The organism is Peribacillus sp. S4 (assembly GCF_046715815.1).
GTDB classification, from domain to species: domain Bacteria; phylum Bacillota; class Bacilli; order Bacillales; family DSM-1321; genus Peribacillus; species Peribacillus frigoritolerans.
Genome location: NZ_CP175708.1, coordinates 5,296,540 through 5,411,882 on the forward strand (window position 1 = coordinate 5,296,540; position 115,343 = coordinate 5,411,882).

Genomic DNA, 115,343 nt, shown 5'->3' on the forward strand with positions numbered 1-115,343 from the left:
TTCGCTTCACCCGTTTTATCTTGAACCTTTTTAATGACTTCATTGTATTTATTCACAAACTGAGTGATCGTGTCCAGGATGGCATCGACATCAGCCGTTGATGAGAATGTGACTGTATCCGCCGTTTTTTGCTTTACCGTTATTTCCGCTCCATTAATCTGAAACGTATTCGAAGGCCGGGAAATGTCCAGGCCATTATAAGTAATCGATGCATTTTCTCCTATTGTGCCGCCAGCCCCTTCATTGTCACTGCTCATTTTTAGCACATTGAAGAATTCTCCAGTACCCCCTAACTCAATTTCAGGCCGATTTTTTGCATCACCGGTATTTTTAGCAGTGATGGAAAATTTCTGGGACGTCCCATCGAAAAATAGAGTCACTCCCGAGTTAGCATTAATTTTATTTATGACACTCTCTAACGTATCGTCCGCATTAAGGGTAAGTGTATACGGTTTTTCCACTGTTGCTCCATCTTTTACTTCCGTATCAAAACCGCCATCCTTATTGATGGCCAGTATCGTAATATCTTGAGGGGTCGTGATACCCAATTCCGATAATTTCTTTTTGGGTTCGGTAACAGCAGATTTTTCCGTACTTGTCATGGTTGCTGCCTTGGCAAGCCCATTCACTTTTATATTCCCGGAAAAATCACTGGTTGAATTCACATTTTTCACTGATACAGCATCTGGATTCGATACCATTACCTTCTTTTTAATGAAGGAAGACTGCTTCCCAATTCCATCACGAATGAGCGTATCCAATTCTGATAAAGCTGTATTCATCGAACGGTAATCATCCCGCTGCCACTCGGAATACTGCTTTTTCTGTGTCAGTTTATCCAATGGCACCCGTTCTGCCTGCATCATGCTCTTAACTAATTCATCAATGTCCATCCCGCTTGCTAAACCACTGATTCGTACCATAATTGATCACCCGCTTATATTTTTTCATCCACCATTATGCCGACAAACTCCGTCATTGCCGCATAGAAATCCAATAACTTCTTCGGGGGAATTTCCCTGATCGTCTCATCCGTCACATCATCCACTACCTTGACATAATACTCATTCAGCTTCTCATGATATTCAAAACGAACGGCCGTATGTGTCGGATTCAGGAAGGTGTTCAAACTATCCACCATTTCCCGCACCTTTTCTTGTGAAGGCTCAACAGTAGATTCCACTCTTTGTTCCGAATAGGCAAGTGTATTCATTTCACGCTGATAATAAGAACTGATTCCTTCCGAGATTGCTGTTCTAAGTTGTGAGGAAAGAATATTCGTGGATAAACTCTCCAGCATCTAAATAGCCCCCAATAGGATATCTTTACTTCTTATATCGGTTCTTACAGTTTTATATTTAGTGCGAAGGTTTGACTTTGGTTTCAACTTCAGACTAGAGAGTCTATAAAAAAAACTCCAGAAAAATATCTGGAGTCAACCATTAAAATTTGACCGATGATTTCCTCTCCAGGCACTCGCTTTCCGCGGGCGGTCCGGTGAGCCTCCTCGGCGCTTTGCGCCTGCGGGGTCTCCCTTGGACGCGTATTCCCGCAGGAGTCTCGTACCTTCCGTTCCAATCAGATCTCCATGAAATCTAAGATGGAAACCCAATTGCCCACACGTTTTGAGGATTTTATACTGTGACCGTTGATTTCCTCTCCAGGCACTCGCTTTCCGCGGGCGGTCCGGGAGCCGCCTCGGCGCTTTGCGCCTGCGGGGTCTCCCTTGGACGCGCATTCCCGCAGGAGTCTCGTACCTTCCGTTCCAATCAACTTTGTTTTAATATGTAGATAGAAAGCCCTTTACCTACAATCTTGTTTAGGACTTCCCTTTCTATTCAAATAATCAGCGAACATACTAAAAATTGATATATCCCATCCAGCTTGGGATTGATAGCTGTGTTCACCAGTCATTTGTACCATACACATTACATCAGCTATGTATTTTGCAGTACCATCATACTCTATTAGGATTGTAGCCATAAGGTTCCTTGGTGACATGACGAATGATCCCTTCCTTTTTAAGGGGCAGTAATCTCTTTTTTTTCTACATCGCAGTGTTCCTTGCACCCTTCAATCAGTACAAAAAAAAAGAGCCTGACACAAGTGTCAGACCCTTCTTGTTAGGCTAACTATTCAATTAACGAAGTAACTGAAGAACGCCCTGCGGTTGCTGGTTGGCTTGAGCTAGCATTGCTTGAGATGCTTGCGCCAAGATAGAGTTTTTGGTTTGCTCCATCATTGTCTTAGCCATATCTGTATCACGAACACGTGATTCAGCCGCTGTCAGGTTTTCAGAAGAAGTACCTAAGTTGTTGATCGTATGCTCTAAACGGTTTTGGTTAGCACCTAGTTTAGAACGTTCAGCTGATACTGTATCGATTGCTCCTTGGATTGCTGTAATTGCAGCTGAAGCATTAGCAGCAGTAGAAACATCTAGTCCAGCTTCACCAGGGGTAGAGTTAGTACCGTCACTCACCCCATTAGCAGCCGTGAATCCTGTATCACCAGCAGTACCGGTTAATCCAAGAGCAGCAGCACGCATATCACCAATTTCAAGTGTCAGGCTTTGGTTCTCGTTAGCTCCGATTTGGAATTGAAGGCCGGTTCCAGCGGTAGCTGTATCCTTAGAACCGTTCAATAGTTTCTGAGTATTGAATTCAGTAGTATTACCGATACGGTTAATTTCAGATGTTAATGAATCCATTTCCTTTTGGATTTCTCCACGGTCGTTTGTTGTATTAGTGTCCGTTGCTGCTTGTGTAGCAAGTTCACGCATACGTTGAAGGATGTCAGTCGTTTCGTTTAATGCACCTTCAGCAGTTTGGATTAAAGAGATGGCATCTTGTGAGTTACGGGAATCTTGGTCCAATCCGCGGATTTGTCCACGCATTTTTTCAGAGATTGCTAGACCGGCTGCGTCATCTCCTGCACGGTTGATGCGCATGCCTGAAGCTAGTTTCTCCATTGATTTTGATTGTGCATTCGTTGCACTTGATAATTGACGGTGCGTGTTTAGAGCTGAGATATTGTGATTGATGATCATTTTTGTTTCCTCCTTGAGTCTTAAGTCCCCACGTCCATGTGGTTGTTTACGATGGGCAGTGAATAAGTCGGCCGCCTATTTCACTGCCCATCGTTGTATACTTAATATCGACCTGCTTGGAAACATATTTAGCGGATTTTACGATTTTTTCTTGAAATACTCATTTATGCCTTCCAGAAAATTGGTTTCTGTTTTGGAGGCTTTTCTATTTTCCTGCTGAATGGACAGGTAGATTTCCTTCCTATGGATATCGACGTTTTTCGGGGCATCGATCCCGAGTTTGATCTGATCCCCTTCAATGGACAGGATCGTAATTTCGATATCATCGCCAATCATGATCGCTTCATTCGGTTTTCTGGTCAATACGAGCATCATTTCCCCTCCTGTTCGGCTGGAGGATCAAAAAGTTTGTGCTTTGTACGGTATTCACTAGCATTCATGATGAATTGCTTTCCGACTTTTTTGGGGCCGTTTATGATGATTGGGGCCTGGAGATTCGCAGTCGTTTCATTGAAAGGGTCCTGAATCGTCAAGATGACGAAAGTAATGACTTCCAGTTCCGTTTCTATTTGTAAAGAAGATAACACCTCATCCGTAAGCTTCACTTCATAATCAGGAAACACTTCAAAAGGATCTGTCACAATGAAGGCAAGCTCTTTTGTTTCTATCGATTGCAGGACGAAAAAGGGCGTGTCATCCAAAGCTAGCAAGCAAAACTCTTTTTCTTCTAAAAATCCTGGTATCCCGCTTTCAAATACATAAATCTCTTTCTCTGCCAATTCGAGTTCGCCATGAAATTTTGTTTGTAGGATCATCTATGTTTTCACTACCTTATCTCATCCGGGTATAAATTGATGAAATCTATATCCAACGCATTTTTTTGTAGAATTTCGACATTCACACTGCCTTGTGTGTATGTATGGTTCACCCTATTGACTTGAGCATCAATGATCGGTTTTTGGGCGGTTGCTTCAATCTTCACTTCCGCTGGCTGGTAGTCGAGCTTCACGCTGAAATGCGAGGGAATCCAGCCGAGATTGAACTTCTTCTCCGGTCCCTTGCTGTTTTGCCTGGCCTGTTCAGCGAGTGCATTACCGCCTTTTTCAATATGCATCAGCTCCGTCCCCTGCTGGGCACGTCTTGCCATACCCGCCAGCCAATCCTGATATCCCTGCTGCGCAAATTCATCAACTCTTCTTGAGAGGCTTTTCAAATCCATGTCTTCCCTTGCTTGTGACTGATCGATCGTCAGCTTGCCTTGGGTCGTTTGAATCTCCATGATCGCTTGCGGCTGTTGAATGGATTGGACAGCCGCCTTCTGTTCGATTTGCTGCACAGGCTGATCTATATTCAATCCAATCTTCATTGGGTTGGATTGCAATCTAATTTGCGGAATCTGCATCATCAATTCTCCTTATAGAAAAAAGCTATCCATTTAAGAATAGCTTAGCGAAGAAAATCCAATAAACTCGGCTGCATGATTTTTGCGCCGATACTTAATGCCGCACTATGGACACTTTCCTGGGTCGTCAAATCCATGATCGCCTTTTCGATATCGACATCCTCATTTTTTGAAAGGATTTCAGTGGCAAATACCTCCTGCTGCTTGAGACGGTCCGTCATCAGCTCAATCCGATTTTGCCTTGCGCCAACCTGTGCCTGCATGCCTAAAAACGTATTTATCGTTGCGTCAAGTCCTTCCAGCGTGCCAGTCACGTCGCCGCCGTTTTCCAGTGCCTCGATTGTCTGGTCGATGCTTCCGCCGGCCGCTAGTGCATCACCAAAAATCTTGGAACCGTCCGTATTGATTTTAAGGGAAATCCCGGAAAACACTTCAAGGTTTATGTCCCCTGTGCCATACACGGTATTTCCATTAGCATCTTTAACAGACGATGGTCTTACATTCGTATCCTGGCCGTTGAAAATGTACTTTCCGCCAATCTGTGTGTCGCCAAGAGTTATGAGATGTTCTTTTAATTGTTTAATTTCTTCAGTAATGGTTTTCAGTTGTTCCCCTTCATACGTGCCATTGCTGCCTTGAACGGTTAATTCACGAATCCGCTGCATGGCGGAGACACTTTCAGTAATGGCATCATCCGTGCTGTCGATCCAATTGGTCGCTTCGGCAATGTTACTTTGATACTGCCCTATTTGATTGAGGCTTGTCCTGTACCCCATTCCCATCATGGCCGCAACAGGGTTATCGGATGGCTTGGAGAACTTCTTTTGAGATGAAACCTGTTCTTGCAGCTTGGACATCTTTTCGTAACTGCTGCTTAAATTGCTCAGCATATTATTGGTTAGCATCGATTGTGTTACCCGCATATTCGTCCCCTCCTATCATCGGCCTGCTATACCCATTCCGTTTATGATTTTGTCTAGCATTTCATCCATCATCGTCATCATCCTTGCAGATGCGTTGTAGGCCTGCTGGAATTTGATCATGTCCGTCATTTCTTCATCAAGGGATACGGAACTGACGGAATCCCTATTTTGGTTAACCGAAGCAGCAAGCACGACAGAGTTGGAAAGGTTCTTTTGGGCGCTTTGGGAATCCACACCAAGCTTTCCGATGATACCGGAATAATAGGTGTCGAAGCTTCCCGTCAATTCGTCAGAGTTTTGGTCTTTGGTCGAGTACTCACTGAACGCCTTCTTTTTCAGGTCAGCCAGGAGTTTGGCATTTTCATTATCCCCGGATGCCCCTCCGCTTTTTCCGCCTGCGGCAATTTTTGTGGGATCCTTCACGATTTCACCATTCACCTTGATGCTTTGGGCGGCACTCTTACCAGGTTCAAGTTCAAAGAAGTTCAAAGTTGAAGTGTTGCCATCACCTAAGGCATACCCTTGTTTATGGATGGCATTGAACTCATTCACGAAAGCCGCCGTCATATTATCGAGCTTTTTCAGCATATCAGGATAAGCGCCGCCGGTCGTGCCATCAGCCTTCTTATAGCCGAAGCTTTTGATCAAACCGGACAGTTCCCCCGAGAAATTGTAATCGGTCAATGTTTTCGAACCAAACTTCAATCCGTCCACCATGCCTGTCGTTTTATCATGGCTAACTTCAACTTTCGAAGTTCCCACCATCCCGGTTTGGTTAACACTGACCAGATTGATGGGCGGCACAAAAGACGAACCGTCTTCTTGCATCAATTCGATGTTGTATAGCCCTGTGGCCACATCGCTGGCTCTGCCGTAATTCGTCGGAATGACGTTATTCACTTTAATGCTGACAAGCTGTGAGAGATTGTCCACGAGCACATCACGTTTATCATAAAGGTCATTGGGGATATAACCATGCGGCTCCACTTTGCTGATCTGTTGGTTAAGCTGATCAATACTGCTGATGAGCGTATTGATTTCGTTCGCTTTGACGTTTATCTGATTGCCGATATCCGTTTGAACGTTCGTTAGCGAGTTATAGTAGTAGTTTAGGGTATCCGCGACCATGACGCCCGTCGAGGCAACGACTTCACGCGCCCCTGAGTTTTCCGTATTCGCCGTCAGCCCCTGCAGCGAATTCCAGAACTTCTCCATCGTGGCGGCCAATCCACTGTCGGTCGGTTCGTTCATGATGCCTTCCATTTTCGTCAGGGATTCGCTCATGGCCCCGTAATAACCGATTTTATTACTTTGTGTCCTGTATTGTGCGTCCAGGAAACTGTCGCGGATCCGCTGAACCGTTTCAGCTGCCACCCCTGTCCCGATTTGACCGGCAACGCGCGGGCTGTTCAAACCGACAGTAGGAAAGCCCGACGTCTGGACCAAGTTGACCCGCTGCCTTGAATATCCTAATGTATTGGCATTGGCCACGTTATTTCCTGTTGTATACAAGGCCCCTTGAGAGGTGGATAATCCGCGTTTGGCGGTCTCAAGACCCATAAAGGTTGAAATCATTTGCTCGCACCTCCATCTTTTTTTCTGCTTCTTATGCTTTGGAATCAAACATTCCCATGCCTATTTTCGCCGTTTTCCCAACCGAACCCCCATAATTCAGGTTCTGGTGCTGAGGTCTCAGCATATCCAAAGAGACATTGATGAATTGAAGGGACTGATAGATCAATTGCTGATTTAAACCGTTCCGCTCCTTCAGCTTTGCCACTTCATCGATCAATGCCGCTTTTAGCATTTTAAGGACTTCCGTTTCTTCTGGTCCTGTCAGTCCCGTCACGGTATGGATGGAGGCAGGCTGTCCCGCCGTTCCATTGGCTGCAAGAAATTCCTCGACTGCCCTTTCTCTTTCCTTATCCGTTTGGCTGATCGCTTTAATATGCTTTTGTTCCGAAATCAGCAGGGCAGTAATCGCCTCGGTATCATTCGCTTTCAAAATGGCCGTTTTTCTTATCGCCAATTGATTCAAGCTTTTATGAAGCTTGATCAATTTTTCAAGCGATCCGATGATGTTCCGTGCAGTCATTTCGCTGCCTCCTCCGCTCATAAATGAAGGACGGAAACTAGCTCCGTCCACTTCATTCAAGCTTCTTTTTCATGGAAAATTCATTTTCGGTAAAAATCGATGAGACCCTTAGCCGTGGCTTGTGCATTCAATTTATAATTTCCTTTTTCAATCTGGATTTTCAGTTCATCCACTTTTGCTTGTCTTGCAGCAATCATCTTCGATTCTTGCTGCATTTCTTTTGCCGCTGAAGAAATTTCAACTTTATCCGAGGATTTGACCTTGGATTCCTTGATATTCCCCGTTTTATTGGCTTGAAGATTATAAGGGTTAACACCTGTCATACCGACGTTATTGATTTTCATATTCCAGATCCTCTCCTTCGGTCGATTTTATAAATCCCATTATGTTTCGATTCCTTAACACATGAAAATGGCTCTGGACTGTGTTATTCTCCCTATCTTTTTTATCGACAAGGAACCGATTTCTTTAATTGTTTGCTGTAATCTTTCCTTCGACACCCATTGTCGAATATTGTTCTCAATATCGAATATTCTAACAAAAACGGCATTATGTTTCCATGAATGAATTACCCTTTTTGCTCATCCTTCATATAGTACGTATTTTTTTTATCATTTCCTTGAATTTCAGTCAGGCGCTTTTCTTCATTTTCAAATGCCTGCAAATCCGTAACGAGCGAATTGGTGCATTTGCCGCATAACTTTCCGCTCTTGATGTTGGCGCCGCACTTTTCACAAGGAATTCCGAGATTGGGAAACTGTGAAATTCTCAGCTTTCCGGTTCTCACAAATTTAATAATTAACCTTTCTTCAACGCCGGTTTCCATAACCACCTGCATCATGGATGCCGTTCTATTTGTTTTCTTGCGAATATATGCATACACTTTATCATATTGGGCTCCTTCTTCTTCTTTATAACAGGCATCGCACACATCACTGAATTTCGTCATAACGAATAACGAATTACAGTTTGGACAGTTGAACAGTTGAATACATCCATCGAGGCCCCTCCTTCACCATCACGGCGATTATTCTTCAGTACTGTATATATCGAATAATCCCGGCGATACTTTAGGAAGTTTTATTAAAATAAGCTTTTTCACCTAGCCAGTGTGATCGATGATACTTCTTTGGCCCCAGCCGTTATCAATGCCTTTGCTGCATGCCTGAGAGTTGTGCCAGTTGTGTAAATGTCATCGATGATCAAAATGGATTTATGCTCCAGCATATCAGATTGCATGACCTGAAAAACCTGCGGTAATGACATTCTCTCTTTACGAGATTTTTTTGATTGTTTTTCGGTATGGATTCTTGTCAAGGTCTCAACCGTATGAAGTCCAACTAGATCTGCCAAAGCCTTTCCCTGGTTGAACCCCCGCTCCTTAAGCCGTTCATCGCTAAGCGGGATGGCGGTTACCAGGTCAAACTCCACCTCCTTTAACCTTTCTTTCAAAAAAGGGACGAAAATCTCAGCCAACGCATAATCACCCCGGTACTTATATTTAGCAATCAGATCTTTTAAGTATTCATTATAATGAAATAGCGCTATGTTCTTCGACAAATAGCCTTCCCATTCCCTATTCCTTTCCCATCTTGAACAATCGGGACAGAGGTCACCGGTCATATTGTCCCCTCCCAGCTCCCTTGAGCACATTGTACATGTATCTCCGGTTATCCTATTAAGTTTCCCCTCACATCCTTCACAGATTGCCCTTGCCTCGGCCTGCTTAAGCAGGCTCCCCCATGTCAAAGCTTGCTGCATTCCTTCATCACAAACTAGACATCTATTCATCCAGCAGCCCCCTTTTCATGGCATTTTTATTCATCATCTGTATATGGCGGACCGCCTCGGCCATCGCTTCACTTTTACCGTAATGAAAAAAGGTGACCGTCCCGGAAGGATTCGCAAAGCTTCTCCCTACCCTGCCGGCAATCTGAACGAGAGCACTTTCAGAAAACACTTCATGTTCAGCACCGATCACGGCTACTTCCAACCGCTCGATTGTCACGCCCCGTTCCAGGATGGTCGTGGTCAGTAATCCCGGAACGAGTCCATTCCTTAAGGCCATTACTTTTTCCTTTCGATCAGGGTGCCGGGAGTGGACAATCGATAATTCAGGGGACAGCCTTTGAAACAGCGGAAGAACTTGCTCCATCACTCTGATGCTTGGAAAAAACAATAGGAAGGGGATATTCTGGTTAAGGCGCTCACTTACCCATGCGTTGATTTTCGATGGAATCTTTTGTTGAAGGAATAGTTTTTGCCAATTGCCGCTCCACTTCATTTCAGGAACGGGGATTGGCTGGCGATGATAACGGGCCGGGATTATGAAGGCTTTCAATTTGCCGCTTCGGTATAGCCGCCGCATGCTCTTCGAAGGTGTGGCGGTCAAGTAGATGGTTGCCGCGGATACCTTTTTCGACTTATTAACCGCATAATGCAGCGAATCATCCATTGAGTAGGGAAACGCATCGACTTCATCAACGATGATGACATCGAAAGCTTCAATAAAACGGAAAAGCTGATGGGTCGTGGAAACGGTCAGTGGCGAAAAACCATGTCGATCTTCACTGCCGGCATGAAGGGTAGTGACTTCAATGGCAGGAAAAGCTTTTTTTAACCTTGGGGAGAGTTCGAGAACGACATCGGTACGCGGTGTTGCCAAACAAATCCGTTTCCCGGCAAGCAAGGCTGCCTCAATCGCTGGAAATAACACCTCCGTCTTCCCTGCCCCGCATACAGCCCATACTAGGAATTCATCTTTTCCGTTTACGGCTTCAACGACACAGTCGGACGCATTCTGTTGACCTGCCGATAAAGTGCCCATCCACCTCATCACATTGTCAGGAATCGTATATTGAATGCCGGGACCGGTCCACCTATAAAGCTTTGCACATTCACTGACCCGTCCCATCATGATGCACGAGCGGCAGTAAGTGCAATCTTGATTGCAAATCTTGCAAGGGAAAGTATAAAACAAGGTTTGATCTTTGTTACCGCAGCGTACACAGTGATAACTGCCGTTCCCGGATTGCACGCCGCAAGTTTCCGAGACATACCCATTCTTGAGGTGCTCTGTGAGGATTTCTTGGGAGAAGGGGATTTCGAAGGCCAAAAGATGTTTTCCGGTGAGATGGTTCTGAAGTTCAGGGGAATAAGGCGGGGAAATGCTCGTTTTTTTCAAACTGCAACCTCCATTTCTTGATAAATTACACTCCCCCTTATCATTCGCTTTTAACTCCCGGATTCCTTTTTGTTCATAAAAAAACGCCTTTCACTTAGTAAAGGCGTCAAAGCTTAAATTTTATACCAGCCCATCCCCATCGAGCCTTCGCCCAGATGCGTTCCGATTACTGGGCCGAAGTAGCTGATGTCGAATTCGACATTCGGGAACCGTGCTTCAAGTTCCGCTTTCCAGTCTTTGGCTTCACTTTCCCGTTTTGCATGAATGATGACGGCCTTATATTTCTCGCCGCTCGCCGCCTCTTCTCCAAGTAAATCGGCAATCCGTTTCATCGCTTTTTTCCTTGTACGGATTTTTTCGAATGGGACGATGACTTTATCAACAAAATGGAGCACCGGCTTCACTTGAAGCAGACTGCCGATCAAAGCTTGGGCACTGCTTAAGCGGCCCCCGCGCTGGAGATGGGATAGGTCATCTGCCATGAAGTATGCCTTGACCGATGGTTTCATTTCTTCAAGCCTGGCCATGATTTCTTCTGCACCTTTGCCATCAAGTGCCATCTTTGCCGCCTCGATCACGTAAAACCCCTGTACCATGCAGCTGATTTCCGAATCAAACGCATGAACCCTGATTCCCTCGACCATTTCACCTGCAGATGCCGCTCCTTGATACGTGCCGCTGATGCCGCTCGATAAATGAATGGAAATAACATCATCATATTCTTTTTGCAGTTCCTCGAACTTCTCGACAAACTTCCCGATTGGAGGCTGTGAAGTGGTCGGCAATTTCTCCTGCCTCTTTACTTCCTCATAAAACTCATCCGCAGTAATATCAATTTCCTCCCGGTAAGCTTCATTGGAAAAAATGACATTAAGCGGCATCATATGTATATGTAAACGATCACGCATTTCCTTTGGTATATATGCAGTGCTATCTGTTACGACTGCGGTTTTCATATCAGTACCATCCTTATAAAAATTTACTTCGTATCATATTCAACATTCTATCTGAAAATGCCTTTATTTGCATTAAATAGCTTTTTAAATTACCAAAAATTTGAATATGATCACATCCAACAAAAAAATCCAGCCCTTCAGCACGCATTGCGGAATCTGAAGGGCCGGACTTATCGAACGCTTTGATTACTTCACTTCTACCCAGCCGTTTTTAATAGCTAGGACAACCGCTTGTGTACGGTCATTCACATTCATCTTCTGAAGAATGTTACTCACATGGTTCTTGACTGTTTTTTCACTGATATATAGAGTTTCGCCGATGGCCCGGTTGCTTTTCCCGTCAGCTAAAAGCTGAAGCACTTCACATTCACGTCGAGTCAATAAGTGAAGCGGCCTCCTGATTTCTATCGTATGTACGGAATCACGATCAGCACCCTCTTCAGCTGCTAAACGGCGATATTCTTTAACTAAGTTATGGGTGACCTTCGGATGAAGGTATGAGCCGCCTTCAGCGACTACACGCACAGCATCGATCAACGCGTCTGCGTCCATCTCTTTCAACAGATAACCTTGTGCTCCTGTTTTCAATGCGTGCTGCACGTAGTTTTCATCATCATGAATGGAAAGGATGATGACTTTTGTTTCAGGGTAACGGCTCACGAGCATTTTTGTAGCTTCGACCCCATTCATGTTCGGCATGTTGATATCCATGATAACAACATCAGGTTTATGTGTTTCAACAAGATCCATAGCTTCGCTTCCGTCATCACCCTCGGCAACAACATCAAAGGATGATTCAAAATCTAATATGCGCTTTACGCCTTCACGGAAAAGCTGATGGTCATCGATTATGACGATACTAGTCTTCAACGGCTTCTTCCTCCTAGTTTCTATTTAATATGTCTATTCTCTATTATTTAAATGGTAGGGAATTTGGATAAATACCAAAGTGCCTGCTCCCGGTTGTGAATCGATCGTCATTTCACCTTCCAGCAGCTCGACTCTTTCTCTCATTCCAACCAAGCCAAATGAGCCTTCTTTTTGAATCGAAGAGTCAAACCCCTTTCCATCATCTTTGACGACGACGGTCACCATCTCCTTGGAAATGGACAGTTTAACTTGAATCTGTTTTGGGTCCGCGTGCTTCAATGAATTTTGTACAGCCTCTTGAACCAGCCTGAATAATGCGACCTCCATATCGGAAGGGAGCCTTTTGACCTGCCCAAGGTTGACGAAATTCAGATTCACGCCATTATTATAGTCTTCGGTCGTTTGCAGGTACTTTCTGAGGGTAGGAACAAGTCCTAAATCATCAAGCGCCATAGGCCGAAGGTCATAGATGATTCTTCGCACTTCATATAAAGCATTCCTTACCATGACCTTTAAACTGCGGATTTCCACTAACGCTTCATCAGGACCTCTCTCCCGCTGCACTCGTTCTATCAGGTCTGAGCGCATCATGACGTTTGCCAGCATTTGCGCCGGACCGTCATGGATTTCACGTGAGAGCTTTTTACGTTCCTGCTCCTGGGCTTCGATTATTTTCAGTCCGAAGTCCTGCTTGCGTTTCGCTTCTTGAAGGGCTTCCCCCACAAATTTAAGATCTTGTGTCAAATAATTCTGCACCACCGATATTTGCGAGACGAGATGCACCGCTTTATCGATCGTCTGCTGCAAACCCCTTAACCTTAACTCAAGTTCATCCCGGCGATTACGGAGCTCTTTCTCCAATTGCCGGTTAATTTGTAAATCGACTTGCAGCTTATGTGCCCTTTCATAAGCATCGCGCACTTGTTCTTCAGAAAAATGGTTGAAGTGCATACTGACTTCTGAAAGCCTTTTTCGAGCAAACCTGGCTTTTGAATCCAGTGCATCGCTGTCGGTTATCACAATGGCAACCCTGATTTTCACATCATCAAGCTCTTTTGATAATGTCTCGAAGTCCTTTCGGCATTGTTCGCCGATATCAAAGACTTCATCCTTACTTTCACTAACAGTGCTCACCATTGTTTCTAAGATCTTGTCCAATGCTTTAGCATCAACCTTTTTTATGGACATTAAGATCCCTCCACTTAAATCAAAAGACTTAAACAATTTATTGTCTTAAAGACTATGTATATGGAAAAAAGTTCTTTCCCTTTTTCATGAATGGTTAAATTTCAGGAAACATTTGTATGAAGTAACCTTCATGAACATATTGTACCAAAAAAAGTTTAAAAATACGTTAATTCCCTTTTTGATTTCCATAAAATGTACTTACTATACATCTCATAATCCGGCCATTAAGTCTGCCTATTAAAGGCAGAAAGCCATATCAATTATCCTAATACAAAATATCCTTTTCAATCAAATGGGATATTCCGCTCCATTGATTATCATATGAAACAGATGCATTTATTAAATGGCAAAATCCTTGAAATGAGAGGACACGTTAAGGTAAAGCCAGGATAATGGCACAGAACTCATGTTTTTCCTATAATGTTATTCTTTTAAGCATATATGACCAGCTAATAACAATAACAGGCAATGAAATTAATTATAACACGTACAGCTTTATCTTATATTAAAGTTTCTTTACACATGCAGTATGTAAATGAATCGTGATTGCCACTTTTTCCGCAAAGCCTTATAATAAATCAACTAATAGGAAGCACGAAGGTGGAATAATATGCTCACTCAATATTTAACGGTGGCTGGTCGCGGCGAACATGAAATCGTCATTGAAAAATCCCGTTTCATTTCCCACATCGCCCGGGTCGAAACCGAAGATGCCGCACAGGCTTTTATCCAGGAAATCAAGAAAAAGCACAAAGATGCTACACATAATTGTTCAGCTTATATGATCGGGGAACAAAATCAAATCCAAAAAGCCCTCGACGATGGGGAACCTAGCGGAACGGCAGGCGTCCCTATCCTAGAAGTGCTTAAGAAGAAAGAACTGAAAGACACAGCTGTTGTGGTCACTCGGTATTTTGGCGGCATCAAACTTGGTGCTGGCGGTCTCATTCGCGCATACAGCAAAGCGACTTCAGAAGGGATAAATGCCACTGGTGTCGTCATTAGGAAACTGATGCGGGTCATTTCGACAACCGTCGACTATACCTGGCTTGGAAAATTGGAAAACGAATTGCGCTCTTCCATTTATCAAATAAAGGAAATTCAATACCTTGATCAGGTCAATATCCTTGTATATGTTGAGGAAACACAAAAAGAGACATATATCGCTTGGATTACAGAGCTGACAAATGGTCAGAGCCATATTACCGAGGAAGAAATGCTTTATTTGGAAGAGGAATTCTCCTGATATACTCCTGCATATTTTCCCTTTTTTTTGCTGTAATATAATTGAAAAGAAATATTTATTTTACGAAATTATTAAATCATTGTAAAATTGAGTGTAATATATGACGAAATATAAACTGCAGGATTCGAAAAATAGCGATATATGTCTGATGTTCGTTATTTAAAAGGAGAAGAAAAAGATGTCTACTACTAGGCGTGTTTATAAAATTAAAAAAACAAAGAAAAAAAGGCGAAAGAGGCTTTGGTTATTGCTTGTTCCCCTTCTGGTACTTGGTCTGGGGGCTTCTACGTATGCTGCAACCCTGTATATGAAAGCCCAGAATGTATTCAATGATTCCTATGACCCTGTGGAAGCTTCAGCAAAGCGGGATGCAGCGATCGACCCGCTCGAAGATAATTTCTCGATCCTTTTCATAGGAATCGATGATAGCAAGGACCGTGACTTAAAAGGAAACTCCCGGTCGGATGCTTTAATGCTGGCCACATTCAATAAAGATCAAAAATCTATAAAGCTATTAAGCATTCCGCGTGATTCATATGTTTACGTGCCAGCTAAAGGCGTAACCACGAAAATCAACGCGGCCCATGCAGCCGGCGGTCCGAAAGCGACCATGGACACCGTAGAGGAGTTACTCGATGTCCCTGTCGATTATTATGTTCGCATGAACTTCAATGCTTTCATCGATGTCGTAGATTCATTGGATGGCATCGAAGTCGACGTCCCTTATGAAATAAATGAAATCGATTCACATGACAAAAAGAATGCCATCCACCTCGAAGAAGGATTACAGACCGTTGATGGTGAAGAAGCATTAGCATTTGCACGGACACGTAAAAAAGACAGTGATATCCAACGCGGCGAGCGTCAGCAGGAAGTCCTGAAAGCCATCATTGCCAAAGCAACCTCTGCTGGATCACTAACGAAATATACAGACGTAATGGAAGCTGTCGGTGACAATATGACAACGAACCTTAAATTCTCGCAAATGAGAGGTTTCATAAATTATGTGACTACCGATAAAGGCATCAATCTTGAAACCATCAAACTTGAAGGTCAGGATTCTACCATTAACGGAACCTATTATTATCAGCTGAACGATACATCATTAGCGAACACTAAGCTGTTGCTTCAATCCCACTTGAACCTGGGACCAGCTGAAGGCAATCAAACTGAAGCAGTTCAATCACAAATACAAGAATAAAGCGACCCCCCCACTCGTCATGAGTGGGGGGTTTTTAATGCATTCCATTTGAAACCACATACTGCCGCAAGAATGGCCATAATAAGATCAAGCACGTATTACAAAAAAAGCCACCAACCGTTACTTTCAAACGATTGGTGGCTTTCCAATAAAACTAGCGAATCTAGTAATCTATTCCTAAATGATCATGGCTTGTTTTTAAAGTTGAGCATCTTGAGCAACGGCTGGTAGTTTGAATTGACCAAGCCAATTTTCTCCACGAAAATCTCTATGATCAGCAGAAGTCCCGTTACAAGGATCAAAGCCCCCCACATCGTGGCAAATGAAAAGATTATGGCCGCTAAACCAAAGCAAGCAGCTAAAGCATAAATGAGCAAGACAGTTTGCTTATGGGTGAATCCCAAGTTTATCAAACAGTGATGTAAATGTGATTTATCAGCAGCCGAGATCGGCTGTTTATTGACGACCCTGCGGATAATCGCGAAAAATGTATCCGAAATGGGAACACCCAAAATGATGATCGGTACGATCAAGGAAATCATCGTTACGTTTTTAAACCCTAGCAGGGACAGAACGGCAATGATGTAACCTAAGAATAAGGCACCTGTATCCCCCATGAAAATCTTTGCCGGATGGAAGTTATATTTCAAGAAGCCAAGAGTGCTTCCAATCACGATCAATGCGACCATGGCAACAAATAGGTCCCCTTTAATAAGGGCCATAGTTGCAATTGTCACTAATGCGATCGTTGAGACACCGCCTGCAAGACCATCCAGTCCATCTATTAGGTTGATTGCATTAATGATGCTGACGATCCACAAAATGGTGATCGGTATACTGAAAACACCAAACTCAAGTGTATCGGTAAAGAACGGCAAGTTGATGAACTCCACTTCAAGACCGCCCCATAATACGATAATCAGGGCAGCCAAAACCTGGCCCAGGAATTTGGGTGCAGCTCTTAATTCAAAAATATCATCAGCCATCCCGATCAATATGATGACAAGGGCTCCCACCAGAAGGGGCAGCTGCTGCCCAAAATCATCCATGAAAAGCAAGAAGGTAATGAAAAAACTCAAAAATATAGCTAAACCGCCCATGCGCGGCATAACTTTACTATGCACTTTTCGCTCATTCGGTTTATCGGTAGCTCCTAATTTAAAGGCCAGCTTTCCGACAAAAGGAGTCAAAAAAATGGATAATAAAAAGGATACCAACAAGGCCCCTATTAACATCAGGAACGACATCAAAAACCACCTCAATTCAACTAAAAATCTAATACCCGTAACGATCTATAAGAAAACCTATATATAAATGCTTATTTTAATTTTTCATCCTCAAATAAACATTATATACGTTTTTGGCTAAAATCTCTATAGAAAAGTTGTTTTTTGCAAATTTTTGTAAATCCAGCCCTATCTTTGTCAAGTCCCCGGATTTTTTTAATTCCAAAGCATTGCAAATGGCCAGTTTCAGCTGTTCGACATTGCCGATATCCGTTATCCAGCCCTTGCTCCGATCGGGAATCAATTCCTGTACACCGCCGACATCACTAGTGATTGCCGGAAGACCGGATCTTGCTCCTTCAAGTAAAACGAGTGGAAAACTTTCGCTTAAGGAAGTCAATAATGTGATGTCCCCCAACGGGTAGATTCGATCTAAATCTTCACGATACCCTAAAAAGTACACATGATCGGATAACCCCTTTTCCGAGACCATCTCTTCCAGAGCGGATCTCCTGCTTCCGTCCCCTGCAAGTATCAGCTTCACATGGGGGAATTCCGATACCACTTCACTTAATGCCGCTAAAGCAAATTCATGACCTTTCACCGGTTCAAGCCTTGCAGGCATGATGATGATGAAGTCATCTTTCCCGAACCCGAAATCTTCTCTTTGAAACGGGAAAGGCAGTTCCTTTTCAAAGTCAATTCCGTTCAGGATCTTTGTTATTTTGGTCGAATGGATTCCTTGGTCAATCAAGTCCTGCTTAAAGCGGTCGGAAACCGCCAGTATATGATCAGCATATTGAAATGACCTTACATGAAGGCCCGTAAACAATTTCCCTTTTACACCCTGCCCTAAAAAATCATGATGAGGCGAACTGTGAACAGTAAGGAGCCATGGGCATTTAATGAGGCGCTTTATAAAAGCACCATATATATTGGCCCGCGGACCATGTGTATGGATGATGTCTATATTATTTAGACGGATAAAGTCCCTTAAAGGTTTCAAAATTGAAAGGTCATATTTGGAATGTTGCTTGAAAAGTTCAGTTTGTATCCCAGAGGACATGGCCCGCCGGTATAGTTCACCCTTTTCAAATACACCAAGCAAACACTCCTCTTTATTCAATTGGTTCAGTAAGGACATAATATGAAACATACCGCCGCCGGTTTCATTCCCAGCGTTTAAGTGCAAGATTCTCATCTAGTCCACTCCTTATGTTCAGGAACGCTGCACCGTTTTCCTTAACCGCCTAACCTTTAATACGAATCTTGGCAGCGCAAGCATCCGTTTCCACCGTGAAGGTTGCTGGATCAGTCGGTACAACCATTCAAGACGCATTTTTTGCCAGAAAACCGGGGCGCGGTTCACCTTTCCCGCAAGTACATCAAAGCTTCCCCCTACTCCCATGAATAACCCTTTATTGAATAACGCATAGTGTCTGGATACCCATTTCTCCTGCCTAGGGAACCCTAATGCAGTCAAGATGATGTCAGGTTCAAGTTCCGCTATCGACTTCGGCAGGGCATCATCCTTGATATCAATGTAACCATGGTTGTATCCCACCAACTCGAGACCCGGGTATAATTCTTTTACTTTCAGGGCCGCTGCTTCAATCACGTTTTCCTCCGCTCCAAGCAGATATACCTTCAACGCTTTTTCATCAGCGACCCGAAATAATTCATTCATCAAGTCGAATCCTGTAATCCGCTCTTGTAAAGGTTGATTTAGCCATTTAGAGGCCATAATAATACCAACGCCATCCGGAGTGATGTAATCAGCCGATATAATGATGTCTTTATAGTCCTTATGTTCATTTGCATACTCGACTATTTCGGGATTTGCCGTAACGACAAACGTTTTTTCCTGATTCATCAATCTCGGATAAATCATTCTATTCATGAACTCATCCATATTGCTATCAATGAATGGTATGGTTAGTATCTCAACAAACTTCTCTGTCATTTCACTTCAGCCTTTCATATGTACTATACATCTAAAGGGTGGGGTATTATTCAAGAAATTTTTTCATACACATCATAGAACATGATTTTTGATTCAAAGGTGGTTAATCAATTGAAGTTTATAGAAAAACAATCGTTACCCATTCTATTTCTGTGCCTGCTCATCCCATCGGCAGTGCCTCACCCTATCGCCGGTTACATGGCAACGGCGTTGATGCTCGTTTTTATCGGTATAAATAAAAAAAACCTGTTATTAATTCTATTCATTTATTTCCCTGCCCGTCCCCTATTGATGGAACTGAATAGCGGCTTAACTTATACAGGTGACCTGATCATCCTCACCTTATTCATTTCTTTGCTTATTGAAAAATTCAAAAAGAACGAATGGCCATTTTCGAAATATCATTTCACTGCGCCATTTTGGTTGTTTTGTTTAATTGGTGCCGGTGCTGCACTCATAAACGGGGTGGGAATCCTCCCCATCTTGTTTGAACTCCGTGCATTGCTTATTACATTCTTGCTTCTTTACATTATCGGTGAATTAAATCTAGAAAGAAAGGATATCTTTCGCTTTTTGAAGGTAATCCTAATATTTACTATCTTACTTTGCCTGCATGGCATAGTGGAGAAAATCTTTTCACGTACCATCCTGCTTCCCCGCGCATGGGAATTATGGAATCTTTCCCCAGAAAACCGGATGAGGATTTATGGAGCACTAGCCAATCCTAATGTATTTGCCTTATTCTTAAGCATCCAGTTATTCCTTGGTTTCTTTCTATTTCAATCGCTGAAAAAATATAAATGGATCGTCTTCCTGGCTGCCATCCTGATTTCCGGAACGTTACTGCTTACCTATTCGCGGGGCACGATGATTGCATTCGGGTTCGCTGCGCTTGTCTTTATAATTTGGACTAGAAATAAACCATTTCTCAAATATGCTGTAGGAGCATTTTGTCTCGGCCTGCTTCTTATTTATTACCCAGTTTTATTTGCATCAAGCAAAGTGGAGGTATCCGCATCTATTCCCATGGAAAACGTGGTGATCGGCAGCACCCCCTCTTCCGAACACGAACATGCCCTCTCCAATCGCTTTTCAGAAATGTTCTCTGATAAGACCCTGCACCAAAGTACGGAATGGGGCCGGTTATATGTCCTAATCAAGGGAATTGAAATTTTCAAAGATCACCCGATAATCGGCACCGGGCTAGCAACCTTCGGGGATTCTGCCACACTTTCCTTCTCCTCACCAATCTATCAGGAGTACCAAATTGGTGAAAGGATGTATACCGATAATCAATATATCCAGATTCTGGTCCAAACTGGTGTGCTGGGCTTCCTTGCAGTTCTAGCATTCATCTTTTTCACCTGCCGGAAAATCCTGAAATCGGGAAAAGGCACATTCGCGGCGTTTAACATCTGCCTGATGTTGGCCGCATTACTAGCAGGACTTTTCTACAATATTCTCGAAGATAAAACGTTTACGCTGATATTTTATAGTTGTTTGGGATTCTGTTTACAGAAGGACATCATTTTAAAGGATTGAAAATATGCCTACTCTTTCAAATGTCATTAAATCGGTCGGGCTCGTCACCATTATTGCAGCCATTGGAAAAGTCCTCGGATTCGGGCGGGAATCGATCATAGCCGCCTATTTCGGGGCATCATCCATGGCGGATGTTTTTTTCGTGGCAAGCCTCATACCAACCATTCTTTTTACGGCTCTCGGCAGCGGTCTTCAGGCCGGCGTTATTCCTATTTACTTGGAAAAGAAAGCGGATAACCCAAAAAAGGCGGACGAATTCATCAGTGTTTTAGGATCTTTCTTCATGCTGGTTGCCGGAGTCCTGACCATTGCCTGCATGATTTTCATAAAGCCGCTCGTCATGATGACAGCCCCGGGTTTCTCCGATTCAGAGCTTGCCCTGACGGAATCACTGACCCGGATCATGCTGCCAAGTTTACTTTTTTTCACGCTTTCATACATGGCGACGGGGGTCCTAAATGCGAATAAGCGCTTTATTCTGCCGGCACTCACTTCAACTGCACAAAACACGGTCATTATAGCAGCCACCGTATTGTTCGCTGCTCCCTTTGGGATTGAAGGACTGGCTTGGGGGTTTGTGTTCGGTGCAGCAAGCCAGTTCCTTATTCAATACCCATCATTGAAGAAATACGGAATCCGGCCCATCGTCTCTTTCCTGCCTCATAAAAGGCAGATCGCACAAACATTGTTCACCTTTTACCCAATCATTATCGCCGCCTTGGCGATCCAGTTGAATAGTGTCGTCGATCGGATCATTGCGACTTCGCTCGAAACTGGGAGCGTATCGGCCCTTAATTATGCGAATCGCCTGCTGTGGCTGCCATTGAGCATTGTCCTTACGCCGCTGATTACCGTATTGTACCCTTCAATCGTCGAGCGCGCGCTTATAAGCTATCAATCTTTCCTTAATTTGACCTTAAAAGGGTTGAAATCGCTGTTATTTCTAGCGATTCCGTTCATGGTCGTCATGTTAATCAGCGGAAACAGCCTAATCACTTTGGCTTTCCAACGCGGGGCTTTCGATGCTTCAGCAACTGATATGACTTATAGGGCATTCCTCTTTTATTCAGCTTGCCTCCCATTCTTTGCACTGAGGGATTATTTGATGAACGCTTTCTACGCCTTGAAGAAAACGAAAGTGGCCATGTATTCCTGCCTGATTGCCGTTTTGCTTAATGTGCTGCTCAGCTGGGTTCTATCACGTTACCTCGGCGTTGGTGGCATTGCTTTAGCATCGGGGATTTCCATGCTCCTGCAATCTCTCTACCTTTTCGGCTACCTGTGGCTGAAGACAGGGAGAACGGACAAGGCCGCTTTCAGGGATGTTTTTCAGGAAATCGGCAAGCTTACCATCATCGGAGCCATCCTTTACGGAATCGCTCTCTGGATCCATCCGCTTACCCTATCGTTGCCCATCATCATGGAATTGGTGATCATCACGCTGCTGGTATTCGGATTATATCTCGCACTATCCATGCTTTTTAAAGTAGGCAGCCTGCAAGGGCTGAAAAGGATCAGATCATCAAAGTAATACACTAGAAGAAGGAGTGCCAATATGAACATTTTAATCACAACGATTTTTAACTACCCTCATGAAGGGGGGCTATCGAGCCATATCACTACGTTAAAAAAGGGGTTAATGTCACGGGGCCATAATGTGGACATATTATCTTTCTCTCAATTACCAGCTTTCAAGAGGAAGATGCTCGCCCAGGCTCCAGGATTTTTATTAAATAAAGTAAAACAGGGGAGCGGCCAGCTTTTCAATGATCGGCAACGCCAAAAATTATTGGCTTCATCTATTAACGCCTTGAAAAAGGACTATGATGTCATTAATGCCCAAGACATTTTCGCAACGCTTGCCTCCATCGAATCCGGGATACCAACGGTGCAAACCGTGCATGGGTATTATTCATTCGAGGCCGTCAGCAGGGGCGCCCTTCTTCCGGACAGTGAAGAAGATTTGATCATTCGCGAGCTAGAAAGAAAAGCTTATCAGTCCGCTGCAAAAGTTGTGACGGTCGATCAAAGGATCAAAGACTATATAAATCATTTGGCACATATAGAGGCGGATACGATTAAGAACTTCATTGACGTGACTGCTTTTAAACCGGAGATGGCAAAGCGGGAGCAAACTCGCCGGGACTTTCAAATACCGCTACATAAAAAGATGCTTTTCGTTCCGAGAAGAATGACGGAAAAGAACGGTGTCATCTACCCGCTCCTTGCTCTGCCGGAGGTGCTGGAAAACCATCCTGAAACGGTTTTGGTCTATGCAGGTACAGGGGAACAGCGGAGCAGGCTAGAGGAAACCGCAGCCAGTCTCAATATATCCGCTTCCATACTTTTCCTGGGTTCTGTGCCGTTCGAGAAAATGCATAACCTCTATGAAGCATCGGACATCGTACTCATCCCTAGCGTTCATTCCCATGGGGTGGAAGAAGCGACTTCCATTTCCGCTTTAGAAGCGATGAGTTGCCGCTCACCCGTCATTGCAAGCGCAATCGGGGGTTTAAAGGAGATTCTCATTGATGGCGAAGATGGCCTTTTAGTAGAGGAAAAAAATAAAGAAGCACTTGCACAAGCCATCTCCCTTCTGCTTAAAGACCCTGAATATGCAGCAAAGTTAGCTTCGAAAGCAAGGTATAAAACGGAAAGCGAATACTCCCACCTTTCAGCAGCTGAGCGGTTTGAGAAAGCTTATGTTGAAGTGCTTAACTAAAAAAAAGCAGACCCGAAGCCCGGGTCTGCTTTTCACGTTCATACCAGTGCGGAACTACGCCTTTTCATTTGCTCTTCACGGTATTTTTTCTGTTCTTGTTTAGACATGGCGTTATATTCTTTTAAGAATGCCTCATATTGCGGCATTACTTCCTTCATGTCACCGTATGCCTTTAACTCTCCATATTCAAGCCATAATGCCTTCTGGCAAAATTTCTTCATCTGACCGATTGAATGGCTGACAAAGAACATCGTTTTGCCCTTTGCCTTAAATTCGTTCATTTTCTCTAAACACTTTTCAGCAAAGTTTTTATCCCCGACAGATAAGGCCTCATCAATAATCAGGATATCTGGATCGATATGCACGGAAATGGAAAAACCAAGCCTGGACTTCATGCCGCTTGAGTAGGATTTCACCGGTTGGTCAATGAACTTACCAAGCTCCGAAAACTCAATGATTTCAGGCTCAAGTTCTTTGATGCGATTTTTATCGAATCCGAGCATCAGCATTTTCAGTTCGATGTTTTCCCTGCCCGTCAACTGATTATTCAGGCCCGATGAAACGGCAATCAAGGCCGTTTTCCCATTAGTTTGGACATTTCCGTCCGTAGGCGGGACAATGCCTGCAATAATATTGGACAATGTGGATTTACCTGATCCGTTGACCCCGACAAATCCTATTACATCGCCCTTTTCTGCTTCAAAACTAACATTCCTCAGAGCGAAGTACTCTTCCCCATAGCTTTTAGGCAAAAGGAGATCCAATAATTTTTCCGAGTTTTTATTATATAATTTATACTTTTTCGTTATATCTTTGACTACCACCGATTTTTCCAAATTTTCTCACTTCCAGTTTACTTAAAGTCAACAAAGCGATCTCTGAACCTGACATGCAGCGAGGAACCTATCATAAACAAGATGATAACGACTGCCCAGAAATAAAGCGTATACTCCCAATGCGCTATCAGATACCATGATTCCCCCAACAACGAAGCTCGATACCCTTCCACAATATAATATAGTGGATTCAGCTTCATGATGTTGACTATGGTAGGATGTTCCTTAGCATCCATTACCCAAAGGATTGGTGTTAAATAAAACATGACTTTCATTAAGGACACGATGATATTATGAACGTCACGAATGATGGTTGATAATGTTGAAGTGATTAAACCCAATGAAAATAACAGCAAGACCGTCGCTGCAACATAATACGGCAGTTGCAAGATGTAGAGTGTAGGGAGGTAACCTGTAAACCCTAATAGGATGATGATGACTCCCAGCAGCATGAGATGCTGATACAACTTAGCAAAGATGACATACGATGGAATTACACTCATCGGAAAGCTCATCTTGGATACCATATTCATTCGGGAATAGACGGATTTGGACGTTTGGGTTATGGCCGGGTTCACAAAGAACCAGACAACGATCCCTGCCATCAGCCATGGAAGGAAATCATCCCCGCGATTTAAGATGATAAATCCAAATACAAACCAATAAATCGCAATCTGTATCATCGGATTGATGATTTCCCATAGGACTCCCAGGTAGTTACTGCTGTTGGCACTTTTCACCTCATAAACAGATAAACGCCTTACCAAATAAAAATGTTTGATTTGTTCTTTTAAAACGGTCAAAGCTGAACTCATAAATTACACAGACCTTCCTAAAAACACTTTTTCTACGACACGGCGTGAAGCCTGGCCATCCTCGAGTGCACAAAACCGCTCGTGAAAATGATTGATATCATTGGTATTTTCATATTTCATCGTCTTGATACTATCAATGACCGCATCAGATGTTTTGACTAACAAACCTGGTGCATTCTTTTCGAAATCAAAGTAAAATCCGCGAAGCTTATCCCTGTAATTTTCAATATCATATACATAGAAAAGCATCGGACGCTGTAAATTTGCGTAATCAAAGAATACGGATGAATAATCGGTTATTAATAAATCCGAAATAAGATACAAATGACTAATATCTTCGTAACTGGATAAATCATAGGCGAATCCTTCATACGCCGATAAATCCAAGTTCTCAGAAACCAAATAATGAAGACGGAGCAAAATGACATACTCCTCCCCCAATTCCCGTTTCATTCGATCCAGATCCAGTTTTATTTCGAACTTATATTTTCCCTTGCTATAAAACTCATCATCCCTCCAAGTCGGGGCATATAAAACGATCTTTTTCTCTATTGGTATACCCAACTTCTGTTTCAATGAGTCGATTGTATCACGATTATTCCCGTTGTAAAGGATATCATTACGTGGATAACCGGTTTCCAGAATTTTAGAGGCATCGACATTGAAGGCCCGGGCAAAGATTTCACTTGAATAAGCATTCGGTGAGATTAAATAATCCCATTTACTTGATTCGGCATGGAAATTTTCTTTATATTTATCCGTCGTCGTTCCAGGCATATGAACTTCATTCATATCAGCCGCAAGCTTCTTTAGTGGAGTACCATGCCACGTTTGCAAATAGATCGTGTGCTTCGGCTTCGGAATCCAAAGCGGAAGCCTGCTGTTCGTCACCCAATAACGGGCCCTTGTCATTTTGAGCAGCCAACTGAATGAAAAACGATCGAGATATGGAATGCCTGCCTCTTCGAAAAGAGCTGCATATCTTTTATCCACGCTCCAATACATTTTATATTCAGGATGGTTACTCTGCAAGTATTCATAAATCGCCCGGGGATTACAGCTATACTGCTTGCCCAAAAAGCTCTCAAAAATGACAAGCTTCTGGTCCACTGGCAACACTGTGCCCGCCAATGCAAAAGCCATTTTATATCCTCTTAAAATAATTGCTTTAGCCTTATTTTTAACTAACGATAGAAAGGAAGGTCTCTTTGAGGTTTGTACATTTTCATTTGACATATCCGATCTCCCTTTTTATTGATTAATGATCATTTCAAACCAAAAATAAGCTCACCCAATAAAAGGGAGAGCTTATTTTTGGCGTACTTCTAACAGCTACTCCAAAGACTTAATTGCCAGTCCCAAATTATTTGCCACTGTTGTATAAAACTCAACATTTTTCTTATTATACGTCATCTTATTTTTCAAGATCCTTTTAATATTCACCAATTGATAATCATTGTAGCGAATGAACACTGTAAATAATGACATTTCCATTTTATCAATTTCTTCTAAAGAAACAGTAAACTGACCTCTATTACCTTCTATTTGAACTCTGCAATTGATTTCATTGTCCATTCTTTTTCGATCACGTATCAATACTGAATCTATGTTGTCTATATCATCACCATAAATCTCAAAACTTTGGTGGTAGACATTATCCATGATAAAGGAATCCATTGCACGGGCAAGCATCGGTATCCTGACAAAGCGATATTCGTCCTCCAGAAATGGCAGTTCATAATATGGTAAACCGTCTTTAATGTGATACTTTTTATTGGAATCTCGCTTTAACCATTCAAATAACTTTACGAAATCCTCAATGCGATCCCCCATGAATAATTCAAGAGCCAATTTATAAATAGGCACCTTAAATTCATTCTTAAAATCATATGACAAGTTTTTCGCAGTTTCGACAGCTTCCCTTAATATTTCTATAAAATCTTCTTTATTCTTGGATTTTACAAAAGTTTGGCTGTCGAACGTTTTTACAATATCGTACTCATAAATCCGGTTAAGGGCCACCTTTTTCAATTCAATGGCAATGTCTTTGGATTGAATATACTTTATTATGTCGATATCCGCTTTTCTTTTTTCCAGCACATTCGTAACACGTGTTAAAGAAGAGGGATTTTCTGAAGTCCTATTGACATAATAAATAGGTTTTTTAGTAGTTGATACTGCTCTGACTTTAAAGAAAACATCATTAAAAAACCATTTATCTTCACCGAATTTCATATTCGGAAAACCAATTTCATGTTCTTTAACCATAGGCAGATTCATCATCCTGGCCGTTGGACCCATATGATAAAAAAAGTGCGGAACATCCATTGGGGTGATGCTTCTTCTTTCTTTAATGGAAGCAAACTCACCGATGACACTCTCTGCCTCAGATTCGACTTTTACCGTTTTGCCCACTACATAATCATCACCGGTTTCCTCCAGGATATTATAGAGGCTTTCCAGTCCATCATGGGCAAGCCAGTCATCCGCATCTAAAAAAGTTATATATTTGGATGTTCCCAATTCAATTCCAATGTTTCTAGGGGTCCCAGGTGAACCATTATTTTCTTGAAGAGTAACTGAACAGATATTTTTATATTTAGCTGTATACTCCTGAATGATTTTATTGGTGGCATCCGTCGAACAATCATCAATAATGATATATTCAATCTGATCTATACCCATTGTCTGATTTATTACTGATTCAATCGTTTTTCTGATGAATTTTTCAGCATTATAAGCAGCCGTGACTACAGTGACCTTTTTTTCTTTTCCTAAAAATTTATTCCTTAAGCCTACAGGGTTATTTTTTATTGAAATTTTACCGCTCTTTAAAAGTTCCCTCGCCTTTTGACGTACCAAGAAATTCATACGATTCCCTCCTTTTATGTAGAGGTAACATAGATGTTTCTATCAGGCAGCCAGTTACCAGTTACTTAAAAGCAACAATACCCTTTATTTCAGGAATCAATCATTAAAAAATTTATCCACGATTCTCTGTGTAGCTTTACCATCCTCTATTCCACAATACTTCTCTCTAAATAAACCATATCTCTCTTTGTATTGCATGTTTATTTCATCAATATTGGTAATAGTATCGATAATCTCCTCAGTCGTTTTTAAAAATGGACCTGGTGCTTCCTTTTCAAAGTCCATATAGAATCCGCGGATGTTATCTCTGTAATCTTCCAAGTCATACGTGTAGTACAAAATCGGCCGGGCAGTATTAGCAAAATCGAACATTACGGAAGAATAATCCGTAATCAATATATCAGAAATCAGGTAAAGTTCCTGGATATCTGAATAATTGGATACATTTATCACGAAATCCTCGAATTCGCTCGGAATGCTGAGATTATTACTTATAACAACATGCATCCTTAACAACAGGATATATTCATCCCCTAGTTCTTCCTTCATTCTTTCCAAATCAAATTTCAGCTCGAAAATGAATTTATTGTTCTTCGAAGTTTGATTATCCCGGAATGTAGGAGCATATAAGATGACTTTTTTTCCTTTTGGTATCTTCAGTTTTTCCATCACTGAGTCGGCAACCAGTGAAGCATCTTCCTTATAAAACAAATCATTTCTCGGATATCCCGTTTCCAATATTTCCCCCTCATATTTGAAAGCACTTCTGAAGGCTTTGGATGCGTATGGACTTGGTGATATTAAATAATCCCACGTTCTCGTTGCACTATGCACCCGATTCAAGTACCCCTCGTCTCTTCCTTGAATATTATCGATATCAAACAGCATTTTTTTCAAAGGGGTTCCATGCCAAGTCTGAATATATGTCGTTTCCTTCCTTTTGCTTAAATAAGTAGGGAAGTTTTGATTATTTATCCAATAACCTGCTTTGGCCAAATAATAATAATATTCCGGGCTTAGGCGTTTGATCAGCTTCGTGTTCTTTCCTTTTATCGGTAAATTACCATTATACACCCAAACTTTTTTATATTTATTATCCCTTTTGACCAGTTCTTCATAAATATATTTGGGGCTATCGGAGAATTGCTTCCCTATCCCACTTTCAAAAAGAATAAGGCTCCGGTCAACCGGTATGATCCTGGACATGATTTTATAAACTTTTTTCATGACAGGGAAATACTGTTCACTTTTCCTAAATCGATTCATAATGAGTTTTGATATCGGGTGGTTATATAATTTAATAAGTGAATTCTGATCTTTTTCTGCATGTTTAATCACTTCGAATATCCTTGAATTAGAATGGACATCGCGATATTTAATAAAACGGTTGGCCTTATCGATATACTTTTTCTTCATGACAAAATCAGTGTTGGCGTATTCGGCTAATACACCCAACAATCCATCCAATTCATCAACGATTTCACCCGGAAGATCGTTATCCAAATCCAAATGTGACGGTCTTTTCCCTATGAAACGATCTCTATCAAATTGATAGTAAATAACCGGTTTATGCAGGAAACTAAAGTCGAAAGCAACACTTGAATAGTCCGTGATCATAATCGCGCTTTCCTTAATTAACCTTTGGACATCCACTTCACCCTGACTAATCACCCGAACAGGGGCATCTTTAAAATAAGACGTGAATTTCTGCATATTAGGGTGAAGGCAAAATATGATTTCAAACCCATTATTTTTAGATAACTCATGTAAAACCGGGTGATTCACCAAGTTCTGATACCTTTCGAAATACTCGCTTTCCAAAAATATTTCATCGGATGTAATCCAATCTCGCCATGTCGGAATGATGAGTAATTGCCGCTTTGTTAAAACATCATCCTTAAACAGTGAGTCGAACCTAGAAAGTCCGGTCGTGAATACTTCCTTTTCGTTGTACCCAAAATCCGTTACGATCATATCCTTTTCGAAGTCTGAACTAACTAGAAAAACATCCGTACTAAAACCGGAGGATGCATTTTTCCCGTAGTTTGCAACCATGTTCTTAGTGCCCATAACACCATGTTGAAGAAATACCTTAACTCCCTTAACACGATTTTTAAATTCAGATGTTCTTAAGGGATATAAATAATCCGGATGATGTGATGAAATGATACGTGTCGATTCCATTGTCTTTTTAATATGATCCTTTGACTTGAAATAAAGGATATTCCCAAAGGGCTCGACGTTCTTGGCTTCCACGGAATTTTCTTCTATTACATAATAGACTTCTTTTTCAGGGTGGTTTTCCCTCATATATTTAAAAAAGTGATATCCGGTATCTTGGGCTTTATAAGTTCTTTCGCCAATTAGCCAAACATCCTTTTTCTTTTTAAATAGGGCCAAAAAACGCCTCCATCCCATCATCTTTTTTAAATATCGATAACTTTCCGTAGAGAAGTTAAACACTTCCAAAGATAAATTGGATGCTTTAAAGGTATAATATGGATTGATGATGGCCACTCCATTATTCGAGCTCACATCGGTCTTTTTTGTAAATAATTTAGTTCTCGTGGTCGGTCTTCCAACGCGTACCATTTTCGGCTCTTCCTGATCATGTAAATGTAATTTCATGTAAATATCATAGACATCATCTTCCAAATCCACACTGACTAATTGTTCTAAATCCAATTTCAAATCATATATATATCGATTCAGTCCAAATTTCTTAATATTCATTTCCTTATTATGAATAAAAGATAGATTGGCCTGATATTCTTTGCCACTTTGTCTTCCTCTAACTAGGCCCTCACCTTTTATGATCGCGGAATGCTTGGTGAAGATTTGACCATTAACATACATGGTCTTCGAATTGTTTTTCATTTTTTCAATTTGAGACTTAATCTGTATTTTAGGGGTTTTATTGATGTAAAGAGATATATTTCCTTTATTCGTTATCGAGAATATACTTTGTTTATCTTCATAGGTGTAAATACTCAAATTGTTCGTGTACGTCTCCTGAAAACGCCCTAGACGAATTGGAAATTCAATATGAACCTGTTCGTTCTCTTCTACATATTCAGCTTTATGTTCGATATTAAGTATTGTTTTCTTGCTCAGCTTTTCAATCGGGACGGCTACCTTTATATAACAGTCATAAACAGTCGGTTCATCATCTGCTAATTTCCGCATTAAATCTTTCATATCTACTTTAAAATCAAATTTAGACGAGCTCACCGATTCAGCTATTTTTATTTTCTGATCTTCGTTTTCCCTAGAATATAGCCATAGTTCTTTTGCGCAATAATGTTCTATTGAAAATTCTCCTTTAATCAATAGCATATTTTCCTCTTGCGCAATGGTCAGAACTTGTTTTAGCTTAATTTTAGGCGCTTTTTTTGCTTTCCCTTTTCCAAGAAGCTTTTTAATCATTTTAGACCACCTATAACAAATTATTTATTTAAATAAAAATGAATCATTCATTGTACTTTAAAATCATAAACTTTTTTTGGTTTTTCCTCAATATCATTAAACAGACAGGTGAATTTCCCTTAATTCCCCTTCAATTCCACCTATGAACAAAAAAGAAAATATCCAGGTGATTCATTGTCGTACCAAAACAAAAAACCGCAAAAATCAAATGCATGTCCTTCCATGTTGCCAGAATGGAAAGGGAATAGCAAAATATGTCTTTCAATTACAAAGAAGTCTTCTTACTATCAAAGTGAACGCTTTCAAAACAGGTCAACCGTTTATATTTTCCCCTCATTAAATGGTTCCATAAAAGTTAAGCGATAGATTTATGGCCGATAGATACCCATCCTCTGTCTTTCACCTTCCACTTTTAGAAAACAGGATTTATGAAGCTCCTCTAGTTGTTCTCTCCTAAACGTGGTAAAATTGTGAGTGGCTTTTCTGATTGCAGCAAGAATGATGAAATCTTTTTTCATTCATTAATGTGAGGGGAATTATTTTTAAATACCATTAAGTATAAATCCTTACATTAATTATGGACACTTTATTATGCCCTTCAGAGTCATACAAATTAGTCAACATTTAATTTTAACTTAAAAAATAATATTTACAAGAATCATCAATGTAAAAAATTGTGGTTTATTTGTAAAAAAATTGTGGTTTATTTGTAAAGCTATTAAGTTATAATTAGTTAGAGAATGTCATTGCCTAAAAAATATAGGAAAACAACAAGCAGAATTAAAGAGCTGGTTGCCTGTTTTATTGTTCCATTTCATATTCTAATAGACCAAATATATATTAATTTGATTGAATAACAGTTCAAGAGTCTTAAAGGAGGAATAAAAATGAAAAAAGTAATCACTTACGGAACCTTTGATTTGCTTCATTGGGGTCATATCAATCTATTAAAACGTGCTAAAGATTTAGGGGATTATCTGATCGTTGCCATTTCTACGGATGAATTCAATGCTTTAAAAGATAAAAAAGCTTATCACAGCTTTGAAAACAGAAAAATGATCCTAGAATCAATTCGTTATGTGGATGAAGTCATACCTGAAGACAATTGGGAACAAAAGAAGGAAGACATCGTTCGCGAAGGTGTGGATATCTTTGTAATGGGTGATGACTGGAAAGGCCAATTCGATGAATTATCCGAAGTTTGTGAAGTGGTCTACCTTCCAAGGACAATCGGCATTTCGACTTCCCAAATTAAAGATGACCTTCTACAAGTTACTAATGGCTAAAGAATTCGCGATAGGGATTTATCTTTTTTGTTTCAAAGTTTTATTCTCTATCTTTAAACTTTTCCCTTTATATGACAAAACGACCTTTGTCACATCATTCGGGGACAACTGCCAATATATCGCAGATGAAATGGACAAGCAGGACATTTCCGTTCAAAAGGTATTTTTAATGAAATCAAGCAGTTCTATACAAGTTAAGGACGATGGGGAAACCATCGTCCTTCCGTTTGAATCAAAAAATATCAGTGCCATGATCCGATCGATTTATCATCTGGCTACATCAAAATGGATTATCATCGATAATTATTTTGGCTTTCTTTCAGCCATTTCATTCAAAAAGCAAGTGACATGCGTGCAAGTGTGGCATGCGGCCGGTGCCGTAAAGCAATTCGGAGCAAAAGATCCTTCCATTAAAAACCGTTCAGCCGGTGCAAGGAAAAGATTTTTTGAGGTATATGATAAATTCGATTATGTTACGGCAGGTTCAGAGAGAATGGCCGAGATTTATCAAGAAAGTTTCCAACTGCCGGCATCCCATATCCTAAGGACCGGGATCCCTCGGACCGATTTCTTTTTTAATGATGAATCAAAAAGGACTGCCCGTAATGCTTTGCTGGCCAAGTATCCAGAACTTGAGCATAAGAAAATCATGTTATATGCCCCTACATTTCGTAATGACGGCTTGAACAACGGAGAGATTGCTCTTGATTTGGAATTGCTCTACAAGGAACTTAAGGGCGAAAATTATGCGTTATTGCTAAAGCTGCATCCAGCAGTAAAAGCAGAGCATGATTTACAAGATAAATTCCCGGGATTCATTTACCCTGTCAATAGTGACTTTCACGTTAATCAACTGCTGATCAGTACGGATCTTTTAATAACCGATTACTCATCGATTCCATTTGAATTCTCTTTTTTGGGAAGACCCATGATATTCTTTGCATATGACTTAGAAAAGTATGTGCAGGAACGGGGATTCTGGGAGGATTACTCTTCTTCCATGCCCGGACCCGTGGTATCCACCACGGAAGAGCTCTTGAGGAAAATCCGTACCGCCGATCATTCATCAATGAAGATCGCTTCCTTTAACCAAAAATGGAATGAATACTCCACGGGAAATTCAAGCAGGAACTTAGTTGATTTCCTTTATAAATAAAACCACCCACTTCGTAAAACGAAGTGGGTTTTCTATTTTTCCATAACCACTGAGCGGAATGCACGCCCTACAAAAAGGTACATTTTTTTCATAAATTGACAAAGGGAAACACCACGCTCCGAAATATGAAAAAAGACTCACAATATAGAAAATATTGTAGATTACAATACTCAAACGCCACCAATATAAACCAGTAAAATACTACTATTTTCCCCTTGTAACAAAAATGTAATATGTTTAAACCCATTTATTTTGTTAGAATAGGGAAAAAGACATATTCGAGGTGGAAAATCGTGAAAAAAAGTGTTGTCGCATTTTCGACATTAGCCATTTTATCTTCGACTTTTGTTTCTCCTGCCCTTGCCGGTACATATACAGTCAAAAGCGGTGATAACCTAAGTAAAATCGCCCAAAATCATAATACGACGGTAAAAGACTTAAAACAGCTTAATAACTTAAAATCAGACTTTTTGAGAATCAATCAAAAATTAATTACACCCAACTCCAAAACAACATCAAATGCTCCTTCAGTTTCCGTGAAAACAACAAAGAAAACCACATATACCATTGTTTCTGGTGATACCTTAACCAGGATAGCAAACAAGCATAACCTCACACTTGCTGAATTGATGAAACTGAATAACTTAAAATCCGATAGAATTTATGCAGGCGCCAAACTAATCGTATCCAAATCAACCACCACCACTACCATTGATTTACCCGGCAGCTCCAAACCATCCAGTGGTACACAGACCCCAGCCAATTCGTCTACATACATTGTGGTAAAAGGTGATACTCTTTCCAAGATTTCCAGAAAAACAAACTTGACTGTAGCCCAGCTTAAATCAATCAACTCGCTAAAGTCCGATTTAATCAGAGTAGGACAAAAACTGAAATTAAGTACCTCGGCAAGCACTGCCCCTGCAGATAAAAACGATGGTGGAAAAGTGGAAGCCCCAAGTTCAGGAAACAAAGTGGCCAAGCTCGTTTCCGAAGCAAAGAAATTGATTGGCACACCTTATTCGTGGGCGGGTTCCTCCCCATCAGGATTCGATTGCAGCGGATTCATCTACTATACGTTCAAGAAGGCTGGGTATGATGTTCCAAGGCTTTCATCATCCACCTATTATGATATGGGCAAAAAAGTTACTTCACCGAAAAGCGGCGATCTTATCTTCTTTGCAACGGGTTCCAATAAATCAGTCATAAGCCATATGGGAATTTACTTGGGCGGCGGGGAATTCATTCATGCCTCATCAAGTAAGGGAGTAACGATCAGTACTACTTCAAACTCTTATTTCAAAAGTAAAATCATCGGTTATAGAAGTTTATAAGATTTACTTGCCAGACTTTCTCTTAAAGTCTGGCAAATTTATGAAAAGATTCATAACTTGTATAACTTTTGGAAAAAATGAACGCTGTGTAAACGAAGGAATTCAGAATCCTTCGTTTTTTTGAATGAAAAAAGGTAAATATGCACTCTAACTACAAAAAGAAACTATTCTATTTTTGACAAAAAAAAGGTATAGTTAGAAATACCGACTAGGTACTTTTTCACACCTTCCATTTTGTGGGATGGTTAAGGGAGGAATATTAAATGAGATCCGAACATAAAAAAAAGAAAAAGAAACGTAAAACGTTTAAAATAATCGGCTTCACCCTTCTTATCCTTATCATTGGCGCAGGTGTTTATGGCGCTTCAGTATATCAATCATTAGCCGGTGCGATCAGCACTATGCAGGGCACAGCCCATAAAACGGATAAACGTGTAGAGGACATCAAGTTCAAAAGCCAAGATCCATTTTCATTACTAATTCTTGGTGTTGATGAAAGAAAAAATGACTCAGGTCGATCAGATACGATGATTGTCATGACCGTTAATCCTAAAAAAGAATCGATTGAGTTATTGAGTTTACCGAGAGATACGCGTACAGAAATCGTCGGTAAAGGTATAAATGATAAAATGAACCATGCCTATGCATATGGCGGAGTCGCCATGTCGATAAATACAGTGGAATCCTATTTGGATATTCCGATTGACTATTACGTCAAAATGAATATGGAAGGCTTTCAGGATATCGTGAATGCCGTTGGCGGTGTCACGGTCGATAATGATATGGACCTTGCCTATAAAGGATATACCTTCAACAAAGGTACAATCGACTTAAATGGTAAAGAGGCCTTGATTTATTCCCGAATCCGTAAAGAAGATCCCCGCGGGGATTATGGACGGCAAATGCGGCAACGCCAAGTTATCCAAGCTGTCATGAAAAAAGGGGCAAGCCTATCAACACTTACCAATTATGACGATATATTCGAAGCTTTAGGTAAAAACGTGGAAACCAATTTAAGTTTCAATGAAATGCTGAGCATTCAAAATAACTACAAATCATCCCTCAAAAATATTGAACAATATACACTTGAAGGTGACAATCAACGGGTAAATGGCGTTTGGTACAACATCGTTCCAGAAGATACAAAGCTTGAAGCCCAAAATCGCGTTAAAACACATTTGGGATTATAATGTAAGGAGGATGACTTTTATCAGTCATCCTCTTTTTTTACCTCTTTCTCAATTTTTTTAAAGTAATCGGAGCGTATCACCTGATCACTCAGATCAATCTCCTTTTGATCTTCTGGTGAAAATCCTTCGACCTTGCCTTCCCCATTTATTTTCATTTGAGAACCATAATCCCCTTTTAATATCAAGGCATCACCCTCTTCGCCATCCAGCATGCTCTCTCCAAAGTATGAAGAACTCTTTATATTGAACAAATCATATAAAGTGGGCAGAATATCAATTTGGCCCGCCACCTTATCAATCGCTCTCCCTTCCATTTCCTCCTGATAAATGATCACGGGAATGGGCATATATTTTTCAATCCACTCTTCATTGCTAATTTTACTACCATAATACGCTTCAACCTCGTGTTTATCTTTTAAGAATAGCCCATCATGATCTCCGTAAATGACAATTACGCTGTCTTTCAACTTCCCGTCATCCTTCAACTTCTTCACGAAATCCCCGATTGCTGAATCTGTATAATGAATGGCTTCGAAATATTTAGTCAGGTAACTATTTTCTTTTCCAACTTCATGCTTCATTGTTATCTGTTCCTTCGGCAGTGAAAAAGGTACATGGCTGGTCAAAGTAACGAAAAAAGCGTAATAGGGGTTTTGTTTATCTTTTAAGAAATCATAGCTTTGATTAAAGAAACTGCGGTCTCCCAAGCCCATCGAAATCATCTCGTCCTGCTTCATATCCTCTATGGAAAGATAGTCATCAAAACCTAGCGAGGGATATGCATGCTGCCTATTCCAAAAGTCTTCTTCATCTCCGTGGAAAGCAAAACTTTGATAATCCGACTTCTTTAATTCCTTGGCAAGACCAGGAAAATCATTATAAGGGAACCGAAAAAAGGTCGCACCTTGCTTTAAAGGAAATAGTCCGGTATTCACGATAAGCTCTCCATCAGATGAATTTCCAAATACCGTCTGCGGATATACATGCGGGAAATACAATCCCCCTTTCGCCAGTCCATTCATGAATGGCGTGACCTCCTGCCCAGCACTGGTTTGAAAGAGCGGAAACGACTGTAAAGATTCCACCTGGATGATAATGAGATTCTTCCCTTCCAAGGATCCTGAATGGGCATTTTCCTTTCTTTTCTTTTTATTGAAGTAATCAGAAACGGCCTTCTTTTCTTCCGAAGACATTTCATCCCTTCCCGAGTCAGTAAAATAGGCATACGCATCCAATGCGTGATGACCGATAGGACCCCAGTTTCGCAAGAAGGTATTTGCCTCATAACGCCGGGTTATATCGACTTTGTCGATAAAGATATTCTTGACCGGTTTTAATCCTGCTATCATCAGGAATATTACGGCCGGCACAAGTGCCATATGCTTGAGGGGGTATTTTTTCTTCACAAAAGATTCAGCAATTGGAATGCCTGCCAGAAGAAAGATTGCATCCTTGATTTCCATCATACTGATTATACTTTCACCTAGCCCATTCAGATTGCTTTTTTGCATCCACATATAGGACGTTATAGGTGTCGAATAATAACGATAAAACCAGATGTCCCCAAGGAAAAAGACCATGATCGAAAGAAGGAAAACTGAAAAAATGATGCCCTTTACGATTCCATTTGATATCCATTCCTTCAGGTAAACAACAAAACCGGCAGCACCGATGATTATCGTAATTATTCCAATAGAAAGATCGTTACCCATCCTATCATTCGTATAAATGAAAAGTATGGCCACGATTGAGAATGACAATAACTCAAATAGCCTCTCCTTCAAGCGTTGATTACGGTTATTCTTCATGCTCCTGCCACTTTCCTCTTCATTATTTCCAAGCCTTGGTTAGGCTAGATTGCGGAAGATTACTTATAAATATTACTTAGCGTTACCATTTATGAGAAATTGCACACAGAAAATGGCATAAATATTTGGTGCTACTTACCTCCCTAATAAACAAAAAACCTTCATCACTAAAAGGATGAGGGCTTTGCTTTGGCGCTCCGGCAAAAAAGTGCCGATTGCCGCTAGACTCATGCAGTTGTTTTTCTACTTTCTCTTCCATTCAAAAGCAATCTTCCAACCTTCATCAGGAATCGATTCCGCCAACATATCCCCTTCCTCGAACAAGAAACGCCATGGCATGCATGAAAGTGCTGGAAGCTCACCAAGCTCTGTGAGATCGAATGTCTTTTTCGCGAGGAATTTTCCATCTCCATCAACTAACAGTAAATCCACGATATCAAAACTGACAGCTTTCTCTATTGAACTTCGCAGAAAAGCCTCTATGATGACATCATCTTCCACCCTAGTCAGCTTGATGCCGGATATAGAAATTTGGTTCGGTTTTAATGCAGGCAGCCTTTGATGGTGGAATTTATATACATATTCCTCTTGCTTGGAAATATCCCACCCCTTGTGAAACATCAGGACAGTATGAAGGGTGTCATCATGATTTGCTAAATTAGGTACATCTGAAGCTGCATTATCCCTTTTTCCAAATAAACTCATCGTTCCTCCCCCTCGAAAGAAGCTGCATCTTGCTGATTGCTTTTCATATATTCCATAAAACGGATGCTTATCTCCGCCTCAATTTTACTTAATAGAAGGTTGAATTGACTGAGAGCTGCTTTTTCAAACAACGCATATGGGTCCTGCTGACCATATTCGCTTAAACCAATGCCTTCCTTCAAACTGTTCATTTCATCTAAATGGTTCATCCAATTTGTATCGATGTGCTGCAGCATGAAAGCGCGCAACTGGTTTCCCCATTCTGCATCGTCTTGAAAGATCACCAGTCTCGATTCCCATTTACCTAAAGCCTCCAATACCCTTCCTTCAATTTGGCCTTCTATATCCTTCAAATCACTTTCCTGCCAACCTAACGACAGCAAAACAAAGGTTAGCTCTTCAATTAAGGCAGAGGAGTCAGGCTCCGCTATATGTTCACGGTCATATTTCACTGTGAGCCGAGTAATGTATTTTACGATGTAGTCAAGTAAAATGGCCGACATCCGTTCAGGCTCCATATCAAGAATCCGATCTCTCATTGCATAGATGATTTTACTCTGCTCATTTAATGCATGTTCCAACTTCAATATGTGATATCGGCTTGATTGATGCATCTGCTCTACCGAATCCTGAACCATTTTAACGAATTTATCGGGTGCAGGGCCCAGCACCAACCCATTTTCATCCGTTTTGATTTTCTTGATATAACGTCCCAATTCTTCTTCATCATAGTAATGAAACAAATCATCTTCCAAAGAAATGATGAATTGTGTTGAACCAGGATCACCCTGCCGCCCGGAACGTCCTCTTAACTGCATATCGATCCGACGGCTTTCGTGACGCTCCGTCCCGATAATATGAAGGCCGCCCAATTCCTTGACATCATTCCCAAGTAATATATCCGTTCCTCTCCCAGCCATGTTCGTAGCCAGCATCACTTGTTTTTTTTGCCCGGCATTCGCAATGATCTCCGCTTCATCCTCTTCCGTCTTCGCATTAAGGATTTGATGTTTAATTTTCCGATTATCCAGTTGAACCGAAATTTTTTCAGATTGCTCAATGGAGGTCGTCCCGATCAGGATAGGTCTGCCTTCATCATGGATCCGTTTTACTTCCGTGATGATTTTGTTGATTTTGCATGTTTCATCTTTATAAAGCAAATCAACCTCATCCACTCGAATAATAGGCTCATTAGTTGGAATTTCAATGACGGGGAGCTGATATATTTCCTGGAATTCAGACTTTGATGGTATGGCACTCCCTGTCATCCCAGACATTGAATGATATAATCGAAAATAATTTTGGACGGAAATCATAGCCTGTGTTTCATTCTCTTCGGAAATCTCCAATCCCTCTTTTGCTTCAATGGCTTGATGCAGCCCGTCACTGAAGGTTCGCCCCTCCATTACCCTGCCTGTGAATTTATCGATGATTGCAATCTTTCCATCGATGACAATGTAGTCCACATCCAACTTCATGATTGCCCGCGCTTTCAGCGCCTGTGTAACATTATGTAATAACTCTTGATGCTCCATTCCATACAGATTGTCGATGCCAAAGGCCTCTTCAATCTTGGAAGCACCTTGATCCGTGAAGAAGGCGGACCTTGACTCGACGGAAATCTCGTAATCATCCTTTTCTATAAATGTCTTCATGATTTGCGCCGTGATCTGGTGAAGCTCGGTTCCGTCGTTTGCCCTGCCCGCAATGATTAATGGTGTCCTCGCTTCATCAATCAAGATGCTGTCAACCTCATCGACAATGGCAAATCGGTGTCCTCTTTGAACCTTGTCTTCCCTTCGATAAACCAGATTATCACGCAAATAATCAAAACCGAACTCTGTTGCCGTCCCATACGTGATATCTGCCGCATATGCTTCACGTTTCGCGGAAGGTCCCATTTGGGAAATGTTCAAACCGATCGTCAATCCTAGGAATTCATGAATTTGTCCCATTAACTCTTTATCACGTTTGGCCAAATATTCATTGGCCGTTATTATATGGACACCATTACCGAACAGTGCATGTAAATAGCTAGGCAATGTAGAGACAAGCGTCTTCCCCTCGCCCGTATTCATTTGGGCAATGCCCCCTTCACTCAGGACAAAACCGCCTGCAAGCTGAACATCATGGTGCCTAAGATTCAATACTCGCTTGGAAGCCTCCCTCACGACCGCAAAAGCTTCGGCTTGTATATCCAAAACATTATCACCAGCATCCAAAATGATTTTAAATCTATCCTTCATTCCGCTTAATTCCAGATCTGAATATTTTTCATATTTACCCTCTAGCCGATTCACTTCTTCTACCAACTTATAAATTCTCTTCAAGTCTTTAGAACCTTCTTTGAAGAACTTTTTCATACTGGATAGCATAGGGTTTTCTCTCCTATTAATTCAATTGACCTTTAGTGAAATTATATCAGTTATGTATTTACTGTTTATAAACTTTATTGTAATTATATAGAAATTCTTTATTTTTTTGAAAGACAAATTATACAAAAACCGACTTGATGCCGCTAACCATGCTAAAAAGATTAGCTCCATACTGAATATCAGGGAGGGGTTTTTTTATTGATTTAAACAAATAATAGGAAGACTTTCACCCAATGGAGGATTTCAGATGAATAAGACATCCAGATATAAACTCGTACAGCCGCATCGCTTTGGATTATTCGTTCTTATAATTTTCATTATTAGCCTGAGCTCCCCTATTCAAGCAGAAACAAGAAACACCCCCAAGAATGTCATATTGCTGATTGGCGACGGCATGGGGCTAGGGGCAATAGAAATTGCCCGGCAATTGGAATATGGAAAGACAGGTGTACTACATTTGGAAAAACTGGAGCATGTCGCCCTGATGCGCACCTATTCCGCCAATAATTACGTCACTGACTCGGCAGCAGGAGGGTCGGCGATTGCCACTGGTATAAAAACCAACAATGAATCAATCGGTGTCGATGCCAATGGTTCCGAGGTGGATAGTGTATTGGATGCCTTTCAGAACAATGGCAAAAAAGTCGGGATCATCTCAACCAATATGGTAGTCGATGCCACACCCGCTGCCTTTGGTGCAAGTGTGCCTAACCGCTGGACAGGTGGCGCAAATATCGCGAGGCAGCTCTTTAATAACCGGATCGATGTCATTCTTGGCGGTGGTGCCAGCTATTTCAATGCGGATAAGCAGAATGGCGAGGATTTAATCGCCAAATTTAAACAAGCTGGCTATGGGATTACGACGACTAAAGAAGAACTTAGTTCCATTAATACTCCGGCAAAACTTTTAGGATTATTTCACCCTACCTATATGAATTTCAAACTGGATAAAGAAGTATTACATTCCCAAGAGCCATCCCTCCCCGAAATGACATCCAAAGCGTTGAATATTTTATCCCAGGGTGATAAGGGATTCTTCTTGATGGCCGAGGGTGCGCGTATTGACCATATGGAGCATGCAGCCGACATCACTGGAATATGGAAAGAAACCATCGAATTTGACCAAACCGTGAAAGAGGTTGTAGATTGGGCAAAAAATCGAAATGATACATTGATCGTTGTACTTGCAGACCACGAAACAATGGGGACCTCCGCTTCTGAAACAATGGATATCAAGGCATTGAAAAAAATCAGGGTTTCATCCGAATATATGTCCAAACAGCTTACATTCGATAAAAATAATGAAATCAATCCAGAAAGTGTCGTTTCCACATTCAAGAAGTATGCACATATATCTCTTACGGATCAGGAAGTCGATCAATTCATTGATAACGTGAGAAAGAATAAAACGCTTGTCTATCCAAAGCATCAAATCGATTGGGAAATCGGTAGCACCATCGCCAGGCACCATAAGGCGGGCGTAGCTGATCGAAGCATACGAGCAGCCAGTTCCACAGGAGGACACACAGCCAATATGATTCCCGTTTTCGCCTCGGGTCCAGGCAGTGAAGCCTTTGATGGAGTCATTGAAAATACCGATATTTCAAAAATCATCACAAAAGCCGCTGGCGTTCCGTTCACACCCGGTCAGCATAAAACAAAAGAGGAATGAATGCATTCATTCCTCTTTTAAGATTCTCTCATTTTCATTTTGATTAACGTCCGTTAACTCAAGTTAAGGCGAAGTTTGCGGGCATTACTCACGAGTTTAATGCATTTACTCGTGAGTTTCCGCCTTTTACTCGTGAATTTGGTGCATTTACTCGTGAATCCGTGCTTTACTCGTGATTTTGCAGCATTTACTCGTGAGTTCACGCCTTTTACTCGTGAGTTTGGGGCATTTACTCGTGAGTTTCCGCCTTTTACTCGTGATTTTGCAGCATTTACTCGTGAGTTTCTGCCTTTTACTCGTGAATTTGGTGCATTTACTCGTGAATCCGTGCTTTACTCGTGATTTTGCAGCATTTACTCGTGAGTTTCCGCCTTTTACTCGTGAATTTGGTGCGTATACTCGTGAATCTGTGCTTTACTCGTGAGTTTGCAGCATTTACTCGTGAGTTTCCGCCTTTTACTCGTGAGTTTGCAGCATTTACTCGTGAGTTTCCGCCTTTTACTCGTGAATTTGGTGCGTATACTCGTGAGTTTGATGAAGAGTCATGATGCCATAATAAAATAGAGCAAAAAAGACGCCATGATTGGCGTCCTGCTCATTCATTTTTTTATATGTTTTTTTAATACATACCCAATTTGGCTTCCCTTTTTCACTTTGTACCACTCATCTTGTTGAGCCAAGATCGTTACAGATTGGTCCCTGTATAGATTCCCAACCGTTTCAGAAGATGCATTTCTATTTTCTTTAATATATAATTCGCTTGCTGTCACTATTCCCGTCGTCTTCCTGATCGAGATTTTCGTTGAAATGGTTTTCTGATTGTCACTCTTATCCTTAGCTGAGATTGTCACCGTAAATATGCCGCTGGACATATTTTTGAAATCCCATGTTGCGGATTGCCTGCCTTTACTGAACGGCCTTTCAGAAAGGATACCGACAACCTTACCTTTACTGTTCTTGATTTCCACTGTTACATTAGCGTTTTCATTAATTATATATGTTATGTTCGCTTGCTCGGTACTATAGTCACCCGATGTTTTGACTTCGGTGATTTTCGGTGCCGACGTATCTTTACTGATCTTAATCGGCATTGTTGCCAAACCTTCATTCCCGTTGCGGTCCATTGCTGATATTTCTGCTTTATATGTACCGTTACTCACCGCTTTTGTGTTCCAGATTGCTGAATGGGTACCCTTTTTCATTGTTTGGTCACGAACTGGGGTAGCTATAGATTTCCCTTTACCATCTTTAATCGTAAGTGTAACCACAGTATTTTCTTTTAGGGAGTATGTGATTCCAACCTCATCATTGACATGATCCGTTTGCGCTTTCATGCTTACTGAATTCGGTTCTGCCTTGGCGACAAGATCCGTTTTAAATCCAGCGCCTGGTCCATATTCCCTTTCTATAGTTGTGTCAGGATAATAAAATCCCAAAATATCTAGATAGGATTGTCCTGCTTCCGCTCTGTTTTTCGCCCCAAACTGACTTAGCCCGACACCATGCCCATATCCTGATCCTTTAATAGAAATTTTGGAGTGATCGGAGGATGAATGGTCAACCAGATAGCTTTTCATCACCTCTTGCCCCACCATGCCCCTGATTTTGGAAGCTGATACATTAGTAAGCCTAACCGTTTGCGGCAGAAGCTTTCCCCGGTCATCAACGAGGTCCCTTACATAGAAATTCAATTGGATGGAGCCTTTCGTTACACGGCCTCCCGTTTTCTCATCTGAAAATGTTAACAAGGGAATCTCCGTTATTTTAATATCTTTCTGCGCATATCCATTATTCTTCAGCCAAGCCTTAAGCTTCGGCACAACCGTTTTATCTTTTTCCTCTACACTTGTCCACCATTCTTCCGGTTTAGCTAAGTCCATTTTTGAAAGGTCGATTTGCTGCTTGTCCAGCGTTATCTCCCAACTGGTTTTCGGATCATAGAAATCTTCTTTTATAGATAAATATGCAAGGGGGTTGCCACTTGACCAAACATTTGAATTCGATTCGGTCATTCCTCCATTGCTTGAGGAAAAGAACGCTTCGATTATTTCGCCATCATGCTTGATTATCATGCCCTTCGTCTGCTCAATGGCTGAATTAGTTCGATAGTGACCGGCAGCCCCGCCATATACTTGGTAAGAAACCGTATCATCAATTATTGTGGATTGATGGCGAAGTGCATAGGTCCGGGCGGCAATCGCCTGTGCTTTTAAGGCTTCGGAGTGCCATAGTGCAGGCATCTCCAGCGGGACGACGCCCTTTAGGTAATCTTCCATATAAACAGTATTGATCGGCCGGATGTAACCGTCCTCCGCTGTAAATGAAAATGAGCCTTGGTACGGACGGCCGTTTATGGATAATGAAGAATCAGGTTTAACTGGTATTACCTTAAAAGAAGCATAAGATCCCTTTTTCTTAGATCCTTTGTATACGGCAAGTTTAGCCGACTCTACTTTCAAAGTCAGATTTTCCCCCGCCTTTATGAATATCTCTCCCCTTGATGTTCGGTAGTCCCCGGTTGCCGTTATTTCGGCACTGTTTCTATTGCCCAAATAATTCTTCAGTTTCACTTCCATCGTTGAATTTTCTTCTGCTGCCGTCGCTTCATGAGAAGGAAATGCAAAAAAAGTGATAAAGAAAGCGATAAACAAATACTTTAATCTTTTCATTCCTTTTCATCCTCATTCCCATTCTATTCATCTTTCAAGGATTTTTGAATTAATCCCATTCAATCCATCGGCATGTGGTAACATAACGGCCTGGATGATGTCACTCTGTAAACATCATGGTTTCAGGACGTCCCTAGTATACTAGCAAGTTATTGAACTCCTTTTTTACATTCTGTATGCACGACCCATTCTCCTTCAAATCCAGCTTCATTGCCGCCACAAATTAGAATCCACAACCAAAATAAAGCAGGACATGGAAGAAGCCAATGTCCTGCTTTTTAATGTTAAATGCTTGCCCAGTTCTGATGGGTGACTTTTTTCTTTACTTTAAATACTTCTTCAACACCGGTTTCATTTGGTCGACAACGACATGGCTGCCGCCTCGTCCTTTTACATCTTCCATCATCCATGCCATGAGAAGTTCCGGGTCTTCTGTGTCCATGGCAACAAACCAGCCGTTTTCTGTTCCGTCTGCGTTTTTGGATGCCTTGATTTCAGCAGTTCCCGTTTTGGCAGCGATTTTGATGCCTAGATCAGCTATTCCATGTCCGCTTCCCTTAGGATGCTCCACTACTTGTGTCAACATCTTGGTGACCTGATTTGCTTGGTCTGCTGATATCGCATTTTCTTTCCATATTTTCTTTTCTATTTTATCTCCAGTTATTAAGAAAGGTGCAGGAATGTTTCCTTCATTCAAGAATGCTGAATAGGTCATGGCGAGGTGGAGCGTGCTCATTTGAACTTGCGCTTGACCATATCCGGCATCTGCCAATCTTCCCTCACTGTCGATCTTGCCAATGCTCGATGCTTTGATCGGATAATCATAATTCAAAGACTCATCAAATCCGAAAGCCTTGAGTCCATTCGTGAATTTTTCCTTTCCAAGCCCGAGAGCTTTTTGGGCAAAGTAAATGTTGTCTGAATAAATTAATGCCTTTTCCATATCGATTGGAACTCCAGGGTCCGAAACCCTTGTAATGGAATGATCTTTCCATGTCGATTTGGCCCACGTTTTCCCTTGGATATTGATCGACTCTTTCGGATCCACACCATTTTTCAAGGCGATCGCCGCAGTGAGGGCCTTAATGGTTGAACCAGGTGCAAACGTCGAACTGAAGCGGTTCAGAAGTGGTTTTTTCGGGTCTTCTTCAAGCGCTTTTTGTTCTGCTTTCGTTATTCCGAAAATATATTTATTAGGATCGAATGACGGACTTGAAACAAGTGCAAGCGTTTCGCCTGTCTTCGGATCAATTGCCGATGCCGATCCAGTTTCGTTCTTATATTGCTTGAAGATATCCTTTTGAAGCTCGGCGTCGATGGTCAATGTAATTGTTTCTCCCTCTTCAGCAGGCTTTTCAGCAATCACCTTTTCTTCGCCATCTTCGGTTTTAATGAAGATTTTACCGCCAGGTTTGCCTTTAAGCCTCGCCTCCAACACTTCCTCAAGACCTCGCTTGCCAATAACATCACTTGCGGTATATCCTTTTCCTTTCAATTTCTCCAGGTCCTCGGCCGATGCCTCACCGACATATCCGATTAGATGGGCAGTGGCCTCTTTATACGGATATATGCGCTCTTCCGTATTATTGACAGATACCCCGGCAATGCTCAATAGCTTTTCCAAAGTTGCGCTATTATCATTTGACATTTTCTTGATGGGTACGAAATAGCTTGGCTTTACCCATGTTTGTTTTAATTTCTGATTCAATTCGTCAGTGGACATGTTGAGGATCCCAGCGACCTTTTTAACTGTTTCGGATTCGTTGGCCATTTTCTCTGGCACGATTCCCACTTCTGCCACCGTTCCATTCATGGCGAGGCCGCGTTCATTTCGATCGACAATTTCCCCGCGAATGGCTGGATACGATTCAACCGATACCTTCTCACCAGCTTCCAATTGAGGGAATATGTAGCTCTCATCCCACTCGATGTACCAATTTTCTTCCTCGCCTTCCCCTTCCTTGACAAGTGTCGCTTTATGGTCAGAGCTGACTGCGCCCGCCATAGTGGACATATCAACGGTATATGCAAGGCTTACCTTTTCTCCATCTTTATGATTTTTTTCTTCTTTTGGCTGTTTATAGTCCACCTTTAAATGGTCGGCTTCAATGCCCGTATAGATTTTTTCATAACGCTTCTCAAATTCATCCGCACTGATTTCTTTCCTTGTCTCAGGTGACAGATACTCGTACATCTTCGTAAAATCTTGTTTATTCCAAAGCTTCGTGTATGCCGCAAAGCGCTCTTCCGGACTTGGCTCGTCCGAGCAACCGGCCAGGAACAATACGCTCATCAACAATAAGCTGGAAACTAAAGCTAGTTTCTTCATGATTTCCTCCTAATGAATAGTTAGAGTGATATACCTATAGTTTAGCAAAATATTAGGGGAATGGGGGATTTTACATGCTTAATTTCTTCATTTTTCTAATTAACCATGATTTTTCTAAAACAAAAGTCCCGTACATCGCGTACAGGACTTTACTTTAAAGCATTCTTTTTTTTCGGCTTTTTTTCTCTTGCAGCCATTTTTTCAGGAAGAAAAAGCCCAGGATGGCTGAAATGATGAGTCCGCTTGTCGTTACAATGACAGCTACCCATTCGTATAAGGTGTAATCCATATACGCTTTCCATGGTAATTTCCCTTTCCAATCTTCAATGTATAGATTCATTCCGAATATACCGGAGACCACCGTATAAATCGTTAGTATTTGCAAAAGATAATTACTGCTTTTCCCAGACAGTTTATCCTGATTTTGATAAAGGTAGGAAAGTGTTTCCTTCACTTCTCTGTAGAGAGGGGCAATCCTGAAGGTTTCATCCGTTTTTTTGAAAAGCTCTTTACCGATTGCCGTACTATTCACTTCAGTGAATAAGTACTTTGCAGAAAACTGAGTGATCATGAAAATCAGCTGTTCTGTATCCGATTGATCTTTTTCGACATCAATCTGGGAATGTTCATGAGCCAATTTAAGCAGTACGATCTTATAATAGAAGAAAAGCAACAATGTATAAAAATGCTGGCCGTACATTTCGCTTGCCAGTTCTTGTTCCAGTTTACCTGTCGCTTTCGTGACACACGCGAAATGATACATGCTAGTTACATAATAGGTTTCCTCGCCCCACCTGTCATATACCCTTTCTTGATAATACTTTTCTATATAATCAGGGTTTAATGCGCCTATATATGGCTCACCATCATTGTCATACCCGTTCAGCTCACTGATCCGGAATAAATCATTTTTAGAAATATCACGATTCTCAGGGAATGCCGTATAACTGATCACATACATTCTTTCATCGATGAAAAAGGGCAAACTCCCAAAATAGGTCGGATCCGCTTGTTCTTCATCTATATATTCCTCAATAGGCGGCAACAGTTCATTGAAGATGAAATCCTTCACTTGTTCATACTGATTTTCCCGGCAACCAACTTTCGTTTTTTCTTCATCATCAGCAATCGGTTCGAGGATTCTAAATGTATCGCCAAAATAGAGCACATCATTATGTGAAAGCCCTTCAGGTAAAGTAACACGAAGATTCATCATGCCAATATGAAATGGGCATATGAAGATATCTATAGAGTTAATAATAAATGGGGTATTTAGATAGGGTGATTCGAAGGTACAATCAATATCCAGTTTTTTCGTGAAACGCCGCAAGCCTTCCTTCTGTTTTGCATGACCCGGAAATAAAATCGGCTCGATGTATGGCATGAAATACTTTTCCAATTTACGGTGTGAAACTTTATGGCCGCCGTAAAATTGATTTTGTTGTTCCATATCTTTCAAGTTCAAAAAAACGAAATTGTCCTCAAGCAATTTTCCCACAAACTTTTCAATCATTTTTCCTTCAAGCGTAAATGGAAAAATGAACTGCTGGAAAGTTCGCTTCGTGGGATCATTCTTCACTTTCACATCCATAAAATATATTCCTCCGATTAAACTGCTATAACACAGGTTTAATTCATCTTGATTCTTATATATTTACCCATGTATATACAAACAAAACGAAACATAATATAGAAATAAAGTGGACAAATTATCCAAAAAACAAAAAGATCCCCCAAGCAAGTGCTCGGGGGCCATCGAAAAGAGTTCTTCAACCCTCTTCACTTTAGGGTACTAGAAACTGATGTTTCTAATGAAAAATCCGATATTCGGACCATTTTAGCATTTTTTTAAAGTATGATAAAACTCGAAATTCTTCCATATTTAGGCTTTACCACTTATTATCATCTAATTAATCCTTATATGCAGGGATTGACAGATGAAAATATAACTCTAGGAATAATTTGTGATCTATTGGCTCATTATTCTTATCCCTTTATGAGGAAATCACGTTTTATTTTAAAAAAAATGGGTAAATAAAAAATACAAAGGAGAGACATCATGAAATCCAATAGAAATAATCAACACTTTAAATTTTTTGAAAGAACAAATAACGCTAAACCAAGTGAAAGGAAACAATTGAGCGATTTCATCAAAAAGAAAATGAATGCTCAAAACTCTCATTTAAATGGTAAAAACTCATGACAGATGGGATGTCATGAGTTTTTATCGTTTAAAATGCGATTTCATTTCCCTGAAGGTTGTGATTCACACATTTTTTGATACCGATTACATTCAAAAAATGTTTAATCTTCTTCATTGAGGTTGCCTGATATTCATCCGCAATGGAAAACTCTTTAATATAGGCGATTTTTTCTTGTACATCTGTATCTATATGATCTTGGCTGTATTCTTTTTCATCTGATTTTTGGCATGTGTACACCACAGCTTCACCAATATTCCTTGTTGCCTTATCAAAATAAAAAGAAAACACAATGGCACATTCATCATCGTAAAAAGAGGGTTGAACTTTCATATTAATATCAATCATTAACCTTACACCTCTCTCCGTTTTGTTATTTACACTATAACAAAATCATTAAAAGGAAATAGGCGTTACAAACTACCCTCACGTTTCTTCCACGCCTACCAAATGGACCTTACTCTCCCCATTCATAGATAATTATAACTACAGGAATATGCGCAAAAGAATAATCATTCAAAAATGATAATAAAAAAACATCTTCAATTGAAGATGCTTGAATCAGTTATAGTAAGCTTCATTTACTTATTTATATAAACCTGGAAGTTCTGCGTAAAGGCCTGGTAATTCGCTTGGGACAATAACAAAAGCAGCGATGATAAGAAAAGATACGACTAATGCTTTAGTACTTTTTTTCATAGGTCATTCCTCCTTTTCTTTTAAAAAAATATTGGTTAAAATAGAAATAAATTCTATAGTTATATTTAACCACACTTCTTAAAACCATATATTTCGACTAAAGAATCTATTTAAACCGTTCAGGACCTGTACATACCGCTTTTACCGATTTTTCATAACAAAATATAACTCTAGGCATATTTTAAGGAGAATCAAAATGGATTTTTTTGCAGTTGGACAAAAGATCAAAGAACTACGTAAACAAATCGGGCTTTCCCAGGAAGAGTTGGCAACCGGTATTTGTACACAAGCACAGATCAGTAAGATTGAAAAGGGCGATGTCTATCCATATGCATCCACTCTCTATTTAATTTCCCAACGTTTAGGCGTTGATGTAAACTATTTTTTCGATATTGGAATGACCCCTAGGCTGGATTACGTGGAAGAAGTGATTTATCAACTAAAAATAGCCAGAAGAACCCGAAATTATGAGGAAATGCAGCAAATTGTAAAGGCTGAGGAAAACAGTCCCCTCTTTCTTCAGAATAAAAAGAATCATCAATTGATTCTTTGGCACAAGGGAATATACGAATATGAAAAAAATAAAGATTTAGATAAAGCCATCGATTTCATTAATCAGGCCATAGCCATTACTCATACGACAGACAAAATTTATTCGGAACGGGAGCTTGAAATCTTAAGCAGCCTTGGTGTAATGTATGTTGCCGAAGAACAGTACGAAAATGCATTCGCCTTGTTACGGAAAGCTTTAGATCACTTGAAAGCCCTGCCCTTTTTGACGGATAAAACGCTTAAGACACGTCTATCCTATAATTTCGGCAGAGTGTTAACACGCCTGGTCCGATACGAAGAGTCCATTGCCTGCTGCCAAGATGCCATAAAGTGGTGCCTCGAACATGACCAATTATATGCTTTAGCGGATTTACATTACCATTTAGGGTATAATTTTGAACTCGTAGGTAACTTTGAAGAGGCAAAAGAGTACTTGGAAAAGTCAGCTTTTCTATTCAATTTACAAAAAAATCATACCTTTGTTACATTCATCAACAAAAAGTTGGACAGTTGGAAGAATGAAATGAAAGTTAACTAATTTTTTTATTTTAGAGCCATTCCCGCTGGAATGGCTCTTCCCATTAACCAAGAATATACATAATCTTACACTCATCATTTTCAAAACCTCTATTCTACATTTTAAATTCCAAGCCAAAATGAAGTATAATAAAGAGATGCTTCAAAAAAAGCACATTAAAAAAGGGTTCCGGCCCCTCATCACTTAGTTTTGTGAAGCTAATGAGGATGAAGGATTCCAGGCATGTTCATCGTGAATGCCGGTTATTCCTGTTTATATCCGAACTGCTTATATTCAAGCGGATTTTTGACGATATTGACTTTTACAGGGTATTTATGAATATAACGGCAAGAAGCAGTGATTAAATTGAATAGAACGTAAAGAACGGTTCCGGCATTCGATCATATATACACAAAGCCGGGATGGGAATTACGAAAAGTTAAGAACTGATGGTTCATGATCATACAAAAATATATAACTAGGGCTGGTCCCTGAAGGAGGAGAGTATGGAGCGGGAGTTGTTGTTAGTTGGGGAGCGGCTGGCGGAATTTTTGGAGGCCGGGGATCCGGAAGATTCGGATGTGGTGAATCAAGGGCTCCAGTTATACCGTCAGGGGCTCGTTGATATTAAAGAAGAAGCGGTAGATACGATTGCGGCTGAGGTACAGGAAGAGACACGATTTAAGGCTAGGCTGAATCTGCTCTCCCCACAGGATGGAAGCTGTACATGTGATTCAAGGTTCATTTGCCGGCATCAAATGGCCGTTTTCTTTTCTGCATATTCCGAACACGCTAGTGTTTCCGAATGGCTGGGAGATTGGAAAGCACCTAAAAACGCCTCAGCCGCCCAAGCACTGCAGCAGGTGAAACCGGCAAGTGAATTACTTAAACAGGCGGCGGGGAGATCCATCACCTTAGATAAAAGCTATCCATCATGGAAGCAATTCGTGAATGATGCCTTTGCGGAACATGTCGAGCCCCATATAGGCGAGGCTACTTACATGATTGAAAATCATATACAAACTTACTTTAAACGCCTTAGCTCAAAAGCTCCAATGGAAAGGGAATGGAAGTTGCTTTATCATTTCGTTACGCAATTTTGCACAATGCAGCAGACACTGAGAATGATTCAGCTGCATAAAAGTGAGACCCAAACGATCAGGGTCTTTTATGCACTTGCCGTCGACTTGGCAGAAGAGCTACATGAAACGGTACAGCCGCTAAGCAGGCAAGCGCGGCCCTTCGCCTTTGACCCCTTCGTTTTCAGCATCAAGGAAGATGTAGCTAAACTGCTGGATGGAGGGGAAGGCCTCGAATATGAAAAGATCGACCTCTACCGGGAGATATGGAGCTACTTATTCTCCAACTCCTCATGGCGTAAAGAGGAACTTGAACGAATCAATAAAGAACTTCCCGAGAAGTATATGGGCACCACTGAGAGGACGTCCTATACCCTCGCAGCCATTCACCTATCCCTTTTGGAAAACCATGATAAACAAGCGATTGAGCTTCTACTTGAATTGAAGAAGGATGCCTGTCCATACATTTTTTATTGGCTGAATCTCCTGGCTGAATCTGAAAACCGGGCACGGGCCATTCCTTTCATTGAATTCATCAATAATAATGTTCAGGAATTCCTTGCCGGTCTATCCGATTATTATAAACGGGTAGATTTCGTCCGGACCTTTACGACTTTAATTAACAGTTGCTGTTATAAATTAAAACGAACTGATTTGCTTGAGAAATTTTACAGGGCCACCCTTCCGCACAGCTATTGGAACTATGCAAATTTCCTTTTTGAACAAGGACAATACAAAAAATGGGTGGAGATGCATATTTACTCGGAAATCAGCATTGACTTAATCAGCAGTGAATCCATCAAAGAAGTGGTATCAAAAGAACCGGAACTAATCCTTCCCCTTTATTATCATGCGGTCCAGGAAAAAGTTTCTTTGAAAAACAGGCCTGCTTATAAGCAAGCTGTCCGTTATTTGAAAAGGATGCGCACCATCTATAAAAAGAGCAAAAAGGAAGACGTATTCGAACGGTATATACTTTATGTAGCAGATTCGACCAAACGGCTTCGCGCTTTCCAAGAAGAATTAAAAAGGGGTAAGCTTATCGATGTTTAATCCAGGGAAATTAAAAATCAAAATAGCCGCTCTCGAAAACGGAACTTACGCCCTTGGTGTCGTCAATGAAGAGAATACCTTCCTCACCACGAATCATATACGCAGGCTGTTATTCAACTGGGATGACGCAAGCTTTTATGGAACTAAAATGACTACGGATATAGTGGATGGAAATCAAGTATTCATTCTTGACGCTTGGGGACTTCTCAACTTTTTTGCGAGGGAAAGCTTTAACTCCTTCATAGAATGGGAATGGTCCGAAATATCCTCCCTTTGCCTGTCAGCAGCGCCCGTTCTTCATGAATCCATAGAAGCTGGAATCCCCGTACCGGATTTCACTAATCTTCAATTGGACTCCATCGGCTGGAAACTGCCGGAAGAAGTGGAAGAGGAATTCGTCCCGTCCTTTTGGGAAGAAGAAATATCTTTGGATCTTCCTTCACCTGAACCGGAAACCAACCGTACTTTTATCGAAAAGTGGTATAACGGTGCCGCTAACATGTATTTAAAAAACTATTCACCCATGCAGCATAAATGGAGTGAAGCCGTCGGGGCGTTAAAGGATACACGACTTTCCCCCGAAGAATTACAGGCCTTTTTTGACAAAGACAGCTGGCAGGAATGGCTCGGTACCCTGCCCGACCCAAAACCATTCACCATAGGTCTCCGTTTAACTGAGCCTCCTGAGGGTAATGGGCCTTGGATACTCGATGTTACCCTTCGTTCCAAAAGGGATGAGACTATCATTGAAACATATACAGGAAAAAAACTGCCGCGGGGCTGGAACAAGTATGCAAGTGATGTGGTTCGTGCCACGAAACGCTGGCAACTCGTCGTGCCATGGCTTGGGGAGAATGGCCGTCTGAAAAGGGAGATTTCGGAAACGGACGCATGGGAGTTCTTGACCGATGCAAGCGAAAAGCTCCTGTTTCTTGGCGTCGAAATTCTCCTTCCATCGTGGTGGCTTGCCTTGAAGGAATCCTCATTGAAGGTCAAGGCGAAAGTGAAGAGCCAATCGAATCGCGGCCCGTCTTATGTAGGGTTAAAAGCTTTGATGGACTTTGATTGGCGATTCTCATTAAATGGCAAAGAGCTCACTGAGGCGGAGTTCGAGGAGCTCGTCAATGAAAAAAGGCGACTTGTCTTCATCCGCGGCCAATGGGTCAAGCTTGACCCAGCTTTCATTAAACAAATTCAGGAGCTTATGGAAACAGCCAATGAAAAAGGCATCCAACTGACTGACTTGCTGCAGCAGGAACTGTTGAATGGCGTAAATGAAGATGGCGATGATGATTCTGAAAACGATGAAATGCTTCGGATTCAATTTGAATTGAACCAGGAGCTCCGTAAAATGGTGGGAAGGCTCAGGGAAACCAAGAACATATCCGTCCTGCCCGTCCCTAATGCACTTCAAGGAGATTTACGCCCCTATCAAAAACTGGGCATGAGCTGGCTCCTTTTTTTAAGGGAGCATGGTTTTGGTGCTTGTCTAGCCGACGATATGGGACTTGGAAAAACAGTCCAGATGATTGCCTACCTGCTTCATGTGAAAGGCAAAGAAGGAGCTGGTGAAGAGCTGCCCGCTGCGCACAGGGACGAACAAAAGAGTGAACCGATCATCGTCGAAGAGGATCGCGGCACAGAGAGCAGTGATGAGGCTGAGGTCATTGCCACTGCCCCTGAATCCGTCTCTGTTCAATCGGCGCTCATCGTCTGCCCGACATCGGTCCTTGGCAACTGGCAAAAGGAATTGGAAAAATTCGCACCTTCACTTAAAGTTCACCTTCACTATGGATCGAATCGTGCTAAAGGTGAAGCATTTACTAAACTGGCAGCCGAACATGATATTGTCTTAACATCATATGGACTGACCCACCAAGATGTGGCTGAATTGACCTCGATCCACTGGAGCAGCGTTATCCTTGATGAAGCACAAAACATCAAGAATGCCCAAACGAAGCAATCCAAGGCGGTCCGAAAGCTAAATGGCAGACATCATATCGCCTTATCGGGTACGCCGATGGAAAACCGTTTAAGTGAGCTATGGGCGATTTTCGACTTCATCAACAAAGGTTATCTCGGAACGCTAGGTCAGTTTCAGGAAAAATATGTGGCGACCATTGAGCGTGATGAACAAAAGGATAAAATCAAGGAATTGCAGCGTTTGATACAGCCATTTTTGCTTCGCCGTACAAAACGCGATAAGGAAGTCGCTCTTAATCTTCCGGATAAGCAAGAACAAAAGGAATTCGTACCGCTTACCACCGAGCAAGCATCGTTGTATGAACAACTGATTAAAGATACATTCACTGATATCGAACAACTGTCTGCCTTTGAGAGAAAAGGCATCATCCTCCAGATGCTGAATAAGCTAAAGCAACTATGCAACCATCCAGCTCTTTACTTAAAAGAGACGGAAAAGGAAAACATCATGAAGGCACCTAACCGATCAGGCAAACTCGAGAAGCTGACCGAGCTTATCGATGCGGTCCGCGAACAGGATGAAAGCTGTCTCATTTTCACACAATATATCGGGATGGGCAATATGATTAAAGAATTGCTGGAAAAACGATATGGCTTTGAAGTGCCATTCCTGAACGGGAGTGCGAACAAGAAGCAGCGTGATGAAATGATCACCCGATTCCAAGATGGGGAATTCCCTATTTTCATACTCTCATTGAAAGCAGGCGGCACGGGTCTTAATCTTACAGAAGCAAACCACGTGATTCACTATGATCGCTGGTGGAACCCAGCTGTTGAAAATCAAGCCACCGACCGTGCTTACCGAATTGGTCAACGGCGTTTCGTTCACGTTCATAAGCTAATCTGCACAGGGACCCTGGAAGAAAAAATCGACCAGATGCTTGATAAAAAGCAAGCCTTGAACGACGAAATCATCAGCAGTGACAACTGGATCACTGAACTTTCCACAGAGGAAATCAAGGACTTGGTCGCTCTTCAATAACCAGATTTCACGATTATGAGATGATTGAGGGCAAAAAAAGGGAGAATGCATATATGATATGCATTCCCCTTTTTTTATACATAGACGTCCTGTTATACATGGCATCGTTTGGTTCGAAAACGTTTATCTGATTCAAAAAAGCGACTTCACCATATAGAGGGCTGTGATCCAAATGATAATTGCAGAAATTTTATTTAATATTCCAAGGAATTTTCCAGATGTATCAACCTTTTTCAGCAATCTTCCCGCAAGACATAATCCGTGGAACCAGCACCATGACACAAAGATGCACGTCATGGTGAAAATCATTTTATCATTTCCTGAATAAACAAGTGAGCTCGAACCGATTACACCTATCGTATCCAGGATTGCATGCGGATTCAGTAATGATACGGACAGAGCAAATACAATTTGTTTTTTTGTCGACATCTGCATGGATTGGACACCTGACTGTGAGTTTGATTTGGCAACCCAAATCTGAAAGCCCATATACAATAAAAATATAACGCCGATTATGATTAATGTAAGGCGCAACCAATCGTATTGCATGACAATCAACGATACACCTAAAATAGCTAACAGAATGAGCACCGTATCACAAATTGCAGCCGTGATCGTTGCTGGCAATGCTTTTTTTATTGTAGGTTGGATTGCTCCTTGATTAAAAATGAAAACATTTTGCACTCCCAATGGAAGTATCAGCCCTAATGCCAATAATAATCCATGAAAAAATGGACCCATATGAATACCCCCTTCCTTTTATTCAGTATAATGAATTAAACAAAGGAATTGACCATCCAATTGGTTGGTCTTCAAACCAACCAATTTATAATGAATATAGAACATGAAAGGAGTGGTTTTCGTATGTTTATCGAATGGGGACCAAACCGGTCTTCCGCGCAATCACTTCACCAACAAATAGTAGATTGGATCAAACAACAAATTACACGGGGGGAATGGCCAGTTGGCACTAAGCTTCCATCACAACGCTCATTGGCCGACTCATTTGGCGTAAACCGAAGTACCATCATCACAGCCATAGATGAATTGATTGCAGACGGATTATTGGAAACTAAGCTTGGTTCTGGCACATTCGTTTCCAATAATACATGGAATGTGCTCGTCTCCAGCAAACAGCCCGACTGGAAAAACTATGTCCGGAATGGCCTTCATGAACCTAATTTAAAAACGATTCAGGATATTAATCAGTATGAAACGGACACTGCCATCATCAGACTAGGCACTGGGGAATTATCTCCAGCTCTATTGCCTACAAAGCAAATCGAAAAGACGTTGCGCTCCACTACCTTTGATGCGCACTCATTAGGATATTCCGAACCCAAGGGTGACAAGAGACTTCGCCAATGTATAAGTGTTTATTTAGAAACAAAAGGGATTAACGCAAGTCCCAGCTCCCTCATGGTCGTTTCAGGCGGGCTTCAGGCACTCCAGTTGATTTCAGTTGGTTTACTTCAAAAGGGATCGATGATTTTACATGAGTCCCCTTCCTATTTAAATTCCGTCCACCCTTTTCAATCTGCGGGCATGCATTTAGTAGGTTTATCAAAACAAGGACGTGAAAGTATCCCGACACAAATGAAGCGCATCAATGGACGGAAGAAAGCGTCACTGTTTTATACTGTCCCAACGTTTAACAATCCAACGAATACTACATGGTCAAAAGAAGAAAGACTTAACCTCCTATCACTATGCAAAAAAGAACAGATCCCGATTATTGAAGATGACGTATATAGTGATTTGTGGTTTGGTGAGGAACCGCCGCCGCCATTAAAATCCCTTGATGCAGATGGCCTTGTATTGCACATTGGCAGCATGTCCAAAACTTTAAGCCCAGGATTGCGCATCGGCTGGATTGCTGGCCCCATAACTGTGATTGAACGTTTAGCGGACATCAAAATGCAAATGGATTACGGTTCCAGTGCACTTTCCCAACACCTTGTGGCAGAATGGTTAGCAAATGGTCAATATTCAAAACATATAGAGTGGCTAAGGCAAGAGTTGAAGGAACGCAGGGATTTTACATTAACTCTTCTCAATCAATATTTTAAAGGGCTGGCCGAATGGCAAATACCTCAAGGCGGATTTTATATATGGCTTAAATTATGTAAACCCATCGTGAATCCAAACCTTTTCAAGCAAGCGATAAAGGAAAACATACTTCTTAATCCGGGATACATATACGAACCAAATAACCATACACATATACGGCTTTCATATTCATACGCCTCGGAGGAACAATTAGCTTATGGCATCCAAACCCTTTCAAAGATCATTCGGCGGTTGGTTTGACATCTCCAAGGATAGGAACGCTCATCATGGCGAAACATTAATGGAGCTGCCTTGGCAGCTCCATCCATATCACTTATTGGCAGCTTTCATTTTTACGTTCCGCTCTTTTTGCTGGATGATGAAAAAAGAATGGTGATAGCCATGATTGATCATGATATGATCGAGGATTGCAGTAAGCGCCTCCCCCTTATTCAGCTGATAAGTCTCTGAACTTTCCTCAATGATGATTTTTCCTTGGTGGGGGTCATAATTAATAGATGTTTTAGCACCACTTTCAAAAAAAGAAAGGGTTACCTCCTGACATAGAGGAAAATCCTGATAGGGTGAATCTGAGCGGGGATCCTTTTCAAAGGGAGAATGGACGTGCTGAAGTGCATCAAAGAAACTCGTTTTTGTAAGATATGACCTGTCGCTTCCTCTCCTTTCGAATTTCACTGTAATTGCAATACTAGTTACTTTATTGCTAGATTTCTTCTTATAATTCATAGATACCCTCCTTTTAATAAACCCTTTATACCTAATTCTTTTATCCTATTCGATATACCTGCCGGATAATGAAAAAACTTCCTAACCAAGAGATTTCCATATTAACACGGTGAAATTACAGTAAACTACTCCATCTTCACGAAATATTCAAAATCCGGAAATCTTATTACGCAAAAACGGCCCTCTTGGGTAAGAGGGCTTAGACTATAGAACAACTCGATAATAATTGATTTTGCCTACAGTTTTTTTGAGGGTTAGTACAATTGAAACGTTGATTTCCACTCCAGGCACTCGCTTTCCGCGGGCGGTCGGGGAGCCTCCTCGGCTTGCGCCTGCGGGGTCTCCCTTGGACACGCTTTTCCCGCAGGAGTCCCGTACCTTTCGTTTCAATCAACTGGTATGTTTTTTTAAAGCATACTGTAGGCTTCGTACAAAAGGAGCTTCGGAATGGATTAACCCGAACCATGAAGAAAGGAAGAATTGTTTTTCCTCCATTAATTTTTACCTTTTCATATGAAATGAAATCCTATTAGATTTCAGAAATCAACTGGAACTTATTAAGAAAAAACTGTAGGCAAACTCGCTTTCTTCGTATTTGTCCACAAAAAACAGCCCTCTTGAATAAGAGGGCTGCGTTTCGTTTATTTTTTTGCTTTATTGATGTTAAAGGATTTTTTCGATTCATTTCCTGCAAGATCGGTCACCTTAAATTCAATCTTGTTGTTGCCAGTCTTAAGCGGCAGTTCCAAATCCTCTATCTTTTTCTTATAGGAACGCATTTTGTATGGTTCCTTGAATTCATGATAGAATATTTCACTTCCGTTCAGGTAAAGGCGGATTTCATCGAAATTATCTTCTACCGTCACGTCCACTTTTGGATTTTTGCCTTTGAATCCCACAGTTTCCGGTACGCCTTTAACTTTTAAACCCGGCTTTGTTGCATCGACCATTATCGTCCTTTTAAAGGAAACCGTGTTATCCCATTTATCGGTTGCTTTAACGGTGAAGCTTTGGACACCATCTTCGAATTTCTTTTCATATGAGAATTCATATTTTTTATTCGTTTTGTTATACGTTGCAGGTACCGTTTTATTGTCGATTTTAAATTCCTTTATTTCCGACGCTTCTTCAATTTCTCCTGTTATTTTGATTTTATTTTTATTGTTCACGCTCAAGGCTTCAGGACTCTTGATCTTTACAGCTGGTGCATGATTATCGATTGGAGCCGAATCACCGGCCAATTCGGTTTCAGCCGTTTTCTCATTACCTGCATAGTCGATTGCCACAACCTGAACCTTTTCCCCTTTTACATCAGGTAGGGTGAATTGTTTAGCATTCGCCGGGAGCGGCTCTTCCATGATGGATGCTTCATCGACTTGTACATCGTAATAAGCAAGCCCTGAACCATTCAAATTATCCTTACCTTGGATGGTTAAAACATTGCCCTTTTTCGAAATCTTGACCGTCGGCTTTACCGTATCGATTTTGATTGGCATTTTAACCGTCTGCCATTTTGCACCCTCGTAATCTATCATCGCTTTGATTTCAAAATAATAGACCCCATCCTTAGCGAGTGCATTATTGATTTTACCGTCCCATTTACGGGCTGGATCCAGCGTGTATGCGGTCCCTAGTCCGCCATCATAATAGTCCTTGCGTACATTATTCTCTGTGCGAAGTTTCCGGACTGATTTGTTTTCACCATTCAATATATAGTATTCTACCTTTTTCGCATTCCTTAAGAATGATAGGACAGGCACGAAGTCATCCTGTGCACCATCGCCATTTGGGGAAATCGCGATATTTTTGCCATTGAATGTTTTCCCCGCGGGGTCATAGCCAAGATACGTGAAATCTTCACCTGCTGTTGATACTCCCCCTGCCATGCCATAGAAAGATTCTTTGTCATATTTGGTGCCATCCAGGATTGGGGCTTTGTCCCATTCCCCTTTAAATCCTACATACGGTACATTCAGTTCCGGATTCGAATCGGCTGGATCCTTCAATGAGATGAACCCTTCAACAAAATAGCCGTTTGGAAACACCTTGTCAATATCTACAAGAGTTTGAAGGTCATCACCAAGTACCTTTGCGTCGGATATGTCCACTTTCACTTCGAATGTAATCGATTTTTTTGCAGGAACGGTAATCTTATTTGTATTTTTATTATTGATTTTAATCGTAGCGTTCTTAATTTCCTGTGCTTCCAGCACGTTAGCGGAATAGCCCAGTTGTCCCTGGATTGCATAGTCTGTTTGGATATTTCCTTTTACATCATACTTGACTGCTTTGTTGCTGAAGTTTTCAACCTTTAAAGTAAAGGCGAACTTATTGCCGACCTCCTTCATGGCAACCTTCGCTTCTTTCGTGAATGCCTCGGTCACGACAGCAGGTGTTGACAATGCGGATTGCAGCTGCATGACCCCGGCTCCCTGCCTGCGAGGCGAGTAAGGATTTTTCCAGTCAAGTGCCTTATTGACGACCCCCTGATCCGTTAATGGTTTTGATGTATTCATCATCAGGTTCTTCGCTAAATTAGCCCGGGCTGAGCCTTCTAATTTAAAGTCTTTATCCACTCTTTCCAGAACCAGTGCCGAGCCGCCGGAAACATGCGGCGCCGCCATCGAAGTACCACTCATCATTCCATATTCATCATTGTTCAGCGTTGAATAAATTTGTCCGCCCGGAGCGGTGATTTCCGGTTTGAAATCCAAGTTCGGTGCGACTCCCCATGAACTGAATGAGCTCATTTTCCCTGCTTCTGGATTTACAGCTTTTGTTTTATCACCATTAAAGGTAATCATCACCTTTTCGCCATCCGCTAAGGCCGCTTTCAGCTTTGCACCATCCGATTTCAACATGAACAGCTGGGGAATGGTGATGCTTGGATCTGTAGCCATGGAAATATATCCGTCAGCATTATTGTAAATTATGACTCCTGTCGCTCCTGCTGCCTGGGCATTTTGCGCCTTTTCTATAAAAGAAAGCGTGCCTCGCTCGATGAGGGCGAACTTGCCTTTAACATCCACTTTGGAAATCTCCTCTGGCGTCCCAAGACCAGCAGCCACCAATTCATGTGATTTATCCTTCAAGGCATTGGGATGCACGCTTGAAGCCGACATGAATGGAGCTTTTCCTGCTTGACCGTTTATTTCATAAGTCGCTGCATCCAAATCCATATAATTATTCTCTACCGATGCCACTTGTACAGAATCGTAAGCAAGTCCAGGTGAACCTGAAACGCCAATGTCCGGGTTCGAGGCTGATGGGTTGGCAAATCCATTTCCAAAGTGTGCCGAGTTTCCTGCTGAAATCGACATGAGGATCCCATTATCAACAGCTCTGGATACCGCCTGCTGCTCCGGATCGTCTGCCGATACAAAGCCTGCAGTGGAGCCAAGGCTCATATTCAGCACATCCGCCCCAAGAATGATGGCATCGTCAATCGCCTTAATATATATATCGCCCCATGTTGTCTGCATGTCGGGATCATTTCCGAAGACCTTTAATGCAAGCAGCTGGGCTTCAGGAGCAACCCCTTTAATGCCGCCATTCTCTTCATCTCCATTGGCTCCGGCCGTACCTGCCACATGCATCCCATGCATGGAAGCCTCTTCACCAAGGTCAAGGATTTCTTCATTTTCATCCATGTAATTGTATCCATAAGGAACCTTGGCCGTATAGTAATTGCCTAATAGATGGCTGGATTCCTTCATCGCGCTGATTTCACTTTCAGTCAGTTCAGCCTTATTCTCGTCGTTCAGGACCATATCACGGTGAGATGGGTCGATTCCAGTATCAATAATCCCGACGACCATCCCTTCCCCTTTATATCCATATTCCCGCCATGCTTCCTGGGCTTGGACAAGCTCTTTGCTATATAGCATTTCAGGTTTCTCTGCAGGACGTTCATATTCATTCGCTATATGTACTTCAGCAACTTCAGGCATGGCTTCCACCTTTTTGATCTCACCATACTGAAGTTCACCGCTGAATCCATTGACGACTGTCGTAAAACTCTCAAGTTCCTTGAAAGCTATTTTTTTCTCTTTCACCTTTTTTTTCAATTTCTTCTGAGTAGCTAGCTTTTCAGACTTTAATTGTTGTTTCTTATTTTTTGATAATTGTTTAAAAAGCTTTCCTTCTTTCGAAGCGGTTTCTATTGCCGGGGCTTCCTTCATCTCTACGATGACCCTGACCTTCTCATTGCTTTTGTATTTCTTCCCCATGTCATTTTTCTTCAGCTTTATAATGCTTTCCTGATTCTTCTTACCTGCACCGCCCGAGCCTGTCGGGGGATCTGGGAGCTTGGCTGCGGAAACGCTTGCAGTAAATACTAATAGAAAGATTGCTAGAATGGACAAGCTACGTTTGATCAATGAACTTTCCTCCTCTAAAATAAACAATTTTTGGAATATTCTTACTGAGTATAAAAGTATCACAACTTTTGGGGTGATTTTAAGGGGTAATAGTCACTATTTTCCTATTTAGAACTAGGATTTTTTTATTATTTTTCATATTTTGTTAGATTTACAAGATAAACGGCAAAAAGATGGTGATGTTAAACTAACATCACCCTTTTACTTCTAGTTTTTCATTCTTGGATCCAAGGCATCACGCAGCCCATCCCCCATTAGGTTAAAGCCGAGTACCGTAAGCATGATCGCAAGTCCAGGGAAGAGAACCGTCCATGGCGCTTGAATGATGAACGCCCTGGAATCGGCGAGCATTTTCCCCCACTCTGGTGCTGGCGGCTGTGCACCGAGACCGAGAAAGCCGAGTGCTGCGCACTCAATGATGGCTGTTGCAATCGCCAAGGTACCTTGAACAATAATCGGTGCAAGGCTATTCGGAAGGACATGGTGAAGGAGAATGCGGCCATCCCCCATTCCAATTGCCTTTGCAGCCGTTACATATTCCTCTTCTTTCACCGTTAAGACCCGTGATCGTAAAAGCCGGCCGAATATCGGGACATTGACGATGGCGATGGCAATAAGTGCGTTGCGAAGGGAGGGCCCCAAAACGGCAACGACAGCAATGGCAAGCAAGATACTAGGAAAGGCCAGAATAATATCAAAGATCCTCGATATGATCGTATCTATCCACCTGCCGTAATAACCGGCAATGATCCCCAAAAAAGACCCAACCACAACAGATCCGGCAACAGATAAGAAGCCGACCCCTATTGAAATGCGCGAGCCATAAATGACCCTGCTCAAAATATCCCGGCCAAATTCATCCGTTCCGAACCAATGCTCCGCAGACGGGGCCAAATGTTTATCACTTAGCTTTTGCCCATCAAATGAATAAGGTGCTATAACGGGCGCGAAGATGGCGATTAAGATGAAAAATGAAACAATCCCCAGACCCACGATGGCTACCTTGTTTTTCCTAAAGCTTTTCCAGCCTTCCTTCCAGGGAGAGATGACTTTTTCCTCTGCCTCTTTTGGAGGAAGGATTGGCGGAGTATTCGTTGCTATTTCAGGCATGAGTTTCCCTCCCTATTTATACTTAATCCTAGGATCGATCACTGCGTACAACAAGTCCACAACTAGATTAATCATGACAAACAAAAAGGCGATGACGAGAATTCCGGACTGTATCACCGGATAATCCCGAGATAGGATTGCATCATAAATATATGTACCGATACCTGGCCATCCAAAAATGTTTTCCGTTAAAATGGCGCCGCCTAAAAGTAATCCTGTCTGCAGACCGATAACCGTCACCACTGGAATCAAGGCATTCTTAAAGGAATGCTTGTAAACAACCCAAAACATTTTCATTCCTTTAGCACGAGCCGTACGAATGAAATCCGATCTCATGACTTCCAACATGGACGAACGTGTCATCCTTGCAATAATCGCCATCGGAATGGTAGCAAGCGCTATCCCCGGCAAAATGAGATGCTTGATCACCTCGAAAAACTGATCAACCCTGCCAGCCATGAGTGTATCTATCAAATACAGTCCGGTTATGGCCTCAACAGGATCCCTGATATTGTCCCGCCCTGTCGTCGGAAGTAAATCCCATTGAATTGAAATGATGTATTGCTCCATTAATCCCAGCCAGAAAATAGGCATGGACAAACCAATCAACGCAATCACCATGGCGACATAATCAAACCATGAGTTTTGAAACCAAGCTGATACTATCCCTGCATTCACGCCTATGACCACGGCGATGATCATTGCGATCAAGGCCAGTTCTATCGTGGCCATCAAGTATGGTCCAATTTCTTCCGAAACCGGACTATTCGTTTTTAACGAAACACCCAGGTCCCCCTTTAACAGGCCTGATAAGTAATCCCAAAATTGAATGAACCAAGGTTTATCCAGGCCAAGTTCCTTTGTCATCGCAGCGACTGCCTCTTCCGTTGCTTGCTGCCCTAAAATCACCTGTGCTGGATTTCCAGGAATTGCCCGTATCATCATGAACACAATAAACGCCATTCCGAGTAATACCGGAATGAGAGATCCTAAACGTCGTACGGTATAGGAAAACAAAACAATCACCCGCCTTTTAAATTAGGGTCCTTCGAAGCGCCCTGGATCATTTTGAAATGCATTCCATAACAAAACCGGGAAGCATGCAAGACTCCATACTACCCGGTTCGTACGGTTAATTTTCTAGAGAAACATTAACAAGGGATTGTGAACCAGTTGGATGTGGAACAAACCCTTTGACCGTCTTAGATCCGGCTAACTGAGGTAAAGAGTGTACAAGCGGAACCCATGGAGCTTCATCATGGATGATTTCCTGGGCTTTTCCATACAACTCATTACGCTTGGCTTCATCTGCCGTGGACTGGGCTTCGATCAGCAGTTCATGGACTTCATCGTTTGCGTAACGGGCATAGTTGTTGGAGCCGATATTATCTTTATCCAATAATGTATAAAGGAAGTTATCCGCATCTCCATTATCGCCTGTCCAGCCCATCATGAAGGATTGGGCTTCACCAGCCTGCACTTTCTCTAAATATGCAGCCCATTCGTACGAAACGATATTCGCTTCGATGCCGACTTGTTTTAGGCTTGCTTGAATGGCTTCAGCCACTTTTTGACCATCCGGCATATATGGGCGCGGTACCGGCATTGCCCATAGATCCATTTTAAATCCGTCTTCAAGTCCAGCCTTTTTCAGCAGTTCTTTCGCTTTTTCTACATCGTAATCATAGTCTTCGATTTTGTCATTGTAGCCAGAAACCGATGGAGGCATAGGATTCTTGGCAGGCTCTGCTGTGCCTTCATAAAAATTATCAATGATTTCCTTTTTGTTGATCAAATGCGAGATGGCTTGACGCACTTCTTTCTTGTCGAATGGCGCTTTCTCAACATTGAAAGCAAAGTACCCGACGTTCATGGATGCTCGTTCGAATATTTGCAGTTTTTCATCTCCTGTAACCTTACTGATATCACTTGGGTTCAACCCGTCCATCAGGTCTATTTCACCCTTGATTGCAGCATTTAAACGTGCAGAGTTATCTTTAATGACCTTAAACGTGACTCCATCAAGTTTAGGCAGTCCATCTTGCCAATAGTCATCGTTTTTCACCACTTCAATCGTATCGCCAGGTTTCCATGATTTGAACTTGAAAGGACCTGTACCAGATGGATTTTTAGTGAAGTCGTCACCCTCTTTTTCAATTCCATCAGGACTGGCTATAGCGAATGTAGGCATGGCAAGGTTTTTCAGGAACGGCGCCTGCGGACGGTTCAAAGTGAATTCCACCGTGCTCGCATCGATCGCTTTTACTTCTTTGATAACATGACCTTCATCGCCTTCAAATCCTCCGAACATGGAGGCATAGTACGCAAATTTCCCTTCATCCTTACTTTTTGCCCATCGTTGAAAGTTTTTTACGACCGCATCTGCATTGAAATCCGTACCATCATGGAACTTGATTCCGGTTTCCAATTTGAATGTGTATGTTTTCGCGTCATCGGACACTTCCCATGACTTTGCAAGACCCGGTTTGATTTCCGTATCATCTTCCCCATATTTCACAAGCGTTTCAAAAATCTGCTGAGTGACGATGAATGATTCCCCATCGGTTACGATAGCTGGGTCAAGACCGACAGCATCTCCGCCTTTACCGTATATCAATACGCCGCCCTTCGCTTCACTCGATCCCCCTTTACCATCATCTTTCTCTTTTGATGTAGACGAGGAGCATCCCGCAAGCGCCAGCGAAAGAGCCAGGATACCAGTCAGCAACAATGCCAATGTTTTCTTCATATTCTTCCCCCTTATTATTTGCGAATTTATGTATACGTCGTGTCAATTGTATAGATGACAAGCAACGTAGTGACCAGGTTTATGTTCAGTCAGGATTGGCTTGTCCGTATTGCATTCTGCCATCGCCTTCGGACATCTCGTATGGAATGGACAGCCGCTGGGCGGGTTTGATGGGCTTGGAACATCTCCCTGCAGGATTACCCTATCCCCCTTATATTCCACATCCGGAATGGGCACGGCCGATAATAAAGCCTGTGTATATGGGTGAAGCGGATTTTCATAAAGCCCTTCACTTTCCGTCAATTCAACAATATGTCCAAGATACATGACACCGACACGGTCGGAGATATGCCTTACCACTCCAAGATCATGAGCAATGAACAAGTAGGTCAAATCAAAATCTTCCTGCAAATCCTGCAACAGATTCAAGACCTGGGCCTGAATCGACACATCCAGTGCAGATACCGGCTCATCTGCAATGATCAGTTTGGGATTGACTGCAAGTGCCCTCGCGATGCCAATACGCTGCCTCTGGCCCCCACTGAATTGATGCGGATACCTTTTAGCGTGGTAACTGCTTAGGCCAACGACCTTAAGAAGTTCCTGTACACGGGCCTTTCGCGCCTTTTTATCTTTAACCCCGTGGACGATGAGCGGTTCTTCCAAAATTTTTTCAATAGTATGCCTGGGATTGAGGGAGGCGAATGGGTCCTGGAAAACCATCTGCATCTCACGGCGCATCTTTCTCATTTCACTGGAAGATAAAGCTGTCAGGTCCTTTCCTTCGAAATAAACATTGCCCTCGCTCGGCTCAAGCAATCGAAGCAATAATCTTCCCGTCGTGGATTTTCCGCAACCGCTTTCACCGACAAGCCCCAAGGTTTCCCCTTTATAAATGGAAAAAGACAAACCATCAACTGCCTTGACCTCTCCAATGGTCTTTCCCAGAACCCCTCCTTTTATCGGAAAATGCTTCTTTAGGTTTTCTACCTTAACCAATGTTTGATTCATGCAAGGAAGCTCCTTTCCCATCTTCATAAAGCCAGCAGCGAACATGCTGGCCCTCATCGAATTCCAGTAGAGACGGGGTCTCATTTATACATTGCTCCATGGCATGGGAGCAACGGGGGGCAAACTGGCACCCGAGGTTGCTTGTCCCAGGTTTTGGCACATTACCCGGTATCGAGTAAAGGCGCTCTTTCTTTATTCGCATATCGGGAATCGACTGAAGTAAACCGACCGTGTAAGGATGCTTAGGGTTTTGGAAAATCGTTTGCACATTTCCTTCCTCTATCACCTTGCCGGCATACATGACAATGACACGTTCACACATTTGCGCCACTACCCCAAGATCATGGGTAATCATCATGATTGCCGTGTCTGTTTCTTTATTTAAATTCTTCATTAATTCCAGGATTTGTGCCTGGATCGTCACATCCAAAGCCGTTGTCGGTTCATCGGCTATAAGGAGTTTAGGCTCACAAATCATGGCCATTGCTATCATGACCCTTTGTCTCATTCCGCCAGAAAGCTGATGCGGATACTCTTTGAGCAATTCCTCGGCACGGCCAAGCCCAACCAACTTCAACATTTCCACCGCTCTATTTCGTGCCTGCTTTTTATTCCATTTTTTATGTATCCGAAGCGTCTCGACCAACTGCTCGCCAATAGTGAACACGGGATTCAAGCTTGTCATCGGTTCCTGAAATATCATCGCAATATCATTTCCGCGAATTTTTCTCATTTTCGCTTCAGAGGCATTTGCGATGTTTTCTCCTTTAAAAAGGATTTCCCCCTCCACCTTACCAGCCGGTGAAGAAACAAGACCCATGATGGACAAAGAAGTTACGCTTTTTCCGCATCCCGATTCTCCTACAATCCCTAAAACCTCACCAGGATTGACATGAAAATCGATTGAATTCACGACAGGGATCACCCCATCGTCCGTACGAAAACTGGTTCGAAGCCCATTAACCTTAATAATTGGTTCGTCCATCAAATCACTTCCTATATATAACTTATTTTCCATTATATTATTGGGTTTATTATTGCATCAAAATTAAAATATTACAATATATTTTCTAAAAATTCTAATTTAACAGAATTATTTTTTTATTTTTTCTATTTACACACATTTTGGCACAAAAAAAAGACTGCTTATTTGCAGTCATTACAAGAGGGAAATCATATAACTCAATTTTTTTGAGGGTAAATCGGGGTTTACTGCGGAGAAAAAGCTATATTAGCTTTGGGGAATGAATGGATGAAAAAAAATTCTATATGCTACTGCCTAGTTCATAAAAAATCCCTGTAATTCTATGCATTGGTTATTCATTATGGTCATATAAATACTTTTTTGTGTATCGAATTTAGATCTTACATTTTCTTAAAAACACAATTCTTTGTTAAGCAAGCTAGCATGCCCAACCTTCACGTAACACTATAAACCAATATGTTCAAAATCCTTGGGCTTTCCATCATTTTGTTTAGTTCCGATGAATTGAACCCTCTCGGAGACCACTTCAGTTACATATACATATTTACCCTCCTGATTTTCGTATCTCCTTGTTTGTATTCTGCCAGTTATGCCGATTATGGCTCCTTTTTTACAATATTGAGCAGTATTTTCAGCCGACTTTTTCCATATGATACACTGTACAAAGTCTGCCTCATAGTTACCGACAGTATTACGGAAGTTCCGGTTGACTGCTAATGTGATATTGGAAACAGCCTTGCCATCAGGTGTGTATCTTAATTCTGGATCCTTCGTAAGCCTGCCGACGAGGGTAACTTGGTTAATCATTGTTTCACTCCTTCCTCTTTAATTATTTTAATCATACGCTTTCTTCCATCGATTAAAAAATGGAGGAAATGATTTTATTACACCGTTTTTCTTCATAAAAAGTCGTTTGGATTGGTGCAAAAACATTTTTTAGTGATTAAAATCAGGTAAAAAACGAATAGTTAACAAAATTAAATATTTTGCAAATTTTTATTCCATCCTTCATAATTTAGACAAATGTTGGGTTTTCATTTCATTAAGAGACTTTTTTTTAGTATGATATAATTACCTTTAAAAGGATTAATCGATATGTACCCTTTAAAATTTACGTTTAAGAGAGGTAATCGCCGCTCTTTCTTGCAAGAAACGGAGGAATTAGATGAAATCATTCAAATTGATCTCGTTGCAAATTGTTACTGAAAATTTAAACTTGATTGATATTGCATTAACAGATGGATTGATCATAAATAAAGAAAACGATGCTAGATCATGGTTACTGGAAGCCTTTGTAGAAGAAAAACATTTCAAAGAGCTTGAACCCTCACTTCCCGATATAGACGGAGAGGTGTATATCCAGGCAGTCATTACCAAAAAGGACAATGAACCGGCCTTGTTTCAAACTGTTTTACGTACAATAAGAAAAGTGGGCAATCATTATAGCCTTTTATTTGTTGGTCACATCCAAAAAACACGGAGCAAATATGCAGAACTCCTTCTTGAAGATTTGGTCCAAAAAGGTCTCGTCGGCGATGAACTTATAAAAGAGTTCAAGCAAAAAATCCGCTCAAAGCCTAAATTAGCAACTAATAAATAAAACCCTTCCCTTAATTTCCATCCCCAAATCGAATGCACATAAAAAAGACTGACTTAGACGGATAAGGATATTAATCCTTTTTTGCCTAAGCAGTCTTTCTCATTCTGTGCTAATTACTTATTTTTGTCGTCATTTTTATCATCGTCTTTAATCAAGTCATCTGCATCATCATCGACGTTATTATCGTCGTTATCAAGGACGTCATCATCGTTGTCGTTGTCGTTGTCGTTATCAAGCACGCCATCATCGTTATCGTTGTTATCATCTGTACCGTTGTTATCATTTACACCATTGTCATTGTTATCATCTTCTATGATGTTGTTATCATCTTCTGGTGCGGGATTTTTATCATTATCATCATTATTTCCACATCCAGCAAGGAACATAATAGATAATAAAGATCCCCCAAGTAGTGCAAAAATTTTCTTCATCATTTTTGGCAACCTCCCTTCTTTCTTTATCATTAGGTATTTTGCCCGAATATGAAAATAACTTGCGTCCTATTTTAAATTTAAAAAGAAAATCTGCTATTTGGAATTAAACATTAAAAAATGCCGGACATAAAAATGTCCGGCATTCAAAGGGAGAATAGAAAGATCTAAAAACCGCTCTTGCTTTAAAAAAGCAATGCAGTGCTTTTTATATACACCGCTTCACGATTCCTTAAACCTCTTTTTGAAATATATAGTTAAGGAAAAAGAATCTTATTTGTCACCAAAAGCAAACATGATATCGGCTTCACATGCTGTTTCCCCATCAACCGTTGCAACTGCTTTCCCTTTGCCCATTGAACCTCTCATACGCACTATTTCCACTTCCAGACGCAGCTGATCACCTGGTTTAACTTGCTTTTTAAAGCGGCAATTATCAATCCCAGCGAAAAATGCAAGCCGGCCTTTATATTCTTCTTGTTTCAAGACGGCTACAGCGCCAACCTGCGCTAAGGCCTCTACAATTAAAACTCCAGGCATAACTGGATAATCGGGGAAATGGCCATTAAAGAATTCTTCATTTGCCGAGACATTCTTCAATCCAACCGCTCTTTTCCCTTCATCAATTTCTATGATCCGGTCGACTAATAAGAATGGGTAACGATGCGGAATAATTTCCTTTATTTGTGTGATATCTAGCATACTTGTTCCTCCTATGACTTAAATATTTCAAACATAACGTAAACTCGCCCCTGTCATCTAGACAGAGGCGTAGTTGCCATGAAATATAAATCCGTTAACGACAGCAACTACTTCAAAAAAACATGGAACTACGCGCCCTTGTTCACTATATCAAAAATATGGGTCCATGTGGATTTTTGGAAAACATCCATTGCATGTCCTCCGCCAATCACACTATATCCTAATAGTGCCCCGGATAATACAGCAATGAAAATCAATCCGATAACAATGAGTAAACGAAGCCAAATTGGCAAAAGACGGACCTTGATCCTACGATTCGGTTTCGCCTCAACTTCCTTTATCTCTTCTTCAATTTGTTGTCTCATTACACGATTTTGTTCCATATAGAATGTGAAAGCTCCTTTTAAGAAAACTCGCCGCCTGATTTCCCCGATACGCCAGAAATTCAGCAGCTATGCAAAATGGTCGGCACGAATGATTTCTCTTGTTATGAATTCATTATAACCGATTTGCTCTAATTCCGCAGGGAGACATTTTATTTACCAGGTACCTTAACGGATTCCATTGACTAATCCGCTCATTTGATCTGCCATCGTTACCGCCCGGGAATGAAATTGGTAAGACCGCTGAACATTAATTAGATCCGTCATTTCTTTGGAAAGATCGACATTCGAGGACTCCAGAGTACCTTGACGGACTGCTGCCTGGTTGCGGGAATCCCCTGTTAATGCAGTCATGATATCGTCTTCCGTAACACCCAAGGCATTGAAGTTTTTGGGCAGGCCAAGTAAATTCCCGCCTAGCCGGTCAAGAAATTGCGGTTTCTTGACCGAGACTATTCCGAGCCCAAAACTCTTCTCGCCATATTCTTCCGTATCCACTATCAATAAGCCATTTTCCGAAATCTTAATGCCTTTAATATTTCCCTCTATGAGGATCGGTTCACCATTTTCATCAAGTACTTTATGTCCAGCAGAGGTAACAAGCATCATTTGATCGTTAGCATTAGGGGATAAATAAAAGGCACCATCCCTTGTAAGCCTTGTATTGACCCCATTATCGTCCTGAACGCTTACGGTGAAGAATTGGTCATCCCGGGTGAATGCTGCATCAAGATTGCGGTCCGTCGTCTTTAAGGCACCCTGTGAAAGCACCAATTGAAATTGGCTTAACATAGCACCTGTTCCCTGCCGGATGCCAGGTGCGGTCAACCTTCCTTTTTCCTTCGTCTCACTCGGTTGATTATTGAAACTCTGTGTCAATAAGTCATTGAAACTCGTTTGGGTCTTTTTGAAGGCTGTCGTGTCCACATTCGCGATATTATTACTTATTTGATCGATTTTACTTTGAAGTTGGTTCAGCGTATTCGTCGCCGTCATCATCGTCCGGTTCATGGTTTTTCCCCTTACAGTTCAAATTTCCGAATTTCACCTACTGCTCAATTAAAGCCTGCCAACTTCATTGACCGCTTTATCCAAACTTTTATCATAGGCTTGAAGCACCTTTTGACTTGCTTCAAAAGAGCGGTATGCCGACATCATTTCTGTCATCGTTCTCGATTGGTCAACATTGGAGCCTTCAAGAAAGCCCTGCTTAGTAGAAAAACCGACATCCGCAGCCGCGTATGCGCTAGGTAAATCCCCATCATTCACAGCCTTATATAGACCTTCGCCATCTTTCATGAGCTGTAATGACGGATCATCCGAATAACAGATCCCCAAACGTGCGATTTGAACATTTCCTTCTAAAATAACACCGTTTTCCGCTACTGTGAATCGATCGCTGTCAAGCTGGATCTTTTCATTATTTTCGTTCAATACATAATGACCGGACGGCGTAGTCAGATAACCTTGCCCATCCAGGGTGAAACTGCCGTTACGCGTATAACGGATAGCACCATCGCCATCCTGGACAGTAAAAAACACCGAGCCTTGCCGACCCGTTTCCTCATTGATCGGTAGGTTTTCATCAACAAGGGAAATATCCGTATCAAGCTGGGTTTCCTCCAATGTTCCCTGGGTAAATAAAGGATTCGCCTCCTGTACGTAAACACCCGTACTTACCCCCCAACCTGGGAAAAGCTGGACATGCCAAATTTGCTCTCCGTGGGCACCGTTTCACCACCAATGCTGCTTATGAGCATTTCCGGAAAAGACCTTACACTCAATTGATCCGCTTTATACCCTGTTGTATTCGCATTGGACATATTGTTTGTGAGTAATTCCGTGCGCCTTTGCTGTGCAAGCATCCCGGAAGCAGCCGTATAAAAACCTCTTAACATCTTCTTCACTCCCCAATCTACATAACTTATCCGTTCAATATCTCATATCTATCTTATCGGTCATGAACATCAGTATCTTAAGGAAAAGGAGAAGCATTAGGCAGAAGAATTTGTCATATCGTAGGCTAGGTCAAATTTAAAGGAATGGTGTTAAATTCTCGACTAAAAGAAGAGGGCCTATTGCTCATCAGTACTGGAACTGCACGCACTTTCACTATGCCTCACGTTTGTCTGAACCTTAGACCCCTATCTTATGATGCGGATTTCCACCCGCTTTTTAGTTGAATTTGTGCCGTGGCAATTTATCCATATTATCAAGCATGATACCTGTTCCGATTGCTACACAATCCATTGGCTGCTCGGCAACGAGTACTGGGACCTTAAGTTCTTCAGCAAGAAGTAAATCAATCCCGTGAAGCAAGGCTCCCCCGCCTGTTAAAATGACGCCGCGGTCGATGATATCAGCAGAAAGTTCTGGCGGCGTCCGCTCAAGTACGCTTTTTGCAGCTTGTACAATGATGGAAACCTGCTCGCGAAGTGCCTCCTCAATTTCTTCAGAATTGACCGAAATGGTTCTAGGCAATCCCGATACCATATCACGCCCACGGATATCGATGACTTCATTACGAGATCCAGGGAAGACGGTTGCAACCTGGATTTTAATGTTCTCCGCTGTACGTTCACCAATCAGGAGCTTATACTTCCGCTTGATATAATGTAATATTTCATTATCGAATTTGTCACCGGCCATTTTAATGGATGAAGATGTAACGATATCCCCCATTGAAAGAACGGCAATATCCGTTGTACCCCCGCCAATGTCTACGACCATATTGCCGCTTGGCTGAAAAATATCCATACCGGCACCGATTGCGGCCACTTTCGGCTCTTCTTCAAGGTATACTTTCTTCCCGCCGCTTTTTTCGGCAGCTTCTTTAATCGCCTTTTGTTCGACACTTGTTATGTTGGTCGGGCAGCAAATTAAAATTCTAGGCTTTGAAAGAAAGCCTTTCACATTCAATGTATTGATAAAATGCTTAAGCATCGATTCTGTTACATCGAAATCTGCAATGACACCGTCTTTTAAAGGACGGATTGCGATGATGTTTCCTGGAGTACGGCCTACCATTTTTCGAGCTTCTTCCCCGACGGCAAGAACACGGTTCGTATTCTTATCAATCGCGACTACCGAAGGCTCATTTAACACAATTCCTTTACCTTTGACATGTATAAGAACATTGGCTGTTCCAAGATCTATCCCAATATCTCTAGCAAACATTTCTTAAATCCTCCTTGAATATCCTCACATATAACCTACTTCTGTCCTAATTGTTTATTTTACCATATTGCATTGACACAAGTAAGTATGAATTATAAATAAACACTAATACAGACTATTATTTCCTATTTTGACAATATGTAAAAAAAATCAATGCCTTATGTACTACCTTACCGTATTTTCCCATTAAAAAAATCCGGCATGGAACCGCATCAAGGTTAAGAAAAAGCTGACACTCACTTTCATGTCCCCTTATTCATTCCCCGATAGCCCGATTCACTTCCAATTGCCGGAATGATTCAAGTATCATTTAACGATTTCTTCTTCTCTTTCAGAACGTTTGTATTTTAATTTTGTCGCTTCTCCACCTCTAAGGTGACGAATGGATTTATGATAATCCAATATATCCTTCACTTCGTTAGCCAAATCAGGATTAATTTCTGGCAGCCTCTCAGTTAAGTCTTTATGCACTGTGCTTTTAGAGACTCCGAACTCTTTTGCAATGACGCGGACTGTTTTTCTAGTTTCCACGATATACTTTCCTATCTTGATAGTTCTTTCTTTGATGTAATCGTGCACACCACTCGACCTCCCCAAATTGGATGTGAGAAGTGTGAAATGAGATTCGTATTTTTCGAATCGAATACCGCTGCCCTATAAACAATGAAAGATAGAATTATTCACCTATTAGATAATTTGTAATAAACGATTCCTCACCTCAAACACTCTCTTTGCATGGTTTATAACATCTTATTAGCTTGGTTAAGAATATATGCCTAATGGGACAGGAGGTTTGGATTTATTTCTGATTTTTCATCTGTTTATTTTCATTAAACGTAAATTATTTCCCGAGAAATTTGTCAGAATTTCAAAGGTTTCAGCACATTGGCCAATATTTCCCCGAAAGAAAAAAAGAAGCCGTTCAAAGTGAACGGCCTCCTTTTACCAAATTTTCAGTTGTTGTCATTCGTAACGCTCTAGGTTTTTGTTTTGATTTTATTAAAAATCTTAATCTTAATTAGATTGATTTAACGAATCTTTTAAGGAATCGCTTTCTTCAGTTGTATCTTCACCAGGGACAGAGCCTTCCTCATCAGTGCCACTCTCTAAATCAGTGCTCTCGTCAGTTTCGTCAACTGCAGGTGTTTCTTCTTTGTCAGCTTCAGACCCTTCGACTGCAGGTGTTTCTTTGTCAGTTTCTGATCCTTCGACTGCAGGTGTTTCTTTGTCAGTTTCTGATCCTTCGACTGCAGGTGTTTCTTTGTCAGCTTCAGTTGCAGATTGAATCGCAGAAGCTTGTTTATCAACAAAATCAAGTGGGTTTAACGCAATGTTATCTTTTCTGATTTCGAAGTGGACATGTACGCCAGCCTCTTCATTGATTTGGCTTTTTCCTGCTGTAGCAATTGCTTGTCCTTGTTTCACTTTGTCACCGACTGCAACCTTAATGTCTTTAACAGATTGATAACGAGTAACAACACCATCTTCATGCTCTACTTCAACTAAATTTCCAAGTAACGCATCGTCTTGAACTTTCGTTACATTTCCACTTAAGGAAGCTTTTACATCGAAAGACTTTCCATCTTCCATTGCAATGTCTATACCTTTGTTTTGCTCATATCTATTGTTGTAGAAAACCAATGCTTCTTCTTGTGCCTTTTCATCCGCATTCACATCATAAAACTGTTTCTTGATAACCGATTTGTCTGCATCGGCCACAGGCATCTTGATTGTCTCAAGATTGCTATTAACCTCTACAGAAGGCTCACCATAGTTTTTTCCTGTTTCAGCCGATTCCTCTTTGCCATCTTTAGCTGAATCATTAAAACTATTTTGTAATAAGAAGGCCGCGGCTAAGATTATGGCTGCACTTGCGATATAGATTGCTGATAATGCCCAACGTTGTTTTAGTATACGTCGGATTGTGGAAGTTGGTTTCTTTTCTTCCTCTCTCATATTAATCACCTCAGCAATCATTCTGAACATTTTGTTAAAATTATATACATTCAGGAAAAAATTTTTTTTAGATTTATTTTGTGGAAATGAAACCGATTTTATTCGTAGAATGGTAAAATGTTTGGTATCTTACTGTTGAAGGATGTTTAAATCATGAAAAAAGCTTTTAAACTTGTGTTAACGTTATTGCCTTTTCTATATATGATTGCCATTTGGATAATGTCGAGCAACCCCGATGATATGATTCTTGATCTTCCCTCATCGTCATTTGACCGATTTATCAAAGAGGCACTTCATTTGGTCGAATTTGCCCTTTTGTATATATTATTTGTTTCGGCACTTGCTGCACACCAAAAACTGAGACCTGGTTTAAGCCTGTTGGCTGCCCTTGTAGCTTGCCTTTATGGAGTGATCGATGAATACCATCAATCTTTCGTCCCGTACCGCTCCTCTAGCATAATAGATGTCATTAAAGATATCATTGGGGTAGCTGCAGTTTATTTTCATGTCCAATATCATTATTTCAAGCGTAAACGGGGCTTTTTGACCTTTATAGAAAAATTAAACGAAAAGAAATGAGAGATGGAATTCCCATCTCTCATTTTTTTGCCGTCATCGTATTCAGCCACTTACTTGAAGACTGAACTTTGACGCCTTTATAATAATATTTCACAATGTCTTCATAGGTTTTCCCTTCCCTGGCCATGCCATTAGCACCGTATTGGCTCATTCCAACTCCGTGTCCAGATCCTTTTGTCGTGATCACAATCCGGTTGCCTTGACGCTCCCAGTCAAAATCGGAAGATGTCAGCCCGAGCTTCTCACGAATCTGTTTTCCTGTCATTTTCTTTCCTCCGATATCCACTACACCTACGCGATTACCTGATGTTCTTTCAATGACAGTTCCTATGGATGTTCCCGAAGAAAGACTTACACCCAATTTTCTCTCAAAATCTGCAGTAGCGACTACTACTTTATTATAAAACTTTGGTGATTCTTCTTTATCCCATGGACTGGATACACTTTTTAAATAGGGGAATTCAGCTTGCCAATAGTCCTCGGAATTCTCCGTATAGCCATTGCTTGTCGAAAAAAAAGTGGCAGTAATCGGTTTTCCTTCATAGGTTAAGATTTGACCCGCCGTTTCTTTTATGGCCTTGTTAATTTTTTGCATTTTCCATTTATAATCAGAGCCCCACTGTTTTTTCAGCTCATCATTATTCTTATAAACTTGGTGCATGACCGTATCGCTTACATCGGCACCATCGGGCAAGCCTAATCGACTTTCGCTTATGAGCTGATTGACAATATAGGTTCTCGCCGTCAACGCTTGTGCTTTCAGCGCTTCTTCTTCAAAATCTGCTGGCATTTCAGCTGCAACCACACCACTCAAGTACGATTCAATTGGCAGTTTTTCAATCCTTTTTGCTGATGTGCGGTAAACGGCAACTTCTACGGAACTCATTTCATTTGCCGCTACCTCTTTGCCCTCACTCTTCCCTTTCTTTTCCAACTGCTCGGTTAACTGCCCACTTGTCTTATCATTTGAAAATGGAAGCACAAGCACTGCCGGAATCATGATAATTACGAATGCTACTGCTATGAATAGTACGACCATCGGTTTGATTGCTTTCAAATTCCTGAGCCTCCCTACACTTGTTCTCTGCCGTATTATCGTATCCAGCAGGTATCTTTACATAACAAATGTATGTCGAAGGACAAGCATTTATGAATAGAAAAACGACAACTATTTAACTGTCGGCCAAGAATCCGGAACATGATAAAAAAAACCATTCACGGTTCGGAGACTCGAACGTGAATGGTTTTATAAGCTACTTATGCGTTTAAATCTGCAATTTTTTTTGTTTCAGCAGGCACATCTTCGTTAATACGTTCCACATCAGCACCTAGAGATGCCAATTTACCATGGAAATTCACGTATCCTCTGTCAAGATGCTTTAATTCTGTAACACGTGTAATGCCATCTGCAACCAATCCAGTCAGGATGAGCGCTGCAGCGGCACGTAAATCTGTTGCAGCTACTTCAGCACCTTGAATGTTAGTTGGACCATTAACGATAACGGAACGGCCTTCTATTTTAATATTGGCATTCATGCGACGGAATTCTTCAACATGCATGAAACGGTTTTCGAAAACGGTCTCCGTAATCATACTTGTTCCTTCAGCACGCAGTAATAATGCCATCATTTGCGATTGCATATCAGTCGGGAAACCAGGATGCGGCATTGTTTTGATGTCAATGGCCTTCAAGGTTTTTGGACCGATAACGCGTAATCCATCTTCTTCTTCAAGAATTTTAACGCCCATTTCCTCCATTTTAGCAATAAGGGAAGTAAGGTGTTCAGGTACAGCTCCTTGAACAAGAACATTGCCGCCAGTAAGAGCGGCCGCTGTCATGAATGTACCAGCTTCGATACGGTCAGGTATAATCGTATGTTCAGTGCCATATAATTTATCGACACCTTCGATTCTCATCGTACCAGTACCGGCACCTCTGACTTTGGCACCCATTTTATTAAGGAGATTCGCAAGATCTACAATTTCAGGCTCTTTGGCCACATTTTCAAGAATCGTAATACCTTCAGCAAGCGTAGCAGCCATCATGATGTTTTCGGTGGCACCAACACTTGGGAAGTCAAGATACACTCTTGCACCCTTAAGTCTGCCTTCTACCTCGGCATCAATGAAACCATTGCCGACCTTCACTTTTGCTCCCATCGCTTCAAAGCCCTTTAAATGCTGGTCGATAGGACGTGATCCGATGGCACAGCCACCAGGAAGAGCAACGCGGGCCCGGCCATTCCTTGCCAGTAATGAGCCCATCACTAAAACGGAAGCTCTCATTTTACGTACATATTCAAATGGTGCTTCTTCTAATAACTCTCTTGATGCATCTACAGTTACTTGATTGTCATGAAAGGCAACATCTGCATTTAAGTTGCGCAATACTTCATTGATTGTATATACATCGGAGAGCGTAGGAACATCTTTAATGATACTTTTCCCATCACTTGCTAATAATGTTGCAGCGATAACTGGCAAAACGGCGTTTTTAGCACCTTCTACTTTAACTGTCCCGCTAAGCCTTTTTCCGCCGCGGACGATGATTTTTTCCAAAAGTATTCCCCTCCGCGTCCATTTTCTCTATATTAATATTCAAACGTTATGATTGGTGTGCCAACTACAAAGTTCGTTCGGTCACCCAATCCTTCTGTCCGTAGCCCAAACTGCAAATTTAATTTTTCTTTTGTCAAAGGTTGTTTAAACAAAGTTGAATGTGCAGATATAGATGTAAAGTTTTTTTCGTGCACACTCTCAATTTCCCTTGCTTGGAACATATCTAACAGGTCTTCAGTTTTAGAGTTTAAAACCGAATCCATATTATCATTGATAGACCCTTTAATACAAGAAAAAATTGAAGGAGTTCCTATAAATAGGTCATTCACCCTGTTTTGGAACGTAGCGGTAAAAAAGGCATTATTGGCTTTCTTCCACTTTTTCCCCTTCACTTCGTAAATAACATAGGTAACTTTATCAAATTTCTCTTCCGTTGTCATTATTTTGATAGACTCGGTCAGACCTGAATCGACATTGTAAGTTAACGCCTCAGCCTTCCAGCCGGAAGCATCATCTTTCCGATGCCATTGAAATTGAGGGTATTTTCGTTTTAAAGCTGTAACTTCGCTTTCAAACTCTTGTTTAGTTGTAATCTCTTTATTTATTTCTCTAGTGAGTACAGACCAATCCCCTATGTCTAAATCTTTATCTTCCTGTAACAGTCCCACCATTTTAACTATATCTGGTTTACTTTCTGCCACAATCGTACTATTCCCAATTAAAATCACCGTCAAACCGAGAAATACTATGTATGTTAACATTTTTTTATTTAAAAAATACATGTTAAATCCCTCCCCTTTTACACATTCTTTCCATAAGGAGAGAGATCATACTTCGAGTTTTCCGACAATTGGTGACACCTTCCCCTTAAACTTGCAGGAAGCAATAGCGAATACAAGAGTAGAATCATATTTTGCTATAAGAATATTCTTACAGCTTATCAGTCATTACTAAACATATACGGAAGTTGGTTTGCAAATCCCAGGTAGTCGAGGAAGAAATTACTTACAACTGAACCGATGGCAACGGTTAATAAAATATATAATACCCTGGCCTTGATGACCGAATTGGATCTTAACATTTTATCAAAATGTAATGCCTGTAAAGCCCACCAGGTAACTGCGATGAAAAACAAGTGTGCAATTATTCCTGTCAAAGCCTGCTGTCCCATTGCTGAAAACATGTACATACCTCCTAAAAGACACCCGAGTTCTATTCTAACACAAAACCCCATCATATTTGGAATTAAAAAGGAAGAATTGCAAAATATCTTTTTAAAACTGTAAATAGAGGCTTGATCCAATGGAACAAGCCTCTGATACAGGCATTATATCATTTACTCGAAATAAAGTCTGTAAAATCACCAAATTGATCATGAATAAAATCAAAGGCAATATTTGGCGCCACCCCGAAAAGTATGGTGCCTATTACGCATATGATCAATACGATGTGAAGACCCGGACGAATTTTAATGACCTTCTCTGAATGAATCGGTCGGAAAAAGACCTGCACCAATAATCCGAAATAATACACATAGGACACAATGGTACCTGCAATCATGATTCCCGCAAGGACGAAATGTCCAGGCTCCGTTATGAATGTCCCAAGAAAAATATTGAGTTTGCCAATGAAACCTGTCGTCCCGGGAATTCCAGCAAGCGACAGGATGAATACGGTGAATGCCATGGCAAGATACGGGGATTTCCTCCCCATTCCTGCAAGGATGCTGATATCTTCGGACCCACTTTGACTGGAGAGCAGCTGAATGACTGCAAATACACCGATATTCATTAATACATAAGCCATTAGGTAAAACCAGACAGTATCAAGCAGGAAATATCCCCCGCCCAATGTTGCCACCGCCACAAGCAGGTAACCCGCATGAGCGATGCTTGAATAGGCAAACATTCGTTTTAAATTTTGCTGCCTTAGCGCAACCACATTTCCAATGATGATCGTCAGCCCCGCCAATGAAGCTATATAAATATTATTTTTATCCAAAAAATCTAGCGCCCCGAACGTATCACCGGAAGCCGTTAGGAACAACGAAAGAAAAAGGCGCAGGATGATGACGAAACCCGCCATTTTCGAAATTACACTCAAGAAGGCTGCGACCGGTGTCGGTGCCCCTTCATAGACATCCGGCGCCCACATATGAAACGGTGCGGCAGCTATCTTGAAGGATACACCGACAAATACCATGAAGAAAGCGAGCCCCATGATATATTGCAGCTGCCCGTCCGTCATCGCAGCCATCGTACTGCTCATTTCGCCTAGATTGACGGAACCGGTCACTCCATATAAATAGCTCATCCCGAATAAGGTGATTGCTGTGGAAATGCCTCCGTTTATCACATACTTCATGGACGCTTCGTTGGACTTCCGATCATGCTTGCGCATTCCGACTAATATATAAGATGAAAGTGAAAGAAGTTCCAGTCCAACGAACAGCGTGATCAAATCACCGCTTGAGGACATGACCATCGCTCCAAGCAAAGCGGTCAGGAACAGATAATAAAATTCCCCCCGGTGCTCACGCAGACCCTCTCGCGGTTCATATCCTTCAGCCAGAAGGATGATCAGGGCCGCTCCGAATAATAGTAGCAGCTTAAAAGCTTTTGCAAATGAATCTAAACGAAACGTATCGGATAAGATACTGACTGTCTCAAAGGACAGCAGGCTAATCAGTGACAAACATGCCAAAATGATTCCGGTTAGCGCGAGCCATGCCAGTTTTCTCCGATTAAAGTGCTTCGGCCAGAATAAATCCAGTATCGAAAGAATCATGGTCGTTCCAAGAATGATGAATTCCGGCATCATCGCTCCCCAATCATAAGAAAGCATCGTGTTCCAATCCATCCTTCATCGCCCCCCTAGAGCAAGCATCATGGCTTCAATCGTTCCTTGAAGAGGCCCGCCTAACAAATTTGGGTATACCCCAACAGATATTATCAAACCGAGAAGAACCAGCGCCGGCAAAAACTCCCAGCCCCTTAGGTCCCATTTCTCTTTTTCTATCAAGCTATCATTTTTCCCGAAAGTCATAAGCATGACCGCCCTCAGTACATAAACAGCGGTTAATACCAGCCCGATCACCCCTATTGCCGCAAGCAACGGCTGACTCTTGAATAAGCCAAGAAATACCATGAATTCACTGATGAAACCGGACATGCCAGGCAATCCGAGTGAAGCCATCCCAGAAGCTAACATAAACCCTGAAAAAATCGGCATCGACTTGGCCAGCCCTCCAAGCTTAGGAAGCATCGTGGTTCCTGTACGCTCATACAACGCTCCAACCAAGAAAAACAACAAAGCAGCAATTAGCCCGTGTGAGATGACTTGAAAAATAGCTCCCTGAATGCCCGCTTCATTCAAGGCTCCCAGCCCCATCATGACGATACCCATATGCGAGATTGATGAGTAGGCTAAAACGAGCTTGAAATCCGTTTGTACCAATGCCAGAAAAGCACCATATAAAAAACTGAGGACCCCAAATAGGACTATGGTAAAGGCCAAGCTTTTATATTGTTCAGGAAATATCCCCATTCCAAACCGGATGATTCCGTACGCCCCAATTTTCAATAAGACACCGGCATGTATCATGACTATGGATGGAGGTGCTTCTGCATGGACCCGCACCATCCAGCTATGAAAGGGAAAGACCGGCAGCTTTATCGCAAATGCCACGAGAATTGCAAGACATAAACCATATTTCATCGAACCGGATATGGGTGCAAAAAGCGAAACGCCGCCCATTGTCATCATCTGTGTCAATGCTGTAATGTTGGTCGTACCTGTCCTGGCAAACAAAATCAAAATGGCCACCAATAAAACAGCCGAACCAATGCCATTATAGATCAGAAAACTATAAGAAGCTTTCTCCCTCTCCAGAAAGCCCCATCTGCCAATCAAAAAGAAAGCAGGAATCAAAGTCATTTCGAAAAAGATGAAAAAAAGGATCAAATTTTCTGCCGTGAAGACACCGAGCATTCCAATCTCCAGGATCAAAAATAATAAATAATACCCTTTCCATTCTTTTTTTATATAAATGGATGCGATTGCGGCCAGTGATGAAATGATTGTTGTCAGTAATATGAAGATGAGACTTAAGCCATCCAGCCCCAACTCAAAATCAACCGTGAATAGCTTGGGATCATACATCTCCAAATTTCCAAACCTGATCCAATTCAGCTTAATGTCAAATATGGATAGGGCCACACCCGAATAATATTGGCTGCAAAGAAAGAATGATAGGAAAAGGGGAGGCAGTGTTCCGAAAAAACCAAATTGTTTAATCGTCCTTTCCTCTTTTTTCGGCATGAGGGCAACCATCACGATGCCCAGCAGCGGTGAAAACACTAAAAGCGAGAGCAAATAGACATTCATCTTAGATACCCCCCAGTTACTGCAAAAATCACCAACAGTACCGCAAGTCCCAGAAAGGCTATCATGCCATATTGCTGTACCTGTCCCGTTTGCAGTTTAGACCCTATTTTCCCCAATCCTTCTATTGAACTTGTTACAGTGGAAACAAGGCCACCGATAATGAATTTTTCAATATAAGATAGGAATATACTAAAGCCTTTGATTGCATAGCCTGCAGTAAAATGATAAATCTCATCAATGTAATACTTATTTTCCAAAATCCTATATACCTCAGAGTTTTCTTTGACAAGCCATTCCCGAGATAACTTCTTTTTAACGTATATCATATAAGCAAGGTAAATCCCGGCCAGCGACACAAGCACGGCCATCAACATTATCCAAACGGGCCCCTCACTATGGCTGGCGCCTAAAAGAGCTTCATTTCCCTCCACAAGCCATTCCCCAAGAAAAGCTCCAAACCACGGTGTTTGGATATACCCACCGATTACAGCAAGCAAAGCCAATGCGAGCATGGGAATTAACATGATGAAAGGTGATTCCTTGACCTGTTCTGCCTGACTGCGTGAATCGCCTGCAAACATCATGAAAAACAGCCGGAACATATAAAACGCAGTTAAAAAGGAGGTAACTACCGCTAGACCAAACAATATATAACTACCATTCTCCCAAGCTGCCATTAGAATTTCATCTTTACTGAAAAAGCCTGAGAGCAACGGAAACCCCGATATCGCCAACGTGCCAGTCAAGAACAGCGGACCGGTCCAATTCAACTTACGCCATAAGCCGCCCATTTTTTCCATATCCTGTGTATGTATAGCATGAATAACACTGCCTGCTGCCAAAAACAGCAAAGCTTTAAAAAAGGCATGGGTCATTAAATGAAACACCCCGGCCACATATCCCGAAGTACCCAAAGCAAGCATCATAAAACCAAGCTGAGAGATGGTCGAATAGGCCAATACACGCTTAACATCCTTTTGCACTATGGCAATGCTTGCGGCAAGTATGGCTGTAATCCCACCTGTTATGGCCACTACCTGCATCGCAGCAGAACTAGCCATGAATAACGGAAACATGGCCGCCACCAGGTATACCCCTGCAGCAACCATGGTTGCTGCGTGTATCAATGCGGAAACCGGAGTCGGGCCTTCCATTGCGTCCGGAAGCCATGTATGAAGTGGAAATTGTCCAGACTTCCCAACCGCACCGATAAAAATCAAAATAGCAATTAATGTTAGTTTTTCACTTGATATCATGCCCGACTGAACGGCTTGAAAGATCTCTCCATATTCAAAGCTGCCTGTTTCCCAGAATAGAAGAATGATGCCGATTAATAGCCCTACATCCCCAATCCTGGTCATGATGAATGCCTTCTTCGCCGCAGCCTTAGCTTCCAGTTTATAAAAGTAAAAACCAATGAGCAGGAAAGACCCCACCCCGACCAATTCCCAGAAGATATAAAGTTGTAATAAATTGGGGGCCATGACTAGTCCAAGCATGGCAAAGGTGAAGAAGCCCAGATAAGCATAAAAAATGGAGAATCGCACTTCACCCTTCATATACCCCTTCGAATATATCTGGACAAGCAGGCTGACAAGGGAAACGACCACAAGCATCAAGGCATTGAGCTGATTGATTTCGAATCCAGCTGAAAGTTGCGTCCCTCCAAAGGAAAGCCAATCTATCGATATATTATAAGTAGGTTCTTTAAATCGCTCGATCAGGACAAGCAACGATAAAACGAACGAAGCCACTGTACATATTATTCCTATAAAAGCGCCTCGCTCCCGCAACCGCCCGCCTGATAGAAGCAGAACCAGAAACGTGACGAGTGGAAAGATCGGTATGAGCCATGCGTGCTCCATCATCGTATCAAATCCCCTTCTTCAATTATATAAACCTTCAATTCTTCATCATTTCCATTTCATCGACATTGACCGTCTTACGATTGCGATAAAGGGACATTAGTATGGCCAGCCCTACAGCTGCCTCCGCTGCAGCAATCGTAATCGTGAATAAGGAAAAAACTTGACCCGTAATGGATGGCGTTACCCCGAATTTACTGAAGGCCACTAAATTGATATTTGCAGCGTTCAGCATCAGCTCGATTGAAATCAAAACAATGACCGCATTTCTTTTCGTCAAGGCACCATACAGCCCTATACAAAATAAAACGAGAGCCAATACAAGATAAGCCGACAAAGGAACTCCCGTCATGATCGATCTCCCTCCTCATCATCTTTTTTAGCCAATACGATGGCACCGACTAAAGCAACAAGCAGGAGTACCGACATCACTTCAAATGGAATTACATATTTTGAAAAAAGTTCGATTCCTATTTGCTTTGTATTTTCCTCATGCAACGCCGTTGGCTGTACAGGTATATCCAGATTATAAATCCCCAGATACACCGCTACGGCAAATCCGGCAATCGCTGCCAGCAAGGAGAAATTCCCCCAGCCCCCTTTAGCCGGTGCATCATTTTCCTGGTGTTTTGTCAGCATAATCCCGAATAGCATCACGATCGTAATTGCCCCTGAATAAATAAGGATTTGGACAATGGCGACAAACTCTGCCGAGAGCAACATATAAATGCCTGCAATGCCCAAGAAAGTAAAAACAAGTGCGATAACCATGTGCACCACTTTTGTTAAGGTAATCAGCAACACCCCGCCTACTATCGCGACAAATGCCAAACCAATAAAGGCAATTAATTCACCCGACAAACTCATACTTTATTCACCTTCCGGATATTTTCATCATTTTCATCCAGCCACTCCAGGTTTTTAAATAGATGATCACGGCTATACTCGGCAAGCTCGAATTGATTCGTCATCACGATCGCTTCTGTAGGGCAGACCTCCGTACATAAATCACATAAAATGCAAATCTCGAAATTGATGTCATACGTCTCGATGATTTTCCCTTTTTTCGACGGGTCCGGATGTTTCTTACCAGTTAATTGAATACAATCCGTTGGACAAATCGTCACGCATTGATTGCATACGATACACTTTTCAGGATAGAATTTTTGGATTCCGCGAAATCGGTCAGGGAGCGGAAGCGGCTCATTCGGGTAGTCATAGGTCACTTTTTTCCTCGTCAAGTTCTTTAATGTATAGGTTAAACCTTTTGCTAAACCAAGCATATAAATCCCTCGCTTTCCGACCAGCTTAAGTTTCTAAAAAAGGTTAAGCAATTCTTTTATTAGTGCCGTCAAAAATATATTTGCCAATGCAACCGGAAGCAGCACTTTCCATCCGAATTCCATCAATTGATCAGCCCTTATCCGAGGAAAGGTTACACGGATCCAGACCAAGATATAGAATACGGCACTGAACTTCAGACCGAACCAGATGGCCGCCGGAATAAAATCCAAAAACGGAATAGAATTCCATCCCCCTAAAAATAATACAGTGGTTAGCGTTGCCATTGCAAACATATACACATATTCGGATAACATAAAGAAGGCCCAGCGAAATCCAGAGTATTCAACATGATAGCCTGCTACAAGTTCGGATTCCGCTTCCGGAAGGTCAAAAGGAACCCTGTTCAACTCGGCAACCGATGCAATGAAAAACACGATGAACGCAACCGGCTGAAGAAAAATGAACCAAACCTTTTCCTGGGCTGCGACTATATCATTCAAGTTTAAACTGCCTGTTATGAGGACGATGCCCACTAGCGACATCACCAAAGGGATCTCATAAGATATCATTTGCGCGGCTGCCCTCATTCCGCCAATCAAAGAATACTTATTATTGGATGCCCAACCTGCAGTGACGATGCCGATGGTCGATATGCCGGAAATCGCCATATAATAAAGCAGTCCGACACCTATATCAGCAAATTGGAAGGCATCGGTGAACGGCAAGGTGGCAAGGACCATGAAAGCGGGAGCAAAAGCAATTACCGGAGCTAAAATATATAACGGCTTATCAGCTTTCTTGGGTATCGTATCTTCCTTGATCAGAAGTTTCAAAACATCAGCAACGGTCTGTAAAAGACCCCATTTCCCTCCAATTTGGTTTGGGCCGACACGCATCTGCATGAATCCCATGATTTTACGCTCTGAAAGGATTCCATAGGTTACAAACCCTAATACGACAAACAGGAGCAGGACTGCCAAACCGAAAAAAATGCCAAAATTCAGCAGGCTTGGAGCGGAGTGGAGAAGATCCTTGATCATTTATCCATCCACCTCCCCTAACACGATATCGATTGCACCTAAAATCGTTATCAAGTTCGCCATATTTTCTCCCTCCAATAATTTCGGAAGAATTTGCAGATTATAAAACGAAGGTCTGCGGAATTTCAAGCGGTATGGCTCCTTTTTCCCTTCACTCGCGATATAACAGCCTATTTCCCCTCTTGGTGATTCAATTCGGACAAATGCCTCACCCTTAGGAACCTTTATTATTTTAGGGACCTTAGCAAGGACCGGCCCTTCTGGAAATTGCTCAACCGCCTGCTCGATGATTTTCAGTGACTCTTCGATTTCTTCCATTCTACAATGATAGCGTGAAAAGGCATCACCCTCTTCCCTTGTAGGAACATCGAATGTGAACCTGTCATAAATGGAATATGGTTCATTTTTTCGTAAATCCCACTTCACACCTGTACACCTTAAGTTGGCACCGCTAAGCGAATACTGCAAGGCTTCTTCCTTCGAATAGATGCCCACCCCTTTAACCCGATTAACAAAGATTTCATTCCCTGTCACAAGCTCATGGTAACCGGCAAGCTGCTCCCTCATATAAGGGACAAACTCGGCAACCTTCGCAATCCAGTCTTCAGGAGCATCCCATTTCACACCTCCGACACGCATATAATTGAATGTTAGGCGTGCCCCTGACAATTCAGTCAATAAATTAACGATCATTTCACGTTCGCGGAATGCATAAAGGAAAGGACTCGTTGCACCTATATCCAGCAAGTATGTACCCCACCAGACGAGGTGGCTTGCAACTCTGCCCAATTCCATTGCGATGACCCGCAAATATTCTGCCCTTTCAGGGATCTCAACCCCCATCATTGTCTCAACAGCATGGCAAAGTACATAATTATTTGTCATTGCCGCCAGATAATCGAGCCGGTCAGTATATGGGATTATTTGAGTATATTGCAGATTTTCCGCTAGTTTTTCCGTACCGCGATGCAGATACCCGATGACAGGTGTAGCCTCTTTGATAATCTCACCGTCAATCTTGATGACAAGCCGAAAAACACCATGTGTACTCGGATGCTGCGGCCCGACATTGAGAAGCATTTCTTCCGTCCTTAACATAGGGCTTATACCTCCACATCATATGGCTCATAATCTTTTCTAAGGGGATACCCTTTCCAATCTTCCCCAAGTAAAATCCGCTTTAAATCAGGGTGTTCATAAAAGTTAATGCCCAATAAATCATACGCCTCACATTCTGGCCAATTTGCACCTGACCATAATGGGACCAATGATGGGATAACGGGAGTATCCCTATCAAGCTTCACCTTCAAGGCAACTGATTGGTTCATTTTGAATGAGTGTAAATGTACATAGATTTCCATATGGGATTCAAAATCCGTACCATGAAGTTCCGATAAATACGAAAAGTCAAGCTGTTCATCATACCGCAGAAATTTGGCTATTGAGAAATATGTATCCGGATTAGACACTAAAGTGGGTACATCTTTTGATAGTCTATTAATATAGCTCTCTAATAATGCCCCTTGTCCTACATGGCTTTCAATAGCAGAAACAATTTGATCGAGTTTCGACTGATTTGGGGAAATTTCGCTAGGGGTGTCAGCTTCCTCGCTTTCCTGTACAGCTGTCCTGTTCTTCGCAGCAGCAGCCGCTTTCGCTTTGGCAGCGGCTGCTGCCTTCGCCTTGGCCGCTGCCGCAGCCTTTTGCTTCACTGCATCGATTTCGCCTTCCGGCTTTTCTCCCGCTTCTTCTTTCGCCTGTTTCCGGGCCAATGCCGCTGCCGCCGCCTTTTGCTTCGCTGCATCGATTTCGCCTTCCGGCTTTTCTCCCGCTTCTTCTTTCGCCTGTTTCCGGGCCAATGCCGCTGCCTTCGCCTTGGCCGCTGCCGCCGCCTTTTGCTTTGCTATATCCATTTCACCTTCCGGCTTTTCTGCCGCTTCTTCTTCTTTCGCCTGTTTTTTGGCCAGCGCGGCTGCTTTCGCCTTGGCCGCTGCCGCCGCCTTTTGCTTTGCTATATCCATTTCACCTTCCGGCTTTTCTGCCGCTTCTTCTTCTTTCGCCTGTTTTTTGGCCAGCGCGGCTGCCTTTGCCTTGGCCGCTGCCGCCGCCTTTTGTTTCGCTATATCCATTTCACCTTCCGGCTTTTCTGCCGCTTCTTTCGTCTGTTTTTTGGCCAGCGCGGCTGCCTTTGCCTTGGCCGCTGCCGCCGCCTTTTGCTTCGCTATATCCATTTCACCTTCCGGCTTTTCTGCCGCTTCTTTCGCCTGTTTTTTGGCCAGCGCGGCTGCTTTCGCCTTGGCCGCTGCCGCCGCCTTCTGCTTCGCTATATCCATTTCGACTTCCGGCTTTTCTGCCGCTTCTTCTTTCGCCTGTTTTCGGGCCAATGCTACAGCCTTCGCCCTGGCCGCGGCCTCTGCCTTTTGTTTCGCTAAGTCTTCCTTTTCACTCATCTATATCACCCGCTTTCCGGTTTTCGCCTCATAACGGATTTTTTCTTTTAATTTATTGATTCCGTAAATAAGTGCAGCTGGGTTTGGGGGACAACCCGGTATATATACATCGACAGGTACAATTTGATCTACCCCTTTGACCACCGAGTAAGAGTGAACATAAGGCCCGCCAGCAGTTGCACAGGAGCCCATTGCAATAACCCATTTCGGTTCTGGCATTTGTTCGTATAATCTACTTATTATTGGAGCCATTTTTTTCGTTACCGTTCCTGAAACAATCATGACATCCGATTGTCTGGGGGATGTCCGAAAAAAAGAACCAAATCGGTCCAAATCATAATGAGAGGAGCCGACACCCATCATTTCAATTGCACAACATGCCAAACCGAAAGTCATTGGCCAGAGTGAGTTACTTCTAGCCCAGCCTTTTATTTGTTCAAGTGTGGATAAGAAAATACTGTGGCGCATTTCTTCCATTTCTTTAGGGGTAAGTTCATCCAACTTCAATTCCACTTTAACACCTTCTTTTTCCAAGCATAGATTAGCCCTAGCATAAGGATCACGACAAAAAACAGCATTTCAATCAATGCAAACAGTCCGAGTTCATCATAGGCAACCGCCCATGGGTAAAGAAAAACCGTTTCTACATCAAATATGACGAACATCAATCCAAATAGATAATACCTGACATTGAATTGAACCCTTGAATCCTGAAAAGGTTCGATTCCGCTTTCATAAGTCGTATACTTCATATCTGTCGGTTTATAAGGCCTTAGCAGTCTACCAAGAAATAAAGCGATCACAGGTAATAAAATTCCGAGACAAAGGAAAACAAATACAATTAGATAATTATTTTGGTAAATATGCAGCTGTCCCATGTTCATCTCCCTTTATGGATATATCATGTTAAATGGCTACAATTTAAGTTTGCTTGTCTTCATTTTGGATACGTTATAAATATTATGCAGGGTAACATACTTTTAGAAGCAACGTGAAAGGAGGGGTATGAAGCAAAAAATGTAAGCGTATACATTATAACATTAGGATAAAAGCATGTCGACGAGTTAAGGTTTAAAATGGAAAATACTTTACTCTATAATTCGACATTTTACTCCTAATTCTGATATTCCATGTCAATAATCTTCAAAAACCATCTGGATAAAAAAACACCTGATCTTACCACGAATGGTTTGATCAGGTGTTTTCATCAATTAAAGTTATCGCATTTCTGCAATTTGGATTCGGTTGATTGCACGTTTAAGCGCTAAATCAGCTCTTTTGGCATCATTTGATCCATCATTGTTCTGCAATCTTTGTTCAGCACGGGCTTTTGCTGCTTGAGCACGTGCAAGATCGATAGTTTCAGCTCTTTCAGCAGATTGAGCTAAAATGGTTACCACATCAGGGCGAACTTCTAAGAAGCCACCATTTACAGCTACATAGTCTGTGTTGCTTCCATTTTTAAGACGGACAGCACCAATGGTAAGCGGGGCTACAGTTGGAACGTGTCCAGCCATGATTCCCAGCTCACCGCTTTTAGCTTTAGTGCTTACCATTTCAACTTCTGCATCATATACTGGGCCATCGGGAGTAACAACATTGACTTTAATGGTCTTCATTTCATTCCCTCCTAGGTCCCTTTAATTAAGCCATTTCTTTTGCTTTAGCAACAACTTCTTCGATGCGGCCAACTAGACGGAAAGCATCTTCTGGAAGTTCGTCATATTTTCCAGCTAGGATATCTTTGAATCCTTGGACTGTTTCTTTAACTGGTACATAAGATCCCTTTTGACCAGTGAATTGTTCAGCCACGTGGAAGTTTTGTGACAAGAAGTTTTGAATTCTACGAGCACGTTGAACGATTACTTTTTCGTCTTCGCTTAATTCGTCCATACCTAAGATGGCAATAATATCTTGAAGTTCTTTATATTTCTGTAAAGTCGATTGCACTTGACGAGCCACTTTATAGTGCTCAGCCCCAACGATTTCTGGGCTAAGGGCACGAGAAGAAGACGCCAATGGATCAACCGCAGGGTAGATACCCATTTCAGAAAGTTTACGCTCAAGGTTAGTTGTTGCATCCAAGTGAGCGAAAGTTGTAGCTGGAGCCGGATCCGTATAGTCATCGGCAGGTACATAGATCGCTTGAATGGATGTAACTGAACCTTTATTTGTTGAAGTGATACGTTCTTGCAATTGGCCCATTTCAGTAGCAAGAGTTGGTTGGTAACCAACCGCTGAAGGCATACGTCCTAGTAGGGCGGAAACCTCAGAACCTGCTTGTGTGAAACGGAAAATGTTATCGATGAAGAATAGAACGTCTTGTCCTTGTTCGTCACGGAAATATTCAGCCATTGTCAAACCGCTAAGAGCTACACGCATACGTGCACCTGGCGGCTCGTTCATTTGTCCGAATACCATTGCCGTTTTCTTGATAACACCGGAATCAGTCATCTCGTAGAAAAGGTCATTACCTTCACGAGTACGCTCACCTACACCAGCGAATACCGAGATACCGCCGTGCTCTTGTGCGATGTTATTGATAAGTTCTTGGATAAGTACAGTTTTACCAACACCGGCTCCACCGAAGAGACCGATTTTACCACCTTTGATGTAAGGAGCAAGTAAATCTACTACTTTAATACCAGTTTCAAGGATTTCAACTGTTGTTGATAAGTCCTCAAAAGTTGGTGCTTGTCTGTGAATTGGATCACGGCGCACCTCTGCTGTAAGTGGTTCGAATAGGTCAATGTTTTCCCCTAATACGTTGAAAACGCGGCCTAGTGTTACTTCACCTACAGGAACGGAAATTGGAGCTCCTGTATCAACAGTCTCTGCACCACGGGTTAAACCATCAGTGGAAGACATTGCTACAGTACGAACTGTATTATCACCTAGTTGAAGGGCTACTTCAAGAGTTAGTCCTGTACCAGACGCTGTATTTTCGATTCTTAACGCGTTATAGATCTTAGGAAGTTGTCCGTCTTCGAATTTCACGTCAACAACCGGACCCATAACTTGAGTAACGCGTCCTATATTCATCGTTTTCCCTCCTAACGTTGCTTATAACGACAATCTAGTTTATGGAACGGCCAAGCATCGTCCGGTCCGACCGTCCCTTTAATAATTTTTATTCTAAAGCTGCTGCACCGCCGACAATTTCCGTTATTTCTTGAGTAATTGCGGCCTGACGTGCACGGTTATATTGCAATGAAAGTGAATCAATCAATTCTTTAGCATTATCGGTCGCATTTTTCATTGCAGTCATACGTGCAGAGTGCTCACTTGCTTTACCATCTAGCAAAGCACCATAAATTAAACTTTCTGCGTACTGAGGCAGTAATACCTCAAGGATTTCTTCTGCATTCGGTTCAAATTCATAAGAAGTCATTGCTGCATTGGAAGTATTAAAGTCAGCTAACGGAAGGACTTGCGTTTCCGTTACATCCTGCTGGATTGGGCTGACATAATGGTTATAGTACATGTAAAGCTCATCACACAGTTCATTTAGATACAAATTCACTGTTGATTTTGCAAGGGAGCTAATGTCAGCGAAAGAAGGCTGATCAGGAACTCCAGTTACTTCAAGCTCTACGTGCATGTTACGGCTGACAAAGAAATCACGGCCAACCCTTCCGATTGCGATAATGACGAACTCATCATTGGATTTATGGCGTTCAAGAATGGTTTTATGAACGTGGCGAAGGATACTACTATTGTATGCTCCTGCCAATCCGCGGTCCGATGTGATTACCAGGTAACCGGTTTTCTTAACTGGACGCGAGACAAGCATTGGATGAGATGCACCCGTACTTCCGTTCGCAATACTTGATACTACTTCTTGAATTTTATCCATATATGGAACATATGCTTTAGCATTAGCTTCAGCACGGTTCATTTTAGAAGCAGATACCATCTGCATCGCTTTTGTAATTTGACTCGTCTTTTTCGTTGAAGTAATCCGAGACTTAATATCGCGTAAAGAGGCCATTCATTCTCACCACCCTTTATAAATTAGTTAGACCTTATTATTCAGAAATAACGAAGTTCTTTTTGAACTCGTTAATTGCAGCAACGATAGCAGCATCTTCAGGAAGACCTTTCGTTGTGCGAATGTGATCTAATAATTCCGGATGAGAACGATCTAGGAATACATAGTATTCTTCTTCAAAACGAAGGATATCCGATACTGGAATATCATCTAAATGACCTTTAGTCAATGCATAGAAAATCATGACTTGTTTTTCAACTTTGATCGGTTTGTTTAGATCTTGTTTTAGAACTTCAACTGTACGAGCACCACGGTTAAGTTTTGCTTGAGTTGCAGCATCAAGATCAGAACCGAATTGAGAGAATGCTTCCAATTCACGATAAGAAGCTAAGTCTAGACGTAAAGTACCAGCAACTTTCTTCATCGCTTTAATTTGTGCAGATCCACCAACACGGGATACGGATAGACCAGCGTTAATCGCAGGACGTACACCCGAGAAGAACAAATCGGATTGCAAGAAGATTTGTCCATCAGTGATGGAAATTACGTTTGTTGGAATGTAAGCAGAGATGTCGCCTGCTTGTGTTTCAACAAATGGAAGCGCAGTGATTGAACCGGCACCTAAAGTGTCATTCAATTTAGCTGCACGCTCAAGTAAACGGGAGTGCAAGTAGAATACATCCCCTGGGAATGCTTCACGACCTGGAGGACGGCGAAGTAGCAAGGAAAGTTCACGGTATGCAGATGCTTGTTTAGAAAGATCATCATAAACCACAAGAACGTGCTTGCCAGCGAACATGAACTCTTCACCCATAGTCACACCAGCATATGGTGCTAGGTATAAAAGTGGTGCTGGTTGAGAAGCTGATGCAGATACAACGATTGTGTAATCCAATGCACCATTTTTACGCAGTGTTTCAACAGTTCCACGAACAGTTGATTCTTTTTGACCGATAGCCACATAGATACAGATCATATCTTGGTCAGCTTGGTTAAGGATTGTATCGATCGCAACTGATGTTTTACCAGTTTGACGGTCACCGATGATTAACTCACGTTGTCCACGTCCGATAGGTACTAGCGCATCGATTGCTTTAATTCCTGTTTGTAATGGTTCATGAACAGATTTACGGTCCATAACACCTGTAGCAGGGCTTTCGATTGGACGAGTTTTTGTTGTAGCGATTGGACCAAGACCATCTAATGGTTGTCCTAACGGATTCACGACACGCCCGATTAATTCTTCTCCAACTGGTACTTCCATGATACGGCCAGTACGGCGTACTTCACTGCCTTCTTGAATGTCTCTGAATGGTCCAAGAATAACAACACCTACGTTATTTTGCTCAAGGTTTTGTGCCAATCCCATTGAACCATTAGAAAATTCTAAGAGCTCCCCAGCCATTGCATTGTCTAAACCATGAACGCGAGCGATACCATCACCAACAGTGATTACTGTACCTACATCGCTTACTTTAATTTCCGACTGATAGTTTTCAATCTGCTTTTTAATCAGCGCACTGATTTCTTCAGCTTTGATGCTCATGAATTTCACCCCTATCTGTGAATATTAACCTAATAGTTGTTTGCTAAGGCGATCAAGCTTCCCACGTATCGTTCCGTCATAAATACGGTTACCGATTTGAAGTTTGATACCGCCAAGAATATTGCTATCCGTAACATTAGTGATACGCAAATTACGTTTGCCGATCTTTGCAGCAAAAGCTGAAGACACAGCCTCCGCTTCAGCTTCAGTTAATGGATTTACTGTATAAACAGTCGCATCCGCAACTGAATTTTCTTCATTCGCAAGTTCAATGAACTCTTGTGCCATAGGAATCACTTCATCTGTACGATGACGCTCCACCATTAACATTACAGTGTTTCGAACGGAAGACGAAAGACTTGCAAATGCATTTGCAAGCATTGTATTTTTTGCATCTCTAGTCATTTTAGGATGAGCCAAGAAGCTTAATAGATCTTTATCATTTGTGAAAACTTCATTCACTATGCGAAGCTCTTCTTCAAGTTGGTTAATGAGATTTTGCTCTTTCGCAATTTGGAAAAGAGCTACAGCATAACGTCCTGCTACAGTTATATCGCTCATTTACCTTCTCCTGCCTCTTGAATATATTCATTGATTAGTTTTTCTTGATCAGCTGATGAAAGTTCTTTCTCAATCACCTTAGAGGCGATCATGACAGATAATGAAGCTACTTGCTCGCGTAAGGCGGCAACTGCTTTTTCTCTCTCTTGAACGATTTCACGTTTTGCTGATTCTTTAACACGTTCAGCCTCTGCACGCGCTTGATTAATAATATCTTCGCGTTGTGCTTCGCCTTGCTGCTTAGCATTCTCTATAAGTTGTCCCGCTTCAGTGCGAGATTGTTTTACGATTTCACGCTGTTCTTCTAAATATTTCAGTGCTTCTTTTCGGCTAACTTCAGCTGCTTCAATTTCATTCGCAACATGCTCTTCACGTTCTTTCATGATGCCCATTAGCGGACCCCATGCAAACTTCTTAAGCAACGCTAACAAAATAATAAAGATTACAAGCTGGTATATGATATCTCCACCATTAAAGTGGACTTGACCAAGAACAAAATTGCTTGTTAACACGCTCGGTTCACTCCCTTCATGAGATTCACTATTGAAGTTCTGTATTTTCGATTGACAGTATCACTGCCATAAATGTTCACTTTAACACAGAGCAATGGCGAAGGGTCTCCTTGGATCATCTTCGCCATTATTGAACTTTTTCAAGTTATCTTATTTACCCATTACAATAAACGCGATAACTACAGCGATGATTGGAAGTGCCTCAACTAATGCAATACCAACGAACATTGTAGTTTGAAGCATACCGCGAGCTTCTGGCTGACGAGCCATTCCTTCAATTGTACGCCCAACGATAAGACCGTTACCAATACCCGCACCTAGTGCACCTAATCCAACTGCGATAGCAGCAGCTATAAGACCTAAAGAACCTGTCATGATAAATTTCCTCCTTGAAATGTTGTTTTATTTTTTCATCAATATAATGTTCTAAATGAACAATATTTATAATTAATGGTCGTCACTTACTTTATGGGAAAGATAAACCATCGTTAACATAGTAAAGATAAAAGCTTGAATGGACCCGACAAAGATACTAAACCCTTCCCAAGCTAACATCGGTAATGCAGCAGTGGCTGCACCCACAACACCACTTGTTCCTAGTCCAGCAAGTAAAGTTAATAGTAACTCACCCGCATAAATATTCCCGTAAAGCCGCAATCCTAGAGTTAACGTATTAGCGAACTCCTCAATAATCTTTAACGGAAACAAGAAACCCATTGGCTGAACATAAGTTTTGGCATAATTTTTCATGCCTCTCATCTTGATACCATAATAATGAGTTAAACCCATTACCATAACTGCCAAAGTTAAAGTTATTGCCGGATCAGATGTAGGTGATTTCCACCAAAGTTCATGTCCTATTACAATCGAGAACGGCAACCCTAACATGTTTGAAACAAATACGTACAATATTAACGTCATTCCCAACATTAGGAACTGACCACCCGTACGCCAATCCATATTGCTGTTGATGATATTTTTCACAAAATCCATAACCCATTCGATAAAGTTTTGGATACCTGTTGGCTTCATCGCAAGTTTTCGAGTTGCTGCTACAGCAATAATGAAGACAATGAGACTTGCGATGGTCATCATAAGAACATTAGCCAAGTTGAAATGTATTCCGGTATTCATAAATTCCCACATAGGAGCTTCATGATTCAACAGTATTCACCTCTCTTCTTTACTACCTACGTATGTTTTGCATAAAATAATCTATCATAATGACAAAGTAAACTGTCATTAATCCCACAACCACGCAGACAACCTGAAATTCACCAGGATATCTCAATGCAATAATTGCAGCTAAACCCGCTACAGACATTCTAGTTAAACTACCAAGGGAGCGCGTTTTCTTTCCTTCGGCAACCTCTTGGGCGAACTTCTTGTTCTTTTTGACCATTGACCAGAATATAAATAGGCTGAAGGCAGTTCCAAGCAATAATCCTTGGAAGACTGAATCATGGGAAGTGAAAACCACCCCAAGTAGATAAATACCCATTAAATACAACATGTATTTTAGCTGCCTATTGAACATCTTTTCCAATTCTAGCATTTTGTCATGTAATCTCCCTAGAAATATTGTAGTATCTTGTTTAGCTTAGGAGAATTTGCCCGTAACAAGTCCAAATAGAAGGTCAAAAACTTACTTCTATTTGACACGTTATTAACGTATGAAACCCCTCTCATTTTACATCCTTAGTTAGCATACAATAGGCTAGAATCATTGTCAATGAGTGGTTAGTGAAATTTGTCACAGGTTTGTAATTATTAACGAATTGTTCACAAATTATCTTTTTTCTTCTATTGACATCCGTTTTATTTTACTTATTAGCCTCTGTTCACTCAATAAGTAACGTCTTTTCTATCCGATCTTCCCTTCCGCCCCTTCTTGCAAAGATTATCGCTTTATAAACTCCTTCAGGAGGCAAGTCCTTTTTCAATACATCTTTTTTGATCAAACCGGAGGGAGCCGATCTGGACCAATCCAAATATCCAGCGAATTTCAAGCTATCTTCCTCATAAAGGGCAATACCGAATTCTTCAGCCCCGCGCGGAAGATACATTTCGTATCGATATGTGCCTTCCTGGTCCCCTTGACCAAAATCAAATCCCATTATCCTTGGATAATCAGGCTCTTCTTTTACATATAAATAAGGAAGGGATATTCTTTTGGTTCCTTCCATTATAATGAGGTATCCATCAAAGACTCCCTTTTTAAGCTTGGCTGGGTTGACCTGCAATCCGACTTTTATCCGTTTCTTTTCCTTCGGTTTCAAAGTAAGGGATTTCGGCAATTCCCAAGTGAGTCCCGTCTCTTTTAATGGGACCATGAATGAGTACTTCCTCATTTCCGTACCGGTATTTTCTATGACTATCGTTTCATGATGCTCTTCAATTCCTTCTTTTTTTGTATACATCCCAAAAGACAATGAGCTTGGGTTCAAGAGCGTGTCCGCTTTTAACGCTTCGTCGACCTGGATGCGCCCAGCCCCCTGTTCATATGTGTGATACAATTGATTTGCTGTTTTCCTCAATGGCTTGGAAGTGCTCATCAATGCAGATTTGACTTGATCAGGAGTCCACTCCGGGTGTTTTTGCAGGATTAAGGCGCATGCTCCTGCAACATGCGGTGCGGACATACTTGTTCCATCCAGGGACATATATCCTTTAGGAATGGTGCTTTCAATTTCCACTCCCGGTGCCAATACGTCAGGCTTTATTCCCCATGATACGGTTACCGGTCCCCTGGAACTGAAATCCGCGAGCCTATCCTGCTCGTTCTTATAAACAAATTGAACGGTTTTGCTCTGCCCTTGCTCCATGATTTGCTTGAGCTGCAATCCATCTCTTCTATTAATAGAAGAAGCCGGGATGTTCATTTCTTTTTCCAAGCTTCCAGTAAAGGTCCCACTCGTATTATTAAAAACAATTACCCCCTTCGCACCCGCCTTTTCTGCATTGGATACTTTCTGCTGGAAGGTAAGTGTGCCACGTTCCAACAACACAATCTTATCCCGAACATTCTTTAGGTCCTTTTTATTACCCAGTCCCCCATATATGACATCCTCGGAAAACGTCAGGTTCCATTTTTTAGAGCCTTGAAACAAGGTTAAATGCGATTGATGCTTTTTTGATCCAAGTCCGTAAATCATATACGGCACCCTTAAGGGCGGAGTCGAAGCCCCAACGGAAATCGCTTTTTCCGCTGTACCGGGTGAACCGACGGTCCATACAGCCGGACCGGAATTCCCGTTTGATGTCACGGCAACAATGCCGCTTTCCACAGCTTTATTCAACGCAAGGGAGATAGGTAAATCAGGACCATTGACGTTATTACCTAGAGAGAGGTTCAATACATCCACCTTATCCTTCATGGCTGACTCAATGGCCGTCAACACTTGATCTGTATCTCCAGAACCGCCTGGCCCCAATGCTCGATATGCGTAAATCTCCGCTTCAGGTGCGACGCCTTTCATTTTTCCATTGGCTGCAATGATGCCCGCCACATGAGTGCCATGCAATGTATCCAGGTCGCCTTGATTTTTGGTTTCCATCGGATCTGCATCACCATCAACCAGATCCTTACCTCCTTTATAAGCTCGTTGCAAATCTGGATGTGTATAATCGATGCCAGTATCGATTATCCCTACCTTTATCCCTTTCCCGGTGATCCGGTGATTCTCCTTATCAAAGAAACCCCTGACCCTGTCTCCTCCTATGTATGGGACACTTTTATCCAACACGGCTTGATAAACGGATACTTCCGTTACTGCCCGAATTCCACCCTCCTTTTTAAGTTGTTCTATTTCATTCATTTTCCCATGAAGGGAAAATCCATCCAGGGCAACCGAATAAACATTCCGTAATTGAAGAGATGGATATTTTTCAAGCAGTTTTTCGATCTTTTTTCGATTAAACGCCTTATCCATCGTGACAACAACCGTTACTTCCTTAGATTCAGATAGTTTTGGTAAAGGCGGCAGAATGACTTTTGCAAAGCCCTTTTCATATTGATAAATAAATATAAAAAGGAAAACAAACACTATGAACGTTTTCTTTCCCAACATAATCATCCCCTTAGCAGTTATCTTTTCTCAACAACCTTGGAGTATGCAAATAAAAAAAGGAAAAGCGCATGGCTTTTCCTCTTTTATGGTTCAAATCTAGTTGGCGGCATATTCACTTGCTTAAAATAGTAACGGATGGCTTCAGCTATGCGTACCGAAGCATTTCCGTCCCCATATGGATTTGAAGCTTTGGACATTTTTTCGTGCACCTCTTGATCGGTGAGCAATTCATGTGCCAAATCATATATGGTTTGTTCATCAGTACCAGCCAACCTTAAGGTTCCAGCCGTAATCCCCTCAGGACGTTCGGTCGTATCCCTTAAAACCAGGACGGGTACACCAAGTGACGGTGCCTCTTCCTGGATTCCTCCAGAATCAGTCAAAATCAGAAAGGCTCTAGAAGCGAAGTTATGGAAATCCAATACATCCAGCGGTTCGATCAAGTGAACCCGCGGATCGTCCCCGAGAACTTCGTTTGCCAATTCTTGAACAAGCGGATTTAAATGGACAGGATATACCACTTGAACATCATCATGCTCAACAATGATTCTCTTAACGGCCCTGAAGATATTCCTCATGGGTTCCCCTAGATTTTCCCTGCGATGGGCGGTAAGCAAAATGAGCCTGTCTTCTCCAAGTCCATTTAAAACCGGATGGGAATATGTCGACCTTACAGTCGTTTTTAAAGCATCCGTTGCCGTATTTCCCGTCACGAAGATATTATCCTTCTTGTTCTCGTTCAGCAGATTCTCCTCGGCTTTCGAAGTCGGCGCAAAATGCAAATCCGCCATCGTACCCGTAAGCTGTCGATTCATCTCTTCCGGATAGGGGGAATATTTATTCCATGTGCGCAGCCCCGCTTCTACATGCCCAATGACAATTTGATTATAAAAAGCAGCCAGACTGGCAACAAACGTTGTGGTTGTATCACCATGAACGAGAACAATATCTGGTTTAGCTTCCTTCATTACGGAATCAAGACCATTCAATGCTCTTGTTGTAATGTCAGCAAGCGTTTGCCTTTCCTTCATTATGTCCAAGTCATAGTCCGGCTGTATGGAAAATAGTTCGAGAACTTGATCTAACATTTGGCGATGCTGAGCCGTGACAGCAACGATCGGCTTGAAATATTCTGGGTGTTTTTGAAATTCGAGTACTAAGGGAGCCATTTTGACAGCTTCTGGTCTCGTCCCGAAAATGGTCATGACTTTAATCGGTTTGTTCATTCGTGACACCTCAGTTTCTTTCCTTATTTTGTGCCGAATAAACGATCTCCTGCGTCTCCAAGACCCGGAACGATATAACCATGTTCATTCAGTTTTTCATCAAGACCCGCAATATAGATATCAACATCAGGATGAGCTTCTTTTAAAGCTTCCACACCCTCTGGAGCTGCAATCAAACACATGAATTTAATATTGACTGCACCGCGTTTTTTAATGGAATGGATCGCTTCGATGGCTGATCCGCCAGTGGCTAGCATCGGGTCAACGACAATGCATTCCCTTTCTGCCAAGTCACTTGGCATCTTCGCATAATATTCAACCGGTTTCAATGTTTCAGGATCACGGTAAAGTCCAACATGTCCGACCTTTGCAGCAGGAATCAGCTTAATGATTCCGTCCACCATCCCTATGCCCGCACGTAAAATCGGGACGATTCCCACTTTTTTACCAGAAAGCATTTTCACTTTCGCTGTGCTTACAGGCGTTTGGATTTCCACTTCTTCCAGCGGCATATCTCTCGTGATTTCAAATGCCATCAATGATGCAACTTCATCCACTAGTTCACGGAATTCTTTTGTTCCTGTATTTATATCACGTATATAGGCTAATTTGTGTTGAATTAACGGGTGATCGAAAACATAAACTTTTCCCATTTGGCATCTCTCCAATTCCATTGCTTAGTTTTGCGCTTTTTTATGATTTCCCTAATCGAATAGAAAAATTTTCGTGTCTTTTAAATTTCACTTCAACCTATTTTACAGAAAAATGTTTCAATCTTCAATAAAGGTTTAGTTGTCAGACCTATTTTCACTATTCGGATTCTTCTAACACACCGACTTCCATAAATGAAAAAACCGCTCCCTTTAAAGGGAGCGGCCCGATATTACAATGAAGGATATAATTCAAATTTGTTCGCTAATGATTCAACACGCTGTTTTGCTTCTTCAAGCTTAGCTGCGTCTTCATTATTTTTCAAAACAAGTCCGATGATAGCAGCTATTTCATCCATGTCTTCCAATCCGAAGCCACGTGATGTCACTGCCGCAGTCCCAATACGTATACCGCTGGTAACGAATGGTTTTTCCGGGTCATAAGGAATCGCATTTTTGTTCACGGTAATACCGATTTCATCCAAAACATGCTCTGCGATTTTTCCCGTTAACCCTGTAGAGCGTACATCAAGAAGAATCAAGTGATTGTCCGTTCCATCAGAAACAAGAGTGAACCCTTCTTTCTTCAAACCTTCACCCAAACGTTTAGCATTGTCGATGATTTGTTGAGCATATACTTTAAAATCATCTTGAAGCGCTTCGCCGAATGCAACAGCCTTAGCTGATATAACATGCATCAAAGGACCGCCTTGAATTCCAGGGAAGATGGATTTATCGATCTTCTTACCGAATTCTTCTTTACAGATGATCATCCCGCCGCGTGGTCCGCGAAGTGTTTTATGAGTAGTTGTCGTAACAAAGTCAGCATAAGGAATTGGACTTTGATGTAATCCAGCCGCAACTAAACCTGCAATATGCGCCATGTCGACCATTAAATATGCCCCGACTTCATCCGCAATTTCACGGAATCGCTTGAAGTCGATTTCCCGTGGATATGCACTTGCACCCGCTACGATCAATTTAGGTTTGTGTTGACGCGCTTTTTCCAATACATCATTGTAATCGATACGGTGATCTTTTTCGTCTACACCATATTCAACAAAGTTGTAGTTAACACCACTGAAGTTTACTGGACTTCCATGTGTTAAGTGACCGCCATGCGAAAGGTTCATCCCAAGCACTGTGTCGCCAGTTTGAAGCACTGTAAAGTAAACGGCCATATTGGCTTGAGCTCCAGAGTGAGGCTGTACGTTCACATACTCGCCTCCGAAAATTTCTTTCGCACGCTCACGTGCTAGATCTTCAACGATGTCTACATACTCACATCCGCCATAGTAACGTTTTCCAGGGTATCCTTCTGCATACTTATTAGTCAAGACCGATCCTTGCGCTTCCATGACAGCTTCACTCACGAAGTTTTCAGAAGCAATAAGCTCAATTTTACTTCTTTGACGCCCTAATTCCAGTTGAATTGCGTTAAACACTTGCTCATCTTGCTTTGCTAAACGATTCATTCCGTAATTCCTCCTTAAATTGTGCGTGATTCGCTTTTTAGTATTTATGTGCAACATGCCTTCAAAAAGCATGAAAAAGCCATATCAATAGTTATTAGAAAATTCTACTCCATTTTAACATGTCTAATTTAGAAGTGATAGTCTAATTTTATCGAACATTAAATGTTTTTTCATTTAAAAATGTTCGTATTTAACATCAGAATTATGATAAATAGCTCTTTCACCTTATATTACAAGAGCGAAATCACCATTCTATTAGCACTATAAAGGAAAGTTTTTTCTTTTGATCCTTTACCTTGAGCGTTACGATTTTGCCCGCCTTAATTAAAAAACAGCATTCCCCATCCGAGAAATGCTGTCTTACTTACCCATTAAGTACAACTTTTGTTTTCAGAGAGGTCCCGATAAACTGCACGCTCCCCGCCAATCAGCTTCGGGCGGGTTTTTGCCATCGTCACATGTGCATGTCCTATTTCTTTAATGGCAGAGCGAATCGGAACTGCAACATGCTTCAGATGCATACCAATGAATGTGTCTCCAATATCTATCCCCGCATCCGCTTTGATATGTTCAACGACGACTGCATCTTTCCATTGCTGATAGGCGTACGTCGCCATCGATCCCCCAGCTGTTCTTACAGGTACGACCGAAACTTCTTCATAACCATAACGAATCGCGGTTTCCCTTTGTAAAACCAAGGCCCTGTTTAGATGCTCACAACATTGATATGCAACCTGAACACCCGTTTTTCCTTGAAAATCCCTCACTACGGAAAAAATCATCCCAGCAACATCGAGCGTCCCTTCAGTACCGATCCTTTTCCCGATCACTTCACTTGTACTGCAGCCGATAACCAGTAGCTGTTTCTCTTTTAAAGCCGTCTGTTCTTGGAACTCGTATAAAAGTTCCCGAAACTGGTTTTCCCACATCTCAAGCTCATTTGAAAATGTAGCATCACTTGTCATGAAAACGCATCCTTTCAATAAGAAAACTTGCTATCGGAACTCTCCAAAAACCAAAAGAATTAGCTGTGCTTACCTTCGTACTCCGCAATCTTACCAATCCTGTTTTGATGGCGCCCGCCCTCAAATTCCGAAGTCAGCCACGTTTGGGCAATTTCCCTGGCTAGACCCGGGCCAATGACACGTTCCCCCATCGCTAACATATTGGTATCATTATGCTGACGGGTCAATTTCGCACTATAGACATCATGAACCAATGCACATCGTATTCCTTTGACCTTATTGGCAGCAATGCTCATTCCGATTCCAGTTCCACAGATTAAAATGCCCCGATCGAACTCACCCCGTGCCACTTTTTCAGCAACCGGCAAGGCATAATCAGGATAATCCACCGACGTACTGCATTCACAGCCAAAGTCCTCAAATGGAATCTGTAACTCATTCAATAAATTCTTTATTTCTTCACGGATATGTATACCACCATGATCCGAAGCAATCGCAACTTTCATCATAATCCTCCTCTAGCTTTTTCATTTGATTTTATTGTGTCACAAAATTATGAAAAGATAAAGGATGTCCATCCTTTTCCCCGCAAAGAAGCAGGAAACCTACTCTGGTTTCCTGCTAGCGGGTAATGGTCCTGTTCAACTTTTCCGCTTTCGCCCTAAGTTCCATTGCCGATTTTTCGACATTTTCCATGACTGCCCCTTGTTCGCTTGTGACAGCCGTCACTTCTTCCGCTCCAGCAGATGCTTATTCTGCAATGGCAGCCAATGCTGCCTTGATCCTATACCAAGCTTAGTAGTATCTTTTACCCCAGCGGCAACATTATGTACGCCAGTTCAATTTTTAAGCCTTTTGACTAATTCATCTATCAATTCCTGCAGCTCTCTGAACGTTTCCCGATAAATGCCTTCAGAACCGCCGAACGGATCCATTATATCTCTATCATATTTATCTCCGAGAATGAATTCTTTTAAAGTAAAGGTCTTATCGATCATTTGGGGATATGAACGGGTAATGGCCGATTTATGCCCTTCCGTCATGGTGAAGATATGAGTCGCCCACTCCATTTCCTTCGCGGATAAAGGCGTTGAATGATGATTATGCACTATGTCATTTTCAACCAATACATTTTTAGCATGCATTGAAGCATCCTGACCTGTCGAAGCATACACGCCTGCGGACTTCACTTCAACACCCGCAATATTCTTGTTTTTCAATATCGCTTCTGCCATCGGGCTTCGGCATGTGTTACCTGTACATACAAATAATACTCGGATCATTTTAACGCCTCCTTTTTTATTCATTATAAGCTATCGCCCGTTTATTATAGTCAAAAAATCACTGTCATTTTGTCCGAAGAAAAATAAAAACCGCTCCGTTAATCGGAACAGTTGAGGTAGGAATGATATGAATTCAGGCGGATCAAAAAGAGAACAATAGTTTCAATCCAAACGCACACAGGATGCTTCCGCCAAGAATCTCACTATACACGCCAAGCAAACCCTGCATTTTTCTACCCAGTAAAAGCCCCGCCCACGTTAATAGAGTGGCGGCAAACCCAAAACAAAGAACCGTTAAAATCGTTTTGGCACCGTAAATCCCCAGAGTCAACCCTACCGAGAAGCTATCCAGGCTTACCCCTAAAGCAAAAATGATTAAACCTTTCCCGACAGGAGCCAGCATCTTATTTTGCATGGCACCAGCCCCATCCTTTTTACCAGGAATAAACATCTGTATACCAAGAATGATCAACAATAGACCGCCGGCGTATGTAGCGAAGGTCCCGAATTTTTCTGAAATGAAACGGCCTGCCCCCATTCCAAGCAAGGGCATCCAAATATGAAAAATGCCGACTGTCAAACCTATAAACAGAATTTGCCTCAACCTTAGCTTAAACATTCCCATTCCAAGGCCCACTGAAAAGGCATCCATTCCCAAAGCGAAGGCCATTAGCAATAAGGTGATGATTTCTCCAGCAAATGTATTCATTCCAATCCCCCTCGGACGTGCCTACTACATGTTATGCATGTCCGAAAAGAAATAGAAGGATAAATCAGTCCTTATTACACATGTTCCTTGATGATTTGATGACCTGCTGCCTTCTCAAGCCGGTTCATGACCGCAGCCCCTATTCCATGGTCAGGAAACATTTCACTAAAAATGACATCGACCTCCAGCTCGTCAAACTGTCTTAAGGCATCATATAAGCCTGTCGCAACTGTATGTAAATCGGCTAGTGAACCTGGGACAACCACATAATCCGCCTTATAATCCTGTTGATGTTCATGAGCCGTAATGATGCCCACCTTTAACCCGTCACTTCTTTTTTCATCCACAAGCTTCTGAAGGAAAGCTTGATTACCCTTGACTAAAAATAGAGGGGCCTTCGGAGCATAGTGGGTATATTTCATGCCCGGGGCCTTTGGCGCCGTTTCCTGATTCTTCAAAGCGACATCTTGCCTGACTTCCCCAATTACCGCTTCCAGCTGTTCCAGGGTCACCCCGCCAGGCCTTAAAATAACAGGGACTTCCACAGTGCAATCCAGTACTGTGGATTCCACGCCCACACCTGTATTCCCGCCATCGACTATACCTGCAATCCGGCCCATCAAGTCATCTTCAACATGTTTTGCTGAAGTGGGGCTTGGTTTCCCGGAAGTATTTGCACTTGGAGCCGCAATGGGCAAACCACTCGCACGAATAAGGCCAAGGGCAACCTGATGATCCGGCATCCTGACAGCCACCGTGTCCAATCCAGCTGTCACAAGATTCGATAGCTGGCCCGGTTTCCGTTTCATGATCAAAGTCAAAGGACCCGGCCAAAATTCTGCCATTAGCTTCCGGGCCTGTTCCGGAATCTCTTCTACAATACCCGACAACTGGTCATCGGAGGCTATATGAACGATTAAAGGATTATCACTCGGACGCCCCTTTGCTTCGAACACTTTTTTGACCGCCTCGTCATTTTTGGCATTCGCGCCGAGTCCATAAACGGTCTCTGTAGGAAAAGCAACCACTTGATTAGCCTTTAATAATTCAGCTGATTGTGTAATCTGGGGATAACTTTGTAAATTATCCACATTTTTATCCACTGACCAAATTTTCGTTTTCATCTTGAACACCATCGCCTTTTAACATTTCTTATTTTATATAATCGCTTTAATATGAACGGTATTTTCAACTTAACGTACGAATTCCACTTAAAAGATACTTTGAAAGTATAAAAGAAGTATACACATATTTCAAGTGTTATCCACAAATTGGGGATAACCACATCGAATCCGTGGATAACTTTGTGGATATTAATGATTAATGACAGACTTTTTTGATTTTTTGTTAATAACCCTGTGGATATGTTTTTAAAATTATCTGAATTTAAAGAAGAGGGACTCTGCCCCCTCCTTAAAATAGATCATTGAAGATTTCTGCAAACAAGGACTTCACTTCCACCTCGGGCTCCTTTTCCCCTTCATATAATTGTTGACCTTTTTCATTGGATGCCGCAAGTTCAACCTTGTTTTCTTCAGCTTTCCCTTCAATGACTTCCTCTGTCACTTGTTCCTTATCTTTCACTGCCACTTCTTCTTTTACCTCTGGCTCTACAACCTCTTCTTTTACCGTTACTTCCGGTGCTTCCTCTTTTACACTCTCCTCGATTACCTCTTCTTCAACTACTTCCTCCGGCCTTTTTTCCTTTTCAGCCAGCACTTCTTCTTCAACCACTTTCTCCGCAACAGGTTCACTCTCTTCATTCGTTGCAGCATACGCCGTTCCTTCCGAAGTCAAGGAACCTTCCTCTTCATCCTCGACAATCGGACTTTGACTTACAGCCGTCCCATTTGAAAAATCCAAGAAACACAATGGGGGAAATAACACACACCACCAATTAGCACCGTCCCCTTCACCAAGCGTGATAATCACTGCTTCATATTCCCCTGCCGGATATAAATACTGCCCGTACAGCTTTGTCGGAAATTCAGCTTGTCCAAAATCCACTTTCACCGACTGCTCCAAACCCTGTTCCTTTATTACCGCCTCAGCCGTCGCCTGGATATCCGGCAGATGCGAGGTGATCACATCCCTCGCCTCATCCAAAGAAGTAAGCTCAGCGACCCACTTTGTGATATCTTCATTTACCTTATCCCTAATCAGCCGTTTAACCGCTTGGTCCTCTTCTTTATCACTATTGGCGAGTATCCGCAGCCGAATCGCCTCATCCGGGATTACCTTTGTATCTTCTGCACCGACCATCTCCGCTTTAGGCATATATATACTTACGATCGTTCCTATAGTTAAGATTAATAGATAAATAATGGCTAAATGTTTAGTTTTCATCGCCTTCGCCCCCTCACATGAATCAGTCTCACCATTTTTCAGCTATCTTAAACTAGTAAAAACAAAAAAAGTTGATAGCTGGAAATATAGATTCCAAAGGATAATGAGGGTGCTGTCCCTAAAAAAAACCGTCTCACATAAGGGAGACGGATCATTTTAATTCAGCAAAGACCATTCGATCTTTTTCATTAATGTCATTTATGATGGATACTTCCGCGGCAGGAAAGGTTCGCTTCAATAAATCGGCAACCGCCGCCCCCTGTCCTGCACCCACTTCAAAACCGATCAGTCCAGGCACCTTCATCACCAAAGGTAACTGTTCCATAAAGCGGCGGTAAAAATCCAGCCCATCGATACCGGCAAACAACGCACGGTGTGGTTCATGACCAGTCACGACCACTGACATGGATTTATGATCATCTTCTGGTATATATGGCGGATTCGATAAAAGAATGTCCACCTTCGCGTTTATATTCATGAAAGGCGAAAGCAAATCACCTTGCATGAACTCCACTTCGGCACCAAGTGATTCGGCATTTTTCCTCGCCACCTCAAGCGATGGTTGAGCTATGTCCGTGGCCGTCACCATCAGGTTTGATTTTTCAAGTTTCATCGTTATGGCAATTGCGCCGCTGCCAGTCCCAATATCAACTAAACGGAGCCTCTGTCCCTCCATAAAAATCGCCGGGAGTTTACGTAATGTATAATAAATCAATTCTTCTGTTTCCGGTCTCGGTATGAGCACTTCTTCATTCACAAAAAAGGTCCGTCCATAAAATTCTTCACTGCCGATTATATATTGGATGGGCGTCCCCTCAGCATGCAGCTCAATAGCGTCCTTAAATTGCCCAAAATCCGCTTCACTAAGCTCATCATGAAGGTTGGCCAGCATTTGGGAGCGAGTTTGTTTTAAAAAGTGCTGTAACAGGATTTCCCCAGCATTGGCATCACGATCATTTTCCTTTAAAAAAGAAGAAGCCCATTTAAGGGCTTCAAAAACTTTCACGGCAGAATTACTCATCTGCATTTTCCAGCCTTGAAGATTGGTCTTCCATGATTAATGCATCAACGACTTCATCCAGTTTACCTTCCATGATTTGATCCAGTTTTTGAATCGTTAAACCAATGCGGTGGTCGGTAACGCGGTTTTGCGGGAAGTTATAAGTCCGAATCCTTTCAGATCGATCGCCCGTTCCAACGGCCAGCTTCCTGTTTTGATCATATTCCGCCTGTATTTCGCGATTGATTTTATCGAACACCCTGGCACGCAAAACCTTCATTGCCTTTTCTTTGTTCTTGATTTGTGATTTTTCATCTTGACAGGATACAACCGTATTAGTCGGAATATGAGTCAAGCGCACCGCTGACATTGTCGTATTGACACTTTGCCCTCCAGGACCGCTTGATGCAAAGGTATCGACACGAATATCCTTATCATGGATTTCAACTTCCACTTCCTCAGCTTCAGGTAAAACGGCAACCGTGGCTGTAGATGTATGAATCCGACCGCCTGATTCCGTTTCAGGTACTCGCTGAACGCGATGGGCTCCATTTTCGAATTTCAACTTTGAATAAGCGCCATTGCCATTAATCATGAATATGATTTCCTTGTAGCCGCCAAGCCCAGTAGGATTTGCTTCAATGACTTCAGTCCGCCAGCCCTGCACCTCGGCAAAACGGCTATACATCCGGTATAGACTGCCTGCAAATAAGGCCGCCTCATCTCCGCCAGCCGCACCGCGGATCTCCATGATTACGTTTTTATCATCGTTGGGGTCTTTCGGAATAAGCAATATTTTCAGCTTATCCTCAAGGCCTTGTATGGTCTCATCAAGTTCATTGATCTCTTCTTTTACCATTTCACGCATTTCCGCATCAAGTTTCTCCTCCAGCATTGCCTTCGCTTCCTGAAGTTGCTCACGAACCGCTTTATATTCTTTATAAGTCGACGCGGTCTCTTGAATGCTGGATTGCTCCTTGGAATATTCCCTTAGCTTCTTGGAGTCATTAATGATCTCCGGGTCACTTAATAGTTCATTCAATCTTTCATATCTATCTTCTACTGCTTGCAAACGATCAAACAAATTATTCACCTCATAAATTTTCCAAAACATCTTAAACGATTTGGAAGTAATCCATCTCTTATTACTATAAATAAGTAGCTCAGTGCCCCAGCTCAGTTCACTTCTAGGTTAATTATAGTATAGGTGAATAATCAACGTCAAAGAGATTCAAAAATGTCGTGCCGTTACTTATTTAATTTGACATCTACATTATATTGAGGCACAACCCTGTTTATCATGCCTTGTATTCGCTGCATTTCCTTTTTTCTTTCTTTTTCGGTCTTGATTTTGCCTTTATCATGGACCGTAACGTGTATGGTATTTCCATTAAACCAAACGGAACCGGCCTCATAATTAGTTTCCGATTCGATTACCCCGCGGATTTCATCAATTTGCTGACCCATGGATGGAGAATTATTGGATGTATGATGCGGTGTGTTGAGGACCTGATCTGATGGTCGTTCCGCTTCATTATCCCAATCTTTATTGGATACTTGATTTAAACCATTGCCAACCCTGCCATCCCGGGATTGATCTCCATATTCCGAATCATTATTTATTGCATTGTCATTTTGACCGCATGCCGTTAGTGCAGCAAGCAGAAAGGCCGTCATGATAAGCAGTTTTGATTTCATATTTTTTCCCTCCATTTTGACTGGTTAAGAAGAACATTTCCTCGTTAGCCTACCCAAAATGGGGCAATATTTATCTTTTATTTCCCTTCCATGTATTGGTCAGGCCACCTGAATAACTCGACAGTTTTTCCATTTTTCCGCATAAAAAAAGTACCCTGTGATCTCATTGGATCATAGGGCACCATCATTCAAATATGTTCTTTAATCCCAACAGCCTGCTTACCCGGAACTTCGTGATGATGGCGGCAGCGGGGCTCGTACGATTCCGATGCACCCACAAGGATGATCGGCTCATCATAGGAGGCCGGCTCCCCATCTATCAAGCGCTGTGTCCTGCTCGCAGGTGATCCGCATACTTCACACACTGCCTGCAGCTTAGTCACCGATTCTGCAAGCGATAATAGAACAGGCATAGGGCCGAATGGTTCACCTCTGAAATCTTGATCGAGTCCAGCCATAATCACTCGATAACCGCTGTCCGCAAGATGCTGGGCAACCCCGATAATTTCATGATCAAAAAATTGCACTTCATCTATTGCAATGATATCCAAGGGCTTGTCCAAATACTTAAATATATCCGTTGAATGGGCAATCGGTTTTGCCATCACAGAAGAGCCATTGTGTGATACGACAGCCTCTTCCGCATAGCGATTATCAATAGCTGGTTTAAATACAGCTATCTGCTCTTTAGCAAATTGAGCACGGCTGACTCGTTTAATCAATTCTTCAGATTTACCTGAAAACATGCTTCCGCAAATAAGCTCAAT

The 115,343-nt window shown here is 41.9% G+C and carries 103 protein-coding genes and 2 pseudogenes (2 of these 105 only partly in view); 19 read left to right on the top strand and 86 right to left on the bottom strand.

All coding sequences use genetic code 11. From position 1 onward, the window contains the following. The 16 genes from ACJ9PY_RS25480 to ACJ9PY_RS25555 all read right to left on the bottom strand — a co-directional run. Positions 1-923 carry the 5' portion of a flagellar hook-associated protein 2 gene (locus tag ACJ9PY_RS25480; protein WP_411739249.1) on the bottom strand. 589 nt of this gene lie to the left of the window's left edge, so 923 of the gene's 1,512 nt are visible here — the first part of the coding sequence; the start codon lies at positions 921-923; the stop codon falls past the left edge of the window. A 14-nt stretch (positions 924-937) separates the two neighbouring features. Continuing rightward, positions 938-1,300, bottom strand: a complete 363-nt coding sequence (gene flaG / locus ACJ9PY_RS25485; RefSeq protein ID WP_053087395.1) for a flagellar protein FlaG — start codon at positions 1,298-1,300, stop codon at positions 938-940. An 840-nt stretch (positions 1,301-2,140) separates the two neighbouring features. Continuing rightward, a complete protein-coding gene (gene hag, locus ACJ9PY_RS25490) occupies positions 2,141-3,046 on the bottom strand; it encodes a flagellin Hag (protein WP_411739250.1) in 906 nt (301 codons plus the stop codon). Positions 3,047-3,184: 138 nt separating this feature from the next. Next, the gene (csrA, locus tag ACJ9PY_RS25495; RefSeq protein WP_034315661.1) at positions 3,185-3,418 is read right to left on the bottom strand and encodes a carbon storage regulator CsrA; all 234 of its coding nucleotides are present in this window, start codon (positions 3,416-3,418) and stop codon (positions 3,185-3,187) included. Then, complete coding sequence (gene fliW / locus ACJ9PY_RS25500; RefSeq protein ID WP_411739251.1) at positions 3,418-3,861, bottom strand: flagellar assembly protein FliW; 444 nt, start codon at positions 3,859-3,861, stop codon at positions 3,418-3,420. Before fliW ends, csrA begins: the two co-directional genes overlap by 1 nt. Positions 3,862-3,872: 11 nt before the next feature. Next, positions 3,873-4,451 (bottom strand): DUF6470 family protein, encoded by a 579-nt coding sequence (locus ACJ9PY_RS25505; protein ID WP_411739252.1) that lies wholly within the window; start codon positions 4,449-4,451, stop codon positions 3,873-3,875. 41 nt (positions 4,452-4,492) lie between these two features. Continuing rightward, positions 4,493-5,371: a flagellar hook-associated protein FlgL gene (gene flgL, locus ACJ9PY_RS25510; protein WP_411739253.1), complete on the bottom strand. Its 879-nt coding sequence runs from the start codon at positions 5,369-5,371 to the stop codon at positions 4,493-4,495. A gap of 15 nt (positions 5,372-5,386) precedes the next feature. Continuing rightward, positions 5,387-6,946 carry a flagellar hook-associated protein FlgK gene (gene flgK, locus ACJ9PY_RS25515; RefSeq protein WP_411739254.1) on the bottom strand — a complete coding sequence of 520 codons (1,560 nt, stop codon included), beginning with the start codon at positions 6,944-6,946 and terminating at the stop codon, positions 5,387-5,389. 31 nt (positions 6,947-6,977) lie between these two features. Continuing rightward, positions 6,978-7,466, bottom strand: coding sequence for a flagellar protein FlgN (locus ACJ9PY_RS25520; RefSeq protein WP_411739255.1), 489 nt, complete (start codon positions 7,464-7,466; stop codon positions 6,978-6,980). Positions 7,467-7,546: 80 nt separating this feature from the next. After that, positions 7,547-7,810, bottom strand: coding sequence for a flagellar biosynthesis anti-sigma factor FlgM (flgM, locus tag ACJ9PY_RS25525; RefSeq protein WP_063574691.1), 264 nt, complete (start codon positions 7,808-7,810; stop codon positions 7,547-7,549). Between the two features lie 224 nt (positions 7,811-8,034). Beyond that, on the bottom strand, positions 8,035-8,457 hold the full coding sequence (locus ACJ9PY_RS25530; protein WP_411740334.1) for a TIGR03826 family flagellar region protein: 423 nt from the start codon (positions 8,455-8,457) through the stop codon (positions 8,035-8,037). A 107-nt stretch (positions 8,458-8,564) separates the two neighbouring features. Continuing rightward, on the bottom strand, positions 8,565-9,257 hold the full coding sequence (locus ACJ9PY_RS25535) for a ComF family protein (protein WP_411739256.1): 693 nt from the start codon (positions 9,255-9,257) through the stop codon (positions 8,565-8,567). Next, positions 9,250-10,650, bottom strand: a complete 1,401-nt coding sequence (locus ACJ9PY_RS25540) for a DEAD/DEAH box helicase (RefSeq protein ID WP_222620029.1) — start codon at positions 10,648-10,650, stop codon at positions 9,250-9,252. Before ACJ9PY_RS25540 ends, ACJ9PY_RS25535 begins: the two co-directional genes overlap by 8 nt. A gap of 113 nt (positions 10,651-10,763) precedes the next feature. Further along, complete coding sequence (locus tag ACJ9PY_RS25545; protein ID WP_057278136.1) at positions 10,764-11,606, bottom strand: DegV family protein; 843 nt, start codon at positions 11,604-11,606, stop codon at positions 10,764-10,766. 186 nt (positions 11,607-11,792) lie between these two features. Then, positions 11,793-12,476, bottom strand: a complete 684-nt coding sequence (locus ACJ9PY_RS25550) for a response regulator (protein ID WP_048687855.1) — start codon at positions 12,474-12,476, stop codon at positions 11,793-11,795. A 33-nt stretch (positions 12,477-12,509) separates the two neighbouring features. Then, complete coding sequence (locus tag ACJ9PY_RS25555; RefSeq protein ID WP_034315684.1) at positions 12,510-13,664, bottom strand: sensor histidine kinase; 1,155 nt, start codon at positions 13,662-13,664, stop codon at positions 12,510-12,512. Positions 13,665-14,274: 610 nt separating this feature from the next. Here ACJ9PY_RS25555 and ACJ9PY_RS25560 point away from each other — a divergent pair. After that, entirely contained in the window at positions 14,275-14,910 is a 636-nt protein-coding gene (locus ACJ9PY_RS25560; protein WP_411739257.1) for a YigZ family protein, read from the top strand. Between the two features lie 178 nt (positions 14,911-15,088). Then, positions 15,089-16,111, top strand: a complete 1,023-nt coding sequence (locus tag ACJ9PY_RS25565) for an LCP family protein (RefSeq protein WP_106026994.1) — start codon at positions 15,089-15,091, stop codon at positions 16,109-16,111. A gap of 185 nt (positions 16,112-16,296) precedes the next feature. On the opposite strand, the gene ACJ9PY_RS25570 is transcribed toward ACJ9PY_RS25565, so the two are convergent. From ACJ9PY_RS25570 to ACJ9PY_RS25580, 3 genes are all read right to left on the bottom strand, one after another. Beyond that, positions 16,297-17,346 carry a glycosyltransferase family 4 protein gene (locus ACJ9PY_RS25570; protein WP_411740335.1) on the bottom strand — a complete coding sequence of 350 codons (1,050 nt, stop codon included), beginning with the start codon at positions 17,344-17,346 and terminating at the stop codon, positions 16,297-16,299. An 88-nt stretch (positions 17,347-17,434) separates the two neighbouring features. Beyond that, positions 17,435-18,538, bottom strand: coding sequence for a glycosyltransferase family 4 protein (locus ACJ9PY_RS25575; protein ID WP_411739258.1), 1,104 nt, complete (start codon positions 18,536-18,538; stop codon positions 17,435-17,437). Positions 18,539-18,556: 18 nt separating this feature from the next. Beyond that, positions 18,557-19,300, bottom strand: a complete 744-nt coding sequence (locus ACJ9PY_RS25580) for a WecB/TagA/CpsF family glycosyltransferase (protein ID WP_057278141.1) — start codon at positions 19,298-19,300, stop codon at positions 18,557-18,559. 111 nt (positions 19,301-19,411) lie between these two features. Between ACJ9PY_RS25580 and ACJ9PY_RS25585 the strand changes: the two genes are divergently transcribed. Genes ACJ9PY_RS25585 through ACJ9PY_RS25595 form a run of 3 tightly spaced genes read left to right on the top strand, consistent with a single transcriptional unit; the run spans position 19,412 to position 23,564 of the window. Continuing rightward, positions 19,412-20,842: an O-antigen ligase family protein gene (locus ACJ9PY_RS25585; RefSeq protein WP_411739259.1), complete on the top strand. Its 1,431-nt coding sequence runs from the start codon at positions 19,412-19,414 to the stop codon at positions 20,840-20,842. Between the two features lie 4 nt (positions 20,843-20,846). Further along, positions 20,847-22,373 carry a murein biosynthesis integral membrane protein MurJ gene (gene murJ, locus ACJ9PY_RS25590; protein WP_411739260.1) on the top strand — a complete coding sequence of 509 codons (1,527 nt, stop codon included), beginning with the start codon at positions 20,847-20,849 and terminating at the stop codon, positions 22,371-22,373. Between the two features lie 24 nt (positions 22,374-22,397). Then, the gene (locus tag ACJ9PY_RS25595) at positions 22,398-23,564 is read left to right on the top strand and encodes a glycosyltransferase family 4 protein (RefSeq protein ID WP_411739261.1); all 1,167 of its coding nucleotides are present in this window, start codon (positions 22,398-22,400) and stop codon (positions 23,562-23,564) included. A 38-nt stretch (positions 23,565-23,602) separates the two neighbouring features. On the opposite strand, the gene tagH is transcribed toward ACJ9PY_RS25595, so the two are convergent. The 5 genes and pseudogenes from tagH to ACJ9PY_RS25620 form a co-directional block, all read right to left on the bottom strand. Continuing rightward, positions 23,603-24,400 (bottom strand): teichoic acids export ABC transporter ATP-binding subunit TagH, encoded by a 798-nt coding sequence (gene tagH, locus ACJ9PY_RS25600; RefSeq protein ID WP_057278145.1) that lies wholly within the window; start codon positions 24,398-24,400, stop codon positions 23,603-23,605. 17 nt (positions 24,401-24,417) lie between these two features. Beyond that, positions 24,418-25,215, bottom strand: a complete 798-nt coding sequence (locus ACJ9PY_RS25605) for an ABC transporter permease (RefSeq protein WP_034315708.1) — start codon at positions 25,213-25,215, stop codon at positions 24,418-24,420. A 3-nt stretch (positions 25,216-25,218) separates the two neighbouring features. Continuing rightward, positions 25,219-26,424 (bottom strand): annotated as a pseudogene (locus tag ACJ9PY_RS25610) (CDP-glycerol glycerophosphotransferase family protein); the annotation flags it as partial. Positions 26,425-26,547: 123 nt separating this feature from the next. Continuing rightward, positions 26,548-28,086, bottom strand: coding sequence for a glycosyltransferase family 2 protein (locus ACJ9PY_RS25615; protein WP_095678728.1), 1,539 nt, complete (start codon positions 28,084-28,086; stop codon positions 26,548-26,550). Positions 28,087-28,182: 96 nt separating this feature from the next. Beyond that, positions 28,183-31,512: a CDP-glycerol glycerophosphotransferase family protein gene (locus ACJ9PY_RS25620; RefSeq protein ID WP_411739262.1), complete on the bottom strand. Its 3,330-nt coding sequence runs from the start codon at positions 31,510-31,512 to the stop codon at positions 28,183-28,185. Positions 31,513-32,399: 887 nt separating this feature from the next. Here ACJ9PY_RS25620 and tagD point away from each other — a divergent pair. The 4 genes from tagD (at position 32,400) to ACJ9PY_RS25640 (ending at position 36,478) form a co-directional block, all read left to right on the top strand. Continuing rightward, on the top strand, positions 32,400-32,798 hold the full coding sequence (gene tagD, locus ACJ9PY_RS25625) for a glycerol-3-phosphate cytidylyltransferase (RefSeq protein ID WP_034315711.1): 399 nt from the start codon (positions 32,400-32,402) through the stop codon (positions 32,796-32,798). Then, a complete protein-coding gene (locus ACJ9PY_RS25630; RefSeq protein WP_283929648.1) occupies positions 32,791-33,954 on the top strand; it encodes a CDP-glycerol glycerophosphotransferase family protein in 1,164 nt (387 codons plus the stop codon). Before tagD ends, ACJ9PY_RS25630 begins: the two co-directional genes overlap by 8 nt. Before the next feature lie 293 nt (positions 33,955-34,247). After that, positions 34,248-35,288 (top strand): LysM peptidoglycan-binding domain-containing protein, encoded by a 1,041-nt coding sequence (locus ACJ9PY_RS25635; protein WP_063574676.1) that lies wholly within the window; start codon positions 34,248-34,250, stop codon positions 35,286-35,288. A gap of 263 nt (positions 35,289-35,551) precedes the next feature. Then, a complete protein-coding gene (locus ACJ9PY_RS25640; protein WP_063574675.1) occupies positions 35,552-36,478 on the top strand; it encodes an LCP family protein in 927 nt (308 codons plus the stop codon). A gap of 20 nt (positions 36,479-36,498) precedes the next feature. Here the strand turns inward: ACJ9PY_RS25640 and ACJ9PY_RS25645 are convergent, their stop codons facing one another. The 3 genes from ACJ9PY_RS25645 to secA form a co-directional block, all read right to left on the bottom strand. After that, positions 36,499-38,286 carry an LTA synthase family protein gene (locus tag ACJ9PY_RS25645; RefSeq protein ID WP_411739263.1) on the bottom strand — a complete coding sequence of 596 codons (1,788 nt, stop codon included), beginning with the start codon at positions 38,284-38,286 and terminating at the stop codon, positions 36,499-36,501. A 243-nt stretch (positions 38,287-38,529) separates the two neighbouring features. Then, complete coding sequence (locus tag ACJ9PY_RS25650) at positions 38,530-38,991, bottom strand: SLAP domain-containing protein (protein ID WP_411739264.1); 462 nt, start codon at positions 38,989-38,991, stop codon at positions 38,530-38,532. Further along, complete coding sequence (gene secA, locus ACJ9PY_RS25655; protein ID WP_411739265.1) at positions 38,988-41,366, bottom strand: preprotein translocase subunit SecA; 2,379 nt, start codon at positions 41,364-41,366, stop codon at positions 38,988-38,990. Before secA ends, ACJ9PY_RS25650 begins: the two co-directional genes overlap by 4 nt. Positions 41,367-41,613: 247 nt before the next feature. On the opposite strand from secA, the gene ACJ9PY_RS25660 reads away from it, so the two are divergent. The 3 genes from ACJ9PY_RS25660 (at position 41,614) to ACJ9PY_RS25670 (ending at position 43,586) form a co-directional block, all read left to right on the top strand. Continuing rightward, positions 41,614-43,038, top strand: a complete 1,425-nt coding sequence (locus tag ACJ9PY_RS25660) for an alkaline phosphatase (RefSeq protein WP_411739266.1) — start codon at positions 41,614-41,616, stop codon at positions 43,036-43,038. Positions 43,039-43,191: 153 nt separating this feature from the next. Further along, complete coding sequence (locus ACJ9PY_RS25665; protein ID WP_411739267.1) at positions 43,192-43,380, top strand: hypothetical protein; 189 nt, start codon at positions 43,192-43,194, stop codon at positions 43,378-43,380. A 59-nt stretch (positions 43,381-43,439) separates the two neighbouring features. Further along, on the top strand, positions 43,440-43,586 hold the full coding sequence (locus tag ACJ9PY_RS25670; RefSeq protein ID WP_411739268.1) for a hypothetical protein: 147 nt from the start codon (positions 43,440-43,442) through the stop codon (positions 43,584-43,586). A gap of 51 nt (positions 43,587-43,637) precedes the next feature. Here ACJ9PY_RS25670 and ACJ9PY_RS25675 read toward each other — a convergent pair whose 3' ends face one another. The 3 genes from ACJ9PY_RS25675 to ACJ9PY_RS25685 form a co-directional block, all read right to left on the bottom strand. Continuing rightward, the gene (locus tag ACJ9PY_RS25675; RefSeq protein WP_411739269.1) at positions 43,638-45,707 is read right to left on the bottom strand and encodes a SpoIID/LytB domain-containing protein; all 2,070 of its coding nucleotides are present in this window, start codon (positions 45,705-45,707) and stop codon (positions 43,638-43,640) included. Between the two features lie 322 nt (positions 45,708-46,029). After that, positions 46,030-48,036 carry a penicillin-binding transpeptidase domain-containing protein gene (locus tag ACJ9PY_RS25680; RefSeq protein WP_411739270.1) on the bottom strand — a complete coding sequence of 669 codons (2,007 nt, stop codon included), beginning with the start codon at positions 48,034-48,036 and terminating at the stop codon, positions 46,030-46,032. Positions 48,037-48,190: 154 nt separating this feature from the next. Then, a complete protein-coding gene (locus tag ACJ9PY_RS25685; RefSeq protein WP_411739271.1) occupies positions 48,191-49,627 on the bottom strand; it encodes a hypothetical protein in 1,437 nt (478 codons plus the stop codon). Positions 49,628-50,095: 468 nt separating this feature from the next. On the opposite strand from ACJ9PY_RS25685, the gene ACJ9PY_RS25690 reads away from it, so the two are divergent. Then, positions 50,096-50,239 (top strand): hypothetical protein, encoded by a 144-nt coding sequence (locus ACJ9PY_RS25690; protein WP_411739272.1) that lies wholly within the window; start codon positions 50,096-50,098, stop codon positions 50,237-50,239. A 28-nt stretch (positions 50,240-50,267) separates the two neighbouring features. Here ACJ9PY_RS25690 and ACJ9PY_RS25695 read toward each other — a convergent pair whose 3' ends face one another. Continuing rightward, positions 50,268-50,585, bottom strand: a complete 318-nt coding sequence (locus ACJ9PY_RS25695) for a hypothetical protein (protein WP_411739273.1) — start codon at positions 50,583-50,585, stop codon at positions 50,268-50,270. A 547-nt stretch (positions 50,586-51,132) separates the two neighbouring features. Here ACJ9PY_RS25695 and ACJ9PY_RS25700 point away from each other — a divergent pair. The 3 genes from ACJ9PY_RS25700 to ACJ9PY_RS25710 all read left to right on the top strand — a co-directional run bounded on the left by ACJ9PY_RS25700 (position 51,133) and on the right by ACJ9PY_RS25710 (position 57,102). Further along, complete coding sequence (locus ACJ9PY_RS25700; RefSeq protein ID WP_057278160.1) at positions 51,133-52,026, top strand: helix-turn-helix domain-containing protein; 894 nt, start codon at positions 51,133-51,135, stop codon at positions 52,024-52,026. A 485-nt stretch (positions 52,027-52,511) separates the two neighbouring features. Beyond that, positions 52,512-54,137: a hypothetical protein gene (locus tag ACJ9PY_RS25705; RefSeq protein WP_057278161.1), complete on the top strand. Its 1,626-nt coding sequence runs from the start codon at positions 52,512-52,514 to the stop codon at positions 54,135-54,137. Next, positions 54,130-57,102 carry a DEAD/DEAH box helicase gene (locus ACJ9PY_RS25710; protein ID WP_411739274.1) on the top strand — a complete coding sequence of 991 codons (2,973 nt, stop codon included), beginning with the start codon at positions 54,130-54,132 and terminating at the stop codon, positions 57,100-57,102. Before ACJ9PY_RS25705 ends, ACJ9PY_RS25710 begins: the two co-directional genes overlap by 8 nt. A 132-nt stretch (positions 57,103-57,234) precedes the next feature. Here the strand turns inward: ACJ9PY_RS25710 and ACJ9PY_RS25715 are convergent, their stop codons facing one another. Beyond that, positions 57,235-57,843 (bottom strand): LysE/ArgO family amino acid transporter, encoded by a 609-nt coding sequence (locus ACJ9PY_RS25715; protein WP_411739275.1) that lies wholly within the window; start codon positions 57,841-57,843, stop codon positions 57,235-57,237. A 123-nt stretch (positions 57,844-57,966) separates the two neighbouring features. On the opposite strand from ACJ9PY_RS25715, the gene ACJ9PY_RS25720 reads away from it, so the two are divergent. Next, complete coding sequence (locus ACJ9PY_RS25720; RefSeq protein WP_411739276.1) at positions 57,967-59,412, top strand: PLP-dependent aminotransferase family protein; 1,446 nt, start codon at positions 57,967-57,969, stop codon at positions 59,410-59,412. A 69-nt stretch (positions 59,413-59,481) separates the two neighbouring features. On the opposite strand, the gene ACJ9PY_RS25725 is transcribed toward ACJ9PY_RS25720, so the two are convergent. From ACJ9PY_RS25725 to ssb, 8 genes are all read right to left on the bottom strand, one after another. After that, positions 59,482-59,898, bottom strand: a complete 417-nt coding sequence (locus ACJ9PY_RS25725; RefSeq protein WP_063574662.1) for a hypothetical protein — start codon at positions 59,896-59,898, stop codon at positions 59,482-59,484. Positions 59,899-60,539: 641 nt separating this feature from the next. After that, positions 60,540-64,277, bottom strand: a complete 3,738-nt coding sequence (locus ACJ9PY_RS25730; RefSeq protein WP_411739277.1) for a S8 family serine peptidase — start codon at positions 64,275-64,277, stop codon at positions 60,540-60,542. Positions 64,278-64,484: 207 nt separating this feature from the next. Then, the gene (locus tag ACJ9PY_RS25735) at positions 64,485-65,387 is read right to left on the bottom strand and encodes an ABC transporter permease (RefSeq protein ID WP_048685793.1); all 903 of its coding nucleotides are present in this window, start codon (positions 65,385-65,387) and stop codon (positions 64,485-64,487) included. Positions 65,388-65,399: 12 nt separating this feature from the next. After that, entirely contained in the window at positions 65,400-66,404 is a 1,005-nt protein-coding gene (locus ACJ9PY_RS25740) for an ABC transporter permease (RefSeq protein ID WP_098864885.1), read from the bottom strand. Between the two features lie 115 nt (positions 66,405-66,519). Next, the gene (locus ACJ9PY_RS25745; RefSeq protein ID WP_057278170.1) at positions 66,520-68,136 is read right to left on the bottom strand and encodes an ABC transporter substrate-binding protein; all 1,617 of its coding nucleotides are present in this window, start codon (positions 68,134-68,136) and stop codon (positions 66,520-66,522) included. Between the two features lie 42 nt (positions 68,137-68,178). Then, positions 68,179-69,147 (bottom strand): ABC transporter ATP-binding protein, encoded by a 969-nt coding sequence (locus ACJ9PY_RS25750; RefSeq protein ID WP_057278171.1) that lies wholly within the window; start codon positions 69,145-69,147, stop codon positions 68,179-68,181. After that, entirely contained in the window at positions 69,128-70,132 is a 1,005-nt protein-coding gene (locus ACJ9PY_RS25755; RefSeq protein ID WP_148666451.1) for an ABC transporter ATP-binding protein, read from the bottom strand. The genes ACJ9PY_RS25750 and ACJ9PY_RS25755 overlap by 20 nt, the downstream gene beginning before the upstream one ends. 444 nt (positions 70,133-70,576) lie before the next feature. Further along, entirely contained in the window at positions 70,577-70,939 is a 363-nt protein-coding gene (gene ssb, locus ACJ9PY_RS25760; protein ID WP_053536875.1) for a single-stranded DNA-binding protein, read from the bottom strand. Between the two features lie 358 nt (positions 70,940-71,297). On the opposite strand from ssb, the gene ACJ9PY_RS25765 reads away from it, so the two are divergent. Continuing rightward, the gene (locus ACJ9PY_RS25765) at positions 71,298-71,732 is read left to right on the top strand and encodes a YwpF family protein (RefSeq protein WP_034315749.1); all 435 of its coding nucleotides are present in this window, start codon (positions 71,298-71,300) and stop codon (positions 71,730-71,732) included. 113 nt (positions 71,733-71,845) lie between these two features. Here ACJ9PY_RS25765 and ACJ9PY_RS25770 read toward each other — a convergent pair whose 3' ends face one another. From ACJ9PY_RS25770 to ACJ9PY_RS25805, 8 genes and pseudogenes are all read right to left on the bottom strand, one after another. After that, positions 71,846-72,166 carry a hypothetical protein gene (locus tag ACJ9PY_RS25770; protein ID WP_411739278.1) on the bottom strand — a complete coding sequence of 107 codons (321 nt, stop codon included), beginning with the start codon at positions 72,164-72,166 and terminating at the stop codon, positions 71,846-71,848. A 270-nt stretch (positions 72,167-72,436) separates the two neighbouring features. Further along, complete coding sequence (gene fabZ, locus ACJ9PY_RS25775) at positions 72,437-72,865, bottom strand: 3-hydroxyacyl-ACP dehydratase FabZ (protein WP_034315755.1); 429 nt, start codon at positions 72,863-72,865, stop codon at positions 72,437-72,439. Positions 72,866-72,993: 128 nt separating this feature from the next. After that, the gene (locus ACJ9PY_RS25780) at positions 72,994-73,248 is read right to left on the bottom strand and encodes a DNA-directed RNA polymerase subunit beta (RefSeq protein WP_053087418.1); all 255 of its coding nucleotides are present in this window, start codon (positions 73,246-73,248) and stop codon (positions 72,994-72,996) included. Positions 73,249-73,416: 168 nt separating this feature from the next. Further along, positions 73,417-74,259: a flagellar hook-basal body protein gene (locus ACJ9PY_RS25785; RefSeq protein WP_411739279.1), complete on the bottom strand. Its 843-nt coding sequence runs from the start codon at positions 74,257-74,259 to the stop codon at positions 73,417-73,419. A gap of 48 nt (positions 74,260-74,307) precedes the next feature. Next, positions 74,308-75,146, bottom strand: a pseudogene (locus tag ACJ9PY_RS25790) (flagellar hook-basal body protein). Between the two features lie 277 nt (positions 75,147-75,423). Then, on the bottom strand, positions 75,424-76,425 hold the full coding sequence (locus ACJ9PY_RS25795) for a rod shape-determining protein (RefSeq protein ID WP_048685812.1): 1,002 nt from the start codon (positions 76,423-76,425) through the stop codon (positions 75,424-75,426). Between the two features lie 306 nt (positions 76,426-76,731). Beyond that, complete coding sequence (gene spoIIID, locus ACJ9PY_RS25800) at positions 76,732-77,004, bottom strand: sporulation transcriptional regulator SpoIIID (protein WP_034315767.1); 273 nt, start codon at positions 77,002-77,004, stop codon at positions 76,732-76,734. A 435-nt stretch (positions 77,005-77,439) separates the two neighbouring features. Continuing rightward, positions 77,440-78,381, bottom strand: coding sequence for a peptidoglycan DD-metalloendopeptidase family protein (locus tag ACJ9PY_RS25805; RefSeq protein ID WP_411739280.1), 942 nt, complete (start codon positions 78,379-78,381; stop codon positions 77,440-77,442). Between the two features lie 153 nt (positions 78,382-78,534). Between ACJ9PY_RS25805 and ACJ9PY_RS25810 the strand changes: the two genes are divergently transcribed. After that, entirely contained in the window at positions 78,535-78,960 is a 426-nt protein-coding gene (locus tag ACJ9PY_RS25810; RefSeq protein WP_057278178.1) for a VanZ family protein, read from the top strand. 19 nt (positions 78,961-78,979) lie between these two features. On the opposite strand, the gene spoIID is transcribed toward ACJ9PY_RS25810, so the two are convergent. The 38 genes from spoIID to ACJ9PY_RS26000 all read right to left on the bottom strand — a co-directional run. Then, positions 78,980-80,017, bottom strand: a complete 1,038-nt coding sequence (gene spoIID, locus ACJ9PY_RS25815; protein WP_223255874.1) for a stage II sporulation protein D — start codon at positions 80,015-80,017, stop codon at positions 78,980-78,982. Between the two features lie 200 nt (positions 80,018-80,217). Then, the gene (murA, locus tag ACJ9PY_RS25820; protein ID WP_034315774.1) at positions 80,218-81,519 is read right to left on the bottom strand and encodes a UDP-N-acetylglucosamine 1-carboxyvinyltransferase; all 1,302 of its coding nucleotides are present in this window, start codon (positions 81,517-81,519) and stop codon (positions 80,218-80,220) included. 32 nt (positions 81,520-81,551) lie between these two features. Next, positions 81,552-82,301 carry a YwmB family TATA-box binding protein gene (locus ACJ9PY_RS25825; protein WP_063574656.1) on the bottom strand — a complete coding sequence of 250 codons (750 nt, stop codon included), beginning with the start codon at positions 82,299-82,301 and terminating at the stop codon, positions 81,552-81,554. A gap of 158 nt (positions 82,302-82,459) precedes the next feature. Further along, on the bottom strand, positions 82,460-82,702 hold the full coding sequence (locus ACJ9PY_RS25830; protein ID WP_034315776.1) for a DUF1146 family protein: 243 nt from the start codon (positions 82,700-82,702) through the stop codon (positions 82,460-82,462). Between the two features lie 149 nt (positions 82,703-82,851). Then, entirely contained in the window at positions 82,852-84,378 is a 1,527-nt protein-coding gene (gene nuoN / locus ACJ9PY_RS25835) for an NADH-quinone oxidoreductase subunit NuoN (RefSeq protein ID WP_411739281.1), read from the bottom strand. Between the two features lie 3 nt (positions 84,379-84,381). Further along, a complete protein-coding gene (locus ACJ9PY_RS25840) occupies positions 84,382-85,905 on the bottom strand; it encodes an NADH-quinone oxidoreductase subunit M (protein ID WP_411739282.1) in 1,524 nt (507 codons plus the stop codon). Continuing rightward, positions 85,902-87,773 carry an NADH-quinone oxidoreductase subunit L gene (gene nuoL / locus ACJ9PY_RS25845; RefSeq protein WP_063574653.1) on the bottom strand — a complete coding sequence of 624 codons (1,872 nt, stop codon included), beginning with the start codon at positions 87,771-87,773 and terminating at the stop codon, positions 85,902-85,904. Before nuoL ends, ACJ9PY_RS25840 begins: the two co-directional genes overlap by 4 nt. A 34-nt stretch (positions 87,774-87,807) precedes the next feature. Then, positions 87,808-88,122 (bottom strand): NADH-quinone oxidoreductase subunit NuoK, encoded by a 315-nt coding sequence (gene nuoK, locus ACJ9PY_RS25850; RefSeq protein ID WP_034315785.1) that lies wholly within the window; start codon positions 88,120-88,122, stop codon positions 87,808-87,810. Continuing rightward, positions 88,119-88,637: an NADH-quinone oxidoreductase subunit J gene (locus ACJ9PY_RS25855; RefSeq protein WP_411739283.1), complete on the bottom strand. Its 519-nt coding sequence runs from the start codon at positions 88,635-88,637 to the stop codon at positions 88,119-88,121. The genes nuoK and ACJ9PY_RS25855 overlap by 4 nt, the downstream gene beginning before the upstream one ends. Continuing rightward, the gene (gene nuoI / locus ACJ9PY_RS25860; RefSeq protein WP_034315789.1) at positions 88,634-89,053 is read right to left on the bottom strand and encodes an NADH-quinone oxidoreductase subunit NuoI; all 420 of its coding nucleotides are present in this window, start codon (positions 89,051-89,053) and stop codon (positions 88,634-88,636) included. Before nuoI ends, ACJ9PY_RS25855 begins: the two co-directional genes overlap by 4 nt. A gap of 33 nt (positions 89,054-89,086) precedes the next feature. After that, complete coding sequence (gene nuoH, locus ACJ9PY_RS25865; RefSeq protein ID WP_048685830.1) at positions 89,087-90,094, bottom strand: NADH-quinone oxidoreductase subunit NuoH; 1,008 nt, start codon at positions 90,092-90,094, stop codon at positions 89,087-89,089. Next, entirely contained in the window at positions 90,095-91,192 is a 1,098-nt protein-coding gene (locus ACJ9PY_RS25870) for an NADH-quinone oxidoreductase subunit D (protein ID WP_034315793.1), read from the bottom strand. A 5-nt stretch (positions 91,193-91,197) separates the two neighbouring features. Continuing rightward, positions 91,198-92,544 carry an NADH-quinone oxidoreductase subunit C gene (locus ACJ9PY_RS25875; RefSeq protein WP_411739284.1) on the bottom strand — a complete coding sequence of 449 codons (1,347 nt, stop codon included), beginning with the start codon at positions 92,542-92,544 and terminating at the stop codon, positions 91,198-91,200. Beyond that, positions 92,545-93,021: a NuoB/complex I 20 kDa subunit family protein gene (locus ACJ9PY_RS25880; RefSeq protein ID WP_170946902.1), complete on the bottom strand. Its 477-nt coding sequence runs from the start codon at positions 93,019-93,021 to the stop codon at positions 92,545-92,547. It lies immediately after the preceding gene. Positions 93,022-93,047: 26 nt separating this feature from the next. Continuing rightward, complete coding sequence (locus ACJ9PY_RS25885; protein WP_057278185.1) at positions 93,048-93,422, bottom strand: NADH-quinone oxidoreductase subunit A; 375 nt, start codon at positions 93,420-93,422, stop codon at positions 93,048-93,050. A gap of 339 nt (positions 93,423-93,761) precedes the next feature. Then, positions 93,762-94,163, bottom strand: coding sequence for a F0F1 ATP synthase subunit epsilon (locus tag ACJ9PY_RS25890; RefSeq protein WP_034315803.1), 402 nt, complete (start codon positions 94,161-94,163; stop codon positions 93,762-93,764). Positions 94,164-94,188: 25 nt separating this feature from the next. Next, positions 94,189-95,586, bottom strand: coding sequence for a F0F1 ATP synthase subunit beta (gene atpD / locus ACJ9PY_RS25895; protein WP_034315806.1), 1,398 nt, complete (start codon positions 95,584-95,586; stop codon positions 94,189-94,191). Between the two features lie 88 nt (positions 95,587-95,674). After that, positions 95,675-96,535: a F0F1 ATP synthase subunit gamma gene (locus ACJ9PY_RS25900; RefSeq protein ID WP_034315808.1), complete on the bottom strand. Its 861-nt coding sequence runs from the start codon at positions 96,533-96,535 to the stop codon at positions 95,675-95,677. A gap of 37 nt (positions 96,536-96,572) precedes the next feature. Then, complete coding sequence (gene atpA, locus ACJ9PY_RS25905; RefSeq protein WP_034315812.1) at positions 96,573-98,081, bottom strand: F0F1 ATP synthase subunit alpha; 1,509 nt, start codon at positions 98,079-98,081, stop codon at positions 96,573-96,575. A 24-nt stretch (positions 98,082-98,105) separates the two neighbouring features. Continuing rightward, a complete protein-coding gene (locus tag ACJ9PY_RS25910; protein WP_034315814.1) occupies positions 98,106-98,642 on the bottom strand; it encodes a F0F1 ATP synthase subunit delta in 537 nt (178 codons plus the stop codon). Beyond that, positions 98,639-99,154 carry a F0F1 ATP synthase subunit B gene (gene atpF, locus ACJ9PY_RS25915; protein ID WP_034315815.1) on the bottom strand — a complete coding sequence of 172 codons (516 nt, stop codon included), beginning with the start codon at positions 99,152-99,154 and terminating at the stop codon, positions 98,639-98,641. Before atpF ends, ACJ9PY_RS25910 begins: the two co-directional genes overlap by 4 nt. A gap of 150 nt (positions 99,155-99,304) precedes the next feature. Next, positions 99,305-99,529, bottom strand: coding sequence for a F0F1 ATP synthase subunit C (gene atpE / locus ACJ9PY_RS25920; RefSeq protein ID WP_034315818.1), 225 nt, complete (start codon positions 99,527-99,529; stop codon positions 99,305-99,307). 72 nt (positions 99,530-99,601) lie between these two features. Further along, the gene (gene atpB, locus ACJ9PY_RS25925; RefSeq protein WP_034315819.1) at positions 99,602-100,318 is read right to left on the bottom strand and encodes a F0F1 ATP synthase subunit A; all 717 of its coding nucleotides are present in this window, start codon (positions 100,316-100,318) and stop codon (positions 99,602-99,604) included. Positions 100,319-100,340: 22 nt separating this feature from the next. Next, positions 100,341-100,709 carry an ATP synthase subunit I gene (locus tag ACJ9PY_RS25930; protein WP_034315821.1) on the bottom strand — a complete coding sequence of 123 codons (369 nt, stop codon included), beginning with the start codon at positions 100,707-100,709 and terminating at the stop codon, positions 100,341-100,343. Between the two features lie 286 nt (positions 100,710-100,995). Further along, positions 100,996-103,224 carry a S8 family serine peptidase gene (locus tag ACJ9PY_RS25935; RefSeq protein WP_411739285.1) on the bottom strand — a complete coding sequence of 743 codons (2,229 nt, stop codon included), beginning with the start codon at positions 103,222-103,224 and terminating at the stop codon, positions 100,996-100,998. Positions 103,225-103,307: 83 nt separating this feature from the next. After that, positions 103,308-104,450 carry a non-hydrolyzing UDP-N-acetylglucosamine 2-epimerase gene (gene wecB / locus ACJ9PY_RS25940; protein ID WP_063574650.1) on the bottom strand — a complete coding sequence of 381 codons (1,143 nt, stop codon included), beginning with the start codon at positions 104,448-104,450 and terminating at the stop codon, positions 103,308-103,310. 23 nt (positions 104,451-104,473) lie between these two features. Next, a complete protein-coding gene (upp, locus tag ACJ9PY_RS25945) occupies positions 104,474-105,103 on the bottom strand; it encodes a uracil phosphoribosyltransferase (RefSeq protein ID WP_034315825.1) in 630 nt (209 codons plus the stop codon). A 230-nt stretch (positions 105,104-105,333) separates the two neighbouring features. Further along, positions 105,334-106,575 (bottom strand): serine hydroxymethyltransferase, encoded by a 1,242-nt coding sequence (glyA, locus tag ACJ9PY_RS25950; protein ID WP_053536892.1) that lies wholly within the window; start codon positions 106,573-106,575, stop codon positions 105,334-105,336. A gap of 371 nt (positions 106,576-106,946) precedes the next feature. Further along, entirely contained in the window at positions 106,947-107,540 is a 594-nt protein-coding gene (locus ACJ9PY_RS25955) for a TIGR01440 family protein (RefSeq protein WP_400449998.1), read from the bottom strand. A 59-nt stretch (positions 107,541-107,599) separates the two neighbouring features. Beyond that, positions 107,600-108,046: a ribose 5-phosphate isomerase B gene (rpiB, locus tag ACJ9PY_RS25960; protein ID WP_034315832.1), complete on the bottom strand. Its 447-nt coding sequence runs from the start codon at positions 108,044-108,046 to the stop codon at positions 107,600-107,602. Between the two features lie 333 nt (positions 108,047-108,379). Then, positions 108,380-108,823, bottom strand: coding sequence for a low molecular weight protein arginine phosphatase (locus tag ACJ9PY_RS25965; protein WP_048685867.1), 444 nt, complete (start codon positions 108,821-108,823; stop codon positions 108,380-108,382). 142 nt (positions 108,824-108,965) lie between these two features. Beyond that, a complete protein-coding gene (locus tag ACJ9PY_RS25970; RefSeq protein ID WP_048685870.1) occupies positions 108,966-109,532 on the bottom strand; it encodes a manganese efflux pump MntP family protein in 567 nt (188 codons plus the stop codon). 74 nt (positions 109,533-109,606) lie between these two features. Then, positions 109,607-110,656 (bottom strand): L-threonylcarbamoyladenylate synthase, encoded by a 1,050-nt coding sequence (locus tag ACJ9PY_RS25975; RefSeq protein ID WP_106027217.1) that lies wholly within the window; start codon positions 110,654-110,656, stop codon positions 109,607-109,609. A 289-nt stretch (positions 110,657-110,945) separates the two neighbouring features. Next, a complete protein-coding gene (spoIIR, locus tag ACJ9PY_RS25980; RefSeq protein ID WP_411739286.1) occupies positions 110,946-111,878 on the bottom strand; it encodes a stage II sporulation protein R in 933 nt (310 codons plus the stop codon). 151 nt (positions 111,879-112,029) lie between these two features. Continuing rightward, positions 112,030-112,884: a peptide chain release factor N(5)-glutamine methyltransferase gene (prmC, locus tag ACJ9PY_RS25985; RefSeq protein WP_411739287.1), complete on the bottom strand. Its 855-nt coding sequence runs from the start codon at positions 112,882-112,884 to the stop codon at positions 112,030-112,032. A gap of 7 nt (positions 112,885-112,891) precedes the next feature. Then, positions 112,892-113,962, bottom strand: coding sequence for a peptide chain release factor 1 (gene prfA, locus ACJ9PY_RS25990; RefSeq protein WP_048683507.1), 1,071 nt, complete (start codon positions 113,960-113,962; stop codon positions 112,892-112,894). Between the two features lie 164 nt (positions 113,963-114,126). Next, on the bottom strand, positions 114,127-114,576 hold the full coding sequence (locus tag ACJ9PY_RS25995) for a hypothetical protein (RefSeq protein WP_057278192.1): 450 nt from the start codon (positions 114,574-114,576) through the stop codon (positions 114,127-114,129). 188 nt (positions 114,577-114,764) lie between these two features. Next, positions 114,765-115,343 carry the 3' portion of a thymidine kinase gene (locus ACJ9PY_RS26000; protein ID WP_034315845.1) on the bottom strand. The gene runs 27 nt beyond the window's last position, so the window shows 579 of its 606 coding nt (coding positions 28-606); its start codon lies off the right edge, out of view; it ends in the stop codon at positions 114,765-114,767.

Coding starts and splice junctions, on each gene's coding strand:
- nuoI (WP_034315789.1), bottom strand. CDS start 89,053: ATGCTTGGTTTAGCAAAAGGTTTAACCTATACATTAAAGAACTTGACG.
- ACJ9PY_RS25690 (WP_411739272.1), top strand. CDS start 50,096: ATGAAATCCAATAGAAATAATCAACACTTTAAATTTTTTGAAAGAACA.
- ACJ9PY_RS25570 (WP_411740335.1), bottom strand. CDS start 17,346: ATGTTAATAGGGGCCTTGTTGGTATCCTTTTTATTATCCATTTTTTTG.
- ACJ9PY_RS25620 (WP_411739262.1), bottom strand. CDS start 31,512: ATGATTAAAAAGCTTCTTGGAAAAGGGAAAGCAAAAAAAGCGCCTAAA.
- ACJ9PY_RS25970 (WP_048685870.1), bottom strand. CDS start 109,532: ATGAATACATTTGCTGGAGAAATCATCACCTTATTGCTAATGGCCTTC.
- ACJ9PY_RS25750 (WP_057278171.1), bottom strand. CDS start 69,147: ATGAATCAAACATTGGTTAAGGTAGAAAACCTAAAGAAGCATTTTCCG.
- ssb (WP_053536875.1), bottom strand. CDS start 70,939: ATGATTAACCAAGTTACCCTCGTCGGCAGGCTTACGAAGGATCCAGAA.
- ACJ9PY_RS25630 (WP_283929648.1), top strand. CDS start 32,791: ATGGCTAAAGAATTCGCGATAGGGATTTATCTTTTTTGTTTCAAAGTT.
- ACJ9PY_RS25680 (WP_411739270.1), bottom strand. CDS start 48,036: ATGAAGAAACTAGCTTTAGTTTCCAGCTTATTGTTGATGAGCGTATTG.
- ACJ9PY_RS25575 (WP_411739258.1), bottom strand. CDS start 18,538: ATGAGAATCTTGCACTTAAACGCTGGGAATGAAACCGGCGGCGGTATG.
- csrA (WP_034315661.1), bottom strand. CDS start 3,418: ATGCTCGTATTGACCAGAAAACCGAATGAAGCGATCATGATTGGCGAT.
- wecB (WP_063574650.1), bottom strand. CDS start 104,450: ATGAACAAACCGATTAAAGTCATGACCATTTTCGGGACGAGACCAGAA.
- ACJ9PY_RS25875 (WP_411739284.1), bottom strand. CDS start 92,544: ATGAGTGAAAAGGAAGACTTAGCGAAACAAAAGGCAGAGGCCGCGGCC.
- ACJ9PY_RS25780 (WP_053087418.1), bottom strand. CDS start 73,248: ATGGAACAAAATCGTGTAATGAGACAACAAATTGAAGAAGAGATAAAG.
- ACJ9PY_RS25535 (WP_411739256.1), bottom strand. CDS start 9,257: ATGAATAGATGTCTAGTTTGTGATGAAGGAATGCAGCAAGCTTTGACA.
- secA (WP_411739265.1), bottom strand. CDS start 41,366: ATGCTATCCAGTATGAAAAAGTTCTTCAAAGAAGGTTCTAAAGACTTG.
- ACJ9PY_RS25660 (WP_411739266.1), top strand. CDS start 41,614: ATGAATAAGACATCCAGATATAAACTCGTACAGCCGCATCGCTTTGGA.
- ACJ9PY_RS25870 (WP_034315793.1), bottom strand. CDS start 91,192: ATGTTAAGGACGGAAGAAATGCTTCTCAATGTCGGGCCGCAGCATCCG.
- fabZ (WP_034315755.1), bottom strand. CDS start 72,865: ATGCTAGATATCACACAAATAAAGGAAATTATTCCGCATCGTTACCCA.
- ACJ9PY_RS25880 (WP_170946902.1), bottom strand. CDS start 93,021: ATGGAAGAAATGCGCCACAGTATTTTCTTATCCACACTTGAACAAATA.
- flgK (WP_411739254.1), bottom strand. CDS start 6,946: ATGATTTCAACCTTTATGGGTCTTGAGACCGCCAAACGCGGATTATCC.
- ACJ9PY_RS25720 (WP_411739276.1), top strand. CDS start 57,967: ATGTTTATCGAATGGGGACCAAACCGGTCTTCCGCGCAATCACTTCAC.
- flaG (WP_053087395.1), bottom strand. CDS start 1,300: ATGCTGGAGAGTTTATCCACGAATATTCTTTCCTCACAACTTAGAACA.
- ACJ9PY_RS25555 (WP_034315684.1), bottom strand. CDS start 13,664: ATGTCCATAAAAAAGGTTGATGCTAAAGCATTGGACAAGATCTTAGAA.
- ACJ9PY_RS25890 (WP_034315803.1), bottom strand. CDS start 94,163: ATGAAGACCATTAAAGTCAATGTTGTTACTCCCGATGGCCCAGTATAT.
- fliW (WP_411739251.1), bottom strand. CDS start 3,861: ATGATCCTACAAACAAAATTTCATGGCGAACTCGAATTGGCAGAGAAA.
- upp (WP_034315825.1), bottom strand. CDS start 105,103: ATGGGAAAAGTTTATGTTTTCGATCACCCGTTAATTCAACACAAATTA.
- ACJ9PY_RS25710 (WP_411739274.1), top strand. CDS start 54,130: ATGTTTAATCCAGGGAAATTAAAAATCAAAATAGCCGCTCTCGAAAAC.
- ACJ9PY_RS25700 (WP_057278160.1), top strand. CDS start 51,133: ATGGATTTTTTTGCAGTTGGACAAAAGATCAAAGAACTACGTAAACAA.
- ACJ9PY_RS25640 (WP_063574675.1), top strand. CDS start 35,552: ATGAGATCCGAACATAAAAAAAAGAAAAAGAAACGTAAAACGTTTAAA.
- ACJ9PY_RS25930 (WP_034315821.1), bottom strand. CDS start 100,709: ATGCTAGAATTGGAAAAGATGTTCAATAGGCAGCTAAAATACATGTTG.
- ACJ9PY_RS25615 (WP_095678728.1), bottom strand. CDS start 28,086: ATGAATTTCTTGGTACGTCAAAAGGCGAGGGAACTTTTAAAGAGCGGT.
- murJ (WP_411739260.1), top strand. CDS start 20,847: ATGCCTACTCTTTCAAATGTCATTAAATCGGTCGGGCTCGTCACCATT.
- ACJ9PY_RS25580 (WP_057278141.1), bottom strand. CDS start 19,300: ATGACAGAGAAGTTTGTTGAGATACTAACCATACCATTCATTGATAGC.
- ACJ9PY_RS25645 (WP_411739263.1), bottom strand. CDS start 38,286: ATGAAGAATAACCGTAATCAACGCTTGAAGGAGAGGCTATTTGAGTTA.
- ACJ9PY_RS25745 (WP_057278170.1), bottom strand. CDS start 68,136: ATGAAGAAAACATTGGCATTGTTGCTGACTGGTATCCTGGCTCTTTCG.
- ACJ9PY_RS25830 (WP_034315776.1), bottom strand. CDS start 82,702: ATGTTTTCAGCAATGGGACAGCAGGCTTTGACAGGAATAATTGCACAC.
- ACJ9PY_RS25650 (WP_411739264.1), bottom strand. CDS start 38,991: ATGAGTTTATTTGGAAAAAGGGATAATGCAGCTTCAGATGTACCTAAT.
- ACJ9PY_RS25885 (WP_057278185.1), bottom strand. CDS start 93,422: ATGGGACAGCTGCATATTTACCAAAATAATTATCTAATTGTATTTGTT.
- ACJ9PY_RS25735 (WP_048685793.1), bottom strand. CDS start 65,387: ATGCCTGAAATAGCAACGAATACTCCGCCAATCCTTCCTCCAAAAGAG.
- ACJ9PY_RS25805 (WP_411739280.1), bottom strand. CDS start 78,381: ATGAGAGAGGAAGAAAAGAAACCAACTTCCACAATCCGACGTATACTA.
- ACJ9PY_RS25705 (WP_057278161.1), top strand. CDS start 52,512: ATGGAGCGGGAGTTGTTGTTAGTTGGGGAGCGGCTGGCGGAATTTTTG.
- ACJ9PY_RS25900 (WP_034315808.1), bottom strand. CDS start 96,535: ATGGCCTCTTTACGCGATATTAAGTCTCGGATTACTTCAACGAAAAAG.
- ACJ9PY_RS25565 (WP_106026994.1), top strand. CDS start 15,089: ATGTCTACTACTAGGCGTGTTTATAAAATTAAAAAAACAAAGAAAAAA.
- ACJ9PY_RS25855 (WP_411739283.1), bottom strand. CDS start 88,637: ATGAGTTTGTCGGGTGAATTAATTGCCTTTATTGGTTTGGCATTTGTC.
- ACJ9PY_RS25725 (WP_063574662.1), bottom strand. CDS start 59,898: ATGAATTATAAGAAGAAATCTAGCAATAAAGTAACTAGTATTGCAATT.
- ACJ9PY_RS25695 (WP_411739273.1), bottom strand. CDS start 50,585: ATGATTGATATTAATATGAAAGTTCAACCCTCTTTTTACGATGATGAA.
- ACJ9PY_RS25840 (WP_411739282.1), bottom strand. CDS start 85,905: ATGAATGTCTATTTGCTCTCGCTTTTAGTGTTTTCACCGCTGCTGGGC.
- nuoL (WP_063574653.1), bottom strand. CDS start 87,773: ATGATGGAGCACGCATGGCTCATACCGATCTTTCCACTCGTCACGTTT.
- atpA (WP_034315812.1), bottom strand. CDS start 98,081: ATGAGCATCAAAGCTGAAGAAATCAGTGCGCTGATTAAAAAGCAGATT.
- flgL (WP_411739253.1), bottom strand. CDS start 5,371: ATGCGGGTAACACAATCGATGCTAACCAATAATATGCTGAGCAATTTA.
- spoIIR (WP_411739286.1), bottom strand. CDS start 111,878: ATGAAAACTAAACATTTAGCCATTATTTATCTATTAATCTTAACTATA.
- nuoN (WP_411739281.1), bottom strand. CDS start 84,378: ATGGATTGGAACACGATGCTTTCTTATGATTGGGGAGCGATGATGCCG.
- nuoK (WP_034315785.1), bottom strand. CDS start 88,122: ATGACGGGAGTTCCTTTGTCGGCTTATCTTGTATTGGCTCTCGTTTTA.
- atpD (WP_034315806.1), bottom strand. CDS start 95,586: ATGAATATAGGACGCGTTACTCAAGTTATGGGTCCGGTTGTTGACGTG.
- ACJ9PY_RS25770 (WP_411739278.1), bottom strand. CDS start 72,166: ATGATGAAGAAAATTTTTGCACTACTTGGGGGATCTTTATTATCTATT.
- ACJ9PY_RS25910 (WP_034315814.1), bottom strand. CDS start 98,642: ATGAGCGATATAACTGTAGCAGGACGTTATGCTGTAGCTCTTTTCCAA.
- ACJ9PY_RS25825 (WP_063574656.1), bottom strand. CDS start 82,301: ATGTATTTTTTAAATAAAAAAATGTTAACATACATAGTATTTCTCGGT.
- ACJ9PY_RS25675 (WP_411739269.1), bottom strand. CDS start 45,707: ATGAAAAGATTAAAGTATTTGTTTATCGCTTTCTTTATCACTTTTTTT.
- ACJ9PY_RS25975 (WP_106027217.1), bottom strand. CDS start 110,656: ATGAAAACGAAAATTTGGTCAGTGGATAAAAATGTGGATAATTTACAA.
- ACJ9PY_RS25595 (WP_411739261.1), top strand. CDS start 22,398: ATGAACATTTTAATCACAACGATTTTTAACTACCCTCATGAAGGGGGG.
- ACJ9PY_RS25685 (WP_411739271.1), bottom strand. CDS start 49,627: ATGGATGTGAAAGTGAAGAATGATCCCACGAAGCGAACTTTCCAGCAG.
- flgM (WP_063574691.1), bottom strand. CDS start 7,810: ATGAAAATCAATAACGTCGGTATGACAGGTGTTAACCCTTATAATCTT.
- ACJ9PY_RS25785 (WP_411739279.1), bottom strand. CDS start 74,259: ATGAACCGGACGATGATGACGGCGACGAATACGCTGAACCAACTTCAA.
- ACJ9PY_RS25505 (WP_411739252.1), bottom strand. CDS start 4,451: ATGATGCAGATTCCGCAAATTAGATTGCAATCCAACCCAATGAAGATT.
- hag (WP_411739250.1), bottom strand. CDS start 3,046: ATGATCATCAATCACAATATCTCAGCTCTAAACACGCACCGTCAATTA.
- ACJ9PY_RS25965 (WP_048685867.1), bottom strand. CDS start 108,823: ATGATCCGAGTATTATTTGTATGTACAGGTAACACATGCCGAAGCCCG.
- ACJ9PY_RS25560 (WP_411739257.1), top strand. CDS start 14,275: ATGCTCACTCAATATTTAACGGTGGCTGGTCGCGGCGAACATGAAATC.
- ACJ9PY_RS25605 (WP_034315708.1), bottom strand. CDS start 25,215: ATGAGTTCAGCTTTGACCGTTTTAAAAGAACAAATCAAACATTTTTAT.
- ACJ9PY_RS25715 (WP_411739275.1), bottom strand. CDS start 57,843: ATGGGTCCATTTTTTCATGGATTATTATTGGCATTAGGGCTGATACTT.
- ACJ9PY_RS25545 (WP_057278136.1), bottom strand. CDS start 11,606: ATGAAAACCGCAGTCGTAACAGATAGCACTGCATATATACCAAAGGAA.
- rpiB (WP_034315832.1), bottom strand. CDS start 108,046: ATGAAAGTTGCGATTGCTTCGGATCATGGTGGTATACATATCCGTGAA.
- nuoH (WP_048685830.1), bottom strand. CDS start 90,094: ATGATCAAGGATCTTCTCCACTCCGCTCCAAGCCTGCTGAATTTTGGC.
- ACJ9PY_RS25520 (WP_411739255.1), bottom strand. CDS start 7,466: ATGACTGCACGGAACATCATCGGATCGCTTGAAAAATTGATCAAGCTT.
- tagD (WP_034315711.1), top strand. CDS start 32,400: ATGAAAAAAGTAATCACTTACGGAACCTTTGATTTGCTTCATTGGGGT.
- ACJ9PY_RS25755 (WP_148666451.1), bottom strand. CDS start 70,132: ATGGACGAACCAATTATTAAGGTTAATGGGCTTCGAACCAGTTTTCGT.
- ACJ9PY_RS25955 (WP_400449998.1), bottom strand. CDS start 107,540: ATGACAAGTGATGCTACATTTTCAAATGAGCTTGAGATGTGGGAAAAC.
- glyA (WP_053536892.1), bottom strand. CDS start 106,575: ATGAATCGTTTAGCAAAGCAAGATGAGCAAGTGTTTAACGCAATTCAA.
- ACJ9PY_RS25935 (WP_411739285.1), bottom strand. CDS start 103,224: ATGTTGGGAAAGAAAACGTTCATAGTGTTTGTTTTCCTTTTTATATTT.
- atpE (WP_034315818.1), bottom strand. CDS start 99,529: ATGACAGGTTCTTTAGGTCTTATAGCTGCTGCTATCGCAGTTGGATTA.
- ACJ9PY_RS25810 (WP_057278178.1), top strand. CDS start 78,535: ATGAAAAAAGCTTTTAAACTTGTGTTAACGTTATTGCCTTTTCTATAT.
- ACJ9PY_RS25795 (WP_048685812.1), bottom strand. CDS start 76,425: ATGTTTGCTAGAGATATTGGGATAGATCTTGGAACAGCCAATGTTCTT.
- ACJ9PY_RS25765 (WP_034315749.1), top strand. CDS start 71,298: ATGAAATCATTCAAATTGATCTCGTTGCAAATTGTTACTGAAAATTTA.
- ACJ9PY_RS25995 (WP_057278192.1), bottom strand. CDS start 114,576: ATGAAATCAAAACTGCTTATCATGACGGCCTTTCTGCTTGCTGCACTA.